Annotated in this window: 100 protein-coding genes, 2 tRNA genes, 1 other RNA gene and 3 pseudogenes (2 of these 106 only partly in view); 61 read left to right on the top strand and 45 right to left on the bottom strand. The window is 69.0% G+C overall.

Translation table 11 applies throughout. From position 1 onward, the window contains the following. The 5 genes from AC1C2S_RS02875 to AC1C2S_RS02855 form a co-directional block, all read left to right on the top strand. Window positions 1-354, top strand: partial view of a carbohydrate ABC transporter permease gene (locus tag AC1C2S_RS02875; RefSeq protein ID WP_495351026.1) — the 3' portion only. Its footprint begins 594 nt before the window's first position; the window shows 354 of its 948 coding nt (coding positions 595-948); its start codon lies off the left edge, out of view; it ends in the stop codon at window positions 352-354. Further along, complete coding sequence (locus AC1C2S_RS02870) at window positions 354-1298, top strand: carbohydrate ABC transporter permease (protein ID WP_495351025.1); 945 nt, start codon at window positions 354-356, stop codon at window positions 1296-1298. Before AC1C2S_RS02875 ends, AC1C2S_RS02870 begins: the two co-directional genes overlap by 1 nt. An 89-nt stretch (window positions 1299-1387) precedes the next feature. Further along, window positions 1388-2899 carry an arabinosylfuranosidase ArfA gene (gene arfA, locus AC1C2S_RS02865; RefSeq protein WP_495351024.1) on the top strand — a complete coding sequence of 504 codons (1512 nt, stop codon included), beginning with the start codon at window positions 1388-1390 and terminating at the stop codon, window positions 2897-2899. Between the two features lie 92 nt (window positions 2900-2991). Beyond that, on the top strand, window positions 2992-4263 hold the full coding sequence (locus AC1C2S_RS02860) for a D-arabinono-1,4-lactone oxidase (RefSeq protein ID WP_495351023.1): 1272 nt from the start codon (window positions 2992-2994) through the stop codon (window positions 4261-4263). Window positions 4264-4358: 95 nt separating this feature from the next. Further along, window positions 4359-5450 carry a hypothetical protein gene (locus AC1C2S_RS02855; RefSeq protein ID WP_495351022.1) on the top strand — a complete coding sequence of 364 codons (1092 nt, stop codon included), beginning with the start codon at window positions 4359-4361 and terminating at the stop codon, window positions 5448-5450. Window positions 5451-5708: 258 nt separating this feature from the next. Here AC1C2S_RS02855 and AC1C2S_RS02850 read toward each other — a convergent pair. From AC1C2S_RS02850 to AC1C2S_RS02825, 6 genes and pseudogenes are all read right to left on the bottom strand, one after another. Next, a pseudogene (locus tag AC1C2S_RS02850) lies at window positions 5709-5807 on the bottom strand (DNA-binding response regulator); the annotation flags it as partial. Between the two features lie 175 nt (window positions 5808-5982). Next, a complete protein-coding gene (locus AC1C2S_RS02845) occupies window positions 5983-6210 on the bottom strand; it encodes an RNA-binding S4 domain-containing protein (RefSeq protein ID WP_495351021.1) in 228 nt (75 codons plus the stop codon). Window positions 6211-6234: 24 nt separating this feature from the next. Next, complete coding sequence (locus tag AC1C2S_RS02840) at window positions 6235-6738, bottom strand: MogA/MoaB family molybdenum cofactor biosynthesis protein (protein WP_495351020.1); 504 nt, start codon at window positions 6736-6738, stop codon at window positions 6235-6237. Further along, window positions 6735-7163: a cyclic pyranopterin monophosphate synthase MoaC gene (moaC, locus tag AC1C2S_RS02835; protein WP_495351019.1), complete on the bottom strand. Its 429-nt coding sequence runs from the start codon at window positions 7161-7163 to the stop codon at window positions 6735-6737. The genes AC1C2S_RS02840 and moaC overlap by 4 nt, the downstream gene beginning before the upstream one ends. A 40-nt stretch (window positions 7164-7203) precedes the next feature. Further along, entirely contained in the window at window positions 7204-8499 is a 1296-nt protein-coding gene (locus AC1C2S_RS02830; RefSeq protein WP_495351018.1) for a molybdopterin molybdotransferase MoeA, read from the bottom strand. Window positions 8500-8514: 15 nt separating this feature from the next. After that, window positions 8515-8763, bottom strand: a complete 249-nt coding sequence (locus tag AC1C2S_RS02825) for a MoaD/ThiS family protein (RefSeq protein ID WP_495351017.1) — start codon at window positions 8761-8763, stop codon at window positions 8515-8517. Between the two features lie 82 nt (window positions 8764-8845). On the opposite strand from AC1C2S_RS02825, the gene AC1C2S_RS02820 reads away from it, so the two are divergent. After that, entirely contained in the window at window positions 8846-10024 is a 1179-nt protein-coding gene (locus AC1C2S_RS02820) for a ThiF family adenylyltransferase (RefSeq protein WP_495351016.1), read from the top strand. Window positions 10025-10076: 52 nt separating this feature from the next. Beyond that, window positions 10077-10490 carry a molybdenum cofactor biosynthesis protein MoaE gene (locus tag AC1C2S_RS02815; protein WP_495351015.1) on the top strand — a complete coding sequence of 138 codons (414 nt, stop codon included), beginning with the start codon at window positions 10077-10079 and terminating at the stop codon, window positions 10488-10490. Window positions 10491-10605: 115 nt separating this feature from the next. On the opposite strand, the gene moaA is transcribed toward AC1C2S_RS02815, so the two are convergent. From moaA to AC1C2S_RS02790, 5 genes are all read right to left on the bottom strand, one after another. Beyond that, entirely contained in the window at window positions 10606-11718 is a 1113-nt protein-coding gene (gene moaA / locus AC1C2S_RS02810; RefSeq protein ID WP_495351014.1) for a GTP 3',8-cyclase MoaA, read from the bottom strand. A gap of 39 nt (window positions 11719-11757) precedes the next feature. Beyond that, window positions 11758-12870 carry a sulfate/molybdate ABC transporter ATP-binding protein gene (locus AC1C2S_RS02805; protein ID WP_495351013.1) on the bottom strand — a complete coding sequence of 371 codons (1113 nt, stop codon included), beginning with the start codon at window positions 12868-12870 and terminating at the stop codon, window positions 11758-11760. After that, complete coding sequence (locus AC1C2S_RS02800; RefSeq protein ID WP_495353183.1) at window positions 12867-13628, bottom strand: ABC transporter permease; 762 nt, start codon at window positions 13626-13628, stop codon at window positions 12867-12869. Before AC1C2S_RS02800 ends, AC1C2S_RS02805 begins: the two co-directional genes overlap by 4 nt. 92 nt (window positions 13629-13720) lie before the next feature. Next, entirely contained in the window at window positions 13721-14548 is an 828-nt protein-coding gene (gene modA / locus AC1C2S_RS02795) for a molybdate ABC transporter substrate-binding protein (protein ID WP_495351012.1), read from the bottom strand. Beyond that, a complete protein-coding gene (locus tag AC1C2S_RS02790) occupies window positions 14545-14952 on the bottom strand; it encodes a TOBE domain-containing protein (RefSeq protein WP_495351011.1) in 408 nt (135 codons plus the stop codon). Before AC1C2S_RS02790 ends, modA begins: the two co-directional genes overlap by 4 nt. 88 nt (window positions 14953-15040) lie before the next feature. Between AC1C2S_RS02790 and AC1C2S_RS02785 the strand changes: the two genes are divergently transcribed. Continuing rightward, entirely contained in the window at window positions 15041-15574 is a 534-nt protein-coding gene (locus AC1C2S_RS02785; RefSeq protein ID WP_495351010.1) for a nucleoside deaminase, read from the top strand. Here the strand turns inward: AC1C2S_RS02785 and xdhC are convergent. The 3 genes from xdhC to AC1C2S_RS02770 are packed head-to-tail and all read right to left on the bottom strand — an operon-like array spanning window position 15568 to window position 20325. Next, the gene (xdhC, locus tag AC1C2S_RS02780) at window positions 15568-16446 is read right to left on the bottom strand and encodes a xanthine dehydrogenase accessory protein XdhC (RefSeq protein WP_495351009.1); all 879 of its coding nucleotides are present in this window, start codon (window positions 16444-16446) and stop codon (window positions 15568-15570) included. The genes AC1C2S_RS02785 and xdhC overlap by 7 nt on opposite strands. A 16-nt stretch (window positions 16447-16462) precedes the next feature. After that, on the bottom strand, window positions 16463-18853 hold the full coding sequence (xdhB, locus tag AC1C2S_RS02775) for a xanthine dehydrogenase molybdopterin binding subunit (RefSeq protein WP_495351008.1): 2391 nt from the start codon (window positions 18851-18853) through the stop codon (window positions 16463-16465). Then, window positions 18850-20325: a xanthine dehydrogenase small subunit gene (locus AC1C2S_RS02770; protein ID WP_495351007.1), complete on the bottom strand. Its 1476-nt coding sequence runs from the start codon at window positions 20323-20325 to the stop codon at window positions 18850-18852. Before AC1C2S_RS02770 ends, xdhB begins: the two co-directional genes overlap by 4 nt. Before the next feature lie 124 nt (window positions 20326-20449). Here AC1C2S_RS02770 and aceB point away from each other — a divergent pair, with 124 nt between their 5' ends. From aceB to AC1C2S_RS02725, 9 genes and pseudogenes are all read left to right on the top strand, one after another. Next, complete coding sequence (aceB, locus tag AC1C2S_RS02765) at window positions 20450-22048, top strand: malate synthase A (RefSeq protein ID WP_495351006.1); 1599 nt, start codon at window positions 20450-20452, stop codon at window positions 22046-22048. A gap of 2 nt (window positions 22049-22050) precedes the next feature. Beyond that, window positions 22051-23313 carry a DUF6986 family protein gene (locus tag AC1C2S_RS02760; protein WP_495353182.1) on the top strand — a complete coding sequence of 421 codons (1263 nt, stop codon included), beginning with the start codon at window positions 22051-22053 and terminating at the stop codon, window positions 23311-23313. Further along, window positions 23310-24161, top strand: a complete 852-nt coding sequence (locus AC1C2S_RS02755; protein ID WP_495351005.1) for a bifunctional allantoicase/(S)-ureidoglycine aminohydrolase — start codon at window positions 23310-23312, stop codon at window positions 24159-24161. Before AC1C2S_RS02760 ends, AC1C2S_RS02755 begins: the two co-directional genes overlap by 4 nt. Continuing rightward, window positions 24158-25531: pseudogene (gene allB / locus AC1C2S_RS02750) on the top strand (allantoinase AllB); the annotation flags it as partial. The gene AC1C2S_RS02755 and the pseudogene allB, both read left to right, overlap by 4 nt. A 33-nt stretch (window positions 25532-25564) precedes the next feature. After that, window positions 25565-26116 carry a 2-oxo-4-hydroxy-4-carboxy-5-ureidoimidazoline decarboxylase gene (gene uraD / locus AC1C2S_RS02745; RefSeq protein ID WP_495353181.1) on the top strand — a complete coding sequence of 184 codons (552 nt, stop codon included), beginning with the start codon at window positions 25565-25567 and terminating at the stop codon, window positions 26114-26116. After that, complete coding sequence (uraH, locus tag AC1C2S_RS02740; protein WP_495351004.1) at window positions 26113-26460, top strand: hydroxyisourate hydrolase; 348 nt, start codon at window positions 26113-26115, stop codon at window positions 26458-26460. The genes uraD and uraH overlap by 4 nt, the downstream gene beginning before the upstream one ends. Before the next feature lie 2 nt (window positions 26461-26462). Then, window positions 26463-27362: a factor-independent urate hydroxylase gene (gene pucL / locus AC1C2S_RS02735; RefSeq protein ID WP_495351003.1), complete on the top strand. Its 900-nt coding sequence runs from the start codon at window positions 26463-26465 to the stop codon at window positions 27360-27362. A 61-nt stretch (window positions 27363-27423) separates the two neighbouring features. Continuing rightward, window positions 27424-28698, top strand: a complete 1275-nt coding sequence (locus AC1C2S_RS02730; RefSeq protein WP_495351002.1) for a saccharopine dehydrogenase family protein — start codon at window positions 27424-27426, stop codon at window positions 28696-28698. 396 nt (window positions 28699-29094) lie between these two features. Beyond that, on the top strand, window positions 29095-29913 hold the full coding sequence (locus AC1C2S_RS02725) for a DUF559 domain-containing protein (RefSeq protein WP_495351001.1): 819 nt from the start codon (window positions 29095-29097) through the stop codon (window positions 29911-29913). Between the two features lie 114 nt (window positions 29914-30027). On the opposite strand, the gene AC1C2S_RS02720 is transcribed toward AC1C2S_RS02725, so the two are convergent. The 3 genes from AC1C2S_RS02720 to AC1C2S_RS02710 all read right to left on the bottom strand — a co-directional run bounded on the left by AC1C2S_RS02720 (window position 30028) and on the right by AC1C2S_RS02710 (window position 33086). Continuing rightward, window positions 30028-30873, bottom strand: a complete 846-nt coding sequence (locus tag AC1C2S_RS02720) for an aminoglycoside phosphotransferase family protein (RefSeq protein ID WP_495351000.1) — start codon at window positions 30871-30873, stop codon at window positions 30028-30030. Beyond that, window positions 30870-32111, bottom strand: a complete 1242-nt coding sequence (gene ligD, locus AC1C2S_RS02715) for a non-homologous end-joining DNA ligase (protein WP_495350999.1) — start codon at window positions 32109-32111, stop codon at window positions 30870-30872. The genes AC1C2S_RS02720 and ligD overlap by 4 nt, the downstream gene beginning before the upstream one ends. Before the next feature lie 69 nt (window positions 32112-32180). Continuing rightward, on the bottom strand, window positions 32181-33086 hold the full coding sequence (locus tag AC1C2S_RS02710; protein WP_495350998.1) for a helix-turn-helix domain-containing protein: 906 nt from the start codon (window positions 33084-33086) through the stop codon (window positions 32181-32183). A gap of 193 nt (window positions 33087-33279) precedes the next feature. Here AC1C2S_RS02710 and AC1C2S_RS02705 point away from each other — a divergent pair, with 193 nt between their 5' ends. The 3 genes and pseudogenes from AC1C2S_RS02705 (at window position 33280) to AC1C2S_RS02695 (ending at window position 36526) form a co-directional block, all read left to right on the top strand. Then, on the top strand, window positions 33280-33735 hold the full coding sequence (locus tag AC1C2S_RS02705; protein WP_495350997.1) for an SRPBCC domain-containing protein: 456 nt from the start codon (window positions 33280-33282) through the stop codon (window positions 33733-33735). 143 nt (window positions 33736-33878) lie between these two features. Beyond that, window positions 33879-35854: pseudogene (locus AC1C2S_RS02700) on the top strand (helicase HerA-like domain-containing protein). 45 nt (window positions 35855-35899) lie between these two features. Further along, window positions 35900-36526: a GNAT family N-acetyltransferase gene (locus tag AC1C2S_RS02695; RefSeq protein WP_495350996.1), complete on the top strand. Its 627-nt coding sequence runs from the start codon at window positions 35900-35902 to the stop codon at window positions 36524-36526. On the opposite strand, the gene AC1C2S_RS02690 is transcribed toward AC1C2S_RS02695, so the two are convergent. The 6 genes from AC1C2S_RS02690 to AC1C2S_RS02665 all read right to left on the bottom strand — a co-directional run bounded on the left by AC1C2S_RS02690 (window position 36516) and on the right by AC1C2S_RS02665 (window position 41210). Further along, a complete protein-coding gene (locus tag AC1C2S_RS02690) occupies window positions 36516-36941 on the bottom strand; it encodes a hypothetical protein (protein ID WP_495350995.1) in 426 nt (141 codons plus the stop codon). The genes AC1C2S_RS02695 and AC1C2S_RS02690 overlap by 11 nt on opposite strands. A 418-nt stretch (window positions 36942-37359) precedes the next feature. Beyond that, window positions 37360-37447, bottom strand: a tRNA-Ser gene (locus AC1C2S_RS02685). Next, window positions 37446-37542, bottom strand: an RNA gene (gene ffs, locus AC1C2S_RS02680) — signal recognition particle sRNA small type. The genes AC1C2S_RS02685 and ffs overlap by 2 nt, the downstream gene beginning before the upstream one ends. 274 nt (window positions 37543-37816) lie before the next feature. Then, the gene (locus AC1C2S_RS02675) at window positions 37817-38776 is read right to left on the bottom strand and encodes an NAD-dependent epimerase/dehydratase family protein (protein ID WP_495350994.1); all 960 of its coding nucleotides are present in this window, start codon (window positions 38774-38776) and stop codon (window positions 37817-37819) included. Next, entirely contained in the window at window positions 38773-39762 is a 990-nt protein-coding gene (locus AC1C2S_RS02670; RefSeq protein ID WP_495350993.1) for a bile acid:sodium symporter family protein, read from the bottom strand. Before AC1C2S_RS02670 ends, AC1C2S_RS02675 begins: the two co-directional genes overlap by 4 nt. Continuing rightward, on the bottom strand, window positions 39759-41210 hold the full coding sequence (locus tag AC1C2S_RS02665) for a flavin-containing monooxygenase (RefSeq protein WP_495350992.1): 1452 nt from the start codon (window positions 41208-41210) through the stop codon (window positions 39759-39761). Before AC1C2S_RS02665 ends, AC1C2S_RS02670 begins: the two co-directional genes overlap by 4 nt. Window positions 41211-41387: 177 nt before the next feature. Between AC1C2S_RS02665 and pta the strand changes: the two genes are divergently transcribed. The 5 genes from pta (at window position 41388) to AC1C2S_RS02640 (ending at window position 48218) form a co-directional block, all read left to right on the top strand. Next, window positions 41388-43580, top strand: coding sequence for a phosphate acetyltransferase (pta, locus tag AC1C2S_RS02660; RefSeq protein ID WP_495350991.1), 2193 nt, complete (start codon window positions 41388-41390; stop codon window positions 43578-43580). Continuing rightward, window positions 43577-44788: an acetate/propionate family kinase gene (locus AC1C2S_RS02655; protein WP_495350990.1), complete on the top strand. Its 1212-nt coding sequence runs from the start codon at window positions 43577-43579 to the stop codon at window positions 44786-44788. The genes pta and AC1C2S_RS02655 overlap by 4 nt, the downstream gene beginning before the upstream one ends. A gap of 230 nt (window positions 44789-45018) precedes the next feature. After that, window positions 45019-45597 carry a helix-turn-helix domain-containing protein gene (locus AC1C2S_RS02650; protein ID WP_495350989.1) on the top strand — a complete coding sequence of 193 codons (579 nt, stop codon included), beginning with the start codon at window positions 45019-45021 and terminating at the stop codon, window positions 45595-45597. Next, window positions 45594-46901 (top strand): MFS transporter, encoded by a 1308-nt coding sequence (locus AC1C2S_RS02645; RefSeq protein WP_495350988.1) that lies wholly within the window; start codon window positions 45594-45596, stop codon window positions 46899-46901. The genes AC1C2S_RS02650 and AC1C2S_RS02645 overlap by 4 nt, the downstream gene beginning before the upstream one ends. A gap of 189 nt (window positions 46902-47090) precedes the next feature. Then, window positions 47091-48218, top strand: a complete 1128-nt coding sequence (locus tag AC1C2S_RS02640) for a fatty acid desaturase family protein (protein WP_495350987.1) — start codon at window positions 47091-47093, stop codon at window positions 48216-48218. A gap of 70 nt (window positions 48219-48288) precedes the next feature. Here AC1C2S_RS02640 and AC1C2S_RS02635 read toward each other — a convergent pair whose 3' ends face one another. Continuing rightward, window positions 48289-48648, bottom strand: a complete 360-nt coding sequence (locus AC1C2S_RS02635) for a TraR/DksA family transcriptional regulator (protein ID WP_495350986.1) — start codon at window positions 48646-48648, stop codon at window positions 48289-48291. A gap of 89 nt (window positions 48649-48737) precedes the next feature. On the opposite strand from AC1C2S_RS02635, the gene AC1C2S_RS02630 reads away from it, so the two are divergent. Both AC1C2S_RS02630 and recR read left to right on the top strand, forming a co-directional pair. Continuing rightward, on the top strand, window positions 48738-51203 hold the full coding sequence (locus AC1C2S_RS02630; RefSeq protein WP_495350985.1) for a DNA polymerase III subunit gamma and tau: 2466 nt from the start codon (window positions 48738-48740) through the stop codon (window positions 51201-51203). 3 nt (window positions 51204-51206) lie between these two features. Beyond that, window positions 51207-51803: a recombination mediator RecR gene (recR, locus tag AC1C2S_RS02625; protein WP_495350984.1), complete on the top strand. Its 597-nt coding sequence runs from the start codon at window positions 51207-51209 to the stop codon at window positions 51801-51803. A gap of 128 nt (window positions 51804-51931) precedes the next feature. Here recR and AC1C2S_RS02620 read toward each other — a convergent pair whose 3' ends face one another. Further along, complete coding sequence (locus tag AC1C2S_RS02620) at window positions 51932-52927, bottom strand: patatin-like phospholipase family protein (RefSeq protein ID WP_495350983.1); 996 nt, start codon at window positions 52925-52927, stop codon at window positions 51932-51934. Between the two features lie 230 nt (window positions 52928-53157). On the opposite strand from AC1C2S_RS02620, the gene AC1C2S_RS02615 reads away from it, so the two are divergent. Then, window positions 53158-53517 (top strand): nuclear transport factor 2 family protein, encoded by a 360-nt coding sequence (locus AC1C2S_RS02615; protein WP_495350982.1) that lies wholly within the window; start codon window positions 53158-53160, stop codon window positions 53515-53517. A gap of 33 nt (window positions 53518-53550) precedes the next feature. Here AC1C2S_RS02615 and AC1C2S_RS02610 read toward each other — a convergent pair whose 3' ends face one another. Further along, window positions 53551-54045 carry a hypothetical protein gene (locus tag AC1C2S_RS02610; protein WP_495350981.1) on the bottom strand — a complete coding sequence of 165 codons (495 nt, stop codon included), beginning with the start codon at window positions 54043-54045 and terminating at the stop codon, window positions 53551-53553. Between the two features lie 126 nt (window positions 54046-54171). On the opposite strand from AC1C2S_RS02610, the gene AC1C2S_RS02605 reads away from it, so the two are divergent. Together AC1C2S_RS02605 and AC1C2S_RS02600 are read left to right on the top strand one after the other, a co-directional pair. Continuing rightward, entirely contained in the window at window positions 54172-55446 is a 1275-nt protein-coding gene (locus AC1C2S_RS02605; RefSeq protein ID WP_495350980.1) for an aspartate kinase, read from the top strand. 180 nt (window positions 55447-55626) lie between these two features. Next, on the top strand, window positions 55627-56682 hold the full coding sequence (locus tag AC1C2S_RS02600; RefSeq protein ID WP_495350979.1) for an aspartate-semialdehyde dehydrogenase: 1056 nt from the start codon (window positions 55627-55629) through the stop codon (window positions 56680-56682). Window positions 56683-56960: 278 nt separating this feature from the next. Here AC1C2S_RS02600 and AC1C2S_RS02595 read toward each other — a convergent pair whose 3' ends face one another. From AC1C2S_RS02595 to AC1C2S_RS02580, 4 genes are all read right to left on the bottom strand, one after another. Further along, window positions 56961-57344 carry a RidA family protein gene (locus AC1C2S_RS02595; RefSeq protein ID WP_495350978.1) on the bottom strand — a complete coding sequence of 128 codons (384 nt, stop codon included), beginning with the start codon at window positions 57342-57344 and terminating at the stop codon, window positions 56961-56963. Window positions 57345-57463: 119 nt separating this feature from the next. Beyond that, on the bottom strand, window positions 57464-58195 hold the full coding sequence (locus AC1C2S_RS02590; RefSeq protein ID WP_495350977.1) for an IclR family transcriptional regulator: 732 nt from the start codon (window positions 58193-58195) through the stop codon (window positions 57464-57466). Between the two features lies 1 nt (window position 58196). Continuing rightward, on the bottom strand, window positions 58197-59963 hold the full coding sequence (locus tag AC1C2S_RS02585; RefSeq protein ID WP_495350976.1) for an N-acyl-D-amino-acid deacylase family protein: 1767 nt from the start codon (window positions 59961-59963) through the stop codon (window positions 58197-58199). Window positions 59964-59972: 9 nt separating this feature from the next. Further along, entirely contained in the window at window positions 59973-61265 is a 1293-nt protein-coding gene (locus AC1C2S_RS02580) for a type III PLP-dependent enzyme domain-containing protein (RefSeq protein WP_495350975.1), read from the bottom strand. An 82-nt stretch (window positions 61266-61347) separates the two neighbouring features. Here AC1C2S_RS02580 and AC1C2S_RS02575 point away from each other — a divergent pair, with 82 nt between their 5' ends. From AC1C2S_RS02575 to AC1C2S_RS02485, 19 genes are all read left to right on the top strand, one after another. Further along, window positions 61348-62301 (top strand): sugar kinase, encoded by a 954-nt coding sequence (locus AC1C2S_RS02575; protein ID WP_495350974.1) that lies wholly within the window; start codon window positions 61348-61350, stop codon window positions 62299-62301. Further along, a complete protein-coding gene (locus tag AC1C2S_RS02570) occupies window positions 62301-62909 on the top strand; it encodes a bifunctional 4-hydroxy-2-oxoglutarate aldolase/2-dehydro-3-deoxy-phosphogluconate aldolase (RefSeq protein ID WP_495350973.1) in 609 nt (202 codons plus the stop codon). Before AC1C2S_RS02575 ends, AC1C2S_RS02570 begins: the two co-directional genes overlap by 1 nt. 252 nt (window positions 62910-63161) lie before the next feature. Then, window positions 63162-64826 (top strand): ABC transporter substrate-binding protein, encoded by a 1665-nt coding sequence (locus AC1C2S_RS02565; protein WP_495350972.1) that lies wholly within the window; start codon window positions 63162-63164, stop codon window positions 64824-64826. Between the two features lie 51 nt (window positions 64827-64877). Then, window positions 64878-65882 (top strand): ABC transporter permease, encoded by a 1005-nt coding sequence (locus tag AC1C2S_RS02560; RefSeq protein ID WP_495350971.1) that lies wholly within the window; start codon window positions 64878-64880, stop codon window positions 65880-65882. After that, window positions 65875-66969: an ABC transporter permease gene (locus AC1C2S_RS02555; RefSeq protein WP_495350970.1), complete on the top strand. Its 1095-nt coding sequence runs from the start codon at window positions 65875-65877 to the stop codon at window positions 66967-66969. Before AC1C2S_RS02560 ends, AC1C2S_RS02555 begins: the two co-directional genes overlap by 8 nt. A gap of 2 nt (window positions 66970-66971) precedes the next feature. Next, entirely contained in the window at window positions 66972-67835 is an 864-nt protein-coding gene (locus tag AC1C2S_RS02550; RefSeq protein ID WP_495353180.1) for an ABC transporter ATP-binding protein, read from the top strand. Further along, complete coding sequence (locus AC1C2S_RS02545; protein WP_495350969.1) at window positions 67832-68674, top strand: ABC transporter ATP-binding protein; 843 nt, start codon at window positions 67832-67834, stop codon at window positions 68672-68674. The genes AC1C2S_RS02550 and AC1C2S_RS02545 overlap by 4 nt, the downstream gene beginning before the upstream one ends. 88 nt (window positions 68675-68762) lie before the next feature. Further along, entirely contained in the window at window positions 68763-69920 is a 1158-nt protein-coding gene (locus AC1C2S_RS02540) for an ROK family transcriptional regulator (RefSeq protein ID WP_495350968.1), read from the top strand. A gap of 108 nt (window positions 69921-70028) precedes the next feature. Continuing rightward, the gene (locus AC1C2S_RS02535; RefSeq protein WP_495350967.1) at window positions 70029-71288 is read left to right on the top strand and encodes a family 4 glycosyl hydrolase; all 1260 of its coding nucleotides are present in this window, start codon (window positions 70029-70031) and stop codon (window positions 71286-71288) included. Then, window positions 71285-72286: an N-acetylglucosamine kinase gene (locus AC1C2S_RS02530; RefSeq protein ID WP_495350966.1), complete on the top strand. Its 1002-nt coding sequence runs from the start codon at window positions 71285-71287 to the stop codon at window positions 72284-72286. The genes AC1C2S_RS02535 and AC1C2S_RS02530 overlap by 4 nt, the downstream gene beginning before the upstream one ends. Before the next feature lie 230 nt (window positions 72287-72516). Continuing rightward, complete coding sequence (locus tag AC1C2S_RS02525) at window positions 72517-73275, top strand: hypothetical protein (protein WP_495350965.1); 759 nt, start codon at window positions 72517-72519, stop codon at window positions 73273-73275. Window positions 73276-73342: 67 nt separating this feature from the next. Then, entirely contained in the window at window positions 73343-73789 is a 447-nt protein-coding gene (locus AC1C2S_RS02520; RefSeq protein WP_495350964.1) for a VOC family protein, read from the top strand. Window positions 73790-73860: 71 nt separating this feature from the next. After that, window positions 73861-75339, top strand: a complete 1479-nt coding sequence (locus tag AC1C2S_RS02515) for a malate:quinone oxidoreductase (protein WP_495350963.1) — start codon at window positions 73861-73863, stop codon at window positions 75337-75339. 309 nt (window positions 75340-75648) lie between these two features. Further along, window positions 75649-77460 (top strand): ABC-F family ATP-binding cassette domain-containing protein, encoded by a 1812-nt coding sequence (locus AC1C2S_RS02510; protein WP_495350962.1) that lies wholly within the window; start codon window positions 75649-75651, stop codon window positions 77458-77460. Between the two features lie 158 nt (window positions 77461-77618). After that, a complete protein-coding gene (locus AC1C2S_RS02505; RefSeq protein ID WP_495353179.1) occupies window positions 77619-78728 on the top strand; it encodes an Rv2578c family radical SAM protein in 1110 nt (369 codons plus the stop codon). Window positions 78729-78822: 94 nt separating this feature from the next. After that, window positions 78823-80217, top strand: coding sequence for a sensor histidine kinase (locus tag AC1C2S_RS02500; RefSeq protein WP_495350961.1), 1395 nt, complete (start codon window positions 78823-78825; stop codon window positions 80215-80217). An 8-nt stretch (window positions 80218-80225) separates the two neighbouring features. Beyond that, window positions 80226-81365 (top strand): hypothetical protein, encoded by a 1140-nt coding sequence (locus tag AC1C2S_RS02495; RefSeq protein ID WP_495350960.1) that lies wholly within the window; start codon window positions 80226-80228, stop codon window positions 81363-81365. 52 nt (window positions 81366-81417) lie between these two features. Further along, on the top strand, window positions 81418-82035 hold the full coding sequence (locus tag AC1C2S_RS02490) for a thymidine kinase (RefSeq protein WP_495350959.1): 618 nt from the start codon (window positions 81418-81420) through the stop codon (window positions 82033-82035). Window positions 82036-82129: 94 nt separating this feature from the next. Continuing rightward, window positions 82130-83056 (top strand): universal stress protein, encoded by a 927-nt coding sequence (locus AC1C2S_RS02485; RefSeq protein WP_495350958.1) that lies wholly within the window; start codon window positions 82130-82132, stop codon window positions 83054-83056. Between the two features lie 21 nt (window positions 83057-83077). On the opposite strand, the gene AC1C2S_RS02480 is transcribed toward AC1C2S_RS02485, so the two are convergent. Then, entirely contained in the window at window positions 83078-83851 is a 774-nt protein-coding gene (locus tag AC1C2S_RS02480; RefSeq protein ID WP_495350957.1) for a CPBP family intramembrane glutamic endopeptidase, read from the bottom strand. Window positions 83852-83909: 58 nt separating this feature from the next. Here AC1C2S_RS02480 and AC1C2S_RS02475 point away from each other — a divergent pair, with 58 nt between their 5' ends. Genes AC1C2S_RS02475 through AC1C2S_RS02460 form a run of 4 tightly spaced genes read left to right on the top strand, consistent with a single transcriptional unit; the run spans window position 83910 to window position 88321 of the window. Beyond that, entirely contained in the window at window positions 83910-85331 is a 1422-nt protein-coding gene (locus AC1C2S_RS02475; protein WP_495350956.1) for a tyrosine-protein kinase domain-containing protein, read from the top strand. Between the two features lie 2 nt (window positions 85332-85333). Continuing rightward, window positions 85334-85939: an arsenate reductase/protein-tyrosine-phosphatase family protein gene (locus tag AC1C2S_RS02470; protein ID WP_495353178.1), complete on the top strand. Its 606-nt coding sequence runs from the start codon at window positions 85334-85336 to the stop codon at window positions 85937-85939. Further along, the gene (locus tag AC1C2S_RS02465; RefSeq protein WP_495350955.1) at window positions 85929-86855 is read left to right on the top strand and encodes a beta propeller repeat protein; all 927 of its coding nucleotides are present in this window, start codon (window positions 85929-85931) and stop codon (window positions 86853-86855) included. Before AC1C2S_RS02470 ends, AC1C2S_RS02465 begins: the two co-directional genes overlap by 11 nt. Before the next feature lie 26 nt (window positions 86856-86881). After that, window positions 86882-88321, top strand: a complete 1440-nt coding sequence (locus AC1C2S_RS02460; protein WP_495350954.1) for a sugar transferase — start codon at window positions 86882-86884, stop codon at window positions 88319-88321. Between the two features lie 22 nt (window positions 88322-88343). Here the strand turns inward: AC1C2S_RS02460 and AC1C2S_RS02455 are convergent, their stop codons facing one another. The 9 genes from AC1C2S_RS02455 to AC1C2S_RS02415 all read right to left on the bottom strand — a co-directional run bounded on the left by AC1C2S_RS02455 (window position 88344) and on the right by AC1C2S_RS02415 (window position 100891). Beyond that, the gene (locus AC1C2S_RS02455; protein WP_495350953.1) at window positions 88344-89804 is read right to left on the bottom strand and encodes a lipopolysaccharide biosynthesis protein; all 1461 of its coding nucleotides are present in this window, start codon (window positions 89802-89804) and stop codon (window positions 88344-88346) included. A 40-nt stretch (window positions 89805-89844) separates the two neighbouring features. After that, window positions 89845-91095 (bottom strand): polysaccharide pyruvyl transferase family protein, encoded by a 1251-nt coding sequence (locus AC1C2S_RS02450; protein WP_495350952.1) that lies wholly within the window; start codon window positions 91093-91095, stop codon window positions 89845-89847. Then, complete coding sequence (locus tag AC1C2S_RS02445) at window positions 91092-91985, bottom strand: glycosyltransferase (protein ID WP_495350951.1); 894 nt, start codon at window positions 91983-91985, stop codon at window positions 91092-91094. The genes AC1C2S_RS02450 and AC1C2S_RS02445 overlap by 4 nt, the downstream gene beginning before the upstream one ends. Before the next feature lie 204 nt (window positions 91986-92189). Continuing rightward, window positions 92190-93470, bottom strand: coding sequence for an O-antigen ligase family protein (locus AC1C2S_RS02440; protein ID WP_495350950.1), 1281 nt, complete (start codon window positions 93468-93470; stop codon window positions 92190-92192). Window positions 93471-93517: 47 nt separating this feature from the next. Further along, on the bottom strand, window positions 93518-95335 hold the full coding sequence (locus tag AC1C2S_RS02435; RefSeq protein WP_495350949.1) for a glycosyltransferase: 1818 nt from the start codon (window positions 95333-95335) through the stop codon (window positions 93518-93520). Further along, window positions 95332-96402: a glycosyltransferase gene (locus tag AC1C2S_RS02430; protein WP_495350948.1), complete on the bottom strand. Its 1071-nt coding sequence runs from the start codon at window positions 96400-96402 to the stop codon at window positions 95332-95334. The genes AC1C2S_RS02435 and AC1C2S_RS02430 overlap by 4 nt, the downstream gene beginning before the upstream one ends. Window positions 96403-96593: 191 nt before the next feature. Next, window positions 96594-98660 carry an acyltransferase family protein gene (locus AC1C2S_RS02425; protein WP_495350947.1) on the bottom strand — a complete coding sequence of 689 codons (2067 nt, stop codon included), beginning with the start codon at window positions 98658-98660 and terminating at the stop codon, window positions 96594-96596. After that, window positions 98657-99544 (bottom strand): hypothetical protein, encoded by an 888-nt coding sequence (locus tag AC1C2S_RS02420; RefSeq protein WP_495350946.1) that lies wholly within the window; start codon window positions 99542-99544, stop codon window positions 98657-98659. The genes AC1C2S_RS02425 and AC1C2S_RS02420 overlap by 4 nt, the downstream gene beginning before the upstream one ends. Window positions 99545-99604: 60 nt before the next feature. Then, window positions 99605-100891 (bottom strand): Coenzyme F420 hydrogenase/dehydrogenase, beta subunit C-terminal domain, encoded by a 1287-nt coding sequence (locus AC1C2S_RS02415; RefSeq protein WP_495350945.1) that lies wholly within the window; start codon window positions 100889-100891, stop codon window positions 99605-99607. A gap of 798 nt (window positions 100892-101689) precedes the next feature. Between AC1C2S_RS02415 and AC1C2S_RS02410 the strand changes: the two genes are divergently transcribed. From AC1C2S_RS02410 to AC1C2S_RS02400, 3 genes are all read left to right on the top strand, one after another. Then, window positions 101690-103414, top strand: a complete 1725-nt coding sequence (locus tag AC1C2S_RS02410) for a DUF4012 domain-containing protein (RefSeq protein ID WP_495350944.1) — start codon at window positions 101690-101692, stop codon at window positions 103412-103414. 82 nt (window positions 103415-103496) lie between these two features. Beyond that, window positions 103497-103988: a hypothetical protein gene (locus AC1C2S_RS02405; RefSeq protein ID WP_495350943.1), complete on the top strand. Its 492-nt coding sequence runs from the start codon at window positions 103497-103499 to the stop codon at window positions 103986-103988. Window positions 103989-104109: 121 nt separating this feature from the next. After that, window positions 104110-105252: a heparan-alpha-glucosaminide N-acetyltransferase domain-containing protein gene (locus AC1C2S_RS02400; RefSeq protein ID WP_495350942.1), complete on the top strand. Its 1143-nt coding sequence runs from the start codon at window positions 104110-104112 to the stop codon at window positions 105250-105252. Here the strand turns inward: AC1C2S_RS02400 and AC1C2S_RS02395 are convergent. Next, window positions 105194-105694 carry a VanZ family protein gene (locus AC1C2S_RS02395; RefSeq protein ID WP_495350941.1) on the bottom strand — a complete coding sequence of 167 codons (501 nt, stop codon included), beginning with the start codon at window positions 105692-105694 and terminating at the stop codon, window positions 105194-105196. The two genes, AC1C2S_RS02400 and AC1C2S_RS02395, sit on opposite strands and share 59 nt — an antisense overlap. Before the next feature lie 161 nt (window positions 105695-105855). On the opposite strand from AC1C2S_RS02395, the gene AC1C2S_RS02390 reads away from it, so the two are divergent. From AC1C2S_RS02390 to AC1C2S_RS02380, 3 genes are all read left to right on the top strand, one after another. Then, the gene (locus AC1C2S_RS02390) at window positions 105856-106497 is read left to right on the top strand and encodes an LPXTG cell wall anchor domain-containing protein (RefSeq protein ID WP_495350940.1); all 642 of its coding nucleotides are present in this window, start codon (window positions 105856-105858) and stop codon (window positions 106495-106497) included. Window positions 106498-106500: 3 nt separating this feature from the next. Further along, entirely contained in the window at window positions 106501-108252 is a 1752-nt protein-coding gene (locus AC1C2S_RS02385) for a DUF4012 domain-containing protein (protein WP_495350939.1), read from the top strand. 107 nt (window positions 108253-108359) lie between these two features. After that, window positions 108360-109667, top strand: a complete 1308-nt coding sequence (locus tag AC1C2S_RS02380; RefSeq protein ID WP_495350938.1) for a UDP-glucose dehydrogenase family protein — start codon at window positions 108360-108362, stop codon at window positions 109665-109667. A gap of 59 nt (window positions 109668-109726) precedes the next feature. Here AC1C2S_RS02380 and AC1C2S_RS02375 read toward each other — a convergent pair. The 3 genes from AC1C2S_RS02375 to AC1C2S_RS02365 all read right to left on the bottom strand — a co-directional run bounded on the left by AC1C2S_RS02375 (window position 109727) and on the right by AC1C2S_RS02365 (window position 113583). After that, window positions 109727-109800, bottom strand: a tRNA-Pro gene (locus tag AC1C2S_RS02375). Window positions 109801-109906: 106 nt separating this feature from the next. Further along, the gene (locus tag AC1C2S_RS02370) at window positions 109907-110923 is read right to left on the bottom strand and encodes a metallophosphoesterase (RefSeq protein ID WP_495350937.1); all 1017 of its coding nucleotides are present in this window, start codon (window positions 110921-110923) and stop codon (window positions 109907-109909) included. A gap of 14 nt (window positions 110924-110937) precedes the next feature. Then, entirely contained in the window at window positions 110938-113583 is a 2646-nt protein-coding gene (locus AC1C2S_RS02365; protein WP_495350936.1) for a transglycosylase domain-containing protein, read from the bottom strand. 172 nt (window positions 113584-113755) lie between these two features. Between AC1C2S_RS02365 and sp36 the strand changes: the two genes are divergently transcribed. Together sp36 and AC1C2S_RS02355 are read left to right on the top strand one after the other, a co-directional pair. After that, window positions 113756-113983, top strand: a complete 228-nt coding sequence (gene sp36, locus AC1C2S_RS02360; RefSeq protein ID WP_495350935.1) for a Sp36 family protein — start codon at window positions 113756-113758, stop codon at window positions 113981-113983. After that, window positions 113983-114453, top strand: coding sequence for a RidA family protein (locus AC1C2S_RS02355; RefSeq protein ID WP_495350934.1), 471 nt, complete (start codon window positions 113983-113985; stop codon window positions 114451-114453). Before sp36 ends, AC1C2S_RS02355 begins: the two co-directional genes overlap by 1 nt. Window positions 114454-114539: 86 nt before the next feature. Here the strand turns inward: AC1C2S_RS02355 and acs are convergent, their stop codons facing one another. Continuing rightward, window positions 114540-115343, bottom strand: partial view of an acetate--CoA ligase gene (gene acs / locus AC1C2S_RS02350; protein WP_495350933.1) — the 3' portion only. The gene runs 1149 nt beyond the window's last position; only the last 804 of its 1953 coding nucleotides appear in the window; its start codon lies off the right edge, out of view; the stop codon is at window positions 114540-114542.

Below are 115343 nucleotides of genomic sequence, written 5' to 3'. Positions count from 1 at the left end.
GCGCTCCGCTCGATCGACCCGTCGATCTACGAGGCGGCCCGCATCGACGGCGCGAACGGATGGCAGACCGCGATGCGCATCAAGGTGCCGATGATCAGTTCCTCGATGGTCATGGTGATCATGTTCGCGCTCATCGGCACTCTGCAGTTCTTCACCGAGCCGGTCGTGTTGCGCAGCGTCGCCCAGGGCGCGATCGACGCGGCGTACACGCCGAACATGTACGCGTTCTCGCTCGCCTTCTCGTACAGCCAGTTCAACTACGCCTCGGCCATCGCGTTCTCGCTCGGCGCACTCGTGTTCGCCGGCTCGTTCGTGTTCCTCTTCCTCACACGCAAGCAGAGCGGACTGAAGTGATGTCGACCTTCTCCCAGCGCACCGCCGAGCCGGCCGAGCCGCTGACCACCGCCACGGGCGTCCCGTCGCGTGTCGACCGCAGCGCTCGCAAGGGCCGACGCTCGGGTGGCCGGCGCATCGGCTCGCAGGCCTTTCTCGTGATCCTCGCGATCTACTTCATCGTGCCGATCTGGTGGCTCATCGTCGCCGCAACGAAAGACACGTCCGGGCTCTTCTCGAGCCCCGCCTTCTGGTTCGACGACCACTTCGCGCTCTTCGACAACATCGCCGGGCTCTTCGAGCAGCAGGGCGGCATCTACTGGCGGTGGCTCGGCAACTCGTTCCTCTATGCTTTCGCGGGCGGCATCGGGGCGACGATCCTGTCGGTGCTCGCCGGTTACGGCTTCGCGAAGTACGCGTTCCGCGGGCGCAACGCGGTCTTCACCGTCATCCTCGGTTCGGTCATGGTGCCGCTCACCGCACTCGTGATCCCGACGTTCATGCTGCTCAGCCAGTACGGCATCATCAACACGCCGTGGGCGGTCATCCTGCCGTCGCTGCTCAGCCCGTTCGGCGTGTATCTCATGCGCGTCTACGCGCAAGACGCGGTGCCCGACGAGATGCTCGAAGCCGCCCGCATCGACGGCGCCGGCGAGATCCGCACGTTCCTCCAGGTCGCGTTGCCGCTGTTGCGTCCCGCGATCGTGACGGTGCTGCTGCTGTCGGTCGTCGGCACCTGGAACAACTTCTTCCTGCCGCTCGCCGTGCTCACCGACCCGAACCTGCTGCCGGTGACCGTCGGCCTGAACCGCTGGACGGCACTCTCCAACGCCGGCGCCGGCGGCGAGCAGGTCTGGAACCTCATCACCTCGGGCGCCTTCATCTCGGTGCTGCCGCTCATCTTGTCGTTCCTGTTCCTGCAGCGGTACTGGCAGGGTGGGTTGTCGCTCGGCAGCATCAAATGAGAGAGCGGATGCCGCGGCATCCGCTGCCCTCAGCACTCGACCTCGGCTGACTCGGCCGACCCTTCGCACCACACACAGAAAGCACCGCATTGTCTGCACACCTCACCATCGACCCGCACTTCACCGTCGGGGCCATCGACCGTCGCGTCTTCGGCGGATTCGTCGAGCACCTCGGCCGTCACGTCTACGACGGCATCTACGAGCCGGGGCACGAGACCGCGGATGCCGAGGGCTTCCGCCAAGACGTCATCGAGCTCGTGAAGGAGCTCGGTGTCTCGACCATCCGCTACCCGGGCGGCAACTTCGTCTCGGGCTTCCGCTGGGAGGACTCGGTCGGCCCGAGGGCCGAGAGGCCGCGCCGGCTCGACCTCGCCTGGCATTCGACCGAGACGAACGAGATCGGTCTGCACGAGTTCTCGTCGTGGCTCGAGAAGGTCGGGAGCGACTTGATGCTCGCAGTGAACCTCGGCACGCGGGGCACGCTCGAGGCGCTCGATCTGCTCGAGTACACGAACATCGCGGGCGGCACGACGCTCTCGCAACGCCGCATCGACAACGGCAGGACCGACGCGTTCGGCATCAAGATGTGGTGCCTCGGCAACGAGATGGACGGCCCGTGGCAGCTCGGCCACCGCTCGGCCGACGACTACGGCAAGATCGCCTCGCAGACGGCGAAGGCGATGCGCCAGCTCGACCCGTCGATCCAGCTCGTGGTCTGCGGCTCGTCGAGCGCGCACATGCCGACGTTCGGCGAGTGGGAGCGGGTCGTGCTCACGCACACCTACGACGACGTCGACTACATCTCGTGCCACGCGTACTACGAGGAGAAGAACGGCGACCTCGATTCGTTCCTCGCCTCGGCGGTCGACATGGACCGCTTCATCGAGACCGTCGTCGCCACCGCAGATCACGTCAAGGCCGTCGTCGGCAGCGACAAGACGATCGACATCTCCTTCGACGAGTGGAACGTCTGGTACCTCGATCGCTACCACGAGGTCGACAAGATCGAGGGCATCGACAACTGGCCGGTCGCCCCGCGCCTGCTCGAAGACGTCTACTCGGTCGTCGACGCCGTCGTCTTCGGCAACCTGATGATCTCGCTCCTGAAGCACGCCGACCGCGTCACGAGCGCCTCGCTCGCTCAGCTCGTGAACGTCATCGCGCCGATCATGACCGAGCCCGGCGGTCCGGCCTGGCGGCAGACGACGTTCTTCCCGTTCGCGCTCACCTCGCGCCTCGCGAAGGGAGTCGCCCTCGAGGTGAAGCTCGAGTCGCCGATGCATGAGACCGAGGTCTACGGCGTCGTTCCGCAGGTCGACGCCGTCGCCACTCACGACGCAGAGGCGGGTGAATCGGCGGTCTTCCTCGTCAACCGCAACCGCACCGAATCGATCACGGTGACGATCGACGTCTCCGCGCTCGGCGCGGTGCAGCTGCGCAGCGCCGACACGCTCGCCGACGACGACGTGTACGCGAAGAACACGCTCGAGCAGCCGGAGCGCGTCGCACCGGCCGCGAACCCGACCGCCGCGGTCGAAGCCGGCACGCTCACGATCGAGCTGCCGCCCGTGTCGTGGACCGCCGTCTCGCTCGGCGCCTGAGCCTCGGGGCGCCGCTGGTGCATGCGGGCGGGGCGCCTCGTGGGTGCGGGTGAACGGTGCGGGGGATACGCTCGCACCACGAGAGGAACCGCGTGACCGCGACATCCGCAGGCACCAACTGGGCCGGCAATCTCAGCTACCGCGCAACGCGGGTCGCGCGGCCGACTTCGATCGAGGAGCTTCGCAAGGTGCTCGCGGGCGCCGGACCGTTCCGCGTGCTGGGCTCGCGTCACAGCTTCAACGACATCGCCGACACCGACGGCACGCTCATCGAGACCGCGGGCCTGCCGGTCGTCATCGATGCCTCGGGTGCAACCGGGGCCGTGCGCATCGCGGGAAGCCCGCGCTACGGCGAGCTCGCCTCGGCGCTCCACGCTCGCGGCCTCGCGCTCGGCAACCTCGCGTCTCTGCCGCACATTTCGGTCGCCGGCGCGGTCGCGACGGGCACGCACGGATCGGGCGACCGCATCGGGTCGCTCGCGAGCGCCGTGCGGAGCATCGCCATCATCACAGCCACGGGCGAATCGTGCACCCTCGAGCGCGGCGACGCCGACTTCGCGGGCGCCGTCGTGAACCTCGGCGCCCTGGGCATCGTCACGGCGCTCGAACTCGACGTCGAGCCCACGTACGAGGTCGCGCAGACCGTCTACGAGCGCCCGGTGTGGGACGCCGTGCTCGCCGAGTACGACGCCGTCACCGCGCTCGGCGCGAGCGTCAGCATCTTCACCACTTGGGGGAACACCGACCGGGCCGACCAGCTGTGGGTCAAACGGCGGCTGCCGGTCGAGTCGGATGCTGCGGCATCCGCTGCACTCATCGCCCGGCTCGGGGCGACCGCGGCGACGGAGCCGCGTCACCCGCTGCCCGGCATGGCCGCCGACGCGTGCACTGCGCAACTTGGCGCGCCCGGGCCGTGGCACGAACGCCTGCCGCACTTCCGGCTCGACTTCACACCGTCGGCCGGTGAGGAGCTGCAGTCGGAGTACCTCGTTCCGAGGGTCGACGCCGTTTCGGCGCTCGAGGCCGTGCGCCGCCTCGCTGCGCAGATCGCCCCGCTGCTGCAGGTGTGCGAAGTGCGATCGGTGCACGCTGATGAGCTCTGGCTGAGCCCGGCCTTCGGCACCGACGTCGTCGGCATCCACTTCACGTGGAAGCGAGAGCAGGCAGCCGTCGAAGCGCTGCTGCCGGCGATCGAGACGGCCCTCCCCGAAACGGCCCGGCCGCATTGGGGCAAAGTCTTCACGCTCGACGCCGGTGACCTGCGGCGGCGCTACCCGCGCTGGGCTGACTTTGCGGCGCTTCGTGAACGGTTCGACCCCGACCGGCGCTTCGGCAACGCGTACACGGAACGGCTCGGGCTCTGAGGCGGAGATCCACGAGAGTCGGCGCTCCGGCACGCACGGTGCGGTTCCGCCGCGGTACGTGGGTTGCGAGAGCTGATCTGCGATAGAAAAGTGGGGTGATCAGCGATGAAGCGAGCGGCGGTGTGCCGTTGCACCGCCTCCCTCAGGATGCCGCGTTGACGGGCGGACTACGTGTGAAGCCCGACCTCTCAGCCTGTGCGAGCACGGTGGATGAATATGCCCGAGCGCACGAGGACGCGGTGGTGAAGGGCGACCACCTCGCCCGAGCCCGCTCGTGTTGGGGCTTGATCGCTCGAGGCGTCGACTCGCTGGATTGGGTTCGCCGCGAACTGTCGAGCCGAGATGAGACGCGGATCGAAGACGCTGCCGGGGTGTTGGAGTGGATCGGGGTTTCGACCGATTTCGTCCCGATGCTCAGCCGCATCGTCGACGCGCTGCCCGATGGACCAGCCGCCGACGCTGTTGCCGCCGTACTGAACCACGTTGTCGGGCCGGAATCGGCAGAGCGCGCTGCCCCGATCGCTGAGGAGCTCTTCGCCGGATCATTCGCTCCCTTTACCGATACGATCTGGTTCGTCGACGCTCCGTTCGCCACTGCCGTCGCCACCACGACGGCGTGGCTGACGGAACTCGGCGGCCGCAGCTTCGTTTCGGTCGACGAGCCGTTGCCGGGGCTTCTCGACCGGTTGGAGCCCTGGGCGATTCCCGGCTGGAAGCACGTGTTGGTTCCGACGAGGTCGAACTGGACGGCGATCTTCAGTCAGGGATCGGATATCGGGACTCCTGACGTCATCGGCCGCGAACTCGGATGCCGCAGCCTCCGAACCCACTACTCGCCACGAGTCGTTCGTGACGGCGACACCATCAGCTTCGGCGATTGCGCCTTCTGGTTCAGGAACGAAGACGATTCCGGTCGGAGCATCCAAGCCTCGTACCAATCTCGTTGGCGGTGGGACCTCCTCGGGCAGCCACTGCCGTTCGAGGACCTCGATTCCTATGCCGCGAAGCGGATCCCTGATCGGTTCGATCTTCCACGCTTAAACTCCTACTGCCGTGCGCTCGGCATTCAGCGGAACGATCCGGATTTCTACCTTCCCCAGGGGCTCCTGATCGAGGTTGACACCGCCGGTTGGTCACACCGCCCGCGAACTGTTGCGGGCGAGGAGTGGCGTTCGTTGAATCGATGACACGCGACGAACGGTCACGTCTCACGACGTAGATGAGCGCCCTCGAAGCTCGAGGTCGACCAAAGGAGCCCTTCCCGGGTCCCGGTTACGATGCTCCCTCGAAGTGGCCCTGGGATGCGGTTCCGTCTCGACCGCTCTGGGCCTAGACAGCGAGAATGCGTCTCGCGCCGCCGCATGGGTGTGCGAGATTCGCACGGTCGCCGCCGGCTTGGCATGGCGCAACGTTGGGCGTTGCCCGCGTGGGCGTGCGCCGACGCGTCAGGTAAGCAGGCCGCGCTGGAATCCGATCGCGACCGCGGCCGCGCGATCGTTGACGCCGAGCTTGGTGTAGACGTGCAGCACGTGCGACTTCACCGTCGCTTCGCTGTGGTCCGCCCATGTACGCGGTGATGCTGATCGCCGCGGTCGCGTTGGCCACCCCTGTACTCACGAGCGTCGCAGCCCGGGGTCGACCTCGCCCGCTGAGCGATCCTCGAGCGCGAATCACCGGTTCTGCGTTTGGTGGTCCCTGTCGCCGTCCACATCGATACCCTCACGGGCAGACGCGAACCCTGCGCCCCTCGAAGCTGACGATGTCGCCGGGTTGCAGCTGGCGTCCGCGGCGGCGATCAACCTCGCCGTTCACGGTCACGTAGCCGTCGATGATGGCTGCTTTCACGCTTCCACCGGAGTCGAGGAGTCCAGCGAACTTCACAAACTGCCCGAGGCGAATGACCTCACCGCCGATCGGGACGTCGTCGATCGGAGCGGGGTTCGTCATTCCCGAATGCTAGCGGGCCAAGGGTCAACCCGCCGGTGGGTGGTCGCCGCCCGCGAGCTGATCGAGCACGTGGTCGAGCACCTCGCCGAGCACCGCGAGCCCGTCGCGCACGCCGCCCGTCGAGCCCGGCAAGTTCACGACGAAGGTCGAGCCGGCCACCCCGGCCACGCCCCGTGAAAGCAACGCGGTCGGCGTCGTGGCCGAGCCGCGCCGCCGCAGTTCCTCCATGAAGCCCGGCACCTCGCGATCGATCACGGTCGCGGTGGCCTCGGGGGTGACATCGCTCGGTGAGAGTCCGGTACCACCTGTCGTGACGATCACGGAGGGCGAAGCAGCGACGGCGTCGCGCAGCGCCGTGCGCACGGCCTCCCCGTCGGCGACGACCTCGGGCCCGACGACGTCGAAGCCGCGCTCGGCGAACCACGCCGCGATGCCGGGGCCGGTGCGATCGGTGTAGACACCGGTGGCCGCACGGGTCGAGGCGACGATGACGACGGCGGTGCGCGGCATCCGCTCGGCTGCGGTCATTCGCGCGACCAGTCGCCGCTCTTGCCGCCAGCCTTCGCGAGCACCATCACGTCGGTCATGACCGCTCGATTGTCGACGGCCTTGATCATGTCGTAGAGCGTCAGCGCGGCGACGGTCGCGGCGGTCAGCGCCTCCATTTCCACGCCGGTGACGCCCTTCGTGGTGACGGTCGCAACGACGCGCATCCGGTCGCCCTCGGGCGTGATGTCGACGTCGAGCTTCGTGAGCGGCAGCGGGTGGCAGAGGGGAATGAGCGTCGAGGTCTGCTTGGCCGCCATGATGCCGGCGATGCGCGCGGTGCCGATCGCCTCGCCTTTGGGCAGCGTGCCGTCGCTGATCGCGGCGACGACGTCGGCGCGGGTGACGAGCACAGCCTGGGCGCTCGCGGTGCGACGCGTCACCGCCTTGTCGGTCACGTCGACCATGTGAGCAGATCCGTCACCGCGCAAATGGGTGAGCCGTGGTTCAGTCATCGATCCTCCAGACGTCGACGTGAGCGCCGGCCGGCAGGGCGGCGACCCCCACGGGAAGGTGCACGAGCACGGTGGCGTTCGCGTAGGCGTGCAGCAGGTGGGAGCTCGGCGCGCCGACCTCGACGTCGCCATTGCCGTCGATGACGCCGCGGCGTACCTGGTGGCGGCCGAGCGGAGAGGTCACGTCGTGTGCGAGCCGCATCCGGGCGCGGGCTCGATCGGGCGCGAGGCCCGCGAAGGCGCGGAGCACGGGTCGCAGGAACAACTCGAACGAGACGAGGGCGCTCACCGGGTTGCCGGGGAACGACACGACGGGCACGGCCAACGGATCGCCGTCACGGCCGAGCGCTCGTGCGATCCCGACCCCCTGCGGGCCTCCGGGCTGCAGGGCGACCTTGGAGAACTCCACTCCGAGTGGCGCGAGCGCGTCGCGCACGACTTCGAACGCACCGGCGCTCACTCCGCCGGTGGTCACCACCAGGTCGACAAGACCAGCGGATGCCTCGACCGCCGCCACGACGGCGCTCGCCTCGTCGGGGGCGAGCGATTCGTGCACGCTCGCCCCGCTCTCGCGCAACGCGGCCGCGAGCATGGCGGTGTTCGAGTCGTGGATCTGCCCGGACGCGAGCGGTTCACCTGGGCGGCGGAGCTCGTGACCGGTCGAAATGAGCAGCACCGCGACGGGCCGGCGCACCTTCACCCGGGTGATCCCGGCAGCGGCGAGTGCGCCGAGCTGGGCGGGCCCGAGCCGCATACCGGCTGGAAGGAGTCGTTCACCGCGCGCGACGTCGGAGCCGGCACCGCGCACGAACGTGCCGGGCTCGACCGGCCGCGCGAAGGCGACGGTGGTGCCGGGCGCGGCGTCACGGCGACCGCCGCCGAGCCCGGGGAACCTGGGCGGGTCCGCGGCCTCGATCGGCACGACGGCATCGGCGCCGTCGGGCATCGGCGCACCGGTCATGACCGGCCCGGCGGTGCCGGGCACGTGAGTGCGCACGGGGTCGCCTGCGGCCGTCGTCGCTCCGACGGGCAGCGAAACGGGTGCGTCGGACCGGGCATCGGCGAGGTCGGCGGCGCGCACGGCGTACCCGTCCATCTGCGAATTGGCGAACGGCGGAAGGTCGGTGGGGGAGTCGACGTCGACGGCGAGCACCCGGCCGAGCGCATCCGTTCCCTGTCGCCCCGACAGGATCGAGACCTCCTCGAACCCGGCGGGCTCATCGAGCCTCGCCTTCAGCGGCTCCAGGAGCTCGCGAACGACGCGTTGATGCTCGGCGAACGTGCGCATCCGACCCCTCCGGCCTCAGCCGCCCGCGAAGGGCGGCAGGATGTCGACCTGTGCGGCGAGCGGATGCGCGGGGTCGCGTCGCACGGTGCCGTCGACGAGGAACGAGCCGGACTTCAGCACTTGGGCCATCGACGCGCCGTAGCGGTCGACCAGCAGCTCACGAAGCGAGCCGAGTGTCGCCGCATCGCCCAATTCGAGGTGCTCCTCGTCGAGACCGGCCGCTTCGGCGGCGGCGGCGAAGTACCGCACGGTCACGAGCGTCATGCCCACGATGCTACCGCGCTCGGTCGGGGCGACCGATGGGTCTCGCGTGGTCAGCCGGGCGGTGCTGCGTACAATGACCTCCATGCATCCGCCGACGCTGCCGCAGGCCGGCACGCGACCCGGCCCGCTCGTCGAGCCGGGCCCGCCGCTCGCTCCCGAGCGCATCGCGCGGTTCAGCCGTCAGCTCATGCTGCCCGGCTTCGGCGAACTCGCCCAGCGCCGGCTCGCTGCGGCGCGCGTGCTCGTGGTCGGCGCCGGCGGCCTCGGCAGCGCCCTCGTGCCCTCGCTCGCCGGGGCCGGCGTCGGCACCATCGGTATCGTCGACGACGACCTCGTCGAACTCTCCAACCTGCACCGCCAGACGAGCCACGGCGTGGCCGACGTCGGCCGGGCGAAGGTCGACTCGCTCGCCGACTCCGTCGCCGCAATCGACCCCGAGTGCCGCGTGGTGCGACACCGAACCCGGCTCACCTCGGCGAACATCCGCGACATTCTCGCGGGATACGACCTCGTGGTCGACGGCAGCGACAACTTTCCGACTCGGTACCTCACGAATGATGCCGCCTCGCTCGCGGGCGTGCCGCTCGTCTGGGGTGCGATCCTCCGCTACCACGGCCAGGTCGGCGTCGCGTGGCACGCGCACGGCCCCGGCTATCGCGACCTCTTCCCCGTGCCGCCCTCGCCCGATGAGGTGCTGTCGTGCGAGCTCGGCGGCGTGCTGCCGAGCCTGTGCGCGACCGTCGGCGGCCTCATGGCGACCGAGGTCGTGAAGATCATCACGGGGGTCGGCGAGCCGCTGCTCGGCCGGGTGGCGACGGTCGACACGCTGACCGCCCGGTCTCGCGAGATCGCCTACGAGTCGATCGCCGATGCCCCCGAGGTCACGAGCCTCATCGATTACGAGGTGTTCTGCGGCATCGACCCGGCCGAGAATTCGTCGACGGCGATCCAGGCGGTCTCCGCCGCGGAGCTCCTGCAGCGTCTCCGCGACGGCGGGCCGATCACGCTGATCGACGTGCGCGAGCCGGCCGAGGCCGAGCTCGGCCGCATCCGCGACAGCGTGCTCGTGCCGCTCGCCGCGCTCGCGGGCGGCGCCGGGCCCGAACCCGGGCCCGGCCCGGTCGTCGTGTACTGCGAACGGGATCTGCGCTCCCGGCGCGCCGCGCGAATCCTTCGCGAGCGCGGGCACTCCGACGTGGTCTACCTCGCCGGCGGCATCGTGACGTTCGCTGCGGTCGCCGAAGAACTCGTGCAGCACTGAGCACGAGGCATCCGTTCACCATCGACCACCACACGCGAGAGACGAGACCCGCATGACCGAACTCCTCGCCGTCATCACGGCGGAGCCGATCGACGAAGCCGCCGTACGCGGCGCCGTCGAGGCCGATTCGAGCGGCGCCGTCGTCATGTTCTGCGGGGTCGTGCGCGACCACGACGGCGGCCGTGGTGTGCAGGCGCTCGACTACCAGGGCCACCCCGACGCCGAGCGCTTCCTCGCCGATTGCGTGCGTCGCATCGCCGACGAGACCGGGCTCGTCGTGGCCGCGGCGCATCGCGTGGGCGAGCTGCGCATCGGCGACGTGGCACTCTTCGCCGCGGCATCCGCTGCCCATCGGGCCGAGGCCTTCGACGCTTGCGAGCGCCTCGTCGAGCTCATCAAGCGCGAGGTGCCGATCTGGAAGCGACAGCACTTCACCGACGGCGTCTCGGAGTGGGTCGGCCTCTGACGGCGCGCGCGCCAGGCCTCGCCGTGTTGCTTCCGGGGGTGCATACCCGCCAGTTTCGCGCCGTTCGAGCCCCCATTCCGGCGGGAATGCACCCCCGAAATGCGCGCGGTGCCGGTCAGCCCCCGATGTACGACATCTCGATCTTCGGACGAGCGGCACGCAACTCGGGCGTGAGGCTCGCGCGCTCCTCGGAGTAGCGGTCGTCGCGGGCACCCCAGATGGCGCCCATCGCCGCTGCCAACCCCGCGTCGTCGACGCCCCCGCGGAGGAGGGCCCGCAGGTCGTGCCCCTCTGAAGCGAAGAGGCACGTGAACAGCCGCCCCTCGGTCGAGATGCGAGCGCGATTGCACGTGCCGCAGAACGCCTGCGTGACGCTCGAGATGACGCCGATCTCGCCGCCGCCGTCTCGGTAGCGCCAGCGTGCCGCCGTCTCACCGGGCACCCGAGCACCGACCGGCTCGAGCGGCATCTCACGGTCGATCATCTCGACGATCTCGGCCGATGGCACGACTTCGTCGAGGCTCCACCCGTTGGAGGTGCCGACGTCCATGTACTCGATGAAGCGGAGGCTGAACGGGGTGCCGGCGAAGTGCCGGGCCATCGGCAGCACCTCGTGATCGTTGAGCCCGCGCTTGACGACCATGTTGACCTTGATCGGCCCGAGGCCCGCCTCGTGCGCGACGCGCATGCCCTCGAGCACGCGGGCGATCGGGAACTCCACGTCATTCATGGCCTGGAACACGGCGTCGTCGAGCGAGTCGACCGAGACCGTGACCCGGGTGAGTCCTGCGGCCTTCAGGGCCGCGGCCTTGACAGCGAGGGCGGCACCGTTGGTCGTGAGTGCGATCTCGAGCGGGCGGCCGTCGGGAGTGCGGAGCTCGGCGAGCCGGGCGACGAGCTCCTCGATGCCGCGACGCAGCAACGGCTCGCCTCCGGTGAGCCGCAGCTTCTCGACGCCGTGCGCCGCGGCGACGCGGGCGAGGCGGGTGATCTCCTCGAAGCTCAGCAGTTCGTCGCGCTCGAGGAACGCGTAGTCACGCCCGAAGACGGTCTTCGGCATGCAGTAGACGCAGCGGAAGTTGCAACGGTCGGTGACCGAGATACGCAGGTCGCGCATCGGGCGGTCGAGCTGATCGACGAGGCGTCCCGTGGCCGGCAGACGGCGTGCGCCGGAGGCGGTTGCAGCGCCGGAACGGGGCATGGCGAGCGACACGTGCGCGTGCGTCATGGGCCACCCCCTGTTCGTGGCGTCCACCGTAACACCGCTTCAGGGGCGCGCTCGCACCGAGACATCCGCCGCCGGAATGGCGAACGCGAGCCGTGCGCCGGTCGCGAGGTCGAGCGAGACCGCTGCCGCCGACGGCACGTCGACGGCGAGCTCCGGATGTTCGGCGACGCCGATGCGCACACCGCCGGGCACCGGTCGCAGCGTCGCGACGGTGCCGCTCCAGTAATTGGGGGCGGATGCCGCGGGCTCCTGCGTCGTCGCCGGCCCGACCTGCACCGCCCCAGGGCTGAACACCGCCGATGCCGGTGCGCCGGCCGCGATGCGCTCACCCGTCCCGTGCAGCACGAGGGATGCACCGGCGTTCGCCACGACACCGCCGTCGCGGTCGCCGATGCCGGTCACGAGGTTCACCCCCGCGAGCGCGGCGACGAACGGCGTCGCGGGGTGGCCGAGCACCTCGGCAGTCGTCCCGTGCTGCACGATGCGCCCGTCGTGCAGCACGGCAGCGCGGTGCGCCAGAACGATCGCATCGAGCGGGTCGTGCGTGACGAGCAGCGTCGGGAGCGGCTCGTGCCACGGCTGCTCGGCGAGGAGGCTGCGCATCTCGGTGGCGGTCTGCACGTCGAGGGCGGCGAAGGGCTCGTCGAGCAGCAGCAGCCGGGGTCGCGCCGCGAGTGTGCGGGCGAGCGCGACGCGCTGCTGCTGACCGCCCGAGAGCGCCGAGGGACGGCGAGCGGCCAACTCGGCGAGACCCACACGTTCGAGCCACAGCCGTGCGGACTCGCGAGCGGCGCCCGCGCGTTCGCCCTGCGCGCGAGGGCCGAAGGCGACGTTCTCGAGCGCGCTGAGGTGGGGGAAGAGCAACGGCTGCTGGCCGAGCAGTCCCACTCGGCGGCGCTCGAGGGCGACGCCGTGCCGCGAGCGGCGAGCGCCGGCCCGGCTCAACTCTCGACCGCCGACCCGTACGAACCCGGCGTCGGGTTCGATACGACCCGCGATGCTCTGCAGCAGCGTGGACTTGCCCGAGCCGTTCGGCCCGAGCACCGCGAGGATCTCTCCGGGCGACACCCGGACCGACACGTCGAGCACGAATCGGCCGACCACCGTGGTGACGTCGGCGATGAGCCCGGCGGATGCATCGGCGCTCGTCATCGCGGGGCATCCGCTCGCCAGCCGCGCATCACGAGGAGCACCGCGACCGCGACGGCGATGAGCATGAGCGAGAGGGCGATCGCCGTGTCTTCGCGCACTCCCGCACCGTTGAACGCCGTGTAGATCGCGAGCGGCATCGTGCGGGTCGTGCCCGCGGCATTTCCGGCGAAGAGGGCGGTGGCACCGAACTCACCGAGGGCGCGAGCGAAGCACAGCACCGTGCCGGCGAGCAGGCCGGGGCCCACGAGCGGCAGGGTGATGCGGCGGAATACGGTGAACCGGCTCGCACCGAGGCCGGCCCCGACGAGTTCGAACCCGGTGCCGGCCGTGCGCAGGGCACCCTCGACCGAGATCACGAGGAACGGCAGCGCGACGAAGGCCTGTGCGATGACCACGGCCGCGGTCGTGAACGGAACGCGGAGGCCGAGCACCTCGAGGGCCCCGCCGAACACTCCGTTGCGCCCGAGGAGTGCGAGCAGGGCGATGCCGCCCACGAGCGGCGGCAACACGAGCGGGAGGGTGGCGAGCGTTCTGAGCACGGCGGCAACACCGCGGGAACTCCGCGCGATGACGAGTGCGAGCGGCACGCCGAGCACCACGCAGATCGCGGTCGCGATGCTCGCCGTGATGAGTGAGAGGCCCAAGGCCTCGAGCGCGGCGGGGGAGGTGACGGCGGCCGGCACGCCCGCCCAATCGAGCCGCACGAGCAGTGCCGCGAGCGGCAGCACGAGCAGCGCCGTACCGAGCCCAGCGGGCAGGTAGAGCCACGAAGGGAAGCGCGCGCCGAGTGCACCGCGCGATCGCGCATCGGGCGGCGGGGCGACGGCGCCCGAGACGGCGTCGAATGCGGTCACGGCCGGCCGAACCCGAACGCCGTCAGCACCTCGGCGCCCTCTGAAGAGCGCACGAATTCAACGAATGCCCGCGCGGCCTCGGGGTTCGCCGCCTCGGCCAGCGCCGCGATCGGGTAGGTGTTCGTCGCGACATCCGCCCCTTGGATCGGAATGCCGTCGATTTCGCCGGCCGCCGCCGCGATGTCGGTGACGTAGACGAGTCCGGCGTCTGCTTCGCCCGAGCGCACCTTCGTGAGCACGGCGCTGACGTTCTGCTCCTCGCTCGCGGGCGTCACCGTGACGCCCGCGGCGCCGAGGAGCGTCGCCGCGGCGCTGCCGCACGGCACCTCGGGAGCGCACATGACGACGAGCGGGTCACCGGATGCCTCGTCGGAGAGGTCGTCGAGACCCTCGACGCCGATCGGATTGCCGGGCTGCACCGCGATCTCGAGCACGTTCGTCGCGAACACCTCGGGCTCTCCCTCGATGAGGCCCGAGTCGTCGACCTTGGCGAGGTTGTGCTCATCGGCCGAGGCGAAGACGTCGGCCGCGGCCCCCTCGATGAGCTGCGTTGCGAGCGTCGAGGAACCGTCGTACGTGATCGGCGCGACGTCGAGTGCGGGATGCAACGCTTCGAACCGCGTGGCGAGTTCGTCGAAGGCGCCACTGAGCGATGCGGCGGCGTAGACCGTGAGCTCGCCGCTCAGCTCGGATTGCGGACCCTCGGCGGCCGACGTGTTCGTCGCGTCGGCACCGGTGCCTGCCGCCGTGGTGCAGCCGCTCAGCGTGAGGGCGGCGATCGCGGCGGCGACGACGACCGAAAGACGGCGTGCGCGGCGGGTCATTCGCCCGGTTCCTTGTCGGTCTCGAGGATGACCATGGTCGCCTTGATCACGGCAACGCTCTTGGAACCCACCTCGAGCCGCAGCTCGCGGGCGGCCTCGGCCGACATGAGCGAGACGACCCGGTGCGGCCCGCACTGCAGCTCGACCTGGGCCATGAGTCCGTCGATCTCGACGCGCGTGACGAGACCGACGAATCGGTTGCGGGCACTGCGGTGCACGTGGCTGCGGTCCTCGACCGCCGAAGCGACAGCGACGGCCCGCTCGGCGAGTTCACGGCCCGGTACGACCTGTCGCCCCGAGGCATCCTTCTCGGTGCTGAGCAGACCGTCTTGCACCCACCTGCGGATGGTGTCATCGCTCACGCCGACGAGCGAGGCCGCTTCACTGATCCGATACTGCGCCATGAAAGCGACGATAGATCCGCAGATGCGGAATCGCAACACAACGACGTGAGACTTCGCCGCCTAGCATGGACACAGCAGGGAGGCTTCCATGGATCCGTTCGACAGCTCGCTCCAGTCAGGTTCCGCTACCGGTCACGCCGACACCGAACGTGCGACCGGGTACCTCGCCCACGCAGTCGACATCGCCACGGCGAATGTGCAGACCGGCGGCGGACCGTTCGGCGCGATCGTCGTCGCTGCCGATGGGCAGGTATTCGAGGGAGTCAATCGCGTCACCGCGAACCTCGACCCGACCGCCCACGCGGAGGTCACGGCGATTCGTGCCGCATGCCAGGGGCTCGGCACTTTCGACCTGAGCGGTGCAACGCTCTACTCGAGCTGCGAACCGTGCCCCATGTGTCTCGCCTCGTCGCTGTGGGCTCGCATCGACCGCGTCTACTTCGCGGCGGACCGCGACGACGCGGCGGACGCCGGCTTCGACGATGCTGTCTTCTATCGCTACTTCGAGGGTGGTGAGGAGGACCGCCGGACCATGCCGGTCGGCAACATCGACCTCGGCCACGAGCGGAGCGTCGCCCCGTTCACGGCATGGAAGCACAACGCCGCGCGCATCGACTACTGACCGGTTTTGCTCGCCCGCGCTGCAGGCTCGGCATGCTCAGCGGGCGCGTGCGCCATCGCCTGCTCCTCGATCTGTTGCAGCACGCGCGCTGCAACACTCACCGCGATCGCGGCGGGATCCTTCGAGCTGATGCCGGCGATGCCGATGGGGGTTGCGACGCGCGCGAGTGACGCGTCATCGTGGCCGGCCTCGCGGAGCCGCTGCTCGAAGCGCGCCCATTTCGATCTCGAGCCGATCAACCCGATCGAGGCGACTCCGTCGGTGCTGAGGGCGGCCTCGACGATCGAGAGGTCTTCGACGTGATCGTGCGTCATGACGAGCACGTGGGTGCCCGGGGGGAGCAGCATGAGCGCCGACTCGGGCACGGGCAGGCGGTGGAGGAGCACGGTGGCCTGCGCATCGGCGAGGGGGCCGCTCGACCCCGATACGCCGATCCGTGCAGGGGCGAGCATCTCGGGCCGGGAGTCGACGAGATGGAGTTCGATCTGTTGTCGGCTGAGGATGCGCGCGAGCTCGAGCCCGACGTGGCCGATTCCGAAGACGCCGACTGAGGGAACGACTCGAACGGGTTCGAGCAGCATGGTGACCTCTCCTCCGCAGCATTGCACGCCGTATTCCGTCGTGGCCTTGTCGCTCAGTGTGAGCGTCAACAGTTCGGGCTCGGCGGCGCCGGCCCTCAGCATCTCGCGGGCGCGGTCGATCGCCGTGGCCTCGAGGTTGCCTCCGCCGACCGTGCCGAACAGCGAGTCGGCCGAGACGACCAGTTTCGCGCCGCCGTTGCGAGGTGCGTGCCCGCGCACCATCGCCATCGTCACGATCACCGATGGGGTGCGTGCCGCCCGCAGCCGTTGCACGGCCTCCAACCAGTCCATGATCACGTCCTGCCGCTCAGCGGTCGGTGCGCTCGCCGGCCTGCCGGGCGGCTTCGACCGCCTGCCGGGCGGCTTCGACCGCCCAGAACACGGCCTCGGGTGTCGCCGGTGAGGCGAGCTCGACGCTGTGGCCGGCGGGGCCGAACGCCCCGACCGCCTCGCGGATCGCCTCGCGCACGCTGAAGGCGAGCATGAGCGGCGGTTCGCCCACGGCCTTCGACCCGTACACGACGCCGTCTTCCGTCGCCTGCTCGAAGAAGTGCACGTTGAACACCTCGGGCATCTCGGAGAAGCTCGGCAGCTTGTAGGTGCTGGCCGACTGGGTGAGGAGGCGGCCCCGACCATGCCCGTCGGTCTCGTCCCAGCGAAGCTCCTCGAGGGTGAGCCATCCGGCACCCTGTACGAAGCCGCCCTCGATCTGGCCGAGGTCGACGAGCGGCGAGAGGGAGTCGCCGACGTCGTGCACGATGTCGACGCGGCGGGTGCGGGAGGCGCCCGTGAACCCGTCGAGTTCGACCTCCGTCGCGGCGGCGCCGTAGGCGAAGTACTTGAACGGCTCGCCCTGCATCCGCTCGGTGTCCCAGTGCAGCCCCTCGGTGCGGTAGAAGCCCGCAGCCCAGAGCTGCACGCGCTGGTCGTAGGCGCCCGTCACCACCTCGGCGAAGGTGAGCGAGGGGGCGGATGCCTCGGCGGGGCCGCCGGCCGACGCCCCGAGCCTTCCGACCCGGCCTCCCGAGAACCGCACGTCGCGCTCGTCGACGCCGAGCATCCGACCGGCCACTGCGGCGAGCCGGTCGCGGATCTGCTCGCACGCGTGCTTCACGGCGCCGCCGTTGAGATCGGCGCTCGAGGAGGCTGCAGTGGCGGAGGTGTTCGGAACCTTGTCGGTACGCGTCGGGGCGAGGCGCACCGTGTCGAGCGTCACGCCGAGGGCGGTCGCCGCAACCTGCAGCATCTTCGTGTGCAGGCCCTGTCCCATTTCGGTGCCGCCGTGGTTGATCAGCACCGAGCCGTCCTTGTAGACGTGCACGAGCGCGCCGGCTTGGTTGTACGCGGTGAGCGTGAACGAGATTCCGAACTTCACGGGCGTGACGGCGAGCGCGCGTTTCACATCGGCGTGATCGGCGTTGAACGCGGCGATCTCCGCGCGGCGCTCGTCGAACGCGCTCTCGTCGCGCACCCGGGACCAGATCGATCTGAGCCGCTCGGCGTGGCGCACGGGCTGGCCGTACGGCGTCGTCTGCCCGGGCTCGTAGAAGTTGCGTTCCCGGAGCGTCGCGGCGTCGATGCCGAGGATCGGCGCGACCCGGCCGAGGATGTCCTCGATCACGAACATCCCCTGCGGGCCGCCGAAGCCGCGGAACGCGGTCTGCGAGGTCTTGTTCGTCTTCGCGATGCGGCCCTGGGCGACGAAGTGCGGGATCCAGTAGGCGTTGTCGACGTGGCAGAGTGCACGGCCCATGACGGGCTCGGAGAGGTCGAGGCTCCAACCGCCGTCGGCCGTGAGCGTCGTCGCAAGGGCGAGGATCCGCCCTTCGTCGTCGAATCCCGCCTTCCACTCGATGCGGAACGGATGCCGCTTGCCGGTCATCGTGAGGTCGTGCGTGCGGTTCAGGCGCAGGCGCACCGGGCGGCCCGTGAGTCGTGCGCCGAGCGCGGCGATCGCTGCGAACCCGTGCGGCTGCATCTCCTTGCCGCCGAAGCCGCCGCCTATGCGCAGGCACTGCACGGTGACCCGGTTGCTCGGAACTCCGAGCACGTGCGCGACGATCTCCTGCGTCTCGGAGGGGTGTTGCGTGCTGCACTCGACGAAGACCTGGCCCTCGGAGTCGATGTGCGCGAGAGACGCGTGCGTCTCGAGGTAGAAGTGCTCTTGGCCGCCGACCTCGGCGGCGCCCTCGAATACGTGCGGCGCGGTGGCGAGCGCGGACTCGGGGTCGCCGCGACGTACGGTGCGGGGGATCCCCTGGAACGACCCGGCTTCGATGGCATCGGCCACCGTGATGATGGAGGGCAGCGGCTCGTACGCGACGTGAACCGCAGCCGCGCCCTGCCGAGCTGCGTCGGCCGTCTCGGCGAGCACCCAGGCGAGCGCATGGCCGTGGAACATGGCCTCGCGCGGGAAGAGCGGCTCATCGTGTTTGACTCCGGCGTCGTTGACGCCCGGCACGTCGTCGGCGGTGAGCACCCGCACGACGCCGGGCACGTCGAGGGCGCCCCGAACGTCGAGCGTCACCATCGCGTGGGCGTGTTCGGACTGCACCGGCCACGCGGTGAGCACCCCGACCCGGCGGGCGGCGAGGTCGTCGGTGTACACCGCCGTGCCGGTCGCGTGCAGCGCGGCGCTCTCGTGGGGGATTCGGGTGCCGACGACGGGGTCCGCGGGGCGCGCGGCGAGTTCGGTCACGAGGCCGCCTCCTCGGCGTTGCCTGCGGGCCCGTGGTACAGCTTCAGCAGCGCGTTCTGCAGCATGACGGCCCGGTATTCGGCGCTCGCCCGATGGTCCGACATCGGAGTCCCCTCCGACCCGAGCACGGATGCCGCGGCGCGAACCGTCTCGACATCCCACCGTCGTCCGAGGAGGAGCGCCTCGGTGGCGCGAGCACGAATGGGAGTGGCCGCGACGCCGCCGAGTCCGATTCGCGCCGACGCGACGACGCCATCGTCGAGGTCGACGGCGAAGCCCACCCCAACGCTCGAGATGTCGTCGAAGCGTCGTTTCGCGACCTTGTGAAAGGCGGTGATGCGCGCCTGCGGCACTGGGATGCGCACGGCCCGGATGAGCTCGTCGGCGCGTCGCACCGTCTGCCGGTAGCCGGTGAAGTACTCGGCCAGGTCGACATCGCGCTCGCCGTCGGCCGAGACGAGGACGACGCGTGCTCCGAGGGCGAGGAGCGCGGGCGTGGTGTCGCCGATCGGTGAGGCGGTGCCGAGGTTGCCGCCGACCGTGGCACGGTTGCGGATGAGCGGGGAGGCGAACTGCGGGAACAGCTCGCCGAGCAGCGGCACACGGCCGTCGAGGCGGCGTTCGATCTCGGCGAGAGTGAGGGCTGCGCCGATCTCGACGAACGCTTCACCGAAGCTGAGTGTGCGCAGTTCCCGCAGCCGCTCGATCGCGAGCGTGAGCGCGGCCCGACGCCCGCGGAGATTCACCTCGACACCCCAGTCGGTCGCGCCGGCCACGACGGCCGCATCGGGCTCGTCGTGCAGCACTCGAAGTGCCTCGGCGAGGGATGCCGGACGCAGGAAGCGCTCGCCATCGACCTCGAGCCTGGTCGCGCGAACTTCGGGTGCGGGCTGTGCGCGTCGCACCGCGAGCGGGTCGCTCGGCTCGGGATCGCCGAGCGCGTACGCGGCATCCCGGATCGGCCGGTAGCCGGTGCAGCGGCAGAGGTTGCCGCTCAGCGCGTGCAGGTCGAACCCGTTCGGGCCGAACTCCGCCCCAGCCTCACCCAGCCCTCCCGAACTGCCCGACTTCGACGAGAGCTGGGCAACTCGAGACGGGCGATAGAACTCGGCGGCCATGCTGCAGGCGAATCCGGGCGTGCAGTATCCGCATTGCGAACCGCCCGTCTCGACGAGACCGGCCTGCACCGGGTGCAACGAGTCGGGGGAGCCGAGCCCCTCTGCGGTGACGAGCTCCTGCCCATCGAGCGCGGCGGCCGCGACGAGGCAGGCATCGACCGCCGTCCACTCCGTGCCGCCATGCCCGTCGGATGTCGCGAGCAGCACGGAGCACGCACCGCACTCGCCCTCGGCGCATCCTTCTTTGGCGCCCGTGAGACCGATCTCGCGCAGCCAGTCGAGCGCCGTCGTGTGCGGTGTGATGCCCCGCAACGAGCGCTCCCGCCCGTTGACCGTCACAGCGATGTGATCCATGGTCTCTCCTCGTGCCGAGAGTCTACGCCGCAGCATTCGCGACATTCCGGTTACGTCGCGACGGCATCTGCGCGAAGATGAGCTGAGCATCTGGACCACATCCCTCGAAGGGAGCGGCAGCCGCATGACCATCGAGATCGCCCGTGCCGACGACGTCGCGGGCGGCGAGGAGATCCTCACCGCCGACGCGCTCGCCTTCGTCGAGGAACTGCATCGCCGTTTCGACGCTCGACGTCGCGAGCTGCTCGCCGCGAGGCACGCCCGCCGCGAGCGCATCGCGAGCGGCGAACGGCTCGACTTCCTCCGAGGGACCGCAGAGGTCCGTGAGCGCGAGTGGCGGGTGCCTGCCGCGCCTGGAGCACTCCTCGATCGCCGGGTCGAGATCACCGGCCCCGCGTCGCCCGCGAAGATGGCGGTCAACGCACTGAACTCGGGCGCCCGGGTGTGGCTCGCCGACCTCGAGGACGCGTCGAGCCCCACATGGGGCAACGTCGTCGGCAGCATCCTGAACCTCCGCGATGCCGCGCGCGGCACGCTCGCCTTCACGTCGCCCGAGGGCAAGGCGTACACGCTTCGCACCGACATCCGACGTCCGACGGTCGTCACCCGGCCGCGCGGCTGGCATCTGCCCGAGCGTCACGTGCTGGTCGACGGTGAGCGGGGCTCGGGCTCGCTCGTCGACTTCGGCCTGCACTTCTTCCACACAGCGCGCCGGCTCATCGAGAACGGCCACGGCCCCTATTACTACCTGCCCAAGCTCGAGAGCCACCTCGAGGCGAGGCTCTGGAACGACGTGTTCGTGTTCGCGCAGGGGGCGCTCGGCATCCCGCGCGGCAGCGTGCGCGCGACCGTGCTCATCGAGACGATCCCCGCGGCGTTCGAGATGGACGAGATCCTCTTCGAACTGCGCGAGCACGCCTCGGGCCTGAACGCCGGCCGGTGGGACTACCTGTTCAGTCTCATCAAGGTGTTCCGTGACGCCGGGCCGGAATTCATCGTGCCCGACCGAGCCTCGGTCTCGATGACCGCGCCCTTCATGCGTGCATATACCGAGCTCCTCGTGAAGACCTGCCATCGACGCGGTGCCGTGGCGATGGGTGGCATGTCGGCTTTCGTGCCGAATCGCGCCGACCCCGAAGTGACGGCCGCCGCGTTCGAGAAGGTCCGCGCAGACAAGACCCGCGAGGCGAACGACGGTTTCGACGGATCCTGGGTCGCGCACCCCGACCTCGTGCCCGTCTGCCGCGAAGTCTTCGACACCGTACTCGGCGACCGGCCGAACCAGATCGACCGGTTGCGGCCCGAGGTCGAGGTCACCGCGGCGCAATTGCTCGACGTCGCCTCCGCGGGCGGAGAGGTCACCGAGGCCGGCCTTCGCGACAACCTCTCCATCGCCGTCGCCTACACGGCGGTGTGGCTCTCGGGCAACGGCGCGGTCGCACTCCACAACCTCATGGAGGATGCCGCGACGGCCGAGATCTCACGCTCACAGGTGTGGCAGCAACGACACCACCGCGTCGTGCTCGCCGACACCGGGCGAACGGTGACACGCGACCTCGTCAGCGCCGCGCTCGCCGAAGAGGTCGAGGCGCTTCGCCCCGGCGTGACGCCCGAACGCTTCGTCGCCTACTACGAGCCCGCGGCCCAGCTCGTCGCCCAGCTCTGCCTCGGGGGCGCCTACGTCGACTTCCTCACCCTGCCCGCCTACGAGTTGCTGGAGTGAGCGTGCGCACCGTGCTGCGCGCTGCCGAGCTCGCCGCGATCGAAGCCCGCCTCGCCGCGAGCGACCGGCTGCTCGCGACCGCGTACCCGGGCGACGACGGATCGCGTCAGCCAGTGCACACCGTCTATGTGCCCGCCGACCGGTTCACGCCCGAGCTGTCCGTCGAATGGGGGCGGGCAGCGCTCGTCGCGGCCGACCGGTTCGGAGGGCTCGAAGCGCTCGCCGTCGAAGTCGGGCTCAACGCCGCGCTCGCGGCCGAGGTGGCGCCCCTCGTGCGAGACAAGCTCGACCGCGAACCGATCGAGGATCTGCGCATCGACTTCGAGGACGGCTACGGCGAACGCAGCGACGACGTCGAGGACGCCGACGCGGTCCGCGCCGCGAGACGGGTGCTCGCCGCGGCGGGCGCCGGATTCTCACCGCCGTTCATCGGCATCCGGTTCAAGTGCTTCGAAGCGGCGACGCGGGCCCGCGGCATCCGCACCCTCGATGTGTTCGTGACCGCCCTCATGGAGCGCGGCGGCCTGCCGAGCGGCCTGATGCTGACGCTGCCGAAGGTCTCGACCGTCGAGCAGGTCGAGGCGATGGCGGAGGTCGCGGCGGCCCTCGAGAGGGCGCACGGACTGGCCGAGGGGCGGCTCAGGTTCGAGGTGCAGGTCGAGACGCCGCAGCTGGTGCTCGGCGCCGACGGCACGTCGCCCGTCGCGAAGCTGCCACTCGCTGCGCCCGGCCGCATCAGTGGGCTGCACTACGGCACCTACGACTACAGTGCCGCGCTGCAGATCGCAGCCGGCCACCAGTCGCTGGAGCACCCGGCTGCTGACCTCGCGAAGGGCGTCATGCAGCTCGCGGTCGCGGGCACGGGGATTCGGCTCTCCGACGGTTCGACGAACATCCTGCCGGTCGGCGATCGAGCCGCAGAGGCGTGGCGGCTGCACGCCAGGCTCGTACAGCGGTCACTCGAGCGCGGTTTCCCCCAAGGCTGGGACCTGCACGCCCACCAGCTGCCGACGCGGTTCATCGCGACATACGCGTTCTACCGCGACGGGTACCGCGAGGCATCCGCCCGACTTCGCGATCACCGCGCCGGCATCGCCGGGGCCGTGCTCGACGAGCCGGCGACTGTGCGGGCGCTCGCGGGCTTCGTGCTTCGTGGCGTGCGCTGCGGCGCGATCTCCGTCGCCGAGGTCACCGCCGGCACTGGCCTCGACGAGGGGGCACTCGTCGGGCTCGCACAACCGAGACGCCACCAGGAGGTCGCATGAGCTACTTCACCCCGCAGGGCGGGCTGCCCGCCCAGACCGAACTGCTCACCGACCGTGCGATCGTGACCGAGGCGTACACGGTGATCCCGAAGGGCGTGCTGCGCGACATCGTCACGAGCCGGCTGCCGGGGTTCGCGAAGTCCCGATCGTGGATCCTCGCGCGACCGATCGCCGGCTTCGCGACGACCTTCTCCCAGCTCATCGTCGAGATCGCGCCGGGCGGTGGCGCCCCGCACCCCGAGCAGGAGCGGGGCGTCGAGGGTGTCGTGTTCGTGACCTCCGGCGAACTCGGCCTGACGCTCGCCGGGCAGCGCCACGTGCTCGGGCCCGGCGGCTACGCCTATCTCGCGGCGGGATCCGAGTGGTCGCTCGCGAACGACGGCGCCGTGCTCACGAGCTTCCACTGGATCCGCAAGGCCTACGAGCCGCTCGAGGGCGTGGGGCCACCCGCGTCGTTCATCACGAGCGATGCCGAGGTGACGCCCGACGAGATGGCGGGCACCGATGGCGCCTGGGCGACGAGCCGGTTCGTCGATCCCGACGACCTCGCGCACGACATGCACGTGAACATCGTCACGTTCCAGCCGGGCGGGTCGATCCCGTTCGCCGAGACGCACGTCATGGAGCACGGCCTCTTCGTGCTCGAGGGCAAGGGCGTCTACCGGCTGAACGGGGACTGGGTCGAAGTCGAGGCGGGCGACTTCATGTGGCTCAGGGCGTTCTGCCCCCAGGCCTGCTACGCCGGCGGGCCCGGGCCGTTCCGGTACCTGCTGTACAAAGACGTCAATCGGCAGGTGCGGCTGACGGGCCCTGTCGCGGGCGGCCGGCAGCCGAGCGAACTGCGATGACGGATGCCGCGGGGCCCGACCTCGATCTCGACCTCGACTTCGACCTGGTGCTGAGGGGCGATCGGGTGTTCGTCGACGGTGCGTTCTCCCCCGCGGAGGTCGGTATACGCGACGGCGTCGTGGTGCGCATTGCAGCACTCGGCGCCGGGCTCGGTACCGGGCTCGCTGCTGGGCGCGTCGTGCAGCTCGCCGATGACGAGGTGCTGATCCCCGGGCTCGTCGACACGCATGTGCACGTCGACGAGCCCGGCCGCACCGAATGGGAGGGGTTCGCCTCGGCGACGCGGGCGGCCGCGGCGGGCGGCGTCACGACGATCATCGACATGCCGCTCAACAGCATCCCGCCGACGACGAACGTCGCGGCGTTGGCAGTGAAGCGTGCTGCGGCCGAGGGCCAGGTCTTCGTCGACGTCGGGTTCTGGGGCGGTGCGGTGCCCGGCAATGCGGCCGACCTCGAGCCGCTCGTCGCCGAGGGCGTGTTCGGGTTCAAGTGCTTCCTCGTCTCCTCGGGGGTCGACGAGTTCCCCGCCCTCAGCGCCGACGAGATGGAGGCCGCGATGTCGGTGCTCGCCGGTGCCGGCGATTCGCTCCTCGTCGTGCACGCAGAAGATGCAGCGGTCATCGACGCGGCGCCCCACCGGCACGGCCCCGCCTACGCCGACTTCCTCGCCTCCCGCCCGCGCGAGGCCGAGGGCGTGGCCATCGCCGCCGTCATCGAGCGGGCAGCACGCACCGGGGTGCGCGCCCACATCGTGCACTTGAGCGCGGCCGACGCCCTCGACCGGATCGCGGCTGCCAAGCGTCACGGCGTGCGGCTCACCGTCGAGACGTGCCCGCACTACCTCGTGCTCGCCGCCGAGGAGGTGCCGCCGGGAGCCACGGAGTTCAAGTGCTGTCCGCCGATCCGCGAGGCCGAAAACCGCGATGCCATCTGGCAGGGTCTCGAGCAGGGCGTCATCGACTTCGTGGTCTCCGACCATTCACCAGCCCCGGCCGAACTGAAGCACGCGGGCGACGGCGACTTCGAGGTGGCCTGGGGCGGCATCGCCTCACTCCAGCTCGGACTGCCCCTCGTGTGGACGGAAGCGAGGCGCCGCGGCATCCCGCTCGCCAGGGTCGTCGAGTGGATGTCGACGGCGCCGGCCCGGCGCGTCGGTCTCACGACCAAGGGCCGCATCATCGAGGGGGCCGCGGCCGACTTCGCCGTCGTCGCCCCCGACGCGACGTTCACGGTCGATGCCGAGTCGCTCGAGCACCGGCACCCGATCACGCCGTACGACGGTCGCGAGCTCACGGGCGTCGTGCGCGCCGCGTACCTCGCAGGCGAGCCGATCGACCGCGCGACGCCGCGCGGCCGACTGCTGCGCCGGGACGCTGCGGGGCAAGGGGAGCGGGGACGCACCATGCTGCTTGAGGAGTTCGACGCCGCCGACAGGGAGACGGCGATCGCGCTGCTGCGGGCCTGCCTCGACGTCACCCGCTGGTGCGAGGACGTCGCCGACGGGCGCCCCTACGGCTCCGTCGGCGAGCTCGCCGCGCGCGCGGGCACCGCGGCGGCGCCGTTCACCGCCGAGGAGGTCGACGCGGCGCTTGCGCGGCATCCCCGCATCGGCGAGCGCGCTGTGGGCGAGCGGGGGTCGGGCCGGCGCGACGCGGGAGCGCACGAAACGGGCGAGCACGCTGCGAGCGGGCGCGAGGCGGCGTTCTCGCGCGCCGAACAGGCCGGAGTCGACTCGCACGACGCCTCCGTCGCGGCAGCTCTCGCCGCGGGCAACGCCGCGTACGAGCGCAGATTCGGCCGGATCTTCCTCATCCGGGCGGCGGGCCGCACGTCGAGCGAGATACTCGAGGTGCTGACCGCGCGACTGGGGCACACGAGCGCCGAAGAGGACCTCGTCGTCGCCGAGCAGCTGCGCCAGATCGCCGTGCTGCGACTGAAGGGACTCTTCGCATGAGCACTTCCCGGATCACCACGCACGTGCTCGACACGACGGTCGGTCGCCCGGCCGAGGGCGTCGCCGTCGAGCTCCACGCCCGCGACGGCGTCGGTGACGGTTGGCGTCTCGTCGCGACATCCGTCACCGATGCCGACGGTCGCGCGACCCGGCTCGGCCCCGAGACGATCGCGGCCGGGGAGTACCGGTTGAGCTTCGACACAGGCGCGTACTTCGCCGCTCGAGACACCGAGACGTTCTACCCGGGAGTGCAGATCAGCTTCGTCGTGGCCGACGACGGACGGCATGTGCACGTGCCGCTCCTGCTGAGCCCGTTCGCGTATTCGAGCTACCGAGGGAGTTGACCATGAACGACCCCGCCATCGTGCTCGGGCCGAACCAGTACGGCAAGGCCGAGGTTCGCGTCGTGAAGGTCACCCGCGATACGGCGCGGCACGAGATCGAAGACCTGAGCGTCACCTCTCAGCTGCGGGGCGACTTCGACGCGGCGCACCTCGTCGGCGACAACTCGCATGTCGTCGCCACCGACACGCAGAAGAACACCGTCTTCGCGTTCGCCCGCGAGGGAATCGGTTCGCCCGAGGCGTTCCTCCTGCGCCTCGCCGATCACTTCACCTCGTCGTTCGACTGGGTGACCGGCGGCCGCTGGGAGGCCGAGAGCTTCTCGTGGCAGCGCATCCAGGCGCACGGGGCGCCGCACGACCACTCCTTCGTGCGCTCGGGGCAGGAGACCCGCACCGCGCTCGTCGTCGCCGACGGCTCCGACCGGCATGTCATCGCCGGGCTCAAGGGGCTCACGGTGCTCAAGACCACGCAGTCGGGCTTCGAAGGCTTTCCCAGAGACCGCTACACGACCCTGCAGGAGACGACCGACCGCATCCTCGCAACGGATGTCGCCGCCAGATGGCGGTACTCCAGCGCCGACGTCGAGTACAACGACGCCTACGACAGCGTGCGGGCTCTGCTGCTCGAGGCGTTCACGGAGGGGTACTCGGCGGCGCTGCAGACGACTCTCTTCGACATGGGCTCCCGCGTGCTCGAAGCGCACCCCGAGATCGCCGAGATCCGCTTCTCGATGCCGAACAAGCACCACTTCGTCGTCGACCTCGGCGCGTTCGGCCTCGACAACCCGAATGAGGTGTTCTTCGCGGCCGACCGGCCCTACGGTCTCATCGAGGCGACGGTCACCCGCGAGGGCCTCGTTCCCGCGGCCGTCGCCTGGGAGGGCATCGCGGGCTTCTGCTGAGGCGGTGATACGGGCGGTATCGACCGTTGGCACCTGCGCCGGGTCACGATAGCGTCGGCTCATGCGCATCCTCCTCGTCGGCGCCGGAGGCGTCGGAGACTCCATCGCCAAGATCGCCGCTCGCCGAGACTTCTTCGAGTTGCTCGTGATCGCCGACTACGACGAGACCCGCGCCGAGCGCACGCTCGCGTGGATCCGCGCCAAGCACGGTGACGAGGTCGCGAGTCGATTCGATACCGCCCAGATCGACGCGAGCGACCCCTACGTCGTCACTGCCGTCGCCCTCGAGTTCGATGCGACGCACGTGATGAACGCGGTCGAGCCGAAGTTCGTGCCGTCGATCTTCGCCGGAGCGCTCGCTGCGGGAGCCGACTACCTCGACATGGCGATGAGCCTGTCAGAGCCGCATCCGGTCGCCCCGTACGACATCACGGGGGTGAAGCTCGGCGACGACCAGTTCGCACAATCGGGTGACTGGGATGCCGCGGGCCGGCTCGCCCTCGTGGGCATGGGCGTCGAGCCGGGCCTCAGCGACGTGTTCGCCCGGTACGCCGCCGATCACCTCTTCGTCGAGATCGACGAGCTCGGCGTGCGCGACGGCGCGAACCTCGTGGTCACCGACGAGGCGGGAAACGAGATCTTCGCGCCCTCGTTCTCGATCTGGACCACGATCGAGGAGTGCCTGAATCCGCCGGTCATCTGGGAGAAGGATGCGGGCTGGTTCACCACCCCGCCGTTCTCCGAGCCCGAGGTGTTCGTCTTCCCCGAGGGCATCGGGCCGGTCGAGTGCGTCAACGTCGAGCACGAAGAGGTGCTGCTCATGCCGCGCTGGATCGACGCGAAACGCGTCACCTTCAAGTACGGCCTCGGTGCCGAGTTCATCAACGTGCTGCAGGTGCTGCACCTGCTCGGCCTCGACTCGACGAGCCCCGTCAGAGTACGCAGCGACGACGGCCCGGTGCACGTCGCCCCGCGCGACGTGGTGGCCGCGTCCCTGCCCGACCCCGCAACGATCGGCCCGCGCATGACGGGCAAGACCTGCGCCGGGCTCTGGGTCACGGGCATCGGCATCGACCGGCGACCGCGCGAGGTGTACCTGTACCACGTCGCCGACAACGAATGGACAATGGCCGAGTACGACAGCCAGTGCGTGGTCTGGCAGACCGCCCTGAACCCCGTCATCGCCCTCGAGCTCCTCGCGACCGGTGCGTGGTCGGGCCGGGGCGTGCTCGGACCTGAAGCCTTCGACGCCGCACCCTTCCTCGACCTCATGGCCCGCCCCATCACCGACGGCGGCTACGGCCAACCCTGGGGCTTCGAAGACCGCCTCGCCTGAGCCTCGCCGCGTCCGCCCGCTTCCCGTCCGTCCGTCCGGCTCCCGTCCGTCCGTCCGTTTCCCGTCCGTCCCTCGCCTCGTCCGCCCGTTTCCCGTCCGTCCCTCGCCCTCGCTCCATCCCCGCACATTCCCTATCCCCTTCGTACCCCTTTCGTCGAAAGTGCGCTTCGTGTCGCTCTGATCTCATCGAAGCGACCGGAAGCGCACTTTCGATGATGATCTGGCGACGACCGACTCGCTCGGGCTGTGGACAACGCGGATTCGGTTCCACAGGCGGCCCGAGAACGACACCGACCACTCGCAGGATCGTCGAGGGTGGGTGCATGCGCACCCTCACCGCTCCCCGCGAGCATCGGTTCAGGACCGTTCACCCTTGCCACGGCGCGTGCAGCGGGTGTGACCGCAGCGCGTCTCCGCTCGAGGGATCTCGTCGTTCCGTTCCGGGGCATCCGCTCATCGTCGACGATGCACGGGCGCTTCGCGCTGTGCGAGGCGTATTCCCTCCGCCTCGGACCGACCGAGGCGTTCAGTCACGCGACCGCTGCCGAGCTCTGGGGCCTTCCGCTCCCGTGGAGGGTGCAAGCCGATCCGCGTCTGCACACCGTGGTGTGGAACGGCGCACATCCGACGCGTGCCGGTGCCGTCATCGGCCACCGGGCGCACGTTGAACCGCGGATCGCGCGGCGACGAGGCTTGCGGGTCGTCGCCGCAGCGGATGCGTGGTGCCAGCTCGCCGCCGACCTCGGTGAGCGCGACCTCATCGTCGCGGGCGATCGGCTGATCGGCCTGCCGCGAGCGCTTGCGAGCGAATCCGAGATCGATGCGGCGATCACGCGGTACGGGGGCAAGCGCGGTGCTCGTGCACTGCGCCGGGCACGCGCGCGCCTCAGGCCGCGATCCGAGTCGCCTCGGGAGACCCTCCTGCGCCTCGATGTGATCGACGCGGGATTCCCCGAACCCGAGCCGAACGGCGTCATCGATCTTGCGTCCGGACGCAGGACACGCGCCGATCTCGTGTTCGGCGCGTACCGCGTGATTCTCGAGTACGACGGCCAGCACCACCGAGCGGATGCGGCTCAATGGGCGAAGGACGTCGATCGGCTGAACGAGCTCGCCGCGAACGGATGGATCGTCATCCGGGTGAACAAGGACACACGTCGGAGCGAGGTCTTCGGGCTCCTTCGTCACGCGCTGGTCACCCGCGGCTGGGCATGAGGCGTGGCGGGGCACAGTCACGGGGCATCGAGAGTGCGCGTCGGGTTGCTTCATCCGCCTGAGAACGACGTGACGCGCACTCTCGATGGAGTTGAGGGGCGATGTGAGGGTGGTTCAGACGAGCGTGAGCGCGCGCTCACCGATCGCCGCCGCCGAGTCGGCGTGCATCGGGTCGTCGTCGATCGCGAACCATGTCGATGAGAGCGCGCACCACGCGACGAGCCAGCGTGCGAATCGGGCCGGATCGAGCGCGGTGGCTGCGATGGCCACGCCGAACTGCCGTTCGAGCCGCCCGGGCACGAGCGCGCGTTCGTACGACGGATTGCAGAGCAGGTTGCAGTAATCGAACGCGCTCTCGCCGACGAGGCCCTTCGGGTCGATGGCGAGCCATCCCCGGTCGCCGAAGTCGAGCACGTTGCCGTGGTGCAGGTCGCCGTGCAGCACCACCTCATCGAGCGGATCCGCGAACAGTTCCCTGGCCAGATCAGCACCCCGACGGTGCAACGCGCCCAGGTCGTCGGCGCGGGCGAAGAGTTCGCGGAACCACGTCGGCAGGTCCACGAGCGGAGACGGGGCGGCGAGGAGCGGCTCGAGGGGCGCCTGGTGGATGCGATCGGCCGCCTCGCAGAGCACGCGGGTGGCATCGTCGTCGTGCCCGAGCTCGACCATTCGAACGAGATCCCGGGTTCCCGTCGCTCGCTCGAGCAGCACCGCGGGCCCGAGCCGTCGCAACACGCGCGCGACGCCCTCGCCCTCCAACCGCTCGAGCAGTTCGCCGCCGCGTTCCTCCTCGTCGACGTGGGCGATCTTCAGCATCGCTGATTCACCGTCCTCCGTGCGCACGGGCATGAGCGTGCTCGACGCGGTGGTGCGGGCATCGCCGTCGGCGCGCAGCCGCCATCGGCGCAGCCACGCGACATCCGCTCCGTGTCCGGGATCGACGGGGCCCAGGTCGCTCACGACTGCGGTCGATCGTCGCCGCGGCCCGCCCACGGGTCGTAGTCGGCTTCGAGTGCCTCTTGCGCCGGTCGCGACGCCTCGGGCACGTGTTGCAGGTTCACCCGGATGCGGTACCAGAGCGACGAGCTTCCACGCATGCCGTCGACGAGCACGTCGGCGGGTTCGAGCAGCGCCGCGGCGTCGACGTGCTTCGCCTTCCACCGCTCGAGGGCATCGAGCGCCTCGGGCTTGGTCTTCGTGCGTGCGATCTCGATGAGCGGCATGGTCGACGCGCGACGGCCCGAGCCGTCTCCGCGCGCGGGAGGCTTTTCGGCCGGACCGAGCTCCTCTGCTCGTCGGAGCAGCGCGTCGAGGCTTCCGGCGGCCTCGTCGATCCCGGCGGCGACGTCGCCGCGTTCGGCGAACCGCTCGAGCACGGTCGGCACGGTGAACCGTTCGGGATGGCTGTCACGCACCTCCTCCCAGTCGAGCGGCGTCGAAACGCGGGCATCGGGCACGGCCCGTACCGAGTAAGCGGATGCCACGGTGCGATCCTTCGCGTTCTGGTTGAAGTCGACGAAGACGCTCTCGCCGCGCTCCTCCTTCCACCATCGTGCGCTCGCAAGACCCGGGGCCCGCAGCTCGACCTCGCGGGCGAGCGTCTCAGCGGCCAGCCGCACGTCGTGGTAGTTCCACCGTGGCTCGATGCGCACCGAGATGTGCATGCCCCGCGAACCCGAGGTCTTCGGCCATCCGACGAGACCGTGGTCGGCGAGCACCTCGCGCGAGATCATCGCGACATCGACGATCTGCGACCAGTCGACGCCCGGCATCGGGTCGAGGTCCACCCGTAGTTCGTCGGGGTGGTCGAGGTCTTCGGCGCGAACCGGGTGCGGGTTGAGGTCGATGCAGCCGAGGTTCACGACCCACGCGAGCGCCGCGGCATCCCGAACCACGACCTCTTCGGCCGAATTTCCCGAGGCGTAGTGCAGAGTCGCAGTCTCGATCCACTCCGGCCGGTTCTCGGGGGCGCGCTTCTGGAAGAACGCCTCCTGGTCGATGCCCTTGACGAAGCGCTTCAGCACCATCGGCCGGCCGGCCGCACCGCGCAGCGCGCCGTCGGCCACGGCCAGGTAGTACCGCACGAGGTCGAGCTTGGTGAGGCCCAGCTCTGGGAAGACGAGCTTGCCCGGGCTCGAGATGCGCACCTCTCGGTCGCCGATCTCGAGCATCTCGGCCGTACTCGCCTTCGGGCTCACACCTCCACACTATGGCGAGGCCCGCACGATGGCGAGGCCGGCGAGAGCGGGAGACCCCGGGTCACCCGCTCAGCCGGCGGTGGCGGCCGATCGCGCGGCGAGCGCGTAGCGGCGCGGGGTCTGGCCGATCACGGCACGGAACTGCCGGGTGAAGTGCGCCTGGTCGGCGAATCCCAGCGTCGCGGCGAGTTCGGCGAGCGGCGGCGGGTCGGATGTCGCGAGCAGCTGCGCCGCCTCCTGCATGCGGTATCGGCTGATCAGCCATTTCGGGGTGAGGCCGACGCGCTCGCGAACGAGCCGCTCGAGTGCGCGCAGGCTGAGCCCCGTTGCGCGCGCGAGGTCGTCGGCTCGGAGGATCATCCGATCGGCTTCAGCGAGCTCGACGACCTGTCGCACGAGGGCGGCATCCGCGTCGAGCTCGATGCACTGCGCCGCCAGCCACCGCTCGAACACCGTGATCGCGCCGCCGTCGTCATCCGCGGCGATCGCGCGGCGAACGGATGTCGCGAGCCCCGAGGCATCCGTCACCCGCAGTTCTTCGAGCGCCACCGAGGAGCCGACGAGCGACCGCACGGTGCCCGGTACCAGCCGGTGTGCAACGCCGGGTTGCAGCAGCGCGCCGAACGCCCATCCCTCGCCCTCGAGGCGTTGGCGACCGCGACCGAGCTCGGGGCCGTACAGTGCCGCGGTGTCGCGCTCGATCACGAGGTTCGCCGACGGGTACTCGAGGATTTCCTGCTCGACGACGACACCGGGCGGAAGTCGCCAGCGAGGAATCCAGACGTGACGCACGAGCCCGGCGAGCTCGGGACTCACCGGGTACCGCGTGAGGCGCACCGGCGCCTCGGCTGACCGAGCCTGCTCGGCGGCATCGCGCGCGAGCGGCGCGATGCCCGGCTCGCCGCCGCGCGGCGCGAGCACGCCCTTCGTGGCAGCTCCGGCGCGTGAGCGCCAGTAATCGTCGGTGCGGGGCATGCCCCCAGTATGGCCAGCCCCACCGACGCGGCCGCCTGAACCTGGGCCCACGGCGGCCGGTTCCGGCGCGTCGGGAAGCGGCATGACGGCCGTGCCGCTGTGGAGCGAGGGTCGCGTTTGTGCAAGACGCGGGCACCGGGGCATCCGTACCGTCGATCTCGTACCCACTGCTGATCAACATGAGGAGACTCGCATGCCCGACTTCGAGATGACCACCTACATCGCCGCCGACCCGCAGCGCGTCTGGGACGCGATCACGGGCGAAGAGGGCAGCCGCGCCGTCATGTGGGGGTCGGTGCTTCGCGGCGAACTCACGCCTGGCGCCCGATACGAGTACGTGGGGCCGGGGCAGGACGGCGACGAGACCGTTCACGTCTACGGCGAAGTGCTCGCGGCCGAGCCCGGCCGCGTGCTGCAGCTCTCGGAGCACCCCGGACCCACCTACCGTGAGAACCACGCCGAGCTCCGCAGTCGCATGACCTGGCGACTCGAACCGGCCGGGGAGGAACTCACCAAGCTCACCTTCACGAACGACGAGTGGAGTGACGGCCACCCGTCCGAGGCGGAGGCCTACGGCACATGGCCGCTCCTGCTCTCGAGCGTCAAATCGTGGATCGAGACGGGACGTGCCCTGCCGTTCCCGTCGTGACGCGTTCTGCGTGAACACGCGGTCGCCTCCGAATCACCGTGACGGCGTTTCGCCGCGCCACGTGCCGTATGAAGCGTCGTTGCGGCACAAAGGGTCGTTGCGGCGCAGAGGTGGCCGGGACGACCCCTCGCTAGGATCGCCACATGGCCGACGACGCGGTGAAGCAAGCTCAGGAGGCGGCCGTTGCAGCGGCCGAGGCAGCGAAGGCCCTGCAGGTGCAGGCGGCCGAAGCGATCAAGAAGGCCGAAGAGGCCGCGGCGCTCGCGCAGGCGGCAGCCGAGGCGGCAGCCGAGGCGGCGATGACGGATGCCGCGGCTGCGGCAACACCGCCCGCTGAGCCCGTCGAAGTGACGGATGCCGCGGCTGCGGCAACACCGCCCGCTGAGCCCGTCGAAGCGACGAGTGCACCCACGACCCCCGCGCTCGCCCTTCGACGGGCTCGGGGAACGGGAGCGCTACCGCGGCATCCGCGGGCCCGCTCGACCAGACGCACATCGACGCGATCCGCGCCGGGTACGCCTTCGAGGGCGCCGCGCTCGAGATGGGCGCGCTCGTCAACGGCGAGGCGCTGCCCGACGTGCCGGTGCGCATCCCGCTCGCGATGACGAACCGCCACGGGCTCGTCGCCGGCGCGACGGGAACCGGCAAGACCCGCACCCTGCAGGTGCTCGCCGAGCAGCTCTCGAGCAACGGCGTCGCCGTCTTCGCAGCCGATATCAAGGGTGACCTCTCGGGCGTCGCGACGCCGGGCGACGGCAACGAGAAGCTGCTGAAGCGCACGGCCGGCATCGGGCAGGAATGGACCGCCGCGAGCTTCCCGACCGAGTTCTACTCGCTCGGCGGCGTCGGCCGAGGCGTGCCGATCCGGGCGACGATCTCGGGCTTCGGGCCGCTGCTGCTCTCGAAGGCGCTCGGTCTGAACGAGACTCAGGAGTCGAGCCTCGGTCTCGTCTTCCACTACGCGAACAACAGCAATCTCGCCCTGCTCGACCTCGAAGACCTGCGGGCCGTGCTCGCCTATCTCATCAGCGACGAGGGCAAGCCCGAACTCGAGGGCCTCGGCGGACTGTCGAAAGCGACCGTCGGGGTGATCCTCCGCGAACTCATCACGTTCGCCGACCAGGGCGCCGACGTCTTCTTCGGGGAACCCGAGATCGACACGGCCGAGTTCCTGCGCGTGGCATCCGATGGTCGCGGCATCATCAGCCTGCTCGAGGTGCCGGGAGTCGCCGACAAGCCCGCGCTCTACTCGACCTTTCTCATGTGGCTGCTCGCCGACCTCTTCACCGACCTGCCAGAGGTCGGCGACCTCGACCAGCCGAAGCTCGTGTTCTTCTTCGACGAGGCGCACTTGCTCTTCACGGACGCGTCGAAGGACTTCCTCGCCCAGATCACGCAGACCGTGCGTCTCATCCGCTCGAAAGGCGTCGGCGTCTTCTTCGTCACACAGACCCCGAAAGACGTGCCCGCCGACGTGCTCGCACAGCTCGGCTCGCGGGTGCAGCACCAGTTGCGCGCGTTCACGCCCGACGATGCGAAGGCGCTGCGGGCGACCGTATCGACCTACCCGAAGTCGGGCTACGACCTCGAAGAAGCGCTCACCCAACTCGGCACGGGCGAGGCGATCGTCACGGTCATGAACGAGAAGGGCGCTCCTTCTCCCGTGGCATGGACGAGACTGCGCGCACCGCAGGCATCCATGTCGCCGTCACCGGATGCCGCGATCGACGCCGCCGTGGCCGCATCGCCGCTGCTCGCGAGGTACGGCACCGGCATCGATCGCGAGTCGGCGCACGAGATCCTCACGAAGAAGCTCGCGGATGCCGCGGCGAAGGTCGATGCCGAAGAGGCCGCCGCCGCGAAGGCCAAGGCCGATGCGGAGTACGGGAAGATGCAGGCGAAGATCGCTGCGGATGCCGCGAAGGCCGACAAGTTGGCGCAGGCCGAGTACGACCGGCTCATGAAGCAGACCTCGGGGAGCTCGCGGTCGCGGTCGAGGTCGCGCTCGTCGCAGTCGAAAGAGCGGTCCGCGCTCGAGCAGGTGCTGGGCTCGAGGGCCACGCAGAACGTGCTGACCACGGTGATCACGGGCATCTTCGGCATGGCCAAGCGCCGCTGACCGTCGATCGCGCGACCAAGCACCCGGATGCGGGAGGATGGTCGGGTGCCTGTGATCCGACCATACGACCCCGCCGACCGCGATCAGGTCGCCCGCGCCTGCCTGCTCACCGCAGCCGGCGGCGGCGACGCGACGGGGGACTACTCCGACGACACGCTCATGCCCGAGGTCTTCGCCCTGCCGTACGTCGATTTCGCGCCCGAGTTCGCGTTCGTCGTGGCCGATGGTGCGCGCGTCCTCGGCTACGTCATCGGCGTGCCCGACACTGCGGCGTTCGTGGAGTGGTGGAGACGCGAGTGGTCCCCGGGCTTCACCGCGCGGCATCCGTCACCAGGCGCACCCACTGGTCGCAACCCGGCGTTCACCGAGGCGCAACTCGTCGAAGCCGGTGCGTCGCCCGAGCGCATGCTCATCGCCGAGCTCGACGAGTTTCCCGCTCATCTGCACATCGATCTGGTGCCCGAAGTGCAGGGCCAGGGCTTCGGCCGACGCCTCATCGACACGCTTCGGGCAGCGCTCGCGGAGCACGGCGCGCCCGGCGTACACCTCGGCGTCGCTGCCTCGAACACGGGCGCGCGGGCGTTCTACGATCGACTCGGTTTCCACGAGCTGCCCTCGAGCCGGCCGCGTTCACCGCTGCTCGGCATCTCGACGGCTGCCGTCAGTGACTGAGCGAACGCCGCTCGAACCAGTAGAGCAAGCGCGGGTTCGCCTCGCGCAGCTCGGAGAGGGTCATCGGCTCGGCGCCGACGGTCTCCTCCACGCCGAGCACTTCGGCGACCTGGTCCATGGCCGGCTCGTCCCAGAAACGGCCGCGCATGCGGAACGCGCCGCGTCCGGTGCGTTCGACGACGAAGAGCTCCTGCGTCGTGTCGAGGCTGTTCGCACGGTACAGCTGCACACGCAGCACACCGGCAACGTCGCGTGAGGCGACCGTCGAGACCCCACCGAAGAAGCCGCGTTCGACGATGCCGTACTTGCTGATCGAAGCACGAGCGCGTCGGTAGCCGGTCCAGGCGACGAGGATCAGCAGTACGACGACGGCAGCGGTCGCGACGACGATGGGCCACGTCTCGCCGGCGTCCATGAGCCAGAGTTCAGCTGCCAGCAATGGAACCGCGAGTGCCGCGACGGGTAGACCGATGCTCCATCCGAGCGTGCGACGGGGCCTCAGGGTTTGAACCCTGAGGCCGTCGCCCCCCAGTGTCGCCGCTCCGATGGAGGAGCCCCGTGCGTCCCCACTCCTCGTTTCCATCGCTGCTGCTGACATCTCTCACATCATGGGGGAGTGCGCCGATCTTCGCTATTCCGCATTAATGAGGACACGGGCGGAATTGCGGGTGAGCGTGCGTGTTGCAGGAACACGAAAGGCCGCGGTCAACGGGCCATTCGAGCCTCATCGCCGGGTGCTGTGCGTGCACCCGGCGTTGTGTGTTGCTGGCGGAGGATGGGGGATTCGAGCCTCATCGCCGGGTGCTGTGCGTGCACCCGGCGTTGTGTGTTGCTGGCGGAGGATGGGGGATTCGAACCCCCGAGGGCTTGCACCCAACACGCTTTCCAAGCGTGCGCCATAGGCCACTAGGCGAATCCTCCCGGGGACTCCTCACGCACCCGCCAGAGCCTGGTTACCCTTGCTGCGTTTCCGCCCTGGGGGAGTTGGCCTGGATGGCGCCACGTGAGGAGCCGGAGATAGTCTACCCGAGCGCGAGTGGCGCCTCTGACCGCGGCGCGTTCAGCGAGCGGATGCCTCGGCGACGCGTCGCTTGCCGAGGCTCGCGCGTGTGCAGAACTCCGGAGATTCGGCGTGCCATGCGGAGAGAGTGGATGCCACGGGCGGCGTGTCGAGCGACGCATCCGGAGTTGTGCACATCGCTGAGCGGTGCGTCGACCGATCGCACCGTCTGGACGACCGCGGGCCTCGATTCGGCGCCGGCACCCTCCTCGACCGGTCAAACGCCGCGCCTACTCGGTTGCGGTGCGCGCCCCACGGGCAGCGAGGTAGGCATCGAACGCCTCACGGCTCGTCTTCGCCGGCGTGTAGCCGAGCTCAGACTTGAGGCGTGAGTTGTCGAGCACCGGGCGGTACTGCAAGAATCCGACGCGCTCGGGTCCGTGCACCGTCAGCTTGAGGGCATGCCCGACGCGCAGCGCGAACGTGAGCACGGCCGGCCGAAGCGTGAAGGTGCGCTTGCCGACGGCATCAGCGATCTCCGAGACGGTCACGCGTCCGTCGCCGGCCACGTTGAACGCACCGGTCACGTCACCGGTCGCGCCGCGCACGATCGCGCTGACGACGTCGTCGACCCAGACGAAGACGAAGGGGCTCTCCGACCCTCGGATCGCGAGGATGCGCGGGCCGTCCCAGAGCGCGGTGATCTGGTTCGCCACGGTCGGCCCGAGAATCGTTCCGATGCGCAGCACCACCTGTCCGACCTCGGGGTGCGCGACGCGATACCCCGAGAGCATCTCCTCGACGAGCCGCTTGTGCCGCGAGTAGCTGAACTCCTCGTTACCGCGGATCGCATCGGTCTCGACGAGCCACTCGGGGTTGTCGGCGTGGTATCCGTACGCAGCGCCCGACGACGAGACGACGATGCGCGGCACCCCGAATGCCACGGCGGCGTCGAGCACGTTGCGGGTGCCCTCCACGTCGACGCGGTACTCGAGCTCCTCGCTCTGACCGCCGGGGTTCACGATCGCGGCGAGGTGCACGATCGTGTCGATGCGGTGCCGGCCGACGATCGCGGCAACGGCGCCGACATCCGTGACATCGCATGGCTCGATGACGACCCCGGCGGGCACGGATGCCGGTGTCCGCACGTCGGCGGACACGACGACGTCGACGTCGGGATGCCGGGCGAGCGCCCGAACCGCGTTCGACCCGAGGAACCCGGCACCGCCGGTGACCAGCACGCGCCTCATGCGCCGAGCTCCGCTTCGGTCGTGCCGGCGTCGGTACCGTGGGCGACGACCGGTGGGCCGCCCGACGAGCGAGCCGCTGCCGCGGCATCCGCTCGCTTCGAATGTCTGCCCCAGAGTGTCGCGACCGTGAGGCCGGCGATGATGTCCCAGATGCCCCACCAGCCGGCGACGATCGCCATGCCGCCGAGTCCGCCGAAGAACGCGAAGACGAGGCCGAGTCCGAGGCCCGCGTTGCGGATGCCGACCTCGAAGGTGATCGCCTTGCGATCACGCACGCCGAGGCCGCCGATGCGGGCGCTCGCGTAGCCGAGGCCGAGCGCCACGGCGTCGTGCAGGAAGACGGCGAGCAGCACGACGCCGATGAACGCCATGAAGATCGCCCAGTTGCCGATGAGTGCGGCCGCGATGAACCCGACGAGCCCGATGAGGCTCACCCAGCGCGCGTACGGCTGCACCTTCGCCGCGAAGCGAGGCCAGCGGGCGCGGATCAGGAGCCCGGCGAAGAAGGGCAGTCCGATGATGAGGAAGATCTCGGCGAGCATCTGCCAGCCGTCGAGGCTCACGGCCCGCACGAGTTCGCCCGCGGTCGGGTGGAGGCCGCCCCAGAACGACAGGCTCACCGGCAGCAGGAAGATGTAGACGACGTTCGACACCGCGGTCATCGACACCGAGAGTGCCACGTTGCCACCAGAGCGGTAGGTGAGCACTTGCGAGATGTTGCCGGGTGGGCAGCACGCCACGAGGATCATGCCGAGCGCGATCGACCCTTGCACATTCAGCAGCAGGGTGAGCCCGAACGTGACCGCCGGTAGCAGGATGACCTGCGCTGCGAGCGCGACGATCATCGCCTTCGGTGCTTTCGCGACGGCCTTGAAGTCGGATGGCGCGGTGTCGAGCGCGATGCCGAACATGATGAGTCCGAGCACCACGTTCAGGGCGATGAGCGAGCCCGGGGCGAAGTTGAGGACGACCTCGTCGATGTTCATGCGCGGGCGCCGTCGTCGGAGCTCGCCGAGCCTGTCGGGTTCGTCGAGCTCGTCGACCCCCTCGACCCGGCCGAGCCCGTCGACGCGAGTCCGGCGGAGGTGATGCCGCGCGCGAACGCCGGCGGCAACGAGCCCAGCATGCGCCGCAGAGTGCGCCGGTAGGCGTCTTTGTTGACGTAGTACGACATGCGGTCGAGGCCGAGGTAGTGGTAACCGCCGGTGAGGTCGGGCCACGGGGCATCCGCTCGCGCACGGAACCGCGCAGCGTCGTCGGGCGCATCTGCGGCGGCGGCCAAGTAGGCGGCGATGAGTTCGGCCTGCTCGTAGCGGCCCTGCCAGCCGATGCCCGACGCCTCGATCATGCCGAGCACGAAGAGGCCGTTGAACGAGGGCGGGAAGATGTTGAGGAAGAGCGAGGGCGACGCCGTCGTCCAGTTGAGGTGGGCGCGCTCGACGAAGGGGTAGTCGAGCGTGTAGCCGGTGGCGAGCATGATGAGGTCGTAGTCGCCCGAGGTTCCGTCCATGAAGTGCACCGTGTGTCCGTCGAACCGGTCGATGTCGGGCATCACCCGCAGGTCGCCCTGCCCGAGGTGGTTCAACACCATCGTGTTCACGATCGGGTGCGACTCGTAGATCTTGTAGTCGGGCTTCGGGAAGCCGAACCGCACGGGGTCGCCCGTGAACGCCTTCAGCACGCGGGCGTCGATGAACTGCTTGATGCGGGCCGGCAGGGGCCGGCCCTGGTTCAGGGTGTCCGACGGCCGGCCGAAGAGGTACCGGGGCACGAAGTAGTACCCGCGGCGCACACTGAGGTCGACGGATGCCGCGTGGTGCACCGCATCGACTGCGATGTCGCACCCGGAGTTGCCGGCGCCGATGACGAGCACCCGCTTGCCCTCGAAGACCTTCGCCGACTTGTATGCGCTCGTGTGCATGACCTGGCCCGCGAACTCGCCCGCGAAGTCGGGCACGTTGGGCTCGGCGAGCGTGCCGTTGGCGAGGATCACGCCCGAGTAGTCGCCGGTGATCGTCTCGCCGTCGGCGGTGACCGCGGTGACGCGCCACAAGGGTGCGCTGTCGGATGCGTGTCCGCCGGATCCGTGCCCGGCGGATCCGGGCACCGGAGAGACATCCGTCACCCTCGTTTCGAACCGGAAGTACTTGCGAAGGCCGTACGCGTCGGCGTAGGCGCGGAAGTACTCGAGCAGTTCGCGGTGGCTCGGGTAGTCGGCGTTCGAAGCCATCGGGAACTCGGCGAACTCGGTCGTCGTGCGGCTCGAGATCAGGTGCGCCGACTCGTACATGGTGCTGCGCGGATTGTCGATGTTCCAGAGGCCCCCGACGTCGGGACCGGCCTCGAAACCGTCGAAGGGGATGCCGGCGACAGCGAGTGCTCGGGCACCGGCGAGGCCGGATGGGCCCGCTCCGATGAGGGCGATGGGGTTCACGGATGCTCCTGGAAGGGGAGTACGCGCCGATGGGGGAGTCGGCGCGGCACGGCGATGTGCCCGATCAGCATAAGCGAACACTGCTCGGGTTTTGCCACCAGCACCCGGCCGACGACTCGGGCCGACAGTGGGCGGATTCCCAGACCTCGTCCATGCCCCGCCCAATAGGCTGGAGTGGTGGCGCACCGCATCTACATCTGCTCGGCTGAAGGCAACACCGGCAAGTCCACCGTTGCGCTCGGCGCACTCGACACCCTGACCCGGCGGGCGACCCGTGTCGGCGTCTTCCGGCCGATCGCGCGATCGACCGCGGAACGCGATTACGTGCTCGAACTGCTGCTCGCCCACGAGGGCGTCGTGCCGATTCCCTATGACGACGCCGTGGGGGTGCGCTACGACGATGTGCACGCCGACCCCGAAGGGGCGCTCGCGACGATCGTCTCCCGCTTCAAGGCCGTCGAAGACCGCTGCGACGCCGTCGTCATCATCGGCTCGGACTTCACGGATGTCGGCAGCCCCACCGAGCTCGCCTACAACGCGCGCATCGCGGCGAACCTCGGTGCGCCCGTGCTGCTCGTGCTCGGCGGTCGGGTCGGCCAAGGCCAGGGGCGCAGCCGCACCGAGCGGCTCGGCTACTCCGACGCCCGTAGCCCGCAAGAGCTCGCCCAGCTGACCGAACTCGCCGTCGAAGAGCTCGAGCGCGAACACGCGACCTTGCTCGGCATCGTCGCCAACCGTGCCGACCCCGAGCGGCTGCAAGAGATCGTCGAGGCCGTGACCGCCGCGGCCGGACCGAACGGGGTGGCCGCGAGCGGCGGTGCCGTCAGCCCCGTGGCATCCCATCGGCAGGCTCAGGGCGGCGCCGTCGCCGTCTGGGCCATTCCCGAAGACCCCTACCTCGTCGCACCCTCGATGCTCGCGATCATGACCGCGGTCGACGGCACCTTGCACGCCGGAGACCCCGAACTGCTGAACCGCGAGGCGCTCGGCGTCATCATCGGGGCCATGTCGATGGAGAACGTGCTGACCCGCCTCACCGAGGGCGCGGTCGTCGTGGTGCCGGGCGACCGCAGCGAAGTGCTGCTCGGAGTGCTCACGGCGCACGCGAGCGCGACCTTCCCGTCGTTGTCGGGCATCGTGCTGAACGGCGGGTTCCCGATCGCCGAGCAGGTCGACCGGCTCGTCGACGGGCTGAAGGCCGGGCTGCCGATCATCCGTACCGAGCTCTCGAGCTACGACACGGCACTCGCGATCACGCACACCCGCGGGCGGCTCGCCGCCGATTCCCAGCGCAAGCGCGACACTGCGCTCGCCCTCTTCGAGAAGCACGTCGACGGTCGGGCGCTGCTCGACCTGCTCGACGTCGCCCGGCCCGAGGTCGTCACGCCGCTCATGTTCGAGTACGACCTGCTCGAGCGGGCCAGGCAGACGCGCAAGCGCATCGTGCTGCCAGAGGGCTACGACGATCGGGTGCTGCGCGCCGCGGCGACGCTGCTCGCGCGTGACGTCGCCGACCTCGTCATCCTGGGTGAAGAGATCGAGGTGCGTTCGCGCGCGATCGGCCTCGGCCTCGACATCGCGGCGGCCGAGGTGCTCTCCAACCACGATTTCGTGCACGTCAGCCGCTTCGCCCTGGAGTATCAGCGACGTCGCGCGCACAAGGGCGTGACGCTCGAGCAGGCTCGCGAGACCGTGCAAGACGTGTCGTACTTCGGCACGATGATGGTCGAGTTGGGACTCGCCGACGGCATGGTCTCGGGCGCAGCGCACACGACGGCGCACACGATCCGCCCGTCGTTCGAGGTGATCAAGACGAAGCCTGGCGTCGAGGTCGTCTCGAGCGTGTTCCTGATGGCGCTCGCCGACCGGGTGCTCGTCTACGGCGACTGCGCGATCGTGCCCGACCCCACCGCCGAGCAGCTCGCCGACATCGCGATCTCCTCGGCCGAGACCGCGTCGCAGTTCGGCATCGAGCCGCGCATCGCGATGCTCTCGTACTCGACGGGCGAGTCGGGCTCTGGCGCCGACGTCGACAAGGTGCGGCGAGCCACCGAGCTCGTTCGCGAGCGGGCGCCGCAGCTCGCGGTCGAGGGGCCGATCCAGTACGACGCCGCGGCCGACGCAGCGGTGGCGCGCACGAAGCTGCCCGAGTCGGATGTCGCGGGGCGGGCGACGGTCTTCATCTTCCCCGACCTCAACACGGGCAACAACACGTACAAGGCGGTGCAGCGCTCGTCGGGCGCCGTGGCGATCGGGCCCGTGCTGCAGGGGCTCCGCAAGCCGATCAACGACCTCTCGCGCGGTGCCCTCGTGCAAGACATCGTCAACACCGTGGCGATCACGGCGATCCAGGCGGCGGATGCCTCGTGAGCATCGTGCTCGTCGTCAACTCGGGTTCTTCGTCGCTGAAGTACCAGCTCATCGACGTCGAGACGTCGCAGACCCTCGCGAGCGGGCTCGTCGAGCGCATCGGCCGTGGTGTCGGCCACGCCCGGCACCACAACGAGGGACGTGAGCACGACGGCCTCGACGTCGATTGGGATGGGGTCGTCGAAGTGCCCGATCACGAGGCCGCGTTCGCGGTGATGCTCGAGGCGTTCGCGACGCACGGGCCGTCGCTCGAGTCGAACGTGCCGATCGCCGTCGGGCACCGAGTGGTGCAGGGCGGAGCGCGATTCTTCGAACCGACGGTGATCACCGATCTCGTGAAGATCAACATCGACGAGCTCTCGACGCTCGCCCCGCTGCACAACCCGGCGAACCTCGAGGGCATCGAGGCGGCCCAGCTCGCGTTCCCCGACGTGCCGCACGTCGCGGTGTTCGACACGGCGTTCCACCAGACGATGCCGCCTGCCGCGTACACCTACGCGATCGACCGGGAGCTCGCGGCGAAGCACCGCATCCGTCGCTACGGATTCCACGGCACCTCGCACCGATTCGTCTCGCGGGCGGCGGCGGAGTTCCTGGGCCGCCCGGTGGAAGAGCTGCGCATGATCGTGCTGCACCTCGGCAACGGGGCATCCGCTTGCGCGATCGCAGAAGGCCGTTCGGTCGAGACGAGCATGGGTATGACCCCGCTCGAGGGGCTCGTGATGGGTACGCGCTCGGGCGATATCGACCCAGCCGTACTCCTGCACCTTCAGCGCCGCGCCGGGCTCGACGCCGACGGCCTCGATCGCCTGCTGAACTCGCGGAGCGGCATCCTCGGCCTGAGCGGGCACGCCGACATGCGCGACCTCGTCGCCGCGCAGGCGGCGGGCGACGAAGCGGCGACGCTCGCCCTCGACGTCTACGCGCACCGCGTCCGCTCCTATGTCGGCGCGTATGCCGCACAACTCGGCCGTGTCGATGCGATCGTCTTCACCGCCGGCGTCGGCGAGAACGCACCCGAGGTGCGCGGACTCACACTCGCCGGGCTCGAGGTGTTCGGCGTCGAGCTCGATGCCGAACGCAACCAGGCCCGGGGGAGTGAGGCGCGGCGCATCTCGACGGATGCCTCGAAGACCGCCGTGCTCGTGGTGCCCACGAACGAAGAGCTCGAGATCGCGCGCCAGACACTGGAGCTCGTCGGAACCTGAGCTCGCCGACCCCTGAGCTCGCCGACCCCTGAGCTCGGCCCGCAGCCGCATCTTCCTCATCGAGAGTGCGCTCGATGTCGCCAATCGGGCGACAGAACGACATCAAGCGCACTCTCGACGGCGAAGGGCGATGTGAGGGCGAAGGGCGATGGGCGATGGCGGGGGGCCGACACGGCGTCGAATCCACAAGAAGTGTTGTGCAAGAAGTCTTGTAAGTCTAGGCTGGCCCCATGAACGACCCCCGGGAGACCATCGACCTGCACGACGCGGGCGCCATGCGGGCGCTCGCGCACCCGATGCGCCTGCGCATCCTCGGCCTGCTGCGCGTCGAGGGGCCGAGCACGGTCGGAGCGCTCGCCGAACGCACCGGCGAGGCGCCCGGCTCGGCGAGTTACCACGTCGCGACGCTCGCCAAGCACGGCTTCATCGTCGAAGCCCCCGAACTCGCCCGCGACAAGCGCGAACGCTGGTGGCGGGCCGCGCACCTGATCACGAGCTGGCGCACTGAAGAGTTCCTCGGCGATCCCGAGCGCCACGCGGCATCCGATGCGATGCGCCGCGCGGTGCTCGAGTCCTACCATCGGGAGCTGCTCGACGCCATCGACGCCGAAGCCGAGCTCGAGCCCGAGTGGGTCGCCGCCTCCGACTCCAGCGACGGTGCGGCACGCCTCACGATCGACGAGTTCCGCGAATTGAACGCCGAACTCGACGGCGTGCGAGAGAAGTGGTGGGGCGTCGGCCGAGAGCCGCGCCCCGGCACCAGGGCCGTGCGTTGGATGACCCACACCTTCCCGAGGCCCGAGCGATGACCAACGACTCGGCGCTCGAGACGGCGCTCGACACGTCGACGACGACGGATGCCCCGCGCCGCCGCATCCCGCTGTTCGCCCTGTTCGCCTCTCAACTCTTCTCGCTCTCGGGCAATGCGATCGCCCTCATCGCGATCCCGATCATCGCCCTCACCGAAACGGGCTCCCCGCTCGCCGCCGGCGTCGCCGGCGTGTTCGCGACCGTGCCGCTCATCATCGGCGGCGCGCTCGGGGGAGTGCTCGTCGACCGGTTCGGCTACCGCACCTCGTCGATCGTCGCCGACGTCGCGAGTGGCGTCACCGTGCTCGCGATCCCGGTGCTCGCCGCGACCGTCGGCCTGCACTTCGGCGCGCTGCTCGCCCTCGTCTTCCTGGGCGGGCTGCTCGACGCGCCCGGCGACACCGCGAAGACCGTGCTCATGCCCGATCTCGCCGCCCTCGCCCGCATCCCCCTCCCGCGGGCCGCGGGAGCGCAATCAACGGTGCAGCGCACGGCGACGATGATCGGCGCCGGCATCGCGGGCGCGCTCGTCGCGATCGCCGGTCCGATGCCGGCGCTCCTCGTCGATGCCGCCGGGTTCGGCGTGTCGGCCGTGCTCGTCGTGCTCTTCGTGCCGCGCCGTGCCGCGGCATCCCTTCGACAGGCTCAGGACGGCGCCGTCGATGATGCCGATGCGCCCGTGCACGGCGGATTCGTCGCCGGCATCCGCTTCATCGCCCGCTCGCCGCTCTTGCGTTCGATCGTGCTGCTCGTGACCCTCACGAACGCGATCGATGCAGCGGGCATGACCGTGCTGAAGCCCGTCTACGCCACCGAAGTGCTCGGCGACCCGGCGATGCTGGGCTTCATGGTCGGATGCTTCGCCGCCGGCGCCCTCACCGGCTCGGCGATCTTCGCGGCCGTCGGGCACCGCTATTCGGGGCGAGTGGTCTTCGCCCTGTGCTTCGTGCTCGCCGGCACGCCGCCGTACCTCGCGATGGCGTTCGGTGCGCCGGTGCCGGTGCTGCTGCCCGTACTCGCGGTGTCGGGCCTCGCCGCCGGTGCGCTCAATCCGATGATGTCGACGGCGATGTACGGGCTCGTGTCCGACGGCATGCGCGCTCGCGTCTTCGGCGCGGTGACCGCGGGGGTCGTCGCCTCCATGCCGCTCGGCGCGTTCCTCGGCGGACTCGCCGTCGAGCAGGTCGGGCTCGTGCCGACGGTGCTCGTCGCTGCGATCGTCTATCTCGTGCTCGCCTCGAGCCCGCTGTACCTCCGCTCGTTCGCCGGGCTCGCCGCGGCGCGCACCGGCGCCGACTCCTGAAACGAGGCATCGCCATTCGGGTTGCCCCCTACCGGGGTACGGGGGCGAAATGGCTCACCCGTGTGATGCGCAGAGCCCAAGCCGCTCCGTAGTCTCACAGCACGGTCGGCAATGATCGTGGAAGCACACGCATCCGAAGCGTTCGTCTGAAGTCTCATTCGTGCATTCGGCCCGAGGAGATGAGCGCACATGAGCCTGGTCGTAGAACGCCCCGACGGTGCCGAAGGCACGATGTCGCCCGTCATCCGCACGGCCGGTCGCCGTCGAGAGGGCGTCGATCCGGCGCAGAGCGGGTTCGCACAGCTGTCACGCCAGATCAAGGCCGAAGGACTGCTCGATCGATTCGTCGGCTTCTACGTGCGCAAGGCGCTCTTCTGGGCCGTCGTGCTCGGCGCGACGGTGGCGGCATCCGTCATGATCGGCGACTCGTGGTGGCAGCTCGTCATCGCGGGCGTGCTCGGCGTCGTGTTCACCCAGTTCGCGTTCATGGCGCACGAGGCGTCGCACCGCCAGATCTTCCAATCCGGGCCGAAGAACGACTGGGCGGGCCTCTTCCTCGCCAACTTCGTCGTCGGCATCAGCTACAGCTGGTGGATGAACAAGCACACCCGCCATCACGGCAACCCGAACGTCATCGGCCGGGATCCCGACATCGAGAAGGACACGATCTCCTTCCTCGAAGAGGATGCCGCGGCGAGTCGCGGGCTCATCCGCATGATCACGCGGAAGCAGGGGTACCTGTTCTTCCCGCTGCTGCTGCTCGAGGGCATCAACCTGCACGTGCACGGCATCCGTCACGTATTGGGAAAGGGCACGGTCAAGCGCCGCTGGCTCGAGTTCACGCTCCTCGCCGTTCGTCTCGTCGGCGTCGTCGCGCTCGTCTTCTGGGCGTTCCCGCCGCTGCTGGCCGTCGTCTTCCTGCTCGTGCAGTTCGGGGTGTTCGGCGTCTACATGGGCGCGTCGTTCGCGCCCAACCACAAGGGCATGCCGCTCATCCCGCGCGGGGTGCGCGTCGACTTCCTCGAACGCCAGGTGCTGACCAGCCGCAACATCAGCGGAGGACGGTTCATCGACGCGTTCATGGGCGGGCTCAACTACCAGGTCGAGCACCACCTGTTCCCGAGCATGGCCCGCCCCGCGTTGGCACGCACGCAGGTGATCGTGCGCGAGTTCTGCCGCGAGAACGATGTGCGGTACACCGAGACCGGGCTCATCGAGTCGTATGGAATCGTGATCGCCTACCTCAACCGCGTCGGGCTCGCCGCGCGTGACCCGTTCGACTGCCCCATGATCAACTCGTACCGCCGCCGCGACTGACGCGCTGCTGACGCGCGACTGGCGTACCGCCGTCGCGTGACTGGGCGCCGCTGGGGCGCTGCTCGCCCGCTCAGCGCTCGAGCCGGGCGCAATCGATGCAGAGCTCGGCGGTCGGCCGTGCGTCGAGGCGCCCGACGGTGATGCGTTTGCCGCAGTTCCGGCAGGTGCCGTACGTGCCGTCGGCGATGCGCGCGAGTGCGTGATCGATGTCGGCGAGTTCGGCGCGCGCGTCGGCGAGCACCGCAGTGCGCTGCGACCACTCCTGGGTCATCGTCGGGCCGTCGGGGTCGTGTTCGTCATCGGCGGAGGCGCCCGACCTCGCGGCGCGCACCGCGCTCATGACGTCGCCGAATTCGGCGAAGCGCCCCTCCGCATCCGCTCGCTCCTGCAGCAGTTTCACCTGGAACCGCTCGAGCTGTGTCTGAGTCATCGTCGACAAATCACGCCCCCTTCCGATCCCAGAATGGTACGCCAGAGACATCCGGCCGTCGTGTCGGACGCGGCAACTACGATTGATGCGTGGTCACCGCCCTCTATCGCCGCTACCGGCCCGAGACATTCGCCGAGATGATCGGCCAGTCCCAGGTGACGGAGCCGCTCATGACGGCGCTCCGCACCGATCGTGTCAATCACGCCTACCTTTTCAGCGGCCCCCGTGGCTGCGGCAAGACGACGTCGGCGCGCATTCTGGCGCGCTGTCTCAACTGCGCAGAGGGCCCGACGGATGTCCCGTGCGGCGTCTGTCCCAGTTGCGTCGAGCTCTCCCGGGGCGGTGGTGGTTCGCTCGATGTCGTCGAGATCGATGCCGCCTCGCACAATGGCGTCGACGACGCGCGCGACCTGCGTGAGCGCGCGGTGTTCGCCCCGGCGCGCGACCGGTTCAAGATCTTCATCCTCGACGAGGCCCACATGGTCACGCCGCAGGGCTTCAACGCGCTGCTGAAGCTCGTCGAAGAGCCGCCGGAGCACATCAAATTCATCTTCGCGACGACCGAGCCCGACAAGGTGCTCGGCACCATCCGCTCGCGCACGCACCACTATCCGTTCCGGCTGGTGCCGCCCGGGCCGATGCTCGAGTACGTGCAGCAGCTCTGCACCGAAGAGGGCGTCGAGGTCGCGCCCGGCGTGCTGCCGCTCGTGGTGCGCGCCGGCGGCGGTTCGCCGCGCGACACGCTGTCGCTGCTCGACCAGCTCATTGCCGGCTCCGAGGGGCCGACGATCGACTACGAGCGGGCGGTGGCGCTGCTCGGCTACACCCACGGCGCATTGCTCGACGAGGTCGTCGACGCCATCGGGGCCGGCGACGCAGCGGGTGCGTTCGCCGCGGCAGACCGGGTCGTGCAGACCGGGCAAGATCCGCGGCGCTTCGTCGAAGACCTGCTCGAACGATTGCGCGACCTCATCGTCGTCGCTGCCTCCTCGCCCGAGACGGCGGCCGCGGTACTCCGCGGGGTGCCCGAAGACGAACTCGCGCGCATGGCGGCGCAGGCAGCCGTCTTCGGCCAGGCCGAGCTCTCCAGGGTCGCCGACCTCGTCAACCAGACGCTCACCGAGATGACGGGCGCCACGTCGCCGCGGCTGCACCTCGAGCTCATGCTCGCGCGCGTGCTCGTGCCTGCCGCCGACGACACCGAGCGCGGTGCGCTGGCACGCGTCGAGCGGCTCGAACGCCGAGTCGGGGTCGCAGATGCCGTTTCGGGGCCGACGACGTCCGAGCCGCGTGGCGCCGCGCGGGTCGAGTCCGGGCCGGGGCCTGACGCTCGAGCGGCGGCTCCGGTTCCCGGGCGCCAGCCAGCGGGGGAGTCGACCCCTGCTGATGTTCCTGCTGCTCGTGACAGTCGTGCCGTTCCTGCCGTTCCTGGTGTGGCGGACTCCGGCGCGCAGAGCGCACGCCCCGCCGCGTCGGGTCCTGCGTCCGCCCGAGAAGCTCCGTCCGCCGCTTCACCTGCGGCGGAGTCCACGCCGGCGGTGAAGCCCGCACCTGCCGCTTCCGCAGCGGCATCCCCACCCGCGAAACCCGTTGGTCCGGTCACGCTCCAGCAGTTCCGCGATGCATGGCCCGAAGTGCTCGCTTCCCTGCAGCGCACGAAGCGCAGCGCGTGGATGGTGGCATTCACGGCGCAAGTGCGCGACCTGCGCGATGGCGATGTGCTCGTGCTCACGTTCCCCAGCGAGCAAGACGTCGCTGGATTCCGCGGCGGCGCACCCGGGCAGAGCGTCAGCGAACTCCTCCGCGCTGCGATCACCGAGGTTCTCGGGGTTCGCGTGAAGTTCATCGCCAGGGTCGACGGCCCCGGGGGCGGGTCCGCCCCCGCGGCGGCTCCGTCGCCGTCAGCGCCCCCAGGTCAGTCGGTGCCCCCAGGTCAGTCGGAGCCCCTGGGGCCGACTGCGCCGACCGAAGAGGTGGCCGCGTCGCCCGGCGCACGCAACACGCCCGCCGCTCCGGTCGCTGCCGCGCAGCCGGTCGCTGCAGCGCAGCCGGTGACACCGTCATCCGCCGGCCCGGTCGATTCGTGGGCGACGGTCGCCATCCCGAGCGACCCGACCGGCGACGCTGAAGCAGGGGCTTCGCCCGCCGACGCCCGCACAGCGACTGCGACCGCGCTGGCCGAGCGGCCCCGGACTTCTGCCGAGACGCCGTCCGGCTCGCTCGAGGGCTCGTCGTCGCCTGCATCCAGTCGCTCCGAGCCCGCGGCAGACGATCTGCCCGACGACGCCGACGCTCCGCCCGAAGACGACGAGGGGTGGTTCGACCCCGGGCCCGAGGCCGAAGTCGTCGCCGAGGCATCCGTGGCGAAGACAACAGTGCCTGTGCGCAAGCCGGCGCCCGCGCGCGTCCCGCGGCCGCTGCCGACAGCCTCGTCGGCCTCCGTCGACGGCGGCATCCAGCGCTACGGAGAGGCGGTCGTGCGCGAGGTGCTCGGCGCGACCTTCCTCGAAGAAGTCGAGGCGTCGCCGCGCCCCGGCTTCGGGGAGCGTGGGTAGTCCGTGTACGAAGGCATCGTTCAAGAACTGATCGACGAGCTCGGGCGACTTCCCGGCATCGGCCCGAAGTCGGCGCAGCGCATCGCGTTCCACATCGTGCAGACCGAGCACTTCGACGTCACCCGGCTCGCCGAGATCCTCCTGCAGATCCGCGACAAGGTGCGGTTCTGCGAGATCTGCGGCAACGTCTCCGAAGAGGCGACCTGCCTCATCTGCCGCGATCCGCGACGTGACCCGGCGCTGATCTGCGTCGTCGAAGAGGCGAAAGACGTCGTCGCCATCGAACGCACCCGCGAGTTCCGCGGGCTCTACCACGTGCTCGGCGGCGCGATCAGCCCGATCGACGGCATCGGCCCCGACGAGCTCCGCATCCGGCAGTTGATGCAACGCCTCGCCGACGCCACCGTCACCGAGGTCATCATCGCGACCGACCCGAACCTCGAGGGCGAGGCGACCGCGACGTACCTCAGCCGCCTGCTGACCACCCTCGAGATCCGCGTGACACGACTCGCGTCGGGTCTGCCGGTCGGCGGCGACCTCGAATACGCCGATGAAGTGACCCTCGGCCGAGCATTCGAAGGCCGCCGCGTCGTCACCTGACCCGCTGTCCTGGTGCATGGTGTGCGTGCGTGCGCGAACGCCGCGAGCGCGACGCGCGCGCGGGGGCGTGCTGGCGCGGATGCCGCCGCCGGCCACCGGAGTGAGTCGGTCAGCGGCGGCATTCGGCGTCAGCGCCAGAATTCGGTGAGCTGCTCCGCGAGGGCTCTGCCTTGGTCGTAACCAGCCCGCGCAGCGGGCGGACGCAGCGACCCGTCCATCGCATTGGCGCCGAACATGTGCTCGGAGTCGCTGTCGGGGAAGATCGTCTCGACTCTGCTCCCGCGCGCACGGAGCTCGTCGACCTGTGCTGCGAGATGCATTTCCCACTCCAGCGGCGCCAATGTTCGGCCGCCGAATGGTGACAACACCAGCACGCGTGCGTATCCGGCTGCCAGATCGGCATTCTCGGCGTTGGATCGGTAGCCGCCGTCGATGTACCGGTCGCCGCCGATCTTGTAGGGGAGTCCGCTGGCACAGCTGGCGGCGACGGCGTCCGCGAGGTCGACACCGCTGTGACGGTCGAACACGACCGGTTCACCGGTCTGGGCATCGACCGCGGTGATGAGCACCGTTCGTTCCGGCCAGCGCTGACAGGGCAGCCGCGAGGCGACGGTGGCGCGCCACTGCGATTGCCAGGAGCCGTCCGACGCCGCATCCATCTCGAGTGCGGCCGCGGCCATTCTGCGGCGCATGTCGGCCCCATCCGAAGCCGCGGCGATGATGTTGCCGACCCGCTCCAGGTGGTCGGCCACCGGCTTGTTCGGAGCGCGCCTTCGGTCGGATCCGACCGGCCTGGTCTGTTGCTGGGGCGCAGCGGCGAGGATGGCGGCGAGCAGTTCGGTCGGGGTCGCGCCGGCCATCTGGGCCGCGGCCGTCGAGCCGGCCGACGTGCCGATGGTCAGGTCGGCTGTGGTCACGTCCAGCCCGGCATCGAAGAGGCCGGCGAGGACGCCGATCAGCCAGGCGTTGCCGGTCGAGCCGCCGCCGCCGAGCACCAACGCTCGCTCGCCCGCGGCGGGCACCCGCCATGTGGCGTCGACCCGCGGCTGATCCTGGTCGGAGCTCGATCGGGCGGAGCCAGTCGTCGAGGTGAATTGCAGAGATGAAGAAGGTGTTGTGTTCATGGGAGTCGCCTTTCGCGAATTGCGTGACGGGCGCTCCCAGTGACGACTACCTCAGTCGCAAGATCGTGGACTGCAAGGGAGCGCCCACTGTGGATACTGCGTTCATGGGTCTCACCTCCTGCCGACGGATCACGATCGCCAAGACGCTAGCACAGCGCCGACGCGGCGCGCGACCGGCACCATGCGGAGTAACCCTTGACGCTCCAACCCACCCGGGATAGAACGGGGGCATGGCGAGCAAAGGCGCGGAGTGGGTCGCGGGGTACGTCGCGGCGTGGGAATCGAACGACCCGGGGCAGATCGGAGCGCTCTTCACCGACGATGCGCGGTACCTCACGAGTCCCGACTCCGAGCCGCGAGCGGGGCGTGCGGCGATCGTCGCCGGGTGGGTCGAAGATCTCGATGAGCCCGGCACGTGGGCCTTCGACTGGCACATCGTGCACGAAGACGACGGCTTCGTCGTCGTGCAGGGCCGCACCGAGTATCCGGCCGAGAAGGACTACCTGAACCTCTGGATCATCCGGCTCGCGCCGGACGGCCGGGCCACCGAGTTCACCGAGTGGTACATGCCGAGGCCGCACAAGGGCTGATCGAGGCATCCGTCGTCGGAGGCGGCAATGCACTCAGCGCAGCACTTCGACGAGCACCACCCAGGCCATGAGCAGCGCGGCGATGATGCTGAGCACCGACCCGACGGCCATCGCGATGAGCCCGGCCTCCACCGTGCCGACGATGACGAGCACGGCACCGAGAAGGAACGCGCCGACCGGCAGCACGCCCGCGATGGCCTTGCCCATTCGTTCGATCAGCGAGACATGGTCCTCACGCATGACCACTCGGATCGCATGCACCTGGAAGATGGCGGCAAGCAGGGCCGCGACAAGCACTTCGATGCCGTACGCGACGATCGGCTGGCCCGGGATCAGCCCGAATGCGCCGGCGGCGATCGCCAGCACGAGGGCCGCGATCGAGGCAGCCGCGCGCGGCGGCAGCGTCACCGACGTCATGATCGTCGCGATGTTCACCGACATCGCGACGATGAGCAGGCCGGCAAGGGCGGCCGTCGCCCCGACCATCGCGACGTTGAACTCCGACCAGCCCTCGAGTGCCTCCGACATGTGCCCACGCTATCGTCGCCCCGCAGAACGTCACATATCCGGGCGCGTATGCGGCCCGCCGTATGATGGTTCTTCCGGCGCCGGCCGCTCGAGCGGCTGCCAGCGAGACCATCCCCAGGAGACCACGTGAGCTTGATCGTGCAGAAGTTCGGCGGGTCATCCGTCGCCGACGCCGAGAGCATCAAGCGGGTCGCGAAGCGCATCGTCGAGACTCGCAAGGCCGGCAACGACGTCGTCGTGGCGGTCTCAGCCATGGGCGACACGACCGACGAGCTGCTCGATCTGGCGGGCGAGGTCACGCCGATTCCCGCGCCGCGCGAGCTCGACATGCTGCTCTCCGCGGGCGAGCGCATCTCCATGGCGCTCCTCGCGATGGCGATCAAGAGCATGGGCCACGACGCGCGCTCCTTCACGGGCAGCCAGGCCGGCATGATCACGGATGCCACGCACGGTGCCGCCCGCATCGTCGATGTCACTCCGGTGCGCCTGCGCGAAGCGCTCGACGACGGCGCGGTCGTGATCGTCGCCGGATTCCAGGGATTCAACCGTGACACCCGCGACATCACGACCCTCGGCCGCGGTGGCAGCGACACGACGGCCGTGGCCCTCGCAGCCGCGCTCAGCGCCGACGTGTGCGAGATCTACACCGACGTCGACGGCGTGTTCACCTCCGACCCGCGGATCGTGAAGAGGGCGCACAAGCTCGACCGCGTCACAAGTGAAGAGATGCTCGAGCTCGCGGCATCCGGAGCCAAAGTCCTGCACATCCGCGCGGTGGAATACGCACGCCGCCACGGTGTGACCCTGCACGTGCGCTCGTCGTTCAACAACAGCGAGGGGACCATCGTCTACGACCCCGCGCGCCTGCCCGAAGGAGAAGCTGTGGAAGAGTCCGTCATCGCCGGTGTCGCGGTCGACCTGACCGAGGCGAAGATCACGGTCGTCGGCGTGCCCGACAAGCCGGGTGTTGCAGCGAAGATCTTCAAGATCGTGGCCGGCACGAACGCGAACGTCGACATGATCGTGCAGAACGTCTCGGCCGCCTCGACCGGGCGCACCGACATCTCGTTCACCCTTCCGAAGTCCGACGGCGAGCGGGCCCTCACGGCGCTCGCGAGCGCGCAAGAGGCGATCGGCTTCCTCTCGCTGCAGTACGACGACCAGATCGGCAAGCTCTCGCTCGTGGGCGCCGCGATGCGTTCGGCCGCCGGCGTTTCGGCGCGTCTGTTCGAGGCGCTCTCCGCGGCGGGCATCAACATCGAGATGATCTCCACGAGCGAGATCCGCATCTCGGTCGTCACGCGCGCCGACAGCGTGCACGCCGCGGCACGCGCCGTGCACACGGCGTTCGAGCTCGACGGCGACGACGACGCGATCGTGCACGGGGGCACGGGGCGCTGAGCTGCGATCGAGCGGATGCCGCGGCATCCGCTCACCGAATTCCTGCCGCTTTGGAGGACGATCCTGCCTGTATAGGACGCCCGGGGACTCGTTCGTCCTCCACAGCGGTCGATGTCATACAAACTGGAAGTGATGCACGGGCGGCGTCTGAGGTATCCGGCCGGGAATGAGGAAGAGCAAATGACCAACGCAGTGAACATCGGCGTCGTCGGCGCGACCGGCCAGGTCGGCGCAGTCGTGCGCAAGCTGCTCGAGGAGCGGGGCTTCCCGGTCGCGCAGATCCGCTATTTCGCCTCGGCGCGTTCGGCGGGCTCGACGCTGCCGTGGAAAGGTGACGATATCGTCATCGAAGACGCTTCGACGGCCGACCCGAGCGGCCTCGACATCGCGATCTTCTCCGCCGGTGCGACGCTCTCGAAGGCGCAGGCACCCCGGTTCGCCGCTGCCGGCGTCACGGTGATCGACAACTCGAGCGGCTGGCGTATGGATCCCGACGTTCCGCTCGTCGTGAGCGAGGTGAACCCCCACGCGATCGACGACGCCGTCAAGGGCATCATCGCGAACCCGAACTGCACGACGATGGCCGCGATGCCGGTGCTGAAGGTGCTGCACGAAGAAGCGGGTCTCGAGCGACTCATCGTGAGCACCTACCAGGCCGTCTCCGGCGCAGGGCTCGCAGGTGGCGAGGAACTGCTCGAGCAGGCCCGTGCCGCCGTCGCCCAAGACACGATCGGGCTCGTGCACGACGGGGCATCCGTCACCTTCCCCGAAGCCGTGAAGTTCCCGCGCACGATCGCGTTCGACGTGATCCCGCTCGCCGGGTCGATCGTCGACGATGGCGACTACGAGTCCGACGAAGAGAAGAAGTTGCGCAACGAGAGCCGCAAGATCCTCGAGCTGCCCGGCCTGCGTGTCGCCGGCACCTGCGTGCGCGTGCCCGTGTTCACCGGACACTCGCTCTCGATCAACGCCGAGTTCGCGAACCCGATCACGCCCGAGCGCGCCACCGAGCTGCTCGCGGATGCCCCGGGCGTCGAGCTCTCCGACGTGCCCACGCCGCTGCAGGCCGCCGGCACCGACCCGAGCTACGTCGGTCGTATTCGGCAAGACCAGTCAGCGCCAGACGGCAAGGGCCTCGTGCTCTTCGTGTCGAACGACAATCTGCGCAAGGGTGCGGCGCTGAACGCCGTACAGATCGCGGAGCTCGTGGCGGCGAAGGTGCCCGCGCGCGTCTAGCCCGACGTCGTCGTGCGCGATTGGCCGGTCCCGTCGGGGCCGGCCAATCCTCTGCGCGCGAGCGTTCGCTCGTAATGCGCTGAGCGTCGCGTGCGCGATTCGGCGTCCGTCTCGTGCCTCATTCAGGTCGGGAGGCGTGTCGTTCAGGTCGGGAGGTGTGTCGCGACCGCGACACGCCGCGCACAGCGCGCGACACGCCGCTCCCGACCTGAATTACGAACGGGGCGGAGGCGGGCTCGGGCTCGGGCTCGCTGGGAACGGTGGGCGGGCGCCTGGACTCAGGGCTGCGGGATCGCCGCGACGACGTCGATCTCGACGAGGATGTTCGCGAGGCGCGAGCCCACCGTGGTGCGTACGGGGTAGGGCTCGGTGAAGAACTCCGCGTAGGCCACGTTGTATTCGGCGAAGTCCGCGAGATCCTCGAGGTGTGCCGTGACCTTCACGACGTCGTCGAAGGTCAGGTCGTATTCGGCGAGCACCGCGCCGATGTTGCGCAGCACCTGCCGGGTCTGCTCTGCGGCGCCGCCTGCCACGACCTCCCCGGTCGCCGGATCCTGCGGGCCGAAGCCGGCCGTGTAGAGGAAGCCGTTGGCGACGACGCCGTGGCTGTACGGGCCGGCGGGCTTCGGGGCGTTCGAGAGAGTGACGGCGATCTTGGACATGTTTCCTCCTGTGTGACGATGTTCTCGAGTTGCCCGTCTTTGTACATTCTCGGGCAACTCGGTGGTGGTGGTGTGGGGTGGTGGGCTTCAGGTGAGCGGATGCCGCGGCATCCGCTCACTCAACCGAGTTCGCGTGCGATGAGCTCGGCCGTCTCGCGCATCGCGGGCAGGTCGGTTTTCAATCGCTCGAGGTCGGCGACCATGCGGATCGCAGTGACCGAGAGCGCTCCGACGATACCCATCGACGAGCGAATCGGCACGGCGACGCAGTTCACGAACGCCTCGAACTCGCGGTCGTCGGTGGCCCAGCCGCGCGCGCTCACGAGGGTGAGTTCGTGGTCGAGGCGCTCCCGCGTCGTGATCGTGTGGTCGGTGTGGCGCTCCCAGGCGACGCCGGCGAGCACGGCGTCACGGCCCGCGGCGTCGAGGTCGGCGAGGATGGCCTTGCCGACCGCCGAGCAGTACGGGATCACGGCGCGGCCGATGCGCGAGTACATGCGCACGCCGGACTCGTTCTCGGCCTTGTCGACGTAGACGATCGAGCGGTCCATGAGCGCCGCGAGGTGTACGGTGTTCCCGATTCGGCGCTGCAGCCGGCGCACGTGCTCAGCTCCGACCTCTCGCAGGTCGAGCGATTCGAGCGACTCCCTCGAGAGCGCGGCGAGCCGCGTGCCGAGGGTATATCGGCCCGAGCCGAGCTTGCGAACCCAGCCCACCTCTTCGAGCGCCTGCAATTCGCGGAACATCGTCGATCGGTGCAGCTCGAAGGCCGTGGCGAGCTCGGCGACGGTGCGCGGGTCGGCGGCGATCGCATCGATGATGCGGGTCGCGCGTTTCACGCTCTGCGACATGTCAGCCGTCCTCGCCGGTGTCCGTCGGTCGAGTGGCGGCCGGCGAAGGAAGTCGTTCATCGAGCCCCGGCGAGACGCTCTCGGACGGCTGGGTCTCGATACGCTCCTTCGTCGCTACTCGACCGGCGGTGGCGCGACGGATGCCCCGGCCGGGCGTCGCCCCGGTGAGCTCGCCGCCCGCCAGCACCGGCATACCGGCGACGAGGACGTCGTCGATGCCGACCCCGAGACCGAGCGGTTCGTCGTAGCTCGCGGCCGCGCGCACCGCATCGGGGTCGACGAGCACGAGGTCGGCGAGGTAGCCCTCGCGCACGAACCCGCGGTCGCCGAGCGCGAACCGCGCGGCGGCGCGTGCCGACACGAGCGCCGAGGCATCCGCCCAGCCGAGCGCCGCCTGCTCGCGCACGAGGAGCGAGAGGTACCGGGAGAACGAGCCGCGCGCCCTGGGGTGCGGATGCTTGCCGAGGAAGATGCCGTCGGAGCCCCCCATCGCGGCCGGGTGAGCGAGGATCTCGGCGAGTCCAGCGTCACCGCGTTCGTGCTGCACCGCCATGACGACGTTGACCTCGAGCCGCGACGCGACGAGCACGTCGAGGGCGAACTCGATCGCGTCGACGTCGGCGCGGGTGCCGGAACCTGAACCTGCGCGAGCGGATGCCGCAGCCGCACCCTCCGCGATCGTGAGGCCGTGCGCCCACTCGTAGGCCGGGGCGGCGATGTGTGCCAGCGTGAGCATCGAGGGCCAGTCGGGTCCGAGGCTCGCGTGCCAGCTGATGGTGGGAAACCACTCCTCGCGAAGCCGCGCGCGCCCTGCGGGGTCGGTGAGAACCGCGACCACCTCGTCCACCGGGCGCACGGTGAGCGCGGCGGGCAGGATCGGCATCACGAGGATCGAGCACCCGCGACTGTAGGGATACGCGTCGAAGCTCGCGTCGACGCCCGCGTCGGCGAGCCCGGCGAGCAAGCCGCGCACGAGGTGCGGTTCGGCGTGGAAGTGCGACACGTGCACCCGAGCGCCCGACGCGAGCGCGATCGCCGCCACCTCGGCGATGCCCGCCGCCGAGTTGTGCTCGTAGCCGCGCATGTGCGACACGTACACCGCGCCGGCATCGGCCACCGGTGCCGCAAGCGCAGCGAGCTCGTCGGTAGACGCGAAGATGCCTGGCGTGTAGTCGAGTCCGGTCGAGAGCCCAAGGGCACCGGCCGCGAGACCGTCGGCCACGAGGGTGCGCATGCGATCGAGTTCGGCGGGTGAAGCGGCATTCGTCGACCGGCCCATGACCTCGTAGCGCACGGTGCCGGCGGGCACGAGGTACCCGGCGTTCAGCGCGGTGGTGCCGTCGTAGGCGTCGAGCAGCGCCTCGACCCCGCCGCCGCGGTACGTGGGATGCGCGCCGTTGATCGCCGCGAAGTACTCGCTGGCGTAGTCGCCGGACCCGGGTGCGTACGACACGCCGTCCTGACCGCCGATGACGGTCGTGGCACCCTGCCGCAGCAGCCCGAGCTGCACCTCGGGGTCGAACAGCCGGCCGTCGGCGTGCGAGTGGGCGTCGATGAATCCGGGCATGAGCAGGCGGCCGCGGCCGTCGATCACGAGCGCGCCTCGAACGGCGGTGCGATCGAGGCTGCCGGTCGGTGCGATGCGCACGATGCGCTCGCCATCGATGAGCACATCGGATGCCCCGGAGCCCACGCCGTCGGCATCGACGACGATCACGTCTCGAATGAGCACTGGGCGAGTGAGCACAGGGCGAATGAGCACGGACATCGCTGACTCCTAGAAGAACGTGCGCACGAGCTCGACGACGCGGTCGGAGCCGCCGCCCTCGACGACCGGGATGAAGCGCCACTTGTCGAACGCCGTGCACGGGTGCGAGAGGCCGAGCGAGACGACCTCGCCGATCACGACCGGCAGCGGGGCATCCGAGCGCACGTAGGCGTGCTGGTCGTTGAGTGCGGTGACGGATGCCGCGGCGAGCGTCCGCTCGACGCCACCGGGTGCCGCCGTGACGCCGAACGGCACGGGCAACCCCTCGTCGTACGGGAAGTCGCGCTTGCCCCCGTCGAGCAGGGCGAGACCTGGCTCGGGGCGGGAGACGACCCGTGCGTAGCCGCGCATGGCGGGAGTGAGCCGCCCGTCGAGCGGAGAGATGCCGCGGTAGAAGCCGTCGTCGTGCACGAGCGAGGCGCCCGAGCGGAGGATCCAGCGAGTCGACGTCGGGCTCGGGGTCGGGCTCGGGGTCGACGACGACTCTGCGGCGGTCGCGGGAGCGAACACCTGGGCGACGAGGTCGAGGTAGGCGCTGCCGCCGGCGGTGACGACGAGCGGGCCGTCGGTGAGCGCACGCACGCGCCCGTGCAGCTCGAGCATCTCGGCGAGGTAGCTGCGTACGGCGGCGAGCGCGGTGGGGGATCGGTCGTGTCCGAGGCTGCCCTCGTATCCGGCTGTGCCCGCGAGGCGCAACACCGCAGAGGCGGCGACCCGTTCGGCGATGCGAGCGGCCTCGTCGACGCCGCGCGCGCCGGAGCGGCCGCCCGCCGCGCCGAGTTCGACGAGCACGTCGATGGGGCGGGGGAGTGCGACATCCGCGAGGCCCCGCTCCATCGCCTCGACGGTCTCGAGGGAGTCCACCCACACATGGAACGTGAAGCCGGGGTCGGCGAGCTCGGCGGCGATGAACGCGAGGGCTGCCGGCGCGACGAGTGCGTTCGCAAGCATGATCGACGTCACGCCGAACGCACGCGCCGTTCGCACCTGGCCCGGGGTCGCGAGCGTGATGCCGGTCGCGCCGGCGTCGAGCTGGCGCTGCCAGAGCGCCGGCGACATCGTGGTCTTGCCGTGCGGCATGAGCTCGAGCCCGCGGTCGTCGCACCAGCTCTGGATCACGGCTGCGTTGCGGGCGAGGGCTCGGTCGTCGAGGGCGAGCAGCGGGGTCCAGAACTCGGCGAGTCGCGGCCCCGTCGCGAGGAAGTCGCGCACGGTGAGGCCTGCGGCCCGGGCGGGCAGCCCCTTGTCGACCTCACTGAGCCGCTCGTCTCCGAGTTCTGCGAGCTTCGCGCTCCGCGGCATCCTCATACCTCCAACGTCGATTGACGTTGCGCATGTTGCAACGCGTTTGCACCGTCCGTGCACACCAGTCAGCATAGAGCTCGTGACCACTGCACCGCCGCTGCCCGAGGTCGTCGCCCTCGGCGAGACCATGGCGCTCGTCACGCCGGCGCTCGCCCAACCGCTCGAGTCGGCCGAAGACTTCCACGTCGACACGGCCGGCGCCGAGGCCAACGTCGCCGCGCACCTCGCCGCACTCGGCCGCCGGGCCGCATGGGCCGGCCGAATCGGCGATGATGCCCTCGGTCGCCGGGTCGTGCGGCACCTGCGCGGGCGCGGCGTCGACACTCGCTGGGTCGAGGTCGATTCCGAAGCCCCGACCGGCGTGTACTTCAAGGATCCCGGCCGCGGCGTGCTGTACTACCGCGCGGGCTCTGCCGCCTCGCGAATGGCGCCGGCATTCCTCGACGGGTTGCCGCTCGACTCGGCGCGGGTCGTGCACGTGAGCGGCATCACCCCGGCGCTTTCCGCATCGTGCGATGCACTCGTCGACGAGCTGTTCGCGCGCGTCGCCGCGTCACCGGCCATGCTGAGCTTCGACGTCAATCACCGGCCCGCACTCTGGCCCGCGGATGTCGCGGCATCCCGTCTTCGAGAGCTCGCCTCGCGCGCCGACCTCGTCTTCGTCGGCCTCGACGAGGCCGAGACGCTCTGGGGTACGGCGACGCCCGACGAGGTGCGCGCGCTGCTTCCCGAACCCGCGCTCCTCGTCGTGAAAGATGGCGATGTCGGCGCCACCGAGTTCAGGGCGCGCGCCGTCGATGCGTCGACCGGGCTCGTTGATATCCCGGGCGAGACCCACGTGCCCGCGAGATCGGTCGAAGTCGTCGAGGCCGTCGGCGCCGGCGACGCCTTCGCGGCCGGCTACCTCGCCGCGCTGCTCGCCGGCGCAGACCCCGACGATCGGCTCGCCGCCGGGCATGCCCGAGCCGTGACCGTACTCGGCGACACCGCAGACTTCCCCCGCGCAGCAGCCACCTCGAGGAGCGCCACGTGATGAGCATCGACAACGCCCGATTCGACGAGATCTTCGAAGGGCAGTCGCTCATGGCGATCTTCCGAGGTCTGGGCGCCGAACGCAGCCTCGAACTCGCCGAGCGGGCATGGAGCCTCGGCATCAACGTGGTCGAGCTGCCGATCCAGTCCGTTGCCGACGTCGAAGCACTCACGGTCGTCGCGGCCGCCGGACGAGCGGCGGGCCGTCTCGTCGGAGCGGGCACCGTGGTCTCCACCCGGCATGTCGAGCTCGCGGCATCCGCCGGCGCGGCCTTCACCGTGAGCCCCGGCTTCGACCCGCTCGTCGCGCGCGCGTCGGCCGAAGCCGGGCTGCCGCCGCTGCCGGGCGTGGCGACCGCGACCGAGGTGCAGTCGGCGATGGCAGCGGGACTGACGTGGTTGAAGGCGTTCCCGGCGTCGCTGCTCGGATCCGCCTGGTTCCCCGCGATGGCCGGCCCGTTCCCGGGCGCCCGGTTCGTCGCCACGGGAGGCATGGATGCTTCGAACGCGCAGGAGTTCCTGGACCGCGGCGTGCGCACGATCGCCGTCGGCTCCGCGCTGGAGGACCCGGCGCAGCTGGCGGCGCTCGCCGAGCTCATCGTGAAGTAGCTCCCCACCGGCGCTCCTCGATCGCCCCGTCTCGGGTTCCGAGACGGGGCGATCTGCGTGCGCCCGGCGTCGTTCACCTCCCCGAATCAGCGGGGAAACGCGCGGGAAACAGAAACTGAATGACTTGTTTCTAGTTACTATCTTTTCTGTTAGGGTCACTTCCAGTAACGCCACGCACTGAGATTCTGCAGGCGGCGTCACAGCACCACTGCACCACCTTCCACGCAACGAAGCACGAGAGGAATGCCGGAGATGACTCGAACCAAACGCTCCCTCGCGGTGGCACTCGCCGCCGGAGCGGCCGCACTCGCCCTGGGAATGTCCGGGTGCACGCCCTCGACGGGAGGCGACGGCGGCAACGCCTCCGTGCTCCGCGTCTGGGCGGGCAGCACCACCCCCATCAACAACAACTTCAATCCGTTCTCCGCCGACACAGCCGTGCACGCCACGTTCGGCGCGATCTACGAGCCGCTCTTCTTCTTCAACCAGGTCTCGGCCGACGCGCCCGTCGGCCTCGTCGGCGACACCTACGAGTACAGCGAAGACGGCAAGACCCTCACCGTCACGATCAAACCCGACCAGCAGTGGAGCGACGGCGAAGACCTCACCGCCGACGACGTCGCGTTCACCTTCGGCTACGGCTCGAACAAGGGCGAGCAGTTCATCTCGGCCGAGGCGACCGATGACACGACCGTCGTGCTCACCTACACCGAGCCGCAATTCACGAGCGCATCGCTCACGCTCGGCGGAACCTACATCCTCCCGAAGCACATCTGGGAAGACATCGACGACTTCATGGCCGAGACGAACCCCGAGCCCGTCGGGTCGGGCCCGTATGTGCTGAAGAGCTTCTCCGAGGCCGCCTACACGCTCGAGGGCAACGAGCACTTCCGCGACGGAGCGCCCGCGGTCGAGGAGGTGCAGTACCTCGGACTCGATTCGAACCAGTCGGCGCAAGACCTGCTGACGACCGGCAAGATCGACTGGGTCGGCCAGTTCATCGCGAACCCCGATGCCGTCACCGGCAAGGGCGACATCACCACGCTGAACCTGCAGCAGGACCCGACGACGATCATGACGTGCGCGAACGCCGACCTCGGCTGCGATGGGCCGCAGACTGACCCGGCCGTGCGCCAGGCGATCAACGCGGCGATCGATCGCACCACGATCCGCGAGAAGGCGTTCGCCGGTCTCGCCGGCGAGTCCTCCCCGTCGTTCATGCTGCTACCGCGCGACGAGCAGTGGCTGAGCGACCCCGAGTTCACGACGAGCCCGCAAGAATCGGATGCCGCCGAAGCCGGCGCCATCCTCGAAGCCGCCGGCTACTCGAAGGACTCCGACGGGTTCTACGGCAAGAACGGCACGGCCTTCGAGATCGATCTGTTCTCGCCCGACGGCTGGACCGATTACAACGACGCGGCGAAGCTCATCTCGGAGCAGGCGGCGGACGCCGGCATCCGCATCAATGCCCGTACGGTCTCCGACGCCGAGTACTGGACCCCTGTCCAGGCCGGCGACTTCCAGATGGCGCTCTACGGGCTCGCCCAGAGCCTCGTGGCCGACCCGTACTCGAACTATCACGAGTACTTCGCCGGGAACTCGACCGTCAAGGCCGGCGAGAGCCCGCTGAACGGACAGAACTACTCCCGCTACGTGAACCCGGCAGTCGATGCCGCGGTGCTCGCCGCCGGCGCGACGCAGGACGAGGCCACGAAGAAGGCCGCCTACGCGACGATCCAGACCGAGATCGCCCGCGACCTGCCCTACATCCCCGTGGTGCTGAACGCCTCGCAGTCGTTCTTCAACACGGAGAAGTTCTCGGGCTGGCCCACGGAGGACGACCTGTACGCCGCTCCGCTGCCGTACCTCGCGGTGGCGAACGCGATCGTGCTCGCGCACCTCACGCCGGCGAAGTAACGCCACCGGTCCCGTGGAACGAACCTTCCCAACCCTGAGGACGGCAGCGACATGAGCTTCTACCTTCGGCGGGTCGCCTTCTATCTGGTGACCCTCTGGGCGGCGATCTCGCTCAACTTCATGCTGCCGCGGCTGTTGCCGGGCGACCCCGCCGCGATCATGCTCGGCAAGCTCCGGCGTGCCAGCGGCGGTCGCCCGCTCTCCGAGGAGACGATCGAGGCGATCACCTCGATCCTCGGCGCGGGCAAGGACATGAGTCTCTGGGACCAATACCTCGCGTACTGGGGCCGGTTGCTTCAGGGAGATCTCGGGGTCTCCTCCACGAGGTATCCGGCCCAGGTCGCCGACCTGATCGCGAGCGCCCTGCCGTGGACGATCGTCCTGGTCGGTGTCGCGACCGTCATCTCATTCCTGCTCGGCATCATCGTCGGTGCATGGGTGGGGTGGCGGCGCGGCACCTGGCTCGACCACCTCGTGCCGATCACGACGGTCTTCCAGTCGATTCCGTACTTCTGGCTCGCGCTCGTGCTCGTCGCCGTCTTCGCGGTGCAGCTCGGCGTGTTCCCGATCGTCGGCGGCTACGACGTGTTCGGGTTCCCGGCGGGGCCCGAGCTCAGCTGGGCGTTCGTCGGCAGCGCGATCTACCACGCGATCCTGCCGGCGATCACGATCGTGCTCTCGTCGGTCGGCGGGTGGCTCCTCGGCATGCGCAACATGATGGTCTCGACGATGTCGGAGGACTACGTCGTGACCGCCGAGGCCAAAGGCCTCACCCCGCGGCGAGTGCGCACGAAGTACGCGGCACGCAACGCCGCCATTCCGAGCCTCGCGGGCTTCGGCATCGCGCTCGGCTTCGTCGTCGCCGGATCGATCGTCATGGAGCAGGTGTTCAGCTACCCGGGCATCGGCAAGCTCATGATCCAGGCGGTGCAGGGGCTCGACTACGCGCTCATGCAGGGCGTGTTCCTCGTGATCACCCTCACGGTGCTCGCCGCCAACTTCATCATGGACCTCGTCTACGGCTTCATCGACCCGAGGGTACGACACAATGGATGACTCGCAGCGCACGCTCGACCTCGCCCCCGGCGGTCTCGACGAGAACGCCGATCCCACGCCGTTCCAGGCGCCGGCCACGGCCGAGGCCGCGAGGGAGGCCGCGCGCGAGGCGACGGCGACCTCGGCCATGGCCGTCGCTGCCGCCACTCGCGGCGGGCGGTTCCGGCACCTGTTGCCCAGCCGTTCGGCCAAGCTCATCACCGGCCTCGTCATCGTCGGACTGATCGTCGTCTTCGGCATCTTCGGCCCGCTGATCGCCCAGCCCCCGCGCGATTCCGACAACCCCGCGCTGCTCCCGCCCAGCCCCGAGCACTGGCTCGGCACGACGAAGCTCGGCTACGACGTCTTCTCGCAACTGGCGTGGGGCACGCAGGGCTCGCTCTTCATCGGCGTCGTCGCGGGCGTGGTCGCCCTCGTGCTCGCGGTCGTCTTCGGAGTGCTCGCGGGCTACTTCGGCGGCGTGCTCGATGAGCTCTTCACGCTGTTCACGAACATCATGCTCGTGATCCCCGGACTGCCGCTCGTCATGGTCATCGCCGCCTACGTGCAGAACAGCGAGGGGCTCGGACCGCTCGCGAGAAGTTCACTGCTCGTCGCACTCGTGCTCGGCATCACGGGCTGGGCGGGTTCGGCCGTCGTGCTGCGGGCCCAGGCGAAGTCGCTGCGCACCCGCGAGTACGTCGCAGCGGCGCGCGTGGCCGGTGAGAAGCCGATGCGGGTGATCTTCGTCGAGATCCTGCCGAACCTCGTGCCGCTGCTCGCAGCGCAGTTCATCTTCGGCATCATCTTCGCGGTGCTCGGCGAGGCCGGCTTGTCGTATCTCGGCCTCGGCCCCACCGGCTCGATCACCCTCGGCACGATGCTGAACGATGCGCAGACCGGCCAAGCCGTCGGCACCGGAGCCTGGTGGTGGTTCGTGCCGCCGGGCCTGATCATCGCGGCGCTCGGCGCCGGCCTCTCACTCATCAACTTCGCGATCGACGAGGTCGTGAACCCGAAACTCAGGCTCGCGCCTGAGAACGCGAAGCGCCAGCGCAAGGCCGCGAAGGCCGGCAAGGGCATCGCCGACACAGGAGCGTTCGCATGACCATGACCGCTGAACCCGTGCTGACCGCACGCGAGGTCTCGATCGAGTATGAGGTCGACCCTCCGGTGAAGGCAGTGCGCGGGGCGTCGCTGACCCTGCACCGCGGGGAGATCCTCGGGCTGGCGGGGGAGTCGGGCTGCGGCAAGACGACCCTCGCCTACGGGCTGAACCGACTTCTGAAGGCGCCAGCACTCATGACCGGCGGCGAGGTGGTGTTCCACGATGCATCCGCTCGGGACATCGACGTGGTCGCGCTCGACGGCGAGGCGCTTCGGTCGTTCCGCTGGAACAAGGTGTCGATGGTTTTCCAGGGGTCGATGAACTCGCTGAACCCCGTCATGAACGTGCGCAAGCAACTTCACGACGTGTTCACGACGCATCGCCCGGGCATGCGGCGGGCCGAGCGCGAGTCGCGCAGCGCTGAGTTGCTCTCTCTCGTCGGCGTGGACCCTTCGCGGCTCTCGAGCTTTCCGCACGAGCTATCGGGCGGCATGCGCCAACGCGTGATGATCGCGATGGCGCTCGCCCTCGATCCGCAGGTGATGATCATGGACGAACCGACCACGGCCCTCGACGTCGTGGTGCAGCGCGGCATCATCCGCGAGATCATGCGGCTGCGCGAGCGACTCGGCTTCGCGGTGATCTTCATCACGCACGACCTGCCGCTGCTCATCGAGATCAGCGATCGCATCGCAATCATGCTCGACGGCGAGATCGTCGAGCAGGGCAGCGCGGAGGAGATCTACCGCTCGCCCGGTCACGCCTATACGAAACGGCTGCTCGCGAGCTTTCCGAGCCTGCGCGGCGAGCGCGGCGACTTCGTGCGCACGGGCGGCGGCATCGATGCTGCAGGGGGTGCGGCATGAGCGCCGTCGGTGATCGGTCGCCGAGTCTCGAAGCGCGCCACCTCGTCAAGAACTTCCGGCTCCGGAGCGGGTTCCAGGTGCGCACCCTGCGCGCAGTGAGGGATGTCTCGTTCACCCTCGAGCCCGGCCGAACCGTGGCGCTCGTGGGCGAGAGCGGCTCGGGCAAGTCGACGATCGCGCGCATGATGGCCAAACTCGAGACGCCGAGCTCGGGCGGGGTGCTGCTCGACGGCGAACGCAGCGCGAACCACGGCGCGGGCCTCGCCCGATACCGCGGCGATGTGCAGATGGTCTTCCAGGATCCGTTCGGCTCCCTGAACCCGTTCCACACGATCCTGCATCACGTGGAGCGGCCGGTGCGCATTCACCATCCGAGCCTCACCGACCGCCAGGCGCGCGAGCGAGCGTACGAGCTGCTCGAACGGGTGGCGCTGACGCCCGCGTCGCGCTTCGCCGAGCGGCGGCCGCACGAGCTCTCAGGCGGGCAGCGCCAGCGGGTGGCGATCGCGCGAGCGCTCGCGCCCGGGGCGCGATTCATCGTCGCCGACGAGCCGGTTTCGATGCTCGACGTCTCGATCCGGCTCGAGGTGCTGAACCTGCTCGCCGAGCTGCAGCGCCAGGAGCAGCTCGGGGTGCTCTACATCACGCATGACCTCGCCACCGCCAGGCATTTCTCCGACGAGATCCTCGTGATGTACCGCGGCGAGATCGTCGAGCGCGGCGCGGCCGAGCGCGTGATCCTCGATCCGCAGCACGACTACACGAAGACCCTGCTGGAGGCGGCGGCCGATCCCGACCGGCTCGGGCAGCTACGAGACGAGGTGCGGAGCGGCGGGTGAGGCCGGCGGTGAGGGCGCAATCAGTAAAGAATGTTTTCAGATAGAGTGACGACCAGCGACAAATGACCGACACAGAGAGGCGGATGAAATGAACCAGATCGATCCGGGCACCCCGACGTGGCTCGCGGCACGCAATGACCGCGCCGCCTTCCGCCTCCTGCTCGAACACGGTCCGCTCACCCGATCCCGCCTCGGCGAACTCACCGGGCTGTCGAAGCCGACCGCGTCGCAGATGCTCACGCGGCTCGAGCGAGTGGGCTTGATCCGCCCGGTCGGCGAGCTCTCGGGCGGTCGAGGGCCGAACGCCGTCACCTATGGCGTTCGCACCGACCGCATCACGGGCGTCGCAGTCTCCATCCTCGAGCGATCGATCGAGGCCGTCGTCGTCGACGCCGTCGACCACGAGCACCCCATCGTGCAAATCGCGACCGAGGTGGCCGACCGCAGCCCCGAGGGCGACGTGCGCGCCGCCGTCCGTGCCGCGTGCGCGGCCGCCGGCATCGATGAGTCCTCGGTCAGTCGCGTCGTGATCGGCGTGCAGGCTGCGTTCTTCGTCGACGGCGATGAGCTCTCGTTCACCGACACGCTGCCGGGGTGGCCGGCGGTGGGCGCGCGTCGACGTATCGAGCAGGCGCTCGGGCTGCACGTGACGATCGACAACGACGTCAACCTCGCGACCATGGCCGAGCGATCGGCCGGCGCTGCCCAAGACGCCGCGAGCTTCACCCTGTTCTGGATCGGCGACGGGCTCGGCGTCGGCGTCGATCTCGGCGGCACGGTCCACCGCGGTGCATCCGGCGGCGCCGGCGAGATCGGATACCTCGCGGTGCCGCGCACCGCTGCCACGCTCGCGCCGGCCGCGAACGACTTCACCGACCTGTTGGGCGGTCCGGCCGTCGCGAAGCTGCTCGGCGGTACCGACGGCGAGTCGCTCGCCGCGATGCTGCCCCGACTCGCGGATGATGGCGCCGCGCTCTCGGCGCTCGCCGACCGCGTCATCCTCGCCGTGAATCCGCTGCTCGCGATCCTCGACCCGTCGATGATCGTGCTCGGCGGCCCGACCGGCAACGCGGGTGGCGATCGCCTCGCCGAATTCGTCGCAGCCCGCGTCGACCCGGCGGCGCATCCGAAACTCACGGTGCGCACGAGCGGCGCGGGCACGCAGCCGGTACTGCTCGGTGCGCGCCAGCAGCTCGTCGATCAGATCCGCGACCATCTCGAGGCAGACATCTCACTCGCCACCTGACCTCCCCCTTCGGCATCCGGATGCTCCTGAGGCATCCGTTCGCCCGACCCTGAAACCCCGTCTTCGCACTCGAGAGTGCGAGGCCACGACGCACTGGAATGAGGACCAATGAAGCTCGCGATCGTCGGCGGTGGATCGACGTACACGCCAGAACTCATCGACGGGTTCGCCCGGCTTTGCGACACCCTGCCGGTCGAGGAGATCCGTCTCGTCGACCCCGATGAAGGCCGACTCGCGCTCGTCGCCGGGATGTCGCGGCGGATGCTCGCCCACGCCGGGCACCCGGCGAAGGTGATCGGCACGACCGATCTCGTCGCGGGCGTCGCCGATGCCGACGCCGTCCTGATCCAGCTGCGGGTCGGGGGGCAGGACGCCCGTCACGCCGACGAGACCTGGCCGCACGAGGTCGGATGCATCGGTCAAGAGACCACCGGCCCCGGCGGGCTGGCGAAGGCCTTGCGCACCGTGCCGGTGGTGCTGAACATCGCCGAGGTCGTGCGGGCGCATGCGAAGCCCGACGCCTGGATCGTCGACTTCACCAACCCCGTCGGCATCGTGACCCGGGCTCTGCTCGAGGCCGGTCACCGGGCGGTCGGCCTCTGCAACGTGGCGATCGGGTTCCAGCGTCGCTTCGCGTCGCTCTTCGATGTCGAGCACGATCGGGTGAGCCTCGGCCACGTCGGCCTCAACCACCTCACGTGGGAGCGCAGCGTCGTCATCGACGGCGACGACCGGCTGCCCGGCCTGCTGGCGCATCGGCTCGGCGAACTCGCCGACGAGGTGCACCTCGCGCCCGCGCTGATCGCCCAGCTCGGCGTCGTGCCCTCGTACTACCTGCGCTACTACTACGCGCACGACGAAGTGCTGCGCGAGCAGTTGCACGAGCCGACCCGGGCCGAGGCGGTGCGCGCGATCGAGCGCGAGCTGCTCGAGGTCTACGCCGACCCGTCGCAGCACGAGAAGCCCGCGGCGCTCGAAGGTCGCGGCGGTGCCTTCTACTCCGAGGCCGCGATCGAGCTGCTCGCGGCGATGCGCGACGGAGCCAGCCGTGCCCGCGTGGTCAACCTGCGCAACGACGGCGTGCTGCCGTTCCTGCCCGACGACCACGTGATCGAGGTGCCGGCCGTGTTCCGCGACGGGGGATTCGTCGCGGAACCGGTCGCGCCGTTGCCCGACGACATCCGCGGCCTGATCGCCGGTGTCGCCGGCTACGAGCGGCTCGCGCTCGACGCGGCGGTGCACGGCGGGCGCGACCGAGTGCTCCGTGCGATGCGGGCACACCCCCTCGTGCTGCAGCACGACCGAGCCGAGCAGCTCACCGACCTGCTCATGGCCCAGAATGCGCCGTTCCTGGAGTGGGCCCGATGATCGGCGTCATCGTCGCGGTCGACGGCGGGGGATCGAAGACCGACGCGGTCGCCCTCACGATCGAGGGCGAGCTGGTCGCGCACCGACGAGGCCCGGGTTCGAGTCCGCACTTCGAGGGACTCGCCGAGGCGGTCGCTGTCGTCGACGAGCTGGTTCGCTCCGTCGCGGGCGAGCACCGCGTGATGCACACGAGCCTCTACCTCTCGGGCCTCGACCTGCCGGTCGAGATCGAGCAGTACGCCGGTGCGATCGCCGGCTTCGCTTGGGCCGACGCGTCGACCGTCGTCGACAACGACCTCTACGCACTGCTCCGTGCCGGCACCGATGAGCCCGACGCGGTCGCCATCGTGTGCGGCACGGGCGTGAATGCGATCGGTGTGCGCGCCGACGGCGCCGACGTGCGCTTCCCGGCGCTCGGCGGCATCTCGGGCGACTGGGGCGGCGGGAGCGGCCTCGGCGAGCAGGCTCTCTGGCATGCGGCGCGCGATTCCGACGGTCGCGGCCCGAGCACCTCGCTCACCGCGGCCATCATCGAGCACCTGGGCGTCGCTTCGGTCCCAGCGCTCATCGAGGACCTGCACTTCGGTCGCCGTGAGTCGAGCGAGCTCACGGCGCTCGCGCCCGCGGTGTTCGCGGCGGCAGACTCCGGCGACGCCGTGGCTGCCTCGCTCGTCGACCGGCAGGCCGAAGAGCTCGTGGCATTCGCCCGGGCCTGCGTCGTGCGTCTCGGTCTCGCGGCGGATCCGATCCCGATCGTGCTCGGCGGCGGCATCATCCGTTCCGGCGACGAGCGGTTGATCGCCGGCATCACCGCGGGGCTTGCGCAGGTTGCGCCCATGGCTCGCATCGAGATTCTCGAGGTGGCGCCGATCGTGGGTGCGGCGCTGCTGGCGCTCAGCCACGCCGGCGCGACACATGAGGCGATCGACCGCGCCCGCGCCGCGGTGATGCAGGCGACGCAGGATGCCGCGCGCGAGGTGCAGCCCGCCGCGCACTGAGGGTCTGCAGCGCACTGAAGCCACGCCGCACACTGAAGCCCCGCCGCACACTCGGGTCCGCGGCGCGATGCCCCACCCACGGTCGTCAGTAATTCAGGTCGGGAGAGGCGTGTCGTGCTCGAATTCTCGCCGGGCGGCGCGCGACACGCCTCCCGACCTGAATTCCGCACACGACGCAGGGCCGCCACGACTCAGTCGGCACCCCCGAGGCGGCGAACCGCCGCGTCCTGATGGGCGAGGCGCCGGAGGGCGAGCAGCACCGGTTCGTAGAGTGCGGTGCCGAGCACGGTGTATTCGACGGCGGCGTGCGGCTCCGGAGGCATCCGCTCGAGGTCGTACTCGGCGAGTTCGGCGACGGTTCGCTCTTATCGGGCGAACCGTTCGGGCGTGATCGGCATACCGGCGTCTTCTGCCGCGGCGAGTGCGCCTTCGAGTTGGGCGACGGCGGCGAAGTCGGGGTCGTAGACCTGCCCGAGGGTTTCGAGCGCGGCGCGGGCGCGCGGGTACGGGTCGGCCGCGTCGGCCGGCTCGGCGCCCGGTGGGGAGTGCCCGCCAATCGACTGCAGCTGAGCTTCTTCCGGGCCGGCCATGCGCACGCGGCCGTGCTGCTCGTGCTCTCGGTCGCGATCCTCGCGGTCATCTCGTACGCCGCGCTCGACGGCTTCTGGATGTGGCTCGCCCGCGTCGGCGTGCCGATCGCCGCGATCCTCGTGCCGGCCGGGTTCTTCCTCTCGGTGCTCGGCCGCGACCCCGAGGAGCCGAACCGACTCATCGTCCTGCTCTGGGTCGGCGTCCTCTCGCTCACTGCGGCGCTGATGACCGCCGGCATCGGCCTGATCGCGGGCGGCATTGCAGCCCTCTGGGGCCCGCGCCCCGCGCCGCCCCGCCCCGCGCCCCCCACCCCATTCTCCGTGCAGCAATTCAGGAGAGGAGTGGCGTGTCGCACCGGCATTCGGCCCGAGCATCACGTGACACGCCTCCCGTCCTGAATTGCTGCAAGAGGGAAAGAGAGCGAGGAGGGTGCAGGCGCCGGGGCGAGAGGCGTAGCGTCGGTGCATGGCCATTCCGCAGCGCTTCTCCCTCGTCACACTCGGCGTCGCCGATGTCGAGACCGCCACGGCGTTCTACCAGAGGATCGGCTGGCGCGAAGCCCCGTCGTCGGTCGCCGGTGAGGTCGCGTTCTTCGCGACGCCGGGCGGAGTGCTCGCGCTCTGGGAGACCGCCGAACTCGCGAAGGATGCCGCGCTGCCGACGATGCACGCGCACGCGCCGGGGTTCCGCGCGGTGGCCCTCGCCATCAACCTCGCCTCGCGCGAAGAGGTCGACGACGCCCTCGGCGACTGGGTGCTGGCGGGCGGATCGATCGCGAAAGCGCCGGCCGTGACCGAGTGGGGCGGCTACAGCGGGTACGTCGCCGACCCCGACGGCAACCTCTGGGAACTCGCGCACAACCCGTCGTGGCCGCTCGACGACCGGGGCCTCCCGGTGCTCGGCGGGGAGTAGCGGCGAGCAGCACGCAGGGGAGCAGCCACCCCCGGTCGGAGGCGCCTCGAGCGCCAACTAGACTGGAATCCGTGAATTCCGAGGAAACCGTCGACGTCGTGCTGATCGGCGGCGGCATCATGAGCGCCACGCTCGGCTCCCTGCTCTCGCAACTCCAACCCGACTGGTCGATCCGCGTCTACGAGCGCCTCGGCGAGGTCGCGCAAGAGTCCTCGAACGCGTGGAACAACGCCGGCACGGGCCACGCGGCCCTCTGCGAGCTCAACTACATGCCCGAGAACCCCGACGGCACGGTCAGTGCCGACAAGGCCGTCTCGATCAACGAACAGTTCCAGGTGAGTCGCCAGTACTGGTCGTACCTCGTGCAGCAGGGGGCGCTGCCCGAGCCGCACAACTTCATCAACTCGACGCCGCACATGACCTTCGTCAAGGGCAAAGCCAACATCGAGTACCTCAAGAAGCGCGTCGCCGCCCTGCAAGACCAGCCGCTGTTCCCCGATGTCGAGTACACCGAAGACCTCGAGCGCATCGCCGAGTGGACCCCTCTCCTCGCCAAGAAGCGCAACCCCAAGGCCCGTGTCGCAGCGACTCGCATCGTGGCGGGCACCGACGTCGACTTCGGTGCACTCACGACCTCGCTGTTCCGTGACCTCGAGCAGCGCGGTGCCCAGGTGGCGACGAACCACCAGGTCACCTCGCTCAAGCGCAAGAGCGACGGCACCTGGATGTTGCGGCTGCGCCACCTCGTCGGCAACACGCCGAAGACGGTGAACGCGAGATTCGTCTTCGTCGGTGCCGGCGGCGGCGCACTCGCGCTGCTGCAGCACTCGGGCATCCCCGAGATCAAGGGCTTCGGCGGGTTCCCGATCTCGGGCCAGTTCTTCCGCACGACGAACCCGAAGCTCGTCGCGCAGCACCAGGCGAAGGTCTACGGCAAGGCCGCGAAGGGTGCCCCGCCGATGTCGGTGCCGCACCTCGACACTCGCGTCGTCGACGGCGAGACCGCCCTGCTCTTCGGTCCGTATGCGGGCTTCACGCCGAAGTTCCTGAAGACCTCGACGTGGTTCGACCTGCCGTTCTCGGTGCGCCTGCACAACCTCGGTCCGATGCTGCAGGTCGCCTTCAAGAACTTCGACCTCGTGAAGTACCTCGTCTCCGAGCTGCTCGCCTCGCGCGACAAGAAGCTCGCGGCCCTGCGGGAGTTCATGCCGACGGCCAAGAGCGAAGATTGGGAGCTCATCACCGCCGGCCAACGCGTGCAGGTCATGAAGAAAGACCCTGAGAAGGGCGGCATCCTGCAGTTCGGCACCGAGATCATCACGGGTGCGGATGGCACGATCGCCGGTCTGCTCGGTGCCTCTCCGGGTGCGTCGACCGCGGCGCCGATCATGCTCGACGTGCTCGCTCGCTGCTTCCCCGACCGCATGGCGACATGGGAGCCGAAGCTGCGAGAGATGATCCCGAGCTACGGCACCGAGCTCTCGAGCGATCCGGCGGTCGCGTCGGCCACGCTCGCCGAGACTGCGAAGGTGCTGGGCCTCGCAGCCTGAGTCGGGCCCTTTGCATTCACGGTGGCGTCTGGTATCGTCGTGCCCGCTATGAAGTGAGTACACACCATCGTCCCGCGCCTGAGGCGCCGTTGACATGTGGTGTGTGCACACGGTTCTGATACGACCGTGCTGATCCCGACAGCATCTGCGCGCACCCATTGACGGCAATGCCCGGCGGGGCTTCATTCCGCTCCCGGGCGGTCGCCGGCGCCGCGCGCCGGCGTTCCGCCAGTTCGGTGCATCGTTCGAACGGACGCGCGCCGCGGCATCCGTCGACCGCCCGGGGGCATTCCCGCAAAGGGCGTACCCATGGCTGTATCCGTCACCCACTCCCACTATCTCCGCGTCGACGGGCTCTCGGTCTCGTACCCCGATCGACGTGTGTTCTCCGACCTCGGCTTCGCCGTCGCGCCGGGCCAGAGGCTCGGGCTGATCGGCGAGAACGGCGCCGGCAAGTCGACGCTGCTTCGGCTGCTGGCCGGCGAGTTCGAGCGAGCGGATGCCGCGGCATCCGCCCCATCGAACGCGGCTGCTTCGGGCCGCATCACGCGCCCGCACCGCACGGGGCTGCTCTCGCAGGAGCTGCCGTTCGACCCGCAGGATCGCGTCGGCGAGGTGCTCGAAGCGGCCCTCGCCGAGGTGCGTACCATCGAACGCGAGCTCGACGACGCCGCGGCGGCGCTCGCCGTCGATGACTCCGGTGCCTCCGCACGGTACTCGGCGGCGCTCGACGCGGCCGAACGCGCCGACGTGTGGAGTGCCGACGCGCGCCGGGACGAACTCCTCGACGGCTTGGGTGTCGGCATGCTCGGTCTCGACCGTCGCATCGAGGAGCTCTCGGGCGGTCAGCGGTCGCGCTTCGCGCTCGCCGCGCTGCTCCTGAGCGCGCCCGACGCGCTGCTGCTCGACGAGCCGACGAACCACCTCGATGACGACGCTGCGGCGTACCTCGAGGGTCGGCTTCGCGCGTGGCGCGGGCCGGTCGTGTTCGCGAGCCACGACCGGGAGTTCCTCGATCGTGCGGCCACGGGCCTGATCGACCTCGACCCTGGGCGGGCGGGGGCGCTCGCGCTCGTCGGCTCCGGGGCTGCCGGTACTGGTTCTGGTGCCGGTGGGGGTACGGGTGCTTCGAGCGACGAGTTGCTCGCGGCGGCAGGCGGCACTGTCTTCGGCGGCGGCTTCAGCGAATTCCTCGCGGTCAAGGCCGATGAACGCGAGCGTTGGCAGCGACAGTTCGACGACGAGCAGCAGGAGCTCAAGCGGCTTCGGGCCGACGTCGCCGGGGCAGCCCGTCACGTCGCCCACGGCCGGGCGGCCACCGACAACGACAAGTTCATCCGGCACTTCAAGGGCGAGAACGTCGACCGTACGGTCGCTCGCCGCGTGCGGAATGCCGAGCTCCGACTCGACACGCTCGAACGCGAACAGGTGCGCAAGCCGCCTGCGCCGCTCGCGTTCGCCGGCATTCCGTCTGGTTCCCACGCGCTCGAAGAGGCATCCGGCCTGCTGTTGCAACTGACGGATGTCGCGGTCGACGGACGGCTCGCACTCGATGCGCTGCGGGTGGCGCCGCTCACGCGGCTGCTCGTGACGGGTGCGAACGGCGCGGGCAAGTCGACGCTCCTGAACGTGCTCGCGGGTACGCAGCGTGCCGATCGTGGCACGGTGCACCGGCGTAAGGGGCTGCGCGTGCAGTTGCTCGAGCAGGACGTGCGATTCGCGGATCCGGATGCCTCGCCGCACCGTCTCTACGAGCGCGTGCTGGGTGAGCGGCGCTCCGAGCAGGTGCCGCTCGCGACGCTCGGCCTCATCGCCCCGCGCGATGAGGCGCGCCCGATCGGGTCGCTGTCGGTGGGCCAGCAGCGCCGTCTCGCGCTCGCGCTCGTGATCGCACGGCCGCCGCACGTGTTCCTCCTCGACGAGCCGACGAACCACCTCTCCCTCGCGCTCGCGACCGACCTCGAGGAGGCGCTCGGCGCCTACCCCGGAGCGGTCGTCATCGCGAGCCACGACCGGTGGCTGCGACGCCGCTGGTCGGGCGAGACGTTGGAGCTCGCCGCGGGCCGCACCGCCGGGCATCGCGCAGCCGGGTTCGTCGCCCCGGCCCTCGCGAGTTCGTAGCCGAACGCCGCAATGTATGACAGGTGGGTCGCTTCGGGTCCTGCAGAGGCGGTCTTCGTCCGACGAACCGCACGCGCGAAGCGAACGGATGCCGCGGTGTGCACGGCGCGCCGCGGCATCCATTTGCTTCTCATTCGAACATGTGTTCGAATGTCGGTATGCGGTGGAGCGGGCAGGAGCTGGGGGTCGAGCAGGCCGGCGCGTTGCCGGGCCTCGCCAAGCTCAACAATCTCGTGCGCTCGGTGCAGACTCCCGACTTCGCCGGGGTCACCTTTCACGAGGTGCTCGCGAAGTCGGCCCTCAATCGTGTGCCCGGTCAGTCGGCGATGCCGTTCGGCTGGACCATCAACCCCTACCGGGGGTGCACACATGCATGCGCCTATTGTTTCGCTCGGCCGACGCACGAGTACCTCGACCTCGACGCGGGCGACGACTTCGACCGGCAGATCATCGTGAAGGTCAACGTCGATGAGGTGCTTCGCACCGACCTCGCGAAGCGGTCGTGGCGGCACGAGCCCGTGGCGCTCGGCACCAACACCGACCCATACCAGCGGGCCGAAGGGCGCTACTCGCTCATGCCCGGCATCATCGACGCGCTCGCCTCGAGCGGCACGCCGTTCAGTATCCTCACGAAGGGCACCCTGCTTCGCCGAGATCTCCCGCTCATCGTCGAGGCGGCCGAGCACGTGCCCGTCGATCTCGCGATGTCGATCGCGATCTACGATCACGAGTTGCAGCAATCGGTGGAGCCCGGCACGCCGAGCGCGAAGGCGAGACTTGCGACGGTCACCGCCGTGCGCGAGGCGGGTCTCGACTGTTCCGTGTTCCTCATGCCGATCCTGCCGTACCTCACCGACTCCAAGGCCCACCTCGACGAGGCGTTGCGCCAAGTGAAGGCCGCCGGGGGCACGAGTGTGCTCTATACGGCGTTGCATCTTCGCGGCACGGTCAAGCCCTGGTTCATGCAGTGGCTCGAGCGGGCTCACCCCGAGCTCGTGCCGAAGTACCGCTCGATGTACTACGGCAGCAACGCCTATGCGCCGAAGGCGTATCGGCAGTGGCTCGGCGAGCGCATTCGACCGCTGATCAGGGCGCACGGGCTCGAGCGCGGGCGTGAAGACCCGGTGACGGGTGGCGTGCGGTCGTCAGCGCTCGGGCGGGTCGTTGGCAGCGTACAACGGGCCGGTGGGGTGCGTCCCGTGGCCATCTCGGGGGATGAACTGCCCGACATGCTCGGGTTGCCGCCCGATCCATCGGCGCTGTTCTGATCGTGCCGTCCGCGCGGATGGCCTCGAAACTGGGATAATCCGCAGAAGCCCGGACATCGTTGTTCGCACGGGCGGGTACGAGCGGAGGGTCAGGATGACTCTGGGATTGCCAGGACATCTGGCGCGGGATTCGCTGAGTCGGGCGCTCGCAGATGCCGGTCATTGCGCTGCATTCGCGTGCCTCGGCGTCGGCACGATCCTGGGCATCGTCATGGCGACCATCGGTGGTGAATCCGAGGGATGGGCGGGTGCGGCGCTCGCATTCGTCATGATCGTGCTGCTCGCCTTCGCCTCGCGGTATCCCACGGTCCTCCTCACCGTCGTCTATCTCGTCATCGGCACTGGTGCCGTCTTCGCGCTGACCGTGATCATGATGAGGCCGGGTGGCGAATTCACGACGACGAACAACGCGGTGCTCGCCCTGCCCCGGATCGCCCTGCTCCTCGTCGGCGGCGCGGGCAGCGGCTCGGTGATCGCGCTCACGTGGGCGACCCTCGGCTTCGGACTCGGTGAGGCGGCCGCATTCCTCGGGGTCGCGCTCATCGGCGGCACCTACGCTCCGAATGCCTCCGCCGGGCTCGCGTTCGCCCTCGTCGTCGTCGTGCGCGTGTTCGACGGTGTCACGCGCCGGTTCGACATGCGTCGGGAGACCGGGCTGCATCAGGCGAGTCAGCAGACTCGGGAGCTTTCGAGCCGGCACGACCACGAGCTCCGCGCAACCGCTCGTCTGCACGACACCGCGCTCAGCCATCTCGTGGCGATCGCGGCGGGCGGATCGGGCCCCGTCGACGAACGCTTGCGCGTGGGCATTCGTCAAGATCTCGGTCTCATCGTCGGCCGTGATTGGGCGATCGACCACGCGGTGGCCGTGGCCGGTACCGCGCCGACCGAGGGTGCGGAGGTCGGGCGTGGCCGCCAGCCGTTCCCGGGCGACTCGCCGGCCGGTGCGGCTGGCGCGGCAGGCGCGGGAGGCATGGCCGGCACCGATGGTCCGGGCGGCGGCGCTCCGGGAGGCGGCGGACGGTCCAGCGCACGGCGTTCGAGACAGCGCGGCGGCCGGAACGCGGCATCCGTCGACCCGCGCGCGCCGACCGAAGAGACCGTACCCTCGCTCGGCCACGCATTCTCTTCAGCCGCGAATGCCGGCCTCGAGGTGCGCGTCACCGGTGATTTCGCGGTGCTCGGCACCCTCGGTCCGCGGCGCGTGGCGGCCCTCGACGCAGCGGTGGCGCAATGCCTGATCAACGTCGCCCGACACGCAGGGGTCTCGGAAGCCGAGCTCGCCCTGGGCCTCGGCGGTGGCGAGGTGACGGTCGCGGTGATGGACAGCGGCGTCGGCTTCGACGAGGCCGAGGTGCCGCCCGACCGTATCGGATTGCGCACCTCGATTCGCGCCCGAATCGAGCAGGAGCAGGGCACGGTGCGCCTGTGGTCGACGAAGGGCATCGGCACGACCATCGTGTTGACCGTGCCCGAGGGCGGCGAATGAACGGGCGCATGCGGCTCACGCAACAGGAGGCTGATCCGATCGGGGCGATCAGCGCGTCACCGATCGTGACGATCGGTGCGGTGCTCGCGTTCGTGCTGGCGAGTTCGTTGACGTGGTGGCATCGGGACGAGGTCGGCTCGCCGGTTGCCGCGGCCGTTGCGCTCGTGCTCGTGGCCGGCGCCGGCACGGCGGCCGCGGTGTCGGCATCACCGGCTCGCGCGCCGCTCACCGCCGAGCGGTTCTGGCTCGTCGTGACCCTGTCGGTCGGCGCGGCGATCGCCGAGTACGTGAGCACCATCGGCAGCAACCGGTATCTCTACGACGATTTCGGGCCGGCGGTGATCGGCATGCTGATCCTCTCGCTCGCCCCGTTCTGCACGTGGGTGTCATCGGCGCTCGCCGGGGTGCTTTCGACGGCCGTGCTCTCGATCCTCGTCGTGGGCGCAGCGGCGTACACGGTAACGGATGTCCCGTTGGCGGCGCTCATCGCGGTGAACTCGACCCCGGTGCTGGCGATGTCGGCCGCGGCCGCCGGGTACTCCTACAGCATCGTCGCGGAGACCCTGGCCTGGCAGCGCGAGGCGAACCGGGCGGCGCTGCAGCGCGACGCGGAGTTGCGCGCGGGCATCGCCCGGTCGGTGCGACAGAGCCCGGTCTCGGTACTGGGTCGGGAGGTGCTGCCCTTCCTCGCCGGGGTGATGACGGCCGAACGCATCTCGGTGGCCGACGCCGACCGGGCGCGCGAGCTCGCCGAGGCACTGCGCCGGGCCCTCCGAGCAGGCATCGAGTCGACCTGGCTCGACGATCTCGCCGCCGACGTGCGGCTGAACCGCGGAGTCGACACGATCATCGACGACCCCGCCGGTGCCGCCGGCGACCTTCGGGCAGACCAGCGTTCGGCGCTCACGGCGCTCGTCTCGTGGATCGGTGACGCGGATCGCTCCCGGCTCATCAGGGTCTCGTTCTCGAATGACGGCGAGCATGGCGAGCGCGGCCGCATCAGCCTCGTCACCGAGGTGGGAGCGTCGCCGCCGACACGGCGCGAGCTCGACCGGTTCGTCGCGGTGGCGCGTGCCGTCGCGTTGCGAGCGGAATCGCGCCTGACGCGAGAGAATGTGACGGTGGAGTTGAGCTATGACATCGAGTGAGCCGCGACCGACGCCGATCCACCGCGGGGCGGCAGACGGGTGGTTCGAGTAAATGGCGAAACTGTACTTCCGCTACGGCGCGATGAACTCCGGCAAGTCGACGGCGCTGCTGCAAGCGGCGTTCAACTATGAAGAGCGGGGCCATCAGGTGTTGCTCGCGAAGCCGGCGATCGACACGAAGGGCGACCGCGACATCGTGTCGCGCCTCGGCGTGATGCGCGAGGTCGACTTCACGATCGCGCCCGGAACGAACGTGCTCGACCTGTTTCAGCAGCATCGCAACCGGGTCATCGAGGAGCACGGGCGCGACGTGAGTTGCCTCCTCGTCGACGAGGCGCAGTTCCTGAACTCCGAGCAGGTCGACGACCTGTTGCGCATCGCCCTCATCGACGGCGTGCCGGTGCTGGCCTACGGCATCCGCACCGACTTCCAGACGCTTGCGTTCCCCGGCAGTCGCCGACTGCTCGAGGTGGCGCACAGCCTCGAAGAGCTGAAGACCATCTGCCGATGCGGTCGCAAGGCGATCTTCAACGCCCGGCTCATCGATGGTCGATTCGTCTTCGACGGCGACCAAGTCGCGATCGACGGCGAAGCGGTCACCTACGAGTCGCTCTGCGGAGTCTGCTACCTCGAAGAGAGCGGCGGGGTGTTGAACGGGCACCACCGCTGAGGCTCGAGAGCGCCGTCTGGCGCTCGCCAGTCTGGACGGCTGGCGCTATCGGGTGGATCGCGTGAAGATGGAGGAAAGCCCGCGGAGGTGCGCCATGAACGAGATTGCGGTCGGTGTCAGCTCGGGGGGCTCGGCAACGACTCGAGCGGTGCGCTGGGCGGCCGAATGGGCCTCGGCGCGCAGACTCCCACTCCGGCTGGTGCACGTCATCGACGACACCGCCGCGACGGGTATCGCGGCGAGCGACACCGCCGGCAACGACACCGCGGCCGGCGACACCGGCACCGACACGGCCGGCGAGCAGACGGCCGAGGGCGACGTGCTCCGTGCCGTCGACGACCGCGCGCGGGAGAGCCTCGACGATGCCGCCGCCGCGGCATCGGCCATCGACCCCGCGCTCGAGATCGTCACCACGCTCGAGCGCGGGTCGCCCGTCGAGGTGTTCGAGCGCATCTCCGAGCACGCCGCGATGCTCGTCATCGGCAGCGACTGGCACGGAGGGCGACGAGCGAGTCGTCGCCGTGTGCACAGCCTGCGCATCGCCGCGGCGAGCCGTTCGCCTGTCGCGGTGATCCCGGATCTCGATCCGAGCGGGCGCCGCGGGGTCGTCGTCGGTGTCGACGGGTCGCATGCCTCAGACCACGCCGTCGCCTTCGCCGCCGAGGAGGCCGATCGCCGCAGCGAGCCGTTGATCGCCGTGCACTCGTGGGACGTCGTCGCCATGGTCGGTGGTGAATACGGGTACGGTGCGCCGCTCATCGCCACCGACGACCTCGAGCGCACCGAGTCGGAGATCCTCGACGCGTCGCTCGTGCCGGTCATCGTCGGACACCCCGGTCTCGAGATCCAGCGCCGCGTCGTGCCCGGCGACCCGGTGCAGGTGTTGACGGATGCTGCGGCCGCGGCTTCTCTGCTCGTCGTCGGCAGTCACGGGCGCGGCGCGCTCGCCCGGTTCCTGCTCGGCTCCGTGAGCCATGGGGTGCTCGCCAGCCTCGAGGCCCCGACGGTCGTCATTCGATGAGTCCTGGCGGCCGTCGGTTCGTCAACCCGCGACCACAGCGGCGATGAGCAGGCCATTGAAGACGACGTGCGCGATGATCGCACCGCCGAGGCGGCCGGTGGTCACGGCCAGCACGCCGGTGGCCAGGCCCAGCAGGAGTGCGCTGGTGAATGTCATGGCCGCGGCCGATGCCGAGAGGTTCGTTCCCACGGCGAGGTGCGACAGGGCGAAGAGGAGCGCGCTCGCCACGACGGCGACGGATGCTGCGACCCGACGCTCACCGCCCATGCACCGTGCGATGGCTCGCAGCACGAGTCCGCGGTAGAAGGTCTCTTCGATGACCGGCCCGAGTACGACGGGTGCCAGGATCACTCCGAACCAGAGCGTGAAACCGGTGGGCAGCGCGAGCACGCTGCCCTCGAGTGAGGTGCGACCGGTCGCGGCGAGTTCGATGAGGCTGACGGCGCCGCGCGCGAGCAGGCCGACGCCGCCGCCCCAGAGCACGTCGAGCCACGAGAATCGAAGGCCGAAGTCTCGCCAGTGCGAACGACGGCCGCGCGCGGCATCCGCGACCCAGAGTACGACGACGAGCGGCACCCACACGGCAAGGTAGGCGACCAGCACTTGTGCCCACTCGTCGATGACGACCGTGCGGGTGATCTGGCCCCAAGCGAGCGAGCAGGCGATCGCGAGCACGACGCCGAAGACGCCATCAGCGAGCCCCCAGCGCTGGCCCGACGCAGCGAAGACTTCGGATTGGGGAGTGTCGGTTGTTGACAGCCCCCCACTCCGCGGGGCATCTTGAGAGGGTGCCACGGGGGTAAGCGTATCCGTGTCACGATTCAGGACGCTGCGGGGACGGGGACTGAACAACGTGGAACTACGTGACTACATCCGCATTTTGCGCAAGAGCTGGGTGTTGATCGTGTTGCTCACACTCCTCGGCATCGCTGCCGGCGCGCTCCTTTCGATCACGCAGACCCCGCAGTACAGCTCGTCGGCGAAGGTATTCGTGTCGACGTCGACGGGCGGTTCGATCGGCGAAATGCAGCAAGGCAACGCGTTCACGCAGCAGCGTGTGAAGACGTATGCCGATCTCACGACGACGCCCATCGTGCTGCTGCCCGCGATCGCCGGCTTGCGCATCGACATCACGAGCGACGAGCTCGCGCGCAAGGTGGTCGCGACGGCGATGCTCGACACGACGCTGATCGACATCACGGTGACCGACGAGGATCCGGCGCTCGCCGCAGAGTTGGCGACGGCCATCTCCGAGAGCCTCACGACGGTGGTGGAATCCATCGAGACGACGGGGGCGACCGATGCAGCGGGCGAGCCGACGACGGCGTCGCCGGTGCGACTCACGCTCGTGCAGCACGCGTCCGTGCCCCAGAAACCGTTCAGCCCGAACGTGCTGCTGAACGTCATGCTCGGCGGGCTCATCGGGTTGGCGCTCGGCGTGGGCACCGCGGTGCTGCGGGAGACGCTCGACACTCGCGTGCGCAACGAGCGCGACGTCGCACTGATCACCGAGACGCCGGTGATCGGCGGCATCGTCTTCGATCCGAATGCCAAGCAGCGCCCGCTCATCGTGCATGCCGACCCGCATTCGCCGCGCGCCGAGTCGTTCCGTGCGTTGCGGACGAACCTGCAGTTCCTCGATGCGGGACGGCCCGAGCGGTCGTTCGTGGTGACCTCGTCGATCGAGGGCGAGGGCAAGTCGACGACGGCGGCGAACCTCGCCATCGCATTGGCGGATGCCGGTGCGCGGGTGGTGCTCGTCGACGCCGACCTGCGACGCCCGAAGGTCGCGTCGTACCTCGGCATCGAGGGTGCGGTGGGCCTGACCGACGTGCTCATCGGCCGCGCCGAGCTCGTCGACGTGATTCAGCCTTGGGGTCGCAGCCAGTTGTACGTGCTCCCGGCGGGGCGAGTGCCGCCGAACCCGAGCGAGCTGCTGGGTTCGTCGGCGATGGCCAGGGCGATCACCGAGCTGAACAAGGCGTTCGATGTCGTGCTGTTCGATGCACCGCCCCTGCTGCCGGTCACCGATGCCGCGGTGCTGACGCGTGCCGCTGGTGGCGCGATCCTCGTGGTCGCGGTGGGTCATGTGCACAAGGGCCAGGTGAAGGGCGCGTTCTCGGTGCTCGACAACGTCGATGCGAAGGTCTCCGGCATCGTGCTGACCATGCTGCCCACGAAAGGTCCCGATGCGTACGGCTACAGCAGGTACGGCTACGGGTACGGATACGGATACGGCGAAGCCCCCAAAGAGGAGACGGTGGGCGGCGTGTGAAGATGCTCATCGTGTGCACCGGAAACGTGTGCAGATCTCCCGTTGCCGAGCAGCTGCTCGCGGCGAAGCTCGAGGCGGCCGAGGTCGGCGACGTACTCGTCTCGAGCGCCGGTACGAGTGCTCTCCGCGGGGAGCCGATGACGCCTGAGGCGGCGGCGCAGTCGATCCGGTTCGGCGGCGACCCGACCGGGCATGTGGCACGCCAGCTGACCGAGCAGATGGTCGACGGCGCCGACCTCGTGCTGACCGCGACCCGTGCTCACCGCGCACAGGTCGCCGAGCTCGTGCCTCGTGCGGCGCGGCGCGCCTACACGCTGCGGGAGTTCGCCAGAGTGCTCACCTTCCTCGCAGCCGAGGGCGCGCTCGAAAGTCTCGACCTCGCGGAATCCACTCGTGATTCGAGCCTTCAACGGGCGACGGATGCCGCCGGCCGATCCCGTGGCTTCGCGCCACCGCCGCTCGACCCGAACGACGACGACATCCTCGACCCGTACCGAGCGCCTCTCGCGGTCTACGACGAGGCCGGCCGATTGATCGACGATGCCGTCGATCAAGTCGTGACCGCGCTCGCTGCGACGTCGGTGTCGGGTGGTCGTGGTGGCTCCTAGCGAATACCTGCACACGCGCCACCCTGCGTTTCCGTGGGTGGTCGTGGCGGTCGTGGTCTTCGTGATCGTCGATGCGGCGCTCGTCTGGTGGGCGATCGCGTCGGTTCGCACCGACACGGGCGCAGCGCAGGACGAGGTGCTGCCCACGATCCCGTCGGCCGCGACCCCGGGAGCCTCGCAGGCCGGGCCATCGACCGACACGCCCGCCGCGACCACGCCGGCCGTACGGCCGACCGTGGTTCTGGCCGCGTTGAACGCGGATATCGCCTATCGGGGCAATGCCGGCGGATGCCGCGGTGCCGCATCGTCGCTCGAGGTGAGCATCGATGGCGGTGCCACCTGGTCGCCGGCGGTCACGGCGGGCCTCTCCGACCTGCAGTCGATCCAACCGGCCGACGCCGACATCGTCACGATGGTCGCCCGTGACCCGGGCACGTGCGCCATCGGGCGGTACCGCAGCTATGTGCAGGGCGCCGATTGGGGGCCGACCGGCGAGCTCGAACCCACGTGGTACCTCGACGGAGCCCAGGTGGTGGCGCCCAGCGGGCCGTCGTCGCCGTGCGACGGCGCCACTGCGCAAGTGGCCGCCGCATCGGCAGAGTCGGCGGCCGTGCTCTGCGAATCGGGCGCGGTGCTCTCGACGGCGGATGCCGGTGCAACGTGGACGCCCGTACCCGCGACAGCCGGCATCGTGGCGATCGCTGCTGCGCCCGACGGATATCTCGGCGCGATCACGGGCGACGGATGCCGCGGCATCCGCATCGTCGTCGTTGCTCCGGTTGCAGCGCCGGGCGCGTGCCTGGCCGCCGAGACGACACCGGGTTCGACGGCTCTCGACGTGGCAACCGACGGCACACTGTGGGCAGTCACCGGGGGAGTACTCGCCCGGTCGGGCGACGGGGGTGCGACTTGGTGATGCGCCGGTTCTATGCGGCCGCCACGATGACCACCTCGGCCTGGTCGTCGCAATTGGCGGTGCGCGTGCGCATCACCGACCTGCTCGTGCTGCTGTGGGTGGTGTTCGGCACCCAGATCGGCTGGGTCGGCCTCGACTACACCGCGACCGGGTTCAGCGGGTCGCGCGGCGATATCGAGATCAGCTACACGATCGTCTCACTCGTCATCGTCGCCGCGTGGATGCTCGCCCTCGAGCTGTACGACACCCGCTCGCCCCGAGTACTGGGCGTCGGGTCGCAGGAGTATCGAGCGGTCGCCGACGCCGCCGTGCGCCTGTTCGGGCTCGTCGCGATCGTGGCGTTCCTGTTCAAGATCGACATCGGCCGCGGGTACATCCTCATCTCGTTCCCGCTCGGCGTGCTCGTGCTCATCTACTCCCGGTGGATGTGGCGGCAGTGGCTTGGCGTCATGCGCCGACGCGGCGAATACTCGTCGCGGGTGCTGCTCGTCGGCTCCGTGGCATCCGTCGGGGTCATCGCTCGCGAGCTCGAACGGATGCCGGAGGCCGGCTATCGCATCGCCGGAGCCTGTGTGCCGGGCAGTGGCGGCGACTACCTGCCCGATTCGCGGATTCCCGTCGAGTACGGCGTCGAGCATGCGCTCGCCGTGATGCGGGACTTCGGCGCCGACACGATCGTGATCACGAGCGCCGACGAGCTCGGTCCCGAACGCGTGCGCGAACTCAGTTGGGGCCTCATTCCCGGTGCCGAGCACCTGGTCGTCGCCCCGAGCCTCATCGATATCGGCGGCCCACGCATCCACACGCGGCCCGTCGCCGGTCTGCCGCTCATGCACGTCGAGACGCCGAAGTTCGAGGGCCGCAAGCTCGTCGCGAAACGGGTATTCGACCTGATCGTCGCGTTCGCGCTCGTGGTCGTGCTCTCGCCGCTGTTCCTCGTGTTGGCCGTGCTCGTCAAGACGTCATCGCCGGGGCCGGTCTTCTACCGCCAAGAGCGGGTGGGCCTGAAGGGCCGACCCTTCGCGATGCTCAAGTTCCGCTCGATGTCGGATGGAGCCGACGCGCAACTCGCGGGGCTGCTCGCGCAGAACGGCACCGACACGACGCCGCTGTTCAAGGTACGTGACGACCCGCGGGTCACGCGCGTCGGCCGGGTGCTGCGAAAGTACTCGCTCGACGAACTGCCGCAGCTGTTCAACGTGCTGCACGGCTCCATGAGCCTGGTCGGGCCGCGCCCGCAGCGCAGGGCCGAGGTCGAGCTCTATGACCGCGCGGCGGGTCGGCGTCTCTTCGTGCAGCCGGGCATGACCGGGTTGTGGCAGGTGAGCGGTCGCTCGACGCTGTCGTGGGAGCAGAGTGTGAGGCTCGACCTCTACTACGTCGAGAACTGGTCGATCACGGGGGATGTGACGATTCTGGTTCGGACGTTCAGAGCTGTCGTCTCGCCCGGGCGAAGCGCTGTCTGAGCAACAGAGCCCCACTGGCGCGTCAGCCGCCGGAGCGGAACGAGCGACGGATGAGCGCAAGCGCGACGACGTACTCGCGTCTGATCGCCGGAACCAGTGCCGCGGCGAGGTACACCGCGCCATTCGCAGCAATGGCCAGAATGAGCACGACAACGGAAGCCAAGTCGGGCAATGCGAATGCGCACCACCATCCTGCGAGGGACGCCGCCGCGGCGAGCGCGAGGAGACGGACGCCATTCGCCACAAGTGGCAGTGCTTGGATCCCAGAGGCTCGGCACGACCAGATCAACGCGATTGGCGCCCCGAGCGTGAGCGCCACTGTCAGGCCCACGGCCACTCCGACCGGGCCTGCCCACGCCAGTGCAGTGATCGCGGCGAGCTTCAGTACGAGCGAAAGCGCGGAGTAGGCACTCAGCGCAGGCCCATGGCCGGAGGCGACGAACAACCAGTTCGCCACGACGCCGAAGCACTGCATGACGGCTGCAAAGGCCAAGATCGCGGCGACCGGTGCAGCGAGACTCCACTGCGGCCCGAGGAAGACGTCGACGAATGCGGCCGGGGCCGAGACGATCACTCCTGCTACGGGCAGCGTGGCCAAGAGGAGCATGGTTTGGCCCGTTCGCACGTAGGCAGCCAACCTGGTCGGCTCCGCCTGCAGCTTGCTCAGCACAGATGCCGCCACCATGGTCGCTGGGCCTCTGATTTGAGTCAGCGGTACGACGGTGAGCTGGAAGGCCCTGGTGTAGTACCCGACAGCAGCAGCGGTCCCCGTCCAGGCGAGGACGAGGGTGTCGATCGAGTTGCCCGCTTGCAGCAGCACTTGCGACGCTGAGACGTGGAGCCCGAACCTGATCAGGCGCCGGGCTCCGACGCGGCGGCGGGGTCGTCCAGGTATCCACCGGCCAGTGGCAACCGAGCCGATGAGCGTGACGAGCGGGATGGCGAGGGCCTGCGCGACGAGGGCCCAATAGCCGTAGCCGAGGAGCGCGAGCACGACCGCGAGCACCAGTCCGATGGCCGCTGCGGTCACATCCACGAGTGCGACGGCGCGGAACCGCATCTCTCGTTGGAGTCCGGCCCGATACTGCGAACTGATTCCGTTGGCCAGCGGGGCGATGGCGAGCACCTGCAAAATGGAGACGAGGGCTGGCTTATCGAAGAGGTCGGCGAGTAGCCAAGATGAGGCGTACAGCGCTGCAGCGAAGACGAGCCCGAATGCCGTATTCAGCCAGAACAGCAACGAACGCTGGGGGACGGTCAGATCGGGTGTCCGGATCGCGGCAGACCCGAGACCGAGATCGCGAACCGTCTCGGTGAGCGCCATCACGGTCGCGGCGATCGCGACGTAGCCGAAGTCCTCCGGCGACATCAACCGGGAGAGGATGACCAGGCCTGCAGCATGCAGGGCGAGCCGCACGGCCTGGCCCGTGCCGACATGTCTGGCTCCCCGCGCGGCGGAGTCGCCCAGGCTGCTGACCGTCATCGCGATGCCGGTGTTGTTGATGCGGCCACGTCTGGGAGGCTCATGCTTTTCCCCGGAGCCACTGTTTCGTTCGGGTGGCCGTATCGATGAGCCAGACGTCGGGTGATGCCAGCCGTCGGGAGACAGCTCGGGCAAGCACCGACCGCGCCCGATCCCGATCCTGCTGCGACATGGCCGCGTCAAGCGCAGCCACGCCGGAGCCCGCGTTCGCGAGCGCGGCATCCGCGAGTTCGAGTCCTCGTTCGCGGTCGTTCGCGGTTCCGCCGACGCGCAACGCCGCAGTCGTGGCATCACCGAGATATTCGGGCAGCACCGCCGTCGGCGATGGGTCGCCCCAGGTGGCGGCGTACGCACGAACTTTCTCGAGCAGGAGCGAGACTCGAGCGACGCCGTGAGCCGACGCGATGACGTGCCCGTGCAGCGAGGTGCCCACGAACAGGTCGGCACCCGCGATCAGTGCGGCTTTCGACATGGGATCGGGATCCTCCACGATCTCCACGCCGAGTCGAGGGAGTTCCCGAGCGAGCCGATCGCGGACTCGGCGATAGATCTCGATGGAGTCATGACCCGGCGCGAGCCCGGCAGGGAGCAGGAGCAGGCGTTCGGTTCCGACGAGGTCACTGCGCGCGATTGATCGGACGAGATCATCGACACCGGTGCGCGCCGCCCACTTCTCCTTGATCTGGAAGATCGTGTATCCCGGAGGTCGGAGGACCGGGAGGCGGTGGGTCCGCGACAATGACTGAACGAGATCCGGTGCGACGGTATGCGGGATCCGGGCAACGTCGAGGGCTCGGCTCGATCGATGGTCGCGCACGCTGAGGAAGTCCGCCTCCCTGAGTGCGGCGACAGCCTCGATTCGCCGAGATCCGCGAAGGCCGGTCACGCCGAAAACACCGACCGAGTTGACGATCAGGGGGATGCTCAGGCTGCGAGCGTGAGACGAGGGACGCGGCAGGTAGGGTGATGCCGCCCAACGCGTTGTCATCGAAGGCGTGCGCCCGCCCGCCATGAAGGCTGCCTTCGCGATCGATGTCCCGCCGACCTCCCCACCGACGACCCAGAGCGCGGCGAGGTCGCCTCGCTCGAGTAACCCATCGTATGCAGTGATCTCGCCCGGCTCGACACCGAGTGTCGAGACGTTCGAACTGATCGGGGCGGTGGCGATGGTCTGGTGGTCGCGCAGCAGGCCGCGTGTCAAGACGAGGAAGAGGAGATCGCCGAAGTTGTCGCGCTCATATGCACCCACCAGCGCCACCGGCGCGTTCTGCTCGGGTTCGCCCGCGTTCATGCGGAGCGCGCCATGTCCGAGATCGCTGCCGCGCAGGCTTGCTCGAACGCGGCGGCGACGACCTCGACCGTGAATCGTCGGATTGCTGACTCCCGGGCGCGCTGGCCGAGTTCGCGACGCGCAGCGGGGTCTTGGAGGGTCTGCAGCTGTGCGGCGAGGTCACTCGCCGAACCAGGGCGGGAGAGCAGCCCCGCGCCATCGAGCACCCATTGCATGGGAGGAAGGTCGGATGCGACGACGGCCCGCCCGGCGAGCAAGGCGTCGACCGCCTTCGCGGGGAACTGGCCCCGGGCGAACGCCGAATCGAGACTCGGAATCGCGATGATGTCGGCCTGGTTCACGATCTCCAGGCCTTCCGAGAGCGTCGTCCGTCCGGTCCACTGCTCCCACGGGCGGGCGTCGTCCGGCGCATCAGCGGTGACCACGAGTCGGAAGCCGGCCGATGCCAACCCGGACACAGCGGTGCGCAGCACGTCCAATCCTTTATGAGGATTCACTGTGCCGACGAAGGCGACGACAGGGTTGTCGCTCACGTGATCGGAACCGACCGGCGCGGACTCTCGCGCGTGCGGGACGATCGTGCCGCCGTAGGTCGCCTGGAGCACTGGATTGCTCACGATGACCGGATACCTGGCGATCATCCTGGCGACGGCGCGGATTCGCTGCTGGCGCGGGAACCGGAGCACCTCGCGCGCGATTGCCCGCAGCGGGCGCTCGAAGGAGAGTCGGCCCTCCAAGTCAGGGTCGTCGATGTCGAGGAGTAGGGGGCGCTTGACGGCCGCCGCGCCGCGCATCGCGAGGCCGAATGTGTCGGGCAGCGGCTTCACCGCGATGACGAGTTCGCTGTCGCCGAATGCCGCCCCGGACGAGATGTCCTTCGCGTCGACCAACCGGGCCGACCTCCCGAACTCGGAATCACGCAGCGGCTTCCAGACTTGTTCCCCGCGAGTCGCCACCACGGTGCTAGGCCAGCGGAGATGGCGAGCAAGCAGCCAGAGACTGTATGTCCTCCCGATCGAGTTGTCGGCGAGGGTTTTCGTCACGAAGACGACCGAGCGTGCCACCAATTTGCCCCCTCGTACGCCGCGCCGGCATCACGTTCCGCCCCGCCTCAGCCTATTACCGGAACCGAGCGACTCGGCGGTCGTGCCCCGCCGAGTCCCATCCGAAGTCGCTCTCGTCTGCGTGCGACCGTCGGCGATCTCCGGAGTAACGCTCTCCGCGACGAGCGGAGCGATGCCGAACATGACCATGAACGGCAGCACTTCGATGGACTGGTAGACGAAGGTCTGTGCGATCGCTGCGATCGTGCCGGCGACGAACCACGGCGACGTGCGGGGGAGCGAAATCACGGTGCCGAGCATGATGGCATAGAACGCGACGAGGCCGATGAGGCCGAAGCTGATCAAGATCTGCAAGACGCCCGATTCGGCGACGGAGACGTCTGCGGATGTGAAGTTGGACGTGACGTTCGTGTACTCGCCGGCGTGGGAGCCGATCAGGAGCGGGCTCTGGGTCCAGAGGTCGAGCACCCGCCCCCATTGATTCACCCTGATCTGGTTGCCGCCAGAACTCGTGTCGGCGATGGAAAGGACCCGATCGAGCAGTCGATTCTCCGGCAGTACGACGATCGCGAGCAAGCCGCCGAACACGATGAGGAGGACGGTCCGAAGTCGTGCGCCCAACCGGGGCTGGAGCACAGCGCCCAAGGCGAGAGCGATGAGCACGATCAGGATGCCGGACCGTGACAGGCTCAATGCCACGCCGGCCAGAAGGAGGATGGCGATCAGGAGGTACCTCGTGCGTCGAAGCTTCGCCCAGCAGCCGAGGAGGTAGAACGAGATCAGCGCCACCACGATCGGGTAGTGCAGGAAGCTGCCCGTCAGGGAGGCCGGTCGCCGGTACGTGCCGAACGTCCCGATATCGTTGCCCGGCAATGCGGCGAGCCCGCCGAACTGCTGTACGACGGCGACGGCGACGAGCAGGATGCCGATCGCCGAGAGCACCGGCGCGACGGCGATCCGTTCGGCCACCTCGAAACGGATGAACGAATAGGTCGCGAGGAGAACGGCGAGGAAGACCATCACGGCGACGTAGACGCCCGAGTAGGTGATCCCCTCGATGCTCAGCGATGCCCACATGGAGAGCAGCGCCGCGAGCACGAACAGGTAGGCGAACACTGCGACCCAGCTCATCCCTCGTCGAACACGAGGCCGACCGAAGGCGAGCAGGCACAGTGTCAGGAAGATCATGGCGCCGAGTTGCACCCCGTACGCGACCGATTTGCCGAGGAAGATCTCGAAGAGTCCCCTCGAGACCACCGTGAGCAGCGAAATGAAGACGAGTGCCGTCCAGCCGGCCGACCGACCTTCCATCGAAGATCCGGTGGGAGTCGTCGGCGTCCTGGGGAGGTCGCGCTCGATCATGTTCCACCTCGCCGGTTGTTCCGCCGCCAGCGGAGGCCGGCCGGGTATCCGAGCATCTTCGCGACATCGCCGATGATGACAACGACCGGGGCCACGAGAAGTCCGATGAAGCGTTGCCGTCGGGTGAGCGTGTCGTGGCGCAGCACTCTCGACCACGATTTCCGGAGATATGCCGCGACGAACGGCAACAGGGCGAGCGCGTACGGGCGACGCGACACGATCGACAACAGGCCGACCAAGAGTCCGATCCCATAAGCGGAGTAGCGGATCGCATGGCGCTTGGCCCAGAGCCCGGCCTTCCCGTCGCCACGCGAGTAACGGTAGTACTGCTGTGCGAAAGCACGAAGCGTAGGTCGTGCGTCCCATCGGGTGATCGCATCCCCCGCGAAGACGAACCGGTGGCCCTTCGCTCGAAGGTCGAGGTCGAAGACGAGGTCTTCGCAGTAGTCCAGCCACTCCGGGTAGCCCGAGACGTCGGCCCACACCGCCTTCCGGAACGCGACCGAGCGACTCGACGGCAGGAAGGACGATGGGTCGATCTCGTCGGCGAGGGGCGTGATGGTCGCGCCGATCACGGCCGGGAGCGTGCGGCCCTCGAGCGGCTTGAAGAAACCGGAGACCACGTCGGCTTCAACCGTCATCCGATCGCTGAGGCGCTCGAACCAATTCGGCGCGAGTTCCGTTCCCGCGTCGGTCACGACGATCCACTCCGTGTCCGCTGCGTTGATCGCGAGGTTTCTGCCTTCGGCGATGCCCGCTCCGGGCGAGCTGATGAGGTGGAAGTCGACATCAGCGGGCGGAACCCAGGAGGACAGCTTCGCGACCGTGTCGTCGGTCGAGCCCCCGTCGACGACGACGATGGCTCGGGGCAGGCGCGTCTGCCGCTCCAAGCCTTCGAGGAATCCGAGAATGGACCGACCCTCGTTACGGACGGTGAGGCACAGCGTCGCCGCTTCCACCACTCGATCCGCCGGCTGCAGGTGTCGTGCGGTGACTGGAGGAGGACTTGCCGCGTGAGTTCGCGATGGGGAGCGTCGAGAACCGGATCCGACCAGCAACCGTGGGTAGCGGCGGTAGAAGGTCACCATCGAATCGATCTCGAGGCGCCATGCGCTCCAGTTCGCGTTCGTCGTTGCACGCTCCCATCCGTGCAGCCAGCGGGCTTCGCCGATCACGCGGACTGTCAGCCCCTTCGCCCAGGCGCGCAACCCGAGATCGGAATCCTCGTAGTAGACGAAGTACGCCGGATCCCAGGGCCCCGACTCGCCGCGCAGCCGGTGCCAATCCTCGCGTTTCGCGGCCACCGCGGCGCCGATGACCCAGTCGACGTAGATCGTCTCGGCCGGGCCAGCGAGACGGTAGTAGTTCCCGCGGGTCCGCGCGGAACCGAGGCGGCTGAGCACCTTGTTCCACAGGGAGGGAGCTGTGCGGCCACCGGGTTGAGGCGTCCCATCCGAATCCAGGAGTTGCGGCGCCACGAGCCCGGATTCACGATCCATCGCCCGCTCGAGCGCTGCGAGCGTCGAGACGTCGATCGTGATGTCGGGGTTGGCGAAAGCCAGGTATCTGCCCCGTGACGACTGGAAGCCGACGTTGTTCGCGCGGCCGAACCCGACGTTCCGAGCGAGCCGAATGACCTTCGCACCGAGCGACTCCGCGAGATCGGCCGATCCGTCGCTCGAATCGTTGTCGACGACGACCCACTCGACGTACTCCGGCAGGCCTGCGGCCCAATGGTGCCGAAGGTGCTCAGCGCTGTTATAGGTGACCGTGACGAAGGTCCAGCGGGGAACGTCCGCTCTCATGGCGGTCATGCGACGTGCTCCGGCTCGATCGCTCCGCTGAGCATCCAATGCTCCGCCTGTGCGCGGCCGCCGAACTCGGGCAGAAGGTGGGCCGCGACCGGCCGCGGCGCATCGAGTGCAGTCGCGATGGAGATGGCCACGGTGTCGGGACCGATGGTGGTGAGCACGCTCTGGGCGTGCACTCGGAGCCAGTCGGCGAATCCGGTCTCGTCCGTGGTCACGATGTGGCATTCGTGGGACACACCCTCCGTGAGGCTGAGTCCGATCTGCTCCCGCCAGCGACGCTCTCTGCGGGGGAGCGAAACGAGCACGGTCGCCTGCGAAAGCAACCCGTGCATTTCGGACCGATCGGATTCGGTCCGAAGCGTGATGGAGGCATCCTGCGCGCTCGCCGCCGCGACGCGAGCCCGCATCGGGCCGTTGCCGCAGATGATCAGGCGTGAACTCGGACGATTGGCCCGCACCCCCGCCCAAGCGGCGAGGAGGTCGTCGAGTCCCTTTCGCGCTTCGAGTGGACCGAGAAAGAGCACGAGGTCCGGATCCTTCGGTGTCTGCGCGCACGTGCACCGCGGCGCCACCGGTGAGAACGTCATCATCTCGGGATCGAGCCGAGATCGTCGGTGCGGCCAGAGCGCCAGGTAGTTGCGTTCGGCGCCATCGGTGCCGAACGCAATACGGTCCAGTGCCGCACGATACGGTGCGGTCACCAGTCGAAGCATCGCCACCCGCACGTTGACCGGCATCCAGCCCGGAAGTCCCAACAGCTCCTCGATGGGTGCATTCTCAATCGCGTACGTGACGACGCCGATTCGTCGACGCCGCAGGGCTCCTGCGATCCGGGCCGCGGAGGCGAGCAGGGTGACGAGCGGGAGATTCACGATCCACAGGGGCTCGGGGAGTGCGACCACGTCGTAATCGCCGCGCAGCACCTGGCCGAGCAGCCGGGGCCGGCTGACCTGCCGGAATTTGGCCGGGTCTACCAGCGACGCATCGAGGTATTCAGGCTGGAGGAACAGCGTCATGCTCGCCGGAGCACCTCGGAACCGTTCGATGTACGCGCTGCGAAGCTGAGGCATGAAGCGCAGGTACCGCAGCGATGTTGGGCCGCGGGTGTGTTCGAACGTACGACGGTCACCTCGCAAGGTCAGCTCCTCCCCATGAGCGGACACCCGACGCCGGAGTTCACCGGCCTTCGCGGCTACCCTATCCGGCGTGATGGTCACAAGCGGCGAACGTTCGCCGTCGGTCGACACGGGCCCCTCAGACTTCACCATCCGACCACCTTGGAGATGGCTTCGCCGAAAGCGGGGGACAGCGCAGTCGCCCATTCCTCGGTGAGATGCGTGACGTCTCGGTACACCAGCACGTTTCCGATCACCGGGCCGCACCACCGGTTGGAGCAGAAGTGGTCGTTGAGGTCGACGTACGCGACACCGGTCGCTTCGACAGCCTCCTGTTCCGCGTCGGCCCACTCCCGGTCGAGTCCGTCCGTTCGGGCGATGCCGCACTCTCGCGTGGAATCGAGGTGACTCGAGAGGCATCGCGCCGGGTTCTCGGGGAGTTCGGGGGTATCTGCGAGCACCACGAGCTGAACCCGGGAGTCGACCTCGGCCCGGAGCTCCGCGATGCCGCGCGCCCATGCACGGTCACGACTCTCGTCGCCGACACCGGCAAGATCGTAGCTCGCCGAGCTCGCGACGATGACGAGATCGGGAAGTGTCCGGTTGATGCGCTCGATGACGGAGCTGCGCCAGTCATCGCACGCGTTGTACGGGTTCGACCTGCTCACGACCGTGACGACGACCGAGGGGCATCCGACCTTCGTGTGAGCTGCCAAGCCGAGGCCGGCACGATCGGCCCAACCGTCGGCGGCAGGGAACCAGTGCGCGGCATGGGAGTCGCCGAAGAGCACCACGGAGCGATCGGAGCCCGCGACGCCGAATGTGCAGTCGTTGACGGTGGTCGTCGATTCGTCGGCGATGTGACATCCGTTCCGATGGATCTCGGTCGTCGATGCCGAGGCCTGCAGCAGGGATGGCTCGAGGTTCGCGGGCACGAATGGAGTCGATCGTGGGGGGACCGTCGGATCGGTCACCGTCACGGTCTCATCCGTGGCGAGCGCCGTAGGCATGACGATCGGGCGCAGTGCCAGCGCGCCGACGACGAGTGCGGCGGAGATGGCCAGGCCCGCAGCGATGACGAGGCCCGGCCGTGCGCTCGAGAACAGAGGCCCGCGTCTCGCGGGTTCCTCGACGAACCGATACGTCACGTCGGCAAGGCCGATCGCTCCCGCGATGAGGGCGATCCGCACCCAGACCGGGAGCTCCGAGCGGAGCCCGATTGCGGCCTGCGGGATGACGAGTGCCGGCCAATGCCAGAGGTAGAGGGAATACGAGATGCGACCGAAGTACTGCATCGGCGCGAGACCGAGGATCCGTTGCGGCATCGTCAACTGTCGTTGCCCTCCGAACAGGAGGACCAGCGCCGTGCCGATCACTGGGACGGAAGCGATGTACCCGGGGAACCAGGTCTGGTCGTCGAACAGAACGGCCGCTCCGAAGATCGCTGCGAGGCCGACCCACATGAAGGAAGCGCTGACAGCGGGGCGACACCGCTGTACGCGCTGGTTGGTCGCGAGAAGGGCCGCCAGCCCGCCGACGCCGAGTTCCCACGCGCGGGTGGGCAATGAGAAGAACGCCCACGGCTGCGAGCGAGCGGTCATCACGATGCACAAGACGAAGGACGCAGCAACGGCGATCGCCAGGAGCCACCAGACGGTTCGCCTCGAACGCCGGGAAACCCACCAGATGAAGACCAGGAACAGTGGCCAGAACAGGTAGAACTGCTCCTCGACGCCGAGCGACCAGTAATGCTGAAACGGAAGCGGAGCAGTTTCGGCGAGGTAGTCGGTGCCCTCGACCGCCAGATAGAGATTGGGGACGTAAGCTGCGGTGGCCGCGGCCATCGTCAGGACGTCGTTCCAGGTCAACGGAGGCATCCAGAGCAGGGCGGCGATGGTCGTCACGATGAGCACGACGAAAGACGCCGGGAGGATCCGTCGCATTCGGCGGCTGTAGAAGCCGGCGAACCCGATTCGTCCGTTGGTCGTGAGCCGAGTGAACAGGTGGCCCGTGATGAGGAATCCGGAGATCACGAAGAAGACGTCTACCCCGACGTAACCGCCTTTGAGAATTCCGAGGTCGAGGTGGTCGACGACGACCAGCAGCACCGCGACGGCACGCAGCCCTTGTATATCCGGACGGAACCGTTCCCCACGGACAGGCGTATCAGTACCGCTGGGCGATCGTTCAGGTGAACGGATCGCTCCCGTCAACGCAACGCCTCCGCGGCCAGGTAGAGCCCATCGACCATCGGTTCGATTCGTTGCGAAACGCGCTGTCCATGTTCGGCAGCCCGGTCGATGCGTACCGAGGTCCGAGCATCGGAACGGAGCAGGTCCGACCAGCGCACGATGGAGACGGGGGCACCGACCGACTCCAGGTAGTCGCGATACTTGTAGCCGGGCGCGGTCGCCGGATCGTCGGAGAAGGTGATCAGCTCCACGGGTGTGCCGACGGCGTGGGCGACGATCGTGCCGTGCAGTCCCGAGCACGCGACGAAGTCCGCGGCGGCGATCCGGTGCACCATCTCGAGGGGATGCGTATTGGGAAGTGCGACGTCGTATCCGGCGTTGCGGAGTTCGGTGATCTTTCGACGAGAGCGTTTCGACGCGAACGCTGAGAAGTGGGCGATCAGGAGGCGCCTGCCCGACCGGCGGAGCCGTTCGGGGCGGAGGTTGCGTGCGAGGAGACCCGGGTCGCCGAGTGGGGTGTCCGCTGGAAGACCCAGATGATCTCGCGAGTTCGGACCGCGCACGGCGAGAATCTTCGGCGTCACGCGGGCCTTCTCCTCCGCAGTGAGAACGGCATCGTGAATCCCCATGCCCCAGATCGCCCCGACGCCACCCTCACGGGCGTAGTGCACGATATTCGATCCGATGACGTTGACGTCCTCTTTGCCGAATGGCGCCCACACGACCTTGCGACCGGTCGCGTCCTCGAGTACGAAGGGGGCGAGTTCATCGCCGAAGTTCGTGAGGGAGTGGCCGGGAGAGTTCGCAAGAAGGTACGCCCATCCGGTTGAGCGGTGCCGAGCTTCCACCGCCAGCGACCGCAGACTTCGCCCGGGTGCGAACCAATTGCACGTGATCGTCGCCAATTCATTCCCCTCGTTCGGTCCGACGCCGTGCCTCCACTGCGACCACGCGTTCTCTCGCCGTCATCTGCTGAGCCGCAGCACCTTCCGAGCGACGTACTTCAGAATCCCCATGGGCCCTCGTTGGAGCGCTTCCGTACGTTGATACCTTCCGATGGCGGAGCGCATCGGTCCGAGGTACAGCGAGAGATCACCCGCAGCCTTTGCCGCCCCGAACGCATCGAACGAGAGGCGCGACAATTGCCGACGGCGACGGATGAGACGCTGCCGTCCACGGCTGACTCCGTCCGTGCCCGGGCGTACCCGCTTGGTCGGCACGCTGAGCCCGGCGGCCTGATCGTCGGCAAGGCGGACACGGAGACCGATTCGTCGGTGGCGGAAGTTCCCGGCCTGCGATCGGGCTGCCTGCTCGACGGTCAGATCCTCGAGCATCACGGACCCCGCCGCCTCCGCGCTGCGGAAAATCTCGCCCGCTCGTTCGTCACGGATCACGACGACGTTCGTGCCGCGCCACTCGGGCTCGTACTGGGTCAGCCAGGCATCGCCGAAGACCACGTCGGCGGTCTCGGCGAAGACGTCATCGCAGAAGTTGCATGCCTCCGGTTGGAATGCTGCGTATCCCCAGGAGCCGTCGATCGCGGAGCCGACCGGTTTGACGACGCGCTCGCCGCTCCGCGAAACGGCCGCGTAGTCGTAGCGATTCGCGGGGCGTGCGGGGTTCTTCACACGAAAGTCGATCGTGTCCAAGTCGTCGGGAGCGACCCCTCCCTGCCAGGCGAGGGACTCCGCGAAGAACGTCCCCTTCAGGTGCCCGCAGACGATGCCCACGTAGAAGTCGACCCGCTCACCGACCTCTGGCATCTCGCCTGCGAGCAACCGCATCGCCTTGACGAAGCACGGCACTCCAACGACCGCGTATCGAAGTCCCGGTTCCAGTGCGGCACCGACCTCCGCGAGCGTGGTCGCCGCGTACGCGGACTTCCGGTTGGCGTTGAGGTCGTCAAGGCTCGACGAGATCACGTACTCGAAGTGGGCCGGTCCCGGCCCGCGACCGACGTGCAGCACCGCATCCACGATGTCCCTCTCCAAGAGGCCGGCGAGAAGGACCGTCGTGAGTCCGCCTGAGCTGCTGCCGAGAACCGAATCGTCGTCGGTGATACGACCGGCGAAGACCGCCGAGTGACGACCGATTCGGTCGTCGCTTCGGAGTTCGCCGAACCGATCTTCAGCGAGCTCGTCCTCGTTCCGCGCTGCATCCGAGAATGGGCACACGCGCGTCGCGCGAGCGAGTTGTTCTGAGCTGGCATCGCCGAGATCGGCCTGATACATGCCGCGCGTGCCCAGTGTCACAGGAATAGCGCCATGAGTACGGATTGAGCACGCGCCGCACCCGACGCACATGCCGCGCTCCACTACCTGCTCAATGCCGTGCCCTCCGACCTTCTGCGTAGTCAAGAGCAGTCCGATCGCGTCAGGCCGGGATGGTGGCGGGACTCGGGACGACAGCTTTATGAGGGGTGGCGATCTGCCACGAATCTTCCACCCGTCTTGCAGACCTGTAGATCGCGGTCTCCGTGCCACCCATGGCGCCAACCCCCCAATTTCGCCCATGCGCCGCAGACCACGCGTTCATTGATTGGCCAGTGGCGATGGCCATACCTTACGGCACCGGCGAAGAAGCGCGCGACCCCACGAGGGACGCTGTGTTGCCGGAGACCGTCGACGAGCTTGTTCCCAAGCGCGGCCGAGAGGCCGGCCGGTCATCGTGGCCGACGAGGATGCGTGCGGCATTCGGATGCAGCGGAACGGGAGCGTTGAGGGTGGCGGGCGGAATTCCGCCGAAGATTGGTTACGCTACTGATCGTGACGCCGTCATCCGGGGGTTCGGAGTCGTCGAGTCGGAACCATGGGGATGGGGCATCCGATCGGCGCTCTGAGTCGAGCCGTTCGGACAGTTCGAGTTCGGGTTCGGGTCGATCCCACGGATCGAGTTCCGGTTCGGGTCGTTCACACGGTGGCGGCTCCACATCGGGGTCGAGCTCCAGCTCCGGCTCTGGCCGCTCGCACCATCACCACGGCTCGAGTAGGAAGCGCAAACAGAAGCGGCGCCGACGCATCATTCTCTGGTCGATCATCGGTGTTGCGGCCGTGGTCGTCTTCGTCGTCGCCTGGGTCGGCATCCGGGCGTTCCTCGCCAAGGGTGAGCTCGAAGCGGCGGTGCCGCTCGCACAGGCGGCCCAGAAGCACTTGGTCGAAGGCGACGCCGAGGCTGCGCAGAAGGCGGCCGACGAACTGGCCGAGCACGCGGCATCCGCTGCCTCGTTGACGGGCGACCCGATTTGGCGCGTCGTCGAGATACTGCCGTTCGTGGGCCCGAATCTCGAGGTGATGCGGGTGATGGCAGCATCTGTCGATCGCGTCGCGAGCGATGCGGTCGTGCCGCTCGCATCGGCGGCCGGATCCATCGACCTCGCGACCTTCGCTCCGGCGGGTGGCGCCTTGAACCTGCAGCCGATGATCGACATGCAGCAGCCGGTGCATGAGGCCCGGGCCGCGTTCGGCAGCGCATCGGCCGCACTCGCGGCCGACGGCGTGGCATCCGCTGCGGTCATCGGCCCGCTCGCCGACGCGCGCGACGAACTCACGGCGCTGATCGACGAGACCGGTGCGATCGTCGGCGGGCTCGACCGTGCCGTGCAGCTGCTCCCGGCGATGCTCGGCGGCGACGGGCCGCGCGACACGCTGCTGCTCTTCCAGAACAATGCCGAGCTGCGCTCGAGCGGCGGCATCCCGGGTGCGCTCGCGCTCGTGCATGCCGAGGGCGGCGCCGTGTGGATGACCCAGCAGGCCGCGGCCAGCGATTTCCCGAAGTACACGCCGCCGGTCGTCGAACTGCCCGTCGAGACGAGGGCGCTCTGGGGTGACAACACCGCCAGCTACATGCAAGACGTCAACTTCACCCCCCAGTTCCCGCTGACGGCGACGATCGCCAGAGAGATGTGGAAGCGCAAGTTCGGCACCGAGGTGCAGAGCGTCGTCGCCGTCGACCCCGTGATGCTCAGCTACCTGCTGCGCGCGACCGGCCCGGTCACGATCGGCACGGGCGACGTGCTCACGAGCGAGAACGCCGTGCAGTTCCTGCTGCGCGCCGTCTACGAGCGATACCCGGTCAGCGAGCAGGACGCGATCTTCGCGGACGCCGCATCGACCGTGTTCTCAGCGCTCACCGCTGGCGGCGCCGACCCCCGCACATTGATCGAGGCGTTCGCGCAAGCGGGGGAGGAGCGCCGCATCCTCATCTGGAACGCCGACGTCGAAGAACAGGCTCTGCTGAGTGACACCACGCTCGCCGGCGCCCTCCCGACGAGCACCGCTGCTGAGCAGGTCTTCGGCGTCTACCTGAACGACATGACCGGCTCGAAGATGGATGCGTACCTCGACGTGAAGATGGGCGTCGGCACCGTGACCTGCCGGAACGACGGCCTACCGCTGTACGAAGTGCACGTCACCCTCACGAATACGGCGCCGGCGGATGCTGCGACGTCGCTGCCCGGCTACGTCACGGGTGGCGGTGAATACGGCACCCCGCCCGGCGACATCACGACCTCGGTGCACGTCTACAGTGCGCTCGGCACCTACAACCTCGGAGTGAAGCTCGCCGGAGAGCCGGCCGCCTACCATCCGACCTCTGACTCGGGATACACGCTGAGCAAGGTGGTCTCGCATCTCGCGCCAGGGCAGAGCGCCGAGTATCGGTTCGGATTCCTCGGGGGTGAGGCAGGTGAGAAGGAGCCGCGCATTGTAGCAACGCCATTGGTCAAAGTACCAGGGGTGATAGGGGTCGCGCTTTCCTGTGAATCTGCCGTATGGTAGTGCTCGTGTTGTTCGGACGGGGAACAACCACGCTATGGGCCTTTGCGAAGACTCGTGATGCATGATGAGGGGTAACGCAATTATGATTCGGAAGATTCTTGCGACGGTCGCGATCGCGGCAGTTGCACTCATCGCGGCACCTGCTGCCGCAACCGCGGCCGGTTATACCGGCCAGGGCACGAACGTGACGCTCACGGTCGGCGAAGTCGGCACGATGACGTTCAGCGGGCTGCCCGCCAGTACACCATCGACCGCGAGCGCCGACGATGCCGTGACACTCGGCATCATCAAGGCGGCGACGGCCACCAGACCGACGGATGCAGCAGGCACCGTTTCATACAGCGTCTCGTCGAACGCGGTGGGCACGTACACCGTCACGGTGACGGCGGGCCAGTACGTCGCGACCGGTACGTTGACGGTCGTGCCTGCTGACTCCGCGAGTGATACCGGTGGAATCGCCGACACCGGTGTCGATCCGATGCTCTGGATCTGGATCGCCGGTGGGGCATTGCTCCTCGGTGCAGCACTGGTCATAGTGCTCACCACAGTGCGCCGCGCACGCAGCGAGAACTGACCGAAGCCGACGCGGCCGAGAAAGACCCGCCTGCATCGATGGGCCGAGTCGGCGGAGTTCCCGAACTGATCGATGAGCTCGGGAGCTGCCGACTCGGCCATCGGTGCGCCAAAGTGGCTTCATGAGCCGATCGGTGCAAGTGGTGCGCAAGCCCGATGGTTCGACGATGCCGCCCCGCATCGACGCGGTCGACGCAGCCAGGGGGCTCGCCCTCATCGGCATGTTCGTCGCGCACGTCGCGCCCATCGCAGCATCCGCTGATCTCGATGCGCTCATCGCAATCGCCGACGAACGTCCTCGGCTACTGTTCGCACTGACGGCGGGAATGGGCCTGGCGTTCATCTCTGGCGGCACACGACCGATCACGACCGGCCGGGGCGGGCTCCGCCGCCAGATCGCGATCAGGGCGGTGATTCTCATCGCCCTCGGTCTGCTCATCGCCATCACCCTGCACCCGCTCGTCTTCATCATCCTCGACGTGTACGGCGTCGCGTTCTTGCTGATGCTGCCGTTCCTCTTCCTGCCGCCGCGCGTGGCGTTGACCGCGGGCATCGCCCTGCTCGCGGTCATGCCCGCTCTCGCCGAGATCGCGAGCGCCACCGACACGGTTCTCGAGCTGCAATCCGGACCGCTCGCGATCGTGGTCGACTGGGTGGTGAGCGGTGCCTACCCCGTCGTGGTCTGGATCCCCGTGATGTTGATCGGGCTCGCACTCGCCCGCCTCGACCTCAATTCACCGCGCGTCGTGACGGTCGCCGCGCTCGCGGGCACCACGGCGGCGGCCGTGCTCCTGCCGATCGTCGCCCTGATGCCGGGTGGTGACGCCGCGGCATCCGCACCGCTCGCCGGCAGTGCAGCCGGCGAGCCGGACCCGTGGATCTCGGCGTGGCGCACCTCGCTCGAGGCCGTCGGCAACGTCGGCGTCGGCGTGCTCGTCGTTGCCGGGATGCTGCTGCTCACCTCGTTCGCGCGTGCGCCGGTGCGCCGAATCGCCGCAGCCGTGCTCTCGCCGATCACGGCGATGGGGTCCATGCCGCTCAGCGTATACACGCTGCATCTCGTGGTGATCGCGGCGTCGGTGCGCGTCGAGAACGGCTACTACACCGACGACTCCGTCGGGCTGCTCATCGGCCTGATCTTCGGCTCGATGCTGTTCGCCTGGCTCTGGCGACGCTATCTCGGTCGTGGCCCGCTCGAACGGATGCTCAGGTGGGCGAGCGGTCGGAGCCGAGCGGATGCCGCGCGCGCACCCACCACAGAATGATCACGAGTCCGAGCGCCGTGCCGGCCGTGTTCGCGATCACATCGGAGACGGTGGGGAAGCGTGACGGGATCGCGATCTGGATGAGTTCGATGCTGACGCTCGTGAGAGCGCCAGCGGCGAGCACGGCCCACCACGAGAGGGCGGGGAAGGCGATCGCAACCAGCACTCCGAAGGGCACGAACAGCACGACGTTCGCGAGGAACTCGAACACGACGGCGCTCACCTCCCGTGGAGCACCGAACGAGGCGAGAACATCGGCGGCCCAGCCTACGATGCCGGTGATACGTCCGGCGTCGCGGGCCGGTAGGAAGACGATGAGGCCGAGGACGACGAGGTAGGACGCGAGGATCCACCGCGAGAGCCGAACCGCGCGAGCGCTGTTCGGCGTGACATCGGTAAGCCCGTCGCGCTCGTGCCGGGATGCGAGTTCATTCGGATCCATCAGTTCAGGCTAGCGAGACGAACACGACCGTGTTGATGCGCCGCTCGACTGCCGCGTTCTTGACCCCTCAACTGGGCGCAGACGAGGCCGCGCGACCGCGCGTAGACTCCGAGCGTTACCCGACCACAACCCGTTCACCACCCGAACCCACGGAGGCACCCGTGCTCCGCAAAGTTGCCGTAATCGCACTGGTGGCGGCGTTCCTCGCCGTCCCCACCGCGGCCTACGCAGAACAGTACCCGCCGACGACCCCACCCGCCGACCCCACGCTCGCGGGGTCTGCGGTCACCGGCATTTGCGATGGCGACGTTCCCTATATCGGCTACACCGTCAACCTGATCGACCCGAACAATCAGTCCACCGGCAACACCGCGACGCTCGTGCTGAGCGACGGTTCGAACTCGCACGAGATCCCGCTCGGCACCCTCGTCAACGGTTCGCTCACCGGCCGCGTGCTCTGGCCGGGTGCTTCGGTGGATCCCCCCGGATGGCCCGGCTGGGATTACATCGACGGCTCATGGGTGGAGATCCCGGGCAACTTCGCCTGGACGCGAAGCCTCACGAGTGCCACGATCACGGTGAACCCGTCGATCTCGGTGCCATTGTCGTACCCGCCGTCCACCCCGAGTTGCGCGACTGGCCCGTCGGGCGGAGGCTCCGGCTCCGCACCGGTGGTCGAGAACACCGCGATGCTGAGCGAGACCGGTGTCTCCGACGCCACGTTCACGATCGCCTTCGGCGCCCTCGGGCTTATGGTCATCGGCGGCGTCGTGCTGTTGGCTCGCCGGCTCGTGAAGCGGTAACCCGTGGCATCGGCCGCATCAACGGCCGGACGCGGCCGACGCGTCGCGATCTGGATCGCAGTGGTGACCCTGGGGCTGCTCGTCGGCGTGGTCGTCTGGATCGGCATCCGAGGCTGGCTCGCGAGCACGGAGCTCGCGGCCGCCGTGCCGCTCGCAGCGCAGATCCAGCACGACATCGGTGCCGCCGACGCAGCCGCGGCCTCGAGCAACGCGGCATTGCTCGCCGAGCACGCATCGTCGGCGACCGAGCTCACGAGCGATCCGATCTGGCGTGCGGCCGAATCGGTGCCCTGGGCGGGTACAAACCTCTCGGCGGTGCGCGGACTGTCGAGCGAACTCGATCGGGTCGCATCGCGAGTCATCGTGCCGCTCGCCGCGACCGTGGGATCGATCGACGCGACATCGCTGCGTTCCGCAGACGGCCGCATCGACCTGGCCCCGTTGATCGAAGCCCGGCCCGTCGTCAGCGACGCGGCCGAAGCTCTCGACGAGGCATCCGCACGTGTGAATGCGATCGATGCCGGCGCACTCGTCGGGCCGATCGCCGAAGCGACTGGCGAGTTCGCCGGCGCCCTCGGAACGGCCTCCGATGCGATGGCGACGCTCGATCGAGCCATTCGGATCCTGCCGGAGATGCTCGGCGCCGATGGACCGCGCAACTATCTCATCCTCTTCCAGAACAGTGCAGAGCTGCGTACCGGCGGGGGCATCATCGGGGCGCTCGCGCTCGTGCACACCGAAGACGGCGTGATCTCGCTCGCCGCGCAGGCGGCCTCGAGCGATGTGCAGCACCTGAGCGAGCCGTTGCTGACGCTTCCGGAAGCCGATGCCGCGCTGTTCGGCGATCAACTCGGCACGTACATCCAGAATGTCACGGCGACCCCCGATTTCTCGGTGAGTGGCCGGCTGGCCGCCGCGATGTGGGCACGGGACCACGGCACGGTGGTCGACGGCGTCATCGCCGTCGACCCGGTCGGGCTCAGCTATGTGCTCGGTGCCACCGGTCCGGTCACCCTCGCCGGTGGCAGCGTACTGAGCGAAGGTGACGCCGTGCAGTCATTGCTCGTCGACACCTACGTACGTCTCGACGACGAGGCCGCACAAGACGACTACTTCGCATCGGCCGCAGCCGGGGTCTTCCAGGCGATCTCTTCGGGCAGCACCGACCCCGTCGCCCTCATCTCGGCGGTCACCCGCGTCGCCGAGGAGCACCGGATCGCGATCTGGAGTGCTCACGACGACGAACAGGCGGTACTCGCCGACACGACGCTCGCCGGCATGCAGGCCACGCAGACCTCGCTCGGAGACCAGGCGTATGCGGTGTACCTGAACGATCGGTCCGGCGGCAAGATGGACGCGTACCTCGACGTCGGGGCGAACGTCGAGGTCGCCGACACCCGGAGCGACGGGCGCTCTGAGATCGAGGTGACGGTGACCATGACGAGCACCGCGCCGGGAGACGCGGCCGTCTCCTTGCCCCACCGCACCACCAACGGAGGCAGGTTCGGAGTGCCCCCGGGCGTGGTTGCGACGAACGTCGCAGTGTATTCACCGGTAGGTGCGTTCGATGCCGGCGTCGTCGTCGATGGCGTCGACGTGGGGTATCAATCGGTGGCTGCCGACGGGCGCATCGCCAACAACGTCGGAGTCGACCTCCAACCCGGACAGGTCACCACGGTCGTCTACCGATTCGTCTCGGCCGAGCCCGGTCAACGGATGCCGCTGGTCTTCACGACGCCGCTGATGACGGGCTGATCGCTGCGTCGGTTCGGCGTTGCGCCGGTTCGGCATGGCGCCGGTTCGGCACGGCGCGCATCGCGTGCGGCAGAATGGAACCCGTTCGCTCGAAACGAAGGAATGGCATGCGCATCTCGGTCATCGGCTGCGGCTATCTTGGCGCGGTCCACGCTTCCGCTATGGCAGAACTCGGCCACGACGTCGTCGGCATCGACGTCGACCCAGGCAAGATCGCGGCGCTCGCGTCGGGACGCCCGCCGTTCTACGAGCCCGGCCTGCCCGAGATCCTCACCTCGGCCTCTGCGAGCGGACGGCTGCGGTTCAGCAGCGACATCGCGGATGCCGCTGACGCCGAGGTGCACTTCCTCGCCGTCGGCACGCCTCAGTCGAGCGAAACCGGGGCCGCCGATGTCTCGTTCGTCGATGCGGCGTTCCGAGGACTGCTGCCGCATCTCGCTTCGGGTTCGCTCGTCGTCGGCAAGAGCACGGTGCCGGTCGGCACCGCGACCCGGCTCGCGACGTGGCTCGCCGCCGAAACTCCTCACGCGAGCCTCGCCTGGAACCCCGAGTTCCTGCGCGAAGGCTTCGCGGTGAAAGACACGCTCTCGCCCGACCGCTTGGTCTACGGCGTCGGCGAGGGCGACGACAACGCGGTATCCGTGCTCGATCACGTCTACCGGGCCGCGATCGAAGCCGGCACGCCCCGCATCGTCACCGACTACGCGACCGCCGAGCTCGTCAAGGTCGCCGCCAACGCGTTCCTCGCCACGAAGATCAGCTTCATCAACGCGATGTCGGAGATCGCCGATGCGACCGGAGCGGATGTCACGGCACTCGCCGACGCCATCGGCCACGACGCTCGCATCGGCCGGCGCTTCCTGAATGCCGGCCTCGGATTCGGAGGGGGCTGCCTGCCCAAGGACATCCGCGGATTCACCGCTCGGGCCGCTGAGCTCGGTCTCGGCGACACCCTCGCGTTCCTCACCGAGGTCGACGCGATCAACATGCGGCAACGCCGGCGTGTCGTCGATCTCGCTTCGGCCGACCTCGGAGGTTCTGTCGAGGGCAAGAAGATCGCGGTGCTCGGGGTCACGTTCAAGCCCGACTCCGATGACGTTCGCGACTCGCCGGCGCTCGACATCGCCGCGCACTTGCGAGAGCGAGGCGCTGTCGTGACCGCGACCGACCCCGAGGGCATCGCGAATGCGCGCGCCAAATGGCCTGAGCTCTCATATGCCGCGACGACCCGCGAAGCGCTGTTCGGTGCCGAGCTGGTCATCCTCGCCACCGAATGGAGCGAGTACCGCACGCTGGATCCCGAGGCCGTGGGCCGGCTCGTGGGGGAGCGGCGCATCATCGACGGGCGCAATGTGCTCGATCCAGCTGCATGGCGTGCGGCCGGGTGGCACTATCGCGGACTCGGACGCCCCTGACACCGCGGGCTCGCCGATGCATGCGGAAACCCCCTCCCGGAGGAGGGGGTTTCACCCGGTCGGGGTGACAGGATTTGAACCTGCGACCTCGTCGTCCCGAACGACGCGCGCTACCAAGCTGCGCCACACCCCGGGGTGACCCTTGCGGGCCTCAACAAGAATAGCCGATAAATGGCGCTCGCCCGACCAGGTTCGGCGCGGTCACGATGCCGGATGCGCGGCGGGTTCGCACCCCGGTGTCACTCCGTCGGTACGAGAGTGAGCAGTGTCGCCTCCGGCGGGCACGCGAACCGCACCGGTGCGTAGATCGAGGTTCCGAGCCCGGCTGAGACGTTGAGGAACGCCGCACGGAAGCCGTGTCGCCAGACGCTGAGCCCCTTGACCTGGTCGCGCGGGATGTCGCAGTTCGTGACGAGCGCTCCGAAGCCCGGCACGCACACCTGCCCGCCATGCGTGTGTCCGGCGAGCATGAGCTGCGCGCCATGGTTCACGAACGAGTTCAGTACCCGCTGGTACGGCGCGTGGGTCACACCGACCGTAACGGTGGGGCGAAGGCCGGTGGCGCCGCCTCGAGCTTGTCGAAGGGATCCCTCGTCGGGCCAGGTCTCGTCGCCGAGCGGGTCATCAGCGCGCAACTCGTCGATCGCCGCCGTGATGAGGTCGAGCCGGTCGTATCCCTTGTGCGGGTCGTCGACACCGAAGAACTCGAAGTGCGTGCCGCGGAGGTCCAGGGCGGCCGCGGTGTTGTCGAGGTCGTTCCACCCGAGTTCGGCGAAGTACGCGTGCAGTTCGTCGATATCGAGCCGTTCCACCTTGGAGAGCCGCTCGGCATTGGAGCTGAGCCGCGACGGGCCGATGAAATACCCGAACGGATTCTTCAGCTGTGGTCCGAAGTAGTCGTTCGAACCGTTGACGAAGACACCCGGGATGCCCCGGAACGGCTCGAATGCCCGGCGGATTCCCTCGACGCCTCGAACATGGCCGAGGTTGTCGCCGGTATCGACGATGAGGTCGGGCTCGAGCTCGGCGAGGCGTCGCACCCACTCCTGCTTGTCACGCTGCCACGGAGCCATGTGCAAGTCGGAGAGGTGCAGTACGCGGATGGGCTCGGCGCCCGGCGGCAGCACCGGGACATCCACTCGCCTGAGGGTCCATCTGGTGCGCTCGACGAGTGTGCCCCACGCGAGCGCGGCGGCCCCCGTCGCGGCGACGGCGATCGCGATCGCCGCAACGGGGGACGTTCGAGCTGTTGTCACGGGTGGATCGCCGACTAACCGTTGCCGGGAGGGTTGTCGCCCCCGCCGCCCCCGGCGAGCTTTCCGACGGTGATCGTGACCTGGTCGCCAGGCTTCGCCGAACCGCCTCCTGCCGGGTTCTGCGAGATCACCACGCCGACCTTCGTTGGATCGGTGGTGTCCTCGTTCTGGCGCTTCACCTTGAGCCCGGCCTGTTTGAGGGCCGCCTCGGCCTGATCGCCGGACATGCCGACGACGTTCGGTACGCCGGTCATCGAACCGTTGCTCGTGAACACTCGAATGGTCGTGCCCTTTCCGGCCTGACCCGAAGGGTCGGTTCCGGTCACGGTGCCGGCAGGCAGGTTCGAGTCCTGCTGACCGCCGTCTTCGTACACGAAGCCGGCAGCCTCGAGGGCCTGCTTGGCCGCGTCTGGTGCGAGGCCGGCGACCTGCGGAACATCGACGAGCACCTGCTTGAACGCCGACGGGTCGGGATCGGGGAACGCGTCACCACCGTACTTGTTGTCGGCCAAGGTCATGATCTTCTTCCACATGCGGTGGCGGGCGGTCGCCGCGGCGCCGCTGTCGAAGCTCAGCTGACGGAGGTTCGCGTGGCCGGTGACGTTGCCGACCCAGACGGCCGTTGCGACGCGGGTCGACGCGCCGTTCATCCACGTGCCCTCGTTGTTGTCGGTCGTTCCGGTCTTGCCGATGTGCGGCACGCCGGTGCCGGTGTTCGACGCGCTCGCAGTACCGTTGAAGGTTTGCGCCATGGCGTACCCCATCGCGTGTGCGACGTCAGGAGTGACCGACTGCGGGCACGCCGTCTGCGGTACCTCCTCGTCGACGCCCTTGCTGTTGACGATGCGAGCGATCGCGATCGGAGAACAAGTCGCACCGTTGTTGGCGACGCCCGCGAAGGCAGCCGCCATGCTGAGCGGCGAGACCTCTTCGGTGCCGAGAATGGCGCTCGGACTGAACACATCCCCCTCGGTCGCCTGCCGCGTGCCGTCGGCATTGAACAATGGAGCGCCGGTCTCGTCGTCGTAGGCGGGCTTCTGGCCGAGGTCGAGGCCGTCGGCTCGCCGAACGCCGAAGGCCTGCGCGGTGTCCTTGATCTTGCAGAGATCGAGCTGCTGACCCATGGCGACGAACGCGGTGTTCACCGAGTACTTCGTGGCGTCGACTGCGTTGTTCGCACCCTGGCCGTCATCGTTCTTCGGGTTGAAGCTTCCGGTCCACCCTCCGTAACAGGCTGCGGGGAAGGAAGTGAAGGTGCGTCGGGCGCCGTTGAACGACTCACGTAGGGAATGGCCCTCGTTCAGCCACTCCGCCAGCGTGAACACCTTGAACGTCGACCCCGGCTGGAAGCCGAGCGACCCACCGTGTTCGTAGTCGGTGCTGTAGTTGATCGAACTGTAATCGCCGGCGCTCGCCTCGATGACCTCGGGATCCTGCGTGTACTTCTTGTTCTGCGCCATGGCGAGGATCTTGCCCGTGCCGACTTCAACGCTCACTGCGACCGATCCGACGTCGAATCTGGAGTCGGTGAACGGTACATTCTCGGCCATAGCACCCTCGGCCTCGCCCTGCAGCTCGAGGTCGAGGGTCGTGTAGATGTCGAGCCCGCCCTTCTGCAGCATGCGCGAGCCTTCGTTGACGTCGGTCGTCGCGGGGTCGTCGTACTCGGTCTTGATGACCCAGGTCACGTAGTCGCAGAAATATGCGGAGCCACCGGCACTCTGGCAGCCCGTGCTGCCTTCGTGGATCGCCGGCGCGACCGGAGTCGCCACCGCGGCGTCGTACTCCTCTTGGGTGATCTTCTGGAGCTTCAACATCTCGCCGAGGATGTAGTCGCGACGCTCCTTGTTCGCGGCGTACGGCACCGGTTCGCCCTCGTCGTTGACCGTGGCAGCGCCGTTCGTCTCGCTCTCGGGGTAGTCGAGGCGGAACTTCTCGGGGTTGTTCACGATCGCGATGAGGCTCGCGGCCTGCGGCAACGTCAGGTTGGCCGCCGAAGTGTCGGCGAAGTAGTAGCGAGCGGCTGCTTCGATACCGTACACGCGCCCACCGAAGTGCGCGATATTCAAGTAGCTGCGAAGGATGTCGTCTTTCGGGTACTTCTTCTCGATCGCGATGGCGTACCGCATCTCTTTGAGCTTGCGATCGATCGTGGTCTCGGTTGCGGCCTCGTAGGCGGCTTCTTCTTCTTCGGGGGTCGTTGCCTCCGAGATGCCGTCTTGGATCAGCACGTTCTTCACATACTGCTGGGTGATCGACGACCCACCCTGAGTGTTGCCCTTCAGCACGGTGTTCAGCGCACCGCGCACGGTACCTTGCACGTCGATGCCGCCGTGTTCGTAGAACCGGGGGTCCTCGCCAGCGACTGCGGCGTCTTTCACGTACTGCGAGATGGCTTCCCACGGTACTTCTTCGCGGTTCTGGTCGTAGAACGACGCGAGCGCGAACGGGGTGCCATCGGAGTTGGTCGCGTAGATCGTCGACTTCTGCGCAAGATCATCGATCTCGAGGTACCCGGGCAGGTTCTCGAACATCGAGATGCTGTTGTTCGCGGCCATGCCGGTGACAGCGAGAGCCGGAGTCACGGCGACCGTGACGAGCACGCCGGCGAGAGCGCTCATGCCGACGAAGCCGAGGATTCCGGCACCGACGTCGCTCATCGTACGTTTTTGGGCAGACATATAGTGGAGCTTAACGGAGAATGCTGGCAAATCCCGCTATGCAGGCACTGTGCCGTTTCGTGGCGCAGGCGCGCCGATGCCCGCGAATCCCGTACTTCGTTCGACATTTCCGAGAATGCGCGTCATCCACGCGACAGAGAGACAGGAACCCATGACGACCTGGGAGTACATCACCACTCCGCTGCTGATCCACAACACGGCGGCGATCCTGAACAACTGGGGGTCGGAGGGCTGGGAGCTCGTGCAGATCGTGCAGGGCCCCGAGGGTGGGCTCGTCGCCTACTTGAAGCGCCCAGTCGGTGGGGAGTCGTCTTCCGCGGCATCCGCCGGAGCCGCCGCTTCTGCGCTGGCCGCCAAGCAGTTCGAGGGCGAAGCCTGATGGCTGCCATCGAGGCTCGCCTGGCCGAGCTCGGCATCGAACTGCCCGAGGTCGCGCCGCCCGTCGCCGCCTACGTGCCCGCGGTCGTCACGGGCTCCCACGTGTACACCTCGGGACAGCTGCCCTTCACAGCCGGTGCCCTGCCCGCCACCGGCAAGGTCGGCGACGGCCACGGGTTGGTGCCCGCAGACGACGCGAAGGAGTATGCCCGCACGGCGGCGCTCAACGCGCTCGCGGCCGTGCGCGCCGAGCTCGGTTCACTCGACCGGGTCACCCGCATCGTGAAGCTCGTCGGCTTCGTGGCATCCGACCCCGCTTTCACCGGCCAGCCGGGTGTCATCAACGGTGCGTCGGAGGTGCTCGGCGAGATCTTCGGCGAGCCCGGCCGTCACGCCCGGTCGGCGGTGGGTGTCGCGGTGCTGCCGCTCGACTCGCCGGTCGAACTCGAGCTCGTCGTCGAATTCGCGTAGCCGACCGAACAACACAACGAACGACGGATGCCGCGTCGGGAGCGATCCCGCCGCGGCATCCGTCGTTCGTGAAGTACGATCGGGCGCTACTTCACCTGCTCGCTGATGACCTGCATGATCGAGGTGTCGGCGAGCGTCGTCGTGTCGCCGATCTCGCGGCCCTCGGCGAGGTCGCGCAGCAGCCGCCGCATGATCTTGCCGGAGCGCGTCTTCGGCAGCTCGTTGACGATGAACACCTGGCGGGGGCGGGCGATCGCGCCGATCTGCAGGGCGACGTGCTTGCGCAGTTCATCGCTCGCCGCGGCGATGTCGGTGACCTGGTCGGCCTGACTCGTCTTCAGGATGACGAACGCGACGACCGCCTGGCCCGTGGCCTCGTCGGAGGCGCCGACCACGGCGGCCTCCGCCGTCCACGGGTGGGCGACGAGCGACGACTCGATCTCGGCGGTCGAGAGACGGTGGCCCGACACGTTCATGACGTCGTCGACCCGACCGAGCAGCCAGATGTCGCCGTCTTCGTCGCGGCGGGCGCCATCGCCGGCGAAGTACGTGTCGCCGAACTTCTCCCAGTACGTCTCTTTGAAGCGCTCGGGGTCGCCCCAGATGCCGCGCAGCATCGACGGCCACGGCTCGGTGATCGTGAGGAGGCCCCCGCCTTCGCCTTCGATCGGCGTGCCGTCGTCGTTGACGATGTCGATCGAGATGCCGGGGATCGCCACTTGCGCCGAGCCGGGCTTCAGATCGGTGATGCCCGGCAGGGCCGAGATCATGATCGCGCCGGTCTCGGTCTGCCACCATGTATCGACCACGGGGATCGAGCCGCCGCCGATGACGTGGCGGTACCAGATCCAGGCCTCGGGGTTGATCGGCTCGCCGACCGAGCCGAGAAG

Source organism: Agromyces sp. Y782, assembly GCF_059445405.1.
The sequence above is the reverse complement of the archived record's forward strand: the minus strand, read 5'-3'. Positions and strand labels throughout refer to the sequence as shown.

What these genes read in the sequence shown, in the direction of transcription:
- AC1C2S_RS02870 (WP_495351025.1), top strand. Translation starts at nt 354, where the DNA reads ATGTCGACCTTCTCCCAGCGCACCGCCGAGCCGGCCGAGCCGCTGACC.
- AC1C2S_RS02845 (WP_495351021.1), bottom strand. Translation starts at nt 6,210, where the DNA reads ATGACGAACCCCGCTCCGATCGACGACGTCCCGATCGGCGGTGAGGTC.
- AC1C2S_RS02840 (WP_495351020.1), bottom strand. Translation starts at nt 6,738, where the DNA reads ATGACCGCAGCCGAGCGGATGCCGCGCACCGCCGTCGTCATCGTCGCC.
- moaC (WP_495351019.1), bottom strand. Translation starts at nt 7,163, where the DNA reads ATGGTCGACGTGACCGACAAGGCGGTGACGCGTCGCACCGCGAGCGCC.
- AC1C2S_RS02830 (WP_495351018.1), bottom strand. Translation starts at nt 8,499, where the DNA reads ATGCGCACGTTCGCCGAGCATCAACGCGTCGTTCGCGAGCTCCTGGAG.
- AC1C2S_RS02825 (WP_495351017.1), bottom strand. Translation starts at nt 8,763, where the DNA reads ATGACGCTCGTGACCGTGCGGTACTTCGCCGCCGCCGCCGAAGCGGCC.
- AC1C2S_RS02820 (WP_495351016.1), top strand. Translation starts at nt 8,846, where the DNA reads ATGCATCCGCCGACGCTGCCGCAGGCCGGCACGCGACCCGGCCCGCTC.
- AC1C2S_RS02815 (WP_495351015.1), top strand. Translation starts at nt 10,077, where the DNA reads ATGACCGAACTCCTCGCCGTCATCACGGCGGAGCCGATCGACGAAGCC.
- moaA (WP_495351014.1), bottom strand. Translation starts at nt 11,718, where the DNA reads ATGACGCACGCGCACGTGTCGCTCGCCATGCCCCGTTCCGGCGCTGCA.
- AC1C2S_RS02805 (WP_495351013.1), bottom strand. Translation starts at nt 12,870, where the DNA reads ATGACGAGCGCCGATGCATCCGCCGGGCTCATCGCCGACGTCACCACG.
- modA (WP_495351012.1), bottom strand. Translation starts at nt 14,548, where the DNA reads ATGACCCGCCGCGCACGCCGTCTTTCGGTCGTCGTCGCCGCCGCGATC.
- AC1C2S_RS02790 (WP_495351011.1), bottom strand. Translation starts at nt 14,952, where the DNA reads ATGGCGCAGTATCGGATCAGTGAAGCGGCCTCGCTCGTCGGCGTGAGC.
- AC1C2S_RS02785 (WP_495351010.1), top strand. Translation starts at nt 15,041, where the DNA reads ATGGATCCGTTCGACAGCTCGCTCCAGTCAGGTTCCGCTACCGGTCAC.
- xdhC (WP_495351009.1), bottom strand. Translation starts at nt 16,446, where the DNA reads ATGGACTGGTTGGAGGCCGTGCAACGGCTGCGGGCGGCACGCACCCCA.
- AC1C2S_RS02770 (WP_495351007.1), bottom strand. Translation starts at nt 20,325, where the DNA reads ATGGATCACATCGCTGTGACGGTCAACGGGCGGGAGCGCTCGTTGCGG.
- aceB (WP_495351006.1), top strand. Translation starts at nt 20,450, where the DNA reads ATGACCATCGAGATCGCCCGTGCCGACGACGTCGCGGGCGGCGAGGAG.
- AC1C2S_RS02755 (WP_495351005.1), top strand. Translation starts at nt 23,310, where the DNA reads ATGAGCTACTTCACCCCGCAGGGCGGGCTGCCCGCCCAGACCGAACTG.
- uraD (WP_495353181.1), top strand. Translation starts at nt 25,565, where the DNA reads ATGCTGCTTGAGGAGTTCGACGCCGCCGACAGGGAGACGGCGATCGCG.
- uraH (WP_495351004.1), top strand. Translation starts at nt 26,113, where the DNA reads ATGAGCACTTCCCGGATCACCACGCACGTGCTCGACACGACGGTCGGT.
- pucL (WP_495351003.1), top strand. Translation starts at nt 26,463, where the DNA reads ATGAACGACCCCGCCATCGTGCTCGGGCCGAACCAGTACGGCAAGGCC.
- AC1C2S_RS02730 (WP_495351002.1), top strand. Translation starts at nt 27,424, where the DNA reads ATGCGCATCCTCCTCGTCGGCGCCGGAGGCGTCGGAGACTCCATCGCC.
- AC1C2S_RS02710 (WP_495350998.1), bottom strand. Translation starts at nt 33,086, where the DNA reads ATGCCCCGCACCGACGATTACTGGCGCTCACGCGCCGGAGCTGCCACG.
- AC1C2S_RS02705 (WP_495350997.1), top strand. Translation starts at nt 33,280, where the DNA reads ATGCCCGACTTCGAGATGACCACCTACATCGCCGCCGACCCGCAGCGC.
- AC1C2S_RS02690 (WP_495350995.1), bottom strand. Translation starts at nt 36,941, where the DNA reads ATGGACGCCGGCGAGACGTGGCCCATCGTCGTCGCGACCGCTGCCGTC.
- AC1C2S_RS02675 (WP_495350994.1), bottom strand. Translation starts at nt 38,776, where the DNA reads ATGAGGCGCGTGCTGGTCACCGGCGGTGCCGGGTTCCTCGGGTCGAAC.
- AC1C2S_RS02670 (WP_495350993.1), bottom strand. Translation starts at nt 39,762, where the DNA reads ATGAACATCGACGAGGTCGTCCTCAACTTCGCCCCGGGCTCGCTCATC.
- AC1C2S_RS02650 (WP_495350989.1), top strand. Translation starts at nt 45,019, where the DNA reads ATGAACGACCCCCGGGAGACCATCGACCTGCACGACGCGGGCGCCATG.
- AC1C2S_RS02645 (WP_495350988.1), top strand. Translation starts at nt 45,594, where the DNA reads ATGACCAACGACTCGGCGCTCGAGACGGCGCTCGACACGTCGACGACG.
- AC1C2S_RS02640 (WP_495350987.1), top strand. Translation starts at nt 47,091, where the DNA reads ATGAGCCTGGTCGTAGAACGCCCCGACGGTGCCGAAGGCACGATGTCG.
- AC1C2S_RS02635 (WP_495350986.1), bottom strand. Translation starts at nt 48,648, where the DNA reads ATGACTCAGACACAGCTCGAGCGGTTCCAGGTGAAACTGCTGCAGGAG.
- AC1C2S_RS02620 (WP_495350983.1), bottom strand. Translation starts at nt 52,927, where the DNA reads ATGAACACAACACCTTCTTCATCTCTGCAATTCACCTCGACGACTGGC.
- AC1C2S_RS02615 (WP_495350982.1), top strand. Translation starts at nt 53,158, where the DNA reads ATGGCGAGCAAAGGCGCGGAGTGGGTCGCGGGGTACGTCGCGGCGTGG.
- AC1C2S_RS02610 (WP_495350981.1), bottom strand. Translation starts at nt 54,045, where the DNA reads ATGTCGGAGGCACTCGAGGGCTGGTCGGAGTTCAACGTCGCGATGGTC.
- AC1C2S_RS02600 (WP_495350979.1), top strand. Translation starts at nt 55,627, where the DNA reads ATGACCAACGCAGTGAACATCGGCGTCGTCGGCGCGACCGGCCAGGTC.
- AC1C2S_RS02595 (WP_495350978.1), bottom strand. Translation starts at nt 57,344, where the DNA reads ATGTCCAAGATCGCCGTCACTCTCTCGAACGCCCCGAAGCCCGCCGGC.
- AC1C2S_RS02590 (WP_495350977.1), bottom strand. Translation starts at nt 58,195, where the DNA reads ATGTCGCAGAGCGTGAAACGCGCGACCCGCATCATCGATGCGATCGCC.
- AC1C2S_RS02585 (WP_495350976.1), bottom strand. Translation starts at nt 59,963, where the DNA reads ATGTCCGTGCTCATTCGCCCTGTGCTCACTCGCCCAGTGCTCATTCGA.
- AC1C2S_RS02580 (WP_495350975.1), bottom strand. Translation starts at nt 61,265, where the DNA reads ATGCCGCGGAGCGCGAAGCTCGCAGAACTCGGAGACGAGCGGCTCAGT.
- AC1C2S_RS02570 (WP_495350973.1), top strand. Translation starts at nt 62,301, where the DNA reads ATGAGCATCGACAACGCCCGATTCGACGAGATCTTCGAAGGGCAGTCG.
- AC1C2S_RS02565 (WP_495350972.1), top strand. Translation starts at nt 63,162, where the DNA reads ATGACTCGAACCAAACGCTCCCTCGCGGTGGCACTCGCCGCCGGAGCG.
- AC1C2S_RS02560 (WP_495350971.1), top strand. Translation starts at nt 64,878, where the DNA reads ATGAGCTTCTACCTTCGGCGGGTCGCCTTCTATCTGGTGACCCTCTGG.
- AC1C2S_RS02555 (WP_495350970.1), top strand. Translation starts at nt 65,875, where the DNA reads ATGGATGACTCGCAGCGCACGCTCGACCTCGCCCCCGGCGGTCTCGAC.
- AC1C2S_RS02550 (WP_495353180.1), top strand. Translation starts at nt 66,972, where the DNA reads ATGACCGCTGAACCCGTGCTGACCGCACGCGAGGTCTCGATCGAGTAT.
- AC1C2S_RS02545 (WP_495350969.1), top strand. Translation starts at nt 67,832, where the DNA reads ATGAGCGCCGTCGGTGATCGGTCGCCGAGTCTCGAAGCGCGCCACCTC.
- AC1C2S_RS02540 (WP_495350968.1), top strand. Translation starts at nt 68,763, where the DNA reads ATGAACCAGATCGATCCGGGCACCCCGACGTGGCTCGCGGCACGCAAT.
- AC1C2S_RS02535 (WP_495350967.1), top strand. Translation starts at nt 70,029, where the DNA reads ATGAAGCTCGCGATCGTCGGCGGTGGATCGACGTACACGCCAGAACTC.
- AC1C2S_RS02530 (WP_495350966.1), top strand. Translation starts at nt 71,285, where the DNA reads ATGATCGGCGTCATCGTCGCGGTCGACGGCGGGGGATCGAAGACCGAC.
- AC1C2S_RS02525 (WP_495350965.1), top strand. Translation starts at nt 72,517, where the DNA reads ATGGGCGAGGCGCCGGAGGGCGAGCAGCACCGGTTCGTAGAGTGCGGT.
- AC1C2S_RS02520 (WP_495350964.1), top strand. Translation starts at nt 73,343, where the DNA reads ATGGCCATTCCGCAGCGCTTCTCCCTCGTCACACTCGGCGTCGCCGAT.
- AC1C2S_RS02510 (WP_495350962.1), top strand. Translation starts at nt 75,649, where the DNA reads ATGGCTGTATCCGTCACCCACTCCCACTATCTCCGCGTCGACGGGCTC.
- AC1C2S_RS02505 (WP_495353179.1), top strand. Translation starts at nt 77,619, where the DNA reads ATGCGGTGGAGCGGGCAGGAGCTGGGGGTCGAGCAGGCCGGCGCGTTG.
- AC1C2S_RS02500 (WP_495350961.1), top strand. Translation starts at nt 78,823, where the DNA reads ATGACTCTGGGATTGCCAGGACATCTGGCGCGGGATTCGCTGAGTCGG.
- AC1C2S_RS02495 (WP_495350960.1), top strand. Translation starts at nt 80,226, where the DNA reads ATGCGGCTCACGCAACAGGAGGCTGATCCGATCGGGGCGATCAGCGCG.
- AC1C2S_RS02490 (WP_495350959.1), top strand. Translation starts at nt 81,418, where the DNA reads ATGGCGAAACTGTACTTCCGCTACGGCGCGATGAACTCCGGCAAGTCG.
- AC1C2S_RS02485 (WP_495350958.1), top strand. Translation starts at nt 82,130, where the DNA reads ATGAACGAGATTGCGGTCGGTGTCAGCTCGGGGGGCTCGGCAACGACT.
- AC1C2S_RS02470 (WP_495353178.1), top strand. Translation starts at nt 85,334, where the DNA reads ATGCTCATCGTGTGCACCGGAAACGTGTGCAGATCTCCCGTTGCCGAG.
- AC1C2S_RS02460 (WP_495350954.1), top strand. Translation starts at nt 86,882, where the DNA reads ATGACCACCTCGGCCTGGTCGTCGCAATTGGCGGTGCGCGTGCGCATC.
- AC1C2S_RS02455 (WP_495350953.1), bottom strand. Translation starts at nt 89,804, where the DNA reads ATGACGGTCAGCAGCCTGGGCGACTCCGCCGCGCGGGGAGCCAGACAT.
- AC1C2S_RS02450 (WP_495350952.1), bottom strand. Translation starts at nt 91,095, where the DNA reads ATGAACGCGGGCGAACCCGAGCAGAACGCGCCGGTGGCGCTGGTGGGT.
- AC1C2S_RS02440 (WP_495350950.1), bottom strand. Translation starts at nt 93,470, where the DNA reads ATGGAAGGTCGGTCGGCCGGCTGGACGGCACTCGTCTTCATTTCGCTG.
- AC1C2S_RS02435 (WP_495350949.1), bottom strand. Translation starts at nt 95,335, where the DNA reads ATGACCGCCATGAGAGCGGACGTTCCCCGCTGGACCTTCGTCACGGTC.
- AC1C2S_RS02430 (WP_495350948.1), bottom strand. Translation starts at nt 96,402, where the DNA reads ATGCCTCAGCTTCGCAGCGCGTACATCGAACGGTTCCGAGGTGCTCCG.
- AC1C2S_RS02405 (WP_495350943.1), top strand. Translation starts at nt 103,497, where the DNA reads ATGATTCGGAAGATTCTTGCGACGGTCGCGATCGCGGCAGTTGCACTC.
- AC1C2S_RS02400 (WP_495350942.1), top strand. Translation starts at nt 104,110, where the DNA reads ATGAGCCGATCGGTGCAAGTGGTGCGCAAGCCCGATGGTTCGACGATG.
- AC1C2S_RS02395 (WP_495350941.1), bottom strand. Translation starts at nt 105,694, where the DNA reads ATGGATCCGAATGAACTCGCATCCCGGCACGAGCGCGACGGGCTTACC.
- AC1C2S_RS02380 (WP_495350938.1), top strand. Translation starts at nt 108,360, where the DNA reads ATGCGCATCTCGGTCATCGGCTGCGGCTATCTTGGCGCGGTCCACGCT.
- AC1C2S_RS02365 (WP_495350936.1), bottom strand. Translation starts at nt 113,583, where the DNA reads ATGAGCGACGTCGGTGCCGGAATCCTCGGCTTCGTCGGCATGAGCGCT.
- sp36 (WP_495350935.1), top strand. Translation starts at nt 113,756, where the DNA reads ATGACGACCTGGGAGTACATCACCACTCCGCTGCTGATCCACAACACG.
- AC1C2S_RS02355 (WP_495350934.1), top strand. Translation starts at nt 113,983, where the DNA reads ATGGCTGCCATCGAGGCTCGCCTGGCCGAGCTCGGCATCGAACTGCCC.